Source organism: Aggregatibacter kilianii (assembly GCF_003129965.1).
Lineage (GTDB): Bacteria > Pseudomonadota > Gammaproteobacteria > Enterobacterales > Pasteurellaceae > Aggregatibacter > Aggregatibacter kilianii_A.
Window position 1 is genome coordinate 1 of sequence record NZ_NRCJ01000001.1, and the last position, 115,343, is coordinate 115,343.

Sequence of the window (115,343 nt, forward strand, 5' to 3'; positions counted from 1 at the left end):
GACACCAAACCGAAAGTCGGCCGTCTGTGTGTTCCAAAGGCAATAATCTCCTGATTGGCTAAGTCCATCATCGGCGAGAGATACAGTTTCTCCGTACCTACCCGAAATTCGGTCACATCGGTCACCCACTTCTCCTTCAATCTCAAAGCGCTAAAATTGCGTTGCAGTAAATTCGGTGCCACATGACTCGTTTTACCGGTCTTTTTGCGCCGTTTGACTTTCACGCAAGAACGAATCCCCAATGCCCGCATATGCGCTAATACGGTTTTGCCGATGAGGAAAATCCCTTCCCGCTGTAACTTGAGCCGAATCATGCGGTCCCCCCCCTGATTCGCCTGATAAAGGGCGAGGATACGTGGTCGAATAGCCTGATGGTCTTTTACCTTCGGCGCATAATAGAACGTTGAACGTGCCAGTCCGATAATCTTCAATAACAAACGCGGGTTATACCATTCTTTTAATGCGTTGACGATGTCCCTTTTTTCTGTCGGGCTTTTTACTCGTCCAGCTCCTTGAACTTTTTTAGGATGGCATTCTCCGCTCTTAAATACTCAAATTCTTTTAATAATGCTTTGATATCCTGAGGATTATCGCAGGATGGCGTTTTCTTGGCTTTTGCCATTTTCGTTTTTCTCGGTTGATGATATTGACGGGAAAGCCCATTGATACCGTATTTTTCAAAGCGTTGCAACCAAACAACGACGGAAGAATGGGAGGCGATGTGAAATCGTTGGGAGACCTCACGAATGCCCCAATGTGATTCTAAAATCAGTTTAATGATGTGATATTTAAATTCTAGTGAATAATGTTTGCCCATAAAAATCTGCACCTTAATGAGTTGGTTTGGGTGTCCAACTTTTGGGGTGCAGATCAAAGTGCGGTTATTTTTGGAAATGTTTTTACGCTTGCGGATGTCTTGCGGCGACTTCTTGCAATAGCGTTTTAAGTTCGCCTTGTTGGTACATTTCCAATACGATGTCGCAACCGCCGATTAACTCGCCTTCCACCCATAGTTGCGGGAAAGTCGGCCAATTGGCGTAAGCCGGTAATTCGGCTCGAATATCAGGGTGTTGCAAAATATCTACATAACCGAACGGCACGCCGCAGTGGATTAACGCCTCTACCGCGCGGGCAGAGAAACCGCAAGACGGGAATTTCGGTGAACCTTTCATGTAAATCAGAATTGGGTTTTCGCTGATTTGTTTTTTGATTTTATCTAAAGTTTCCATAATGTTCCTTGTGTTCATTGAAGGGAAAAACGCGCGCATTGTATCACAAACAAAAGTTGCCACCAATAAAAGTCGAGCGTTTTACTGTGATATTTACCAACTACCGCCCGCACCGCCGCCGTCAAATCCGCCGCCTCCGAAACCACCGCCGGAGCCGCCACCGAAGCCACCTCCGCCGAAACCACCAAATCCGCCTCCACCGCCTCGACCATTACGGCGGGAAGACAGGGTTTGGCGTAACACTTCATTTAGCACATGGTTTTTACTCGGACTGACGTAAGGTCGGCGCCAGCTGATTTCACCGATGACAACAACCAGAATAAACAAGGCGAGCATGATAAATGGAATGTAATCGCCGAAATCGTCTTCTTCCTCTACCTGCGCGTTATATTCGCCCTTTGTGGCGGCAATAATATAATCCAAGCCGTTATCAATGCCTTTCGCATATTGCTCGTTACGGAAATAAGGGCGTATTTGGTTGCGGATAATTTGCGACGCAAGGGCATCGGTTAATACGCCTTGCAAGCCCTGACCCACGGCAATGAAAAGTTTGCGATCGTCTTTGGCAATTAATAGCAATACGCCGTTATTTAAATTTTTCCGCCCAATGCCCCATTTGTCGCCGAGTTCAAAGGCATATTGGGAGACATCATATTCGCCGGTAGTCGGCACAATCACCACGGCAATTTGCGAACTGGTTTCTTTGCCATAAGCGACCAATTTGGCCTCTAGGGCATCACGTTGTTTTTCCGAGAGGGTTTTTGTGTAGTCGTTCACGTAACGAAAAGGTGTCGGCGAATCGGGAAAGGTCACCGCCGAAACCGTTGCCGCCATAAAAACGCAGAAAAAAATGACCGCACTTTTTAAGCTAAATAAGCTGAATACGCGTTTAATCATGAATGATCACCTCGTTATCCAGTTCATCCCGATCGTCTGGTTGAATCGGGAAATGCTGAGCCAACTTCGCACCGATGTTTTGCATAGCGGTAAGAATGCCTTGGGTATATTGCTTTTGCTTGAAGCGGGTTATCATCAAATCGCACTGGGTTTGCCAGAAATCATCGCCCACATATTGATGAATGCCGATGTCGCCGACAATCGCACATTGCCGATCTTGAAAGGCAATATAAATAAGCACGCCGTTATGCGCCGCCGTATGCTGCATTTCTAATTCAGCAAACACCTGCAACGCGCGTTCATACGCGGAAAGTGCGGTCGTTTTTTGCGGTATTTTTCGCTCGATAAAAATCCGAAATTCGGCGGAGGTTTGTTGCTCGAGGCGAAGAACTTCCGCCTCGAGTTGTTTTTTGTCTATCGGGAGTTTTGCAAATAATGGCATTGTCGCCACCTTGTTTTCCGTTTAGTTAAAATTCACCGTTGGCGCATTTTCCGCACCGGCAACAGATTTGAAATAAGGTTTTTCTTTGAAGCCGAAAATCACCGCCACCACTTTAGTTGGGAAAGTACGAATTTTTTGGTTATAAGTACGTGCCGCTTCATTAAATTTATTACGCGCCACATTAATGCGGTTTTCCGTTCCCTCCAATTGCGCCTGTAAATTCATAAAACCTTCATTGGCACGTAATTCAGGATAATTCTCCACGCTCACCAAGAGACGAGACAAGGCAGAACCTACCGCATTTTGATTTTGTTGGAATTGGGTTAATTGTTCTTCCGTTAAATTGGACGGATCGATTTTGGTTTGTGTCGCTTTTGCGCGGGCTTCAACCACTCCGGTCAAAGTTTCTTTCTCAAAATTCGCCTGACCTTTTACCGTATTCACTAAATTCGGGATTAAGTCACTGCGACGTTGGTAGGTAGATTCCACATTCGCCCACACGGAATTAATCTCTTCTTCCGCTTTCACCAAACCGTTATAACTTGGGATTAACGTTACCGCTGCAATCACGACAACCGCAATTAAAATAAGCCATTTTTTCATTTTCATTCCTTATAATCTTAATTCGCCTGAATCCATAAAACAAAAGACCTAAACAAACGTTTAGGTCTTTATTATCTCTATTTGCTAATAATTAACAAATTAATTATTTAGTACCGTTAACAGCGATTTCTACGCGACGGTCGTCAGCCAAACAAGCGATAAGCGCTTTACGGCCTTTAACTGCGTCACATTTGTTGCCGGTAACCGGATTTGCTTTACCGTAACCTGTAGCAGAGATTGCTTGTTGAGAAACACCTTTAGATACAAGGTAGTTTGCTACAGTTTCAGCACGTCTTTGAGATAATTTTTGGTTGTAAGCGTCAGAACCGATACGGTCTGTGTAACCTGCAACTTGAACATTAGCATTGTTCACTTGAGCGATTTCGCCGTAGATACCGTCTAATGTATTTTGTGCTTGTGGTTTTAAGTTAGCTTTACCGAATGCGAAAGTTACATCAGAGTTCAAGTTGAAAGTTTTGCTTACAACTTCAGGAGCCGGAGCAGGTGCTGCACCTTGACCGAAACGGTAAGATAAGCCAACTGCTACAGAACCAATGTCTGGAGAATAACGAACTGCTGTATCTTCACCAGCTTTTCTTTCAGCTTTACCTAAGTTACCTACACGGCTAACCCATTGGTATTCTGCGCGTAATGCCAATTCAGGAAGAATTGCATATTCAACACCAGCAGCAAATACCGGAGATACTTTTAAGTTGTGGTATTTGTCAGTACCTGTAGCTAATTTATCTTTATAATCACTACGGATTAAAGCAGCGCCAACACGACCATAAACATCTAAGTTATCTAATACAGGGTAGCTACCTTTAAGAGCTAAAGTTGTGCCGTGAGCTGTGTGTCTGAATTGTTCACCATCACTATATTTAACTTTAGCACGACCGAAATATTCGTAACCTGCTTCAACAGCAAGGTTATCAGTGATTTGATAACCACCGAATACGCCGTAAGCTTCAGAGTTACGTCTAATTTTACCGTCGTTACCGTCAGTGAATTGACCTAAACCGTGATGTACTGAAGCCCAACCAGCTTTTGCACCAGCATAGAAAGTGTTTGCTTGTGGTGCTGCTTGTGCTACTGTTGCTGCTGCTAAACCAGCGATAGCTAATGCGATTGCAGTTTTTTTCATTTTGATGATCCTCTATTAATTAGTCATCTTTAATTTAAAACAGTATCAGCTGATATAGCTGAACCAACACAAGGATTTGTGTTACCTGCCATCTTAAACCGTTTAAGTAAAAAAGTGAAATTCTTTACAATTAACGAGATAAGATATTGTTTAATATAGAGTTCAATTCACTCCATATACTTTTAACAAATACATATCCTTTCTTAAAGGACTGTTCAAAAGTTCGGGTATTATCCTACTAAAAAATCGAAAATCAAACAATTCAAGGTTCTTTTGCTTATTTTTTAAGCAAACACTCTTTTAGTGTGTTTTTTAACCAATCTTAAGAATTTATTCAGCAAATTTAATATTTATTCGCCCTCTTTCGCTGACAATATGCTGCATTTATATGTTAAGATTCGGCTACTTTCTACTATTCTAACCAATAAAGAGTCATGCAAATGCTACCTCGTTTAAAAAATGTTCCCCAATCCTCTTCTTTAGTTAATGATTATTTGGATGCCCTACGCCGGCAACATTTTGAAGGCGATATTACCGCCGATTACGCCGATCGTTTAAGCCTGGCGACGGATAACAGCGTTTATCAGCAATTGCCGCAAGCCATTTTATTTCCTAAAACTGTGGCGGATGTGGTGCGCATTACCAAGTTGGCGCAACAGGAAAAATACCTTCAACTTACCTTCACGCCACGCGGCGGTGGCACGGGAACCAACGGGCAATCCATCAATAACAACATTATTGTGGATGTTTCCCGCTACATGACGAAAATCCTCGAATTAAATGTGAAAGAACGTTGGGTGCGCGTGCAGGCGGGTGTCGTGAAAGATCAGCTCAACCAATTCCTTAAACCGCACGGTTTATTTTTTTCGCCGGAGCTTTCCACCAGTAACCGAGCCACTTTAGGCGGCATGATCAATACGGATGCCTCGGGGCAAGGTTCGTTGCAATACGGCAAAACTTCCGACCATGTGCTCGGCTTGCGTGCCGTGCTCATGAACGGTGAAATTCTGGATACAAGTGCGGTCAAATCTGACGACGTTTTTCATACTATAGAAGAAAGCAATCTGTCCCCCTCCGGGAAAAAAATCCATCAGGAAATCTTCCGACGTTGCAAAGACAATCGAGAACAAATCGTGAATGATTTGCCTCAACTTAACCGTTTTCTCACCGGTTATGATTTAAAAAATGTCTTTAACGACGATTTAAGCGAATTTAACTTAACCCGCATTCTCACCGGCTCCGAAGGCTCTCTCGCCTTTATTTGCGAAGCGGTTTTAGATTTAACGCCGATTCCGCAACATCGCACCTTAATTAACATCAAATATAGCTCCTTCGATGCAGCGTTGCGCAACGCGCCCTTTATGGTAAAAGCCAATGCGCTTTCTGTGGAAACCGTAGATTCCAAAGTATTGAATCTGGCGAAGCAAGATATTATTTGGCATTCGGTGAAAGCGTTATTAATAGAAGAAGAACAAAATCCGATTCTGGGTTTGAATATCGTGGAATATGCCGGCAATAATCAGGCGCTCATCGAAAATCAGGTGGCACAGTTATGTGGCGCCTTGGATCAAAAAATTGCCGACGGAGAGGATCATATTATCGGCTATCAGGTCTGTTCCGATTTACCTTCCATCGAACGGATTTACGCCATGCGTAAAAAAGCGGTGGGCTTGCTGGGCAATGCCAAGGGCGCGGCAAAACCAATTCCGTTTGTGGAAGACACCTGCGTGCCACCGGAAAATCTGGCGGATTATATCGGCGAATTCCGCGCACTGTTAGACAGCCATAACCTGCAATACGGCATGTTCGGACATGTGGACGCAGGCGTATTGCATGTTCGTCCTGCGTTGGATTTATGCGATCCGGAACAAGTGAAATTATTCAAACGGATTTCCGACCAAGTGGCGGAGTTAACCCGTCAATACGGCGGTTTGATTTGGGGTGAGCACGGCAAAGGTATGCGTTCACAATACGGCGAAAAATTCTTTACGCCCGAATTATGGCGCGAGTTACGTTACATCAAATTCCTGTTCGATCCGCAAAACCGCCTAAACCCCGGAAAAATTTGCACTCCGTTGAATAGCGAACAGGAACTCTACTCGATTTTATCGCCGATGCGTGCCGATCTGGATCGCCAAATTCCCATTCAAATGAAAGAGGAATTTATCGGCGCGATGAATTGTAACGGTAACGGATTATGTTTTAACTTTGATGTGCACAGCGCCATGTGTCCATCCATGAAAGTGAGTAAAAACCGCGTCTTTTCGCCAAAAGGACGTGCTGCCATGATTCGCGAATGGTTGCGCTTGCTGGCGAACGAGCAAATTTCACCGGAACAGCTGGATTTCAAAAAATCCACGGTAAAACTCACGGACTTTGTGAAAAAAATCCAAAACAGCCGCCAAAAACGCCGTGGCGAATATGATTTTTCCCACGAAGTGAAAGCCGCCATGGACACTTGCCTTGCCTGCAAAGCCTGTGCCAGCCAATGCCCGATTAAAATCGACGTGCCAAGTTTCCGTTCCAAATTCTTCCATTTTTATCACCAACGTTATCTGCGCCCAATCAAAGATTACGTGGTGTCCAACGTGGAATTTATTGCGCCGTTGATGGCAAAACAGGCAAAATTTTTCAATTATTTCACGGCGGCAAAATTCAGCCAAAACGCGGCGAAAAAATTCTTGGGCATGACGGATTTACCGCTGTTATCCGCGCCGAATTTGCAACAACAACTTATTCAAATCGGTCATAAAAACGCGTCATTGGAAACACTAGAAAGCCTAAGTGCGGCAGAAAAACAACGTGTTTTACTCATCGTGCAGGATCCCTTCACCTCTTATTATGATGCCAAAGTGGTTGCCGACTTCGTGGCGTTAACCCAAAAGTTAGGCTTTAAAGCGGTGTTATTGCCATTTAAACCGAACGGCAAGGCACAGCACATCAAAGGCTTTTTGACCCGTTTTGCGAAAACCGCTAAAAATCAGGCGGATTTTCTCAATCGCATGGCGAAACTGGGCTTGCCGTTGGTGGGCGTAGATCCGGCGATCGTGTTGTCTTATCGTGATGAATATAAAGATATTCTCGGTGCGGAACGGGGCGATTTCCATGTATTGACCGCACACGAATGGTTAAAACAACAGTTGGATAACGGCACTTTATTGCAAACGAAAAACGCCGAAAAAAATGACCGCACTTTTGAGCCGCATGAATGGTATCTGTTCCCGCACTGCACGGAAATCACGGCGATGCCGAACAGCGCCAAAGAATGGCAACAAATTTTTTCCGCCTTCACACAACAGTTATACATCGAAAGCGTCGGTTGTTGCGGTATGGCGGGCACGTTCGGACACGAAACCCAGCACATTGAAATGTCGAAAGCCATTTATGAATCTTCCTGGGAGCAAAAACTGCAAAATAGAGATCCCGACTATTGCCTGGTCACAGGCTATTCCTGCCGCAGTCAGGTTAAACGCTTCGCCCGCTATCAGCCGAAACACCCCGTACAGGCTTTACTCACCTTATTTAAATAACGAGGCGCCATGAGGATTTGGAAAAAACACTTAACCCTACAGCAACTGAACGACTTTTGCAAAAACTGCGCGGTGGAACATTTGGGCATTGAATTTATCGCACAAGGCGACGATTGGTTGGAAGCCCGTATGCCGGTGGATCACCGCACTACACAGCCGATGGGATTGTTGCACGGCGGTATTTCTGCGGCATTGGCAGAAACTATCGCTTCAACAGCCGGTTTTTGTTGCGTCGCGGAAAATCAGGCGGTGGTCGGATTGGAAATTAACGCCAATCACTTGCGAGCCGTGCGTCAAGGCGATGTGTATGCCAAAACAACCCCAATTCGTTTAGGCAAAAACGTGCAAGTTTGGCAAATTGACATTCGGGACGAGCAAGATAAACTATGCTGCGTTTCACGTTTAACTCTTTCTGTAATGACCCATGAATAAAGCAAAAATCGGCGTTATCCTTGCCAATTTAGGCACACCGGATTCGCCTAATCCTAAGGACATTTCCCGCTATCTGTGGCAATTTTTAACGGATCCGCGCGTAGTGGATTTACCCCGCTATAAATGGTATCCCTTGCTCAAAGCCATTATCCTGCCATTGCGCTCCAAACGCATTGCGAAAAATTACCGCGCCATTTGGACGGAACAAGGCTCGCCGCTTCTTGCTATCACGCGACAACAAAAAGATGCCTTGGCGACTTTTCTGCAACAACAAGATCTTAATGTGGAAATTGAAATCGGCATGACTTATGGCAACCCGTCCATGGCAAGTGCAGTAGAAAAATTATTGGCGAAACAAGTGGAACGCATTGTGTTATTGCCGCTTTATCCGCAATACAGCAGCACGACCACCGGTGCGGTGTTTGACGCCTTTGCCGCAGCGTTAAAACCGCATCGCGGTATTGTGCCTTTCGATTTCATTCATTCTTATCAATTAAACCGAGATTATATCGCCGCCCTAATCGAGTCCTGTAAAGTGCGGTTAAAATCCGATGAGTTTTTGCTGTTCTCTTTCCACGGCATCCCGTTGCGTTATGAAAATACCGGCGATTATTACCGCACCCACTGCCAACAAACTGCCGCTGCCGTAGCACAAGGTTTAGGTTTAAACGAAAAACAATGGGGCGTCACTTTCCAATCCCGTTTCGGCAAAGAAGAATGGCTGCAACCGTACACCGACGACTTTCTCAGCGGCGCAGCAAAACAAGGCATTGAAAATATCGCCGTCATCTGCCCGGGCTTTGCTGCCGATTGTTTGGAAACTCTAGAAGAAATCGCCGAAGAAAACCGAGAAGTCTTTTTAACCAACGGCGGGCAACGCTATCACTACATCCCCGCGCTCAACGCCGAACCGGCACATATCGAAATGCTCGGCAAGCTGGTGATGAACATGATCACCAAAATGAAATGCAATAACTGCAACACACCGAACATCAGCGAAATTCCGACCATTGAAGTGCAAACTTCAGGCCAGTTAAGTAGCCGCTGTCATTAACGGCACGGCATATTTTTCAGTAAAATTTAGGAGAACGTTATGAGCAAAGTCACGTTAGCAGGCAATCCCATTGATGTTGCCGGCAACTTCCCGGTAGTCGGCGCGCAAGTTGCAGATTTTAGTTTAGTAAACAATGAGTTGGCGGATGTCACGTTGGAAAGTTTTGCGGGCAGACGCAAAGTGTTAAACATTTTCCCTAGCATCGACACCGGCGTTTGCGCGACCTCCGTTCGTAAATTTAACGAAAAAGCGGCGAATTTGGCAAACACCGTGGTGCTTTGCATCTCCGCCGATTTACCGTTTGCTCAAGCCCGTTTCTGCGGTGCAGAAGGCATTGAAAACGCCAAAACCCTTTCCACTTTCCGCAATCACGACTTGCACAACACACTCGGCGTTAATATCACCTCCGGTCCGCTTGCCGGATTAACCGCCCGCGCGGTCATCGTGTTAGACGAAAACAACAAGGTTTTACACAGCGAATTGGTTTCCGAAATTAAAAATGAACCGAACTACGACGCGGCGCTTGCGGTGTTAGCATAATTAATAAAGAAAAGTGCGGTGGGTTTTTTCGGCGTTTTAAAAACACTTGGAAAATCCACCGCACTTTTTTGTCGGGTGCTTTGATGGCGCACGCTTCACAGCCTGTGCCGATAACCTGTTGATACAAAAGGCACGCGTTAGGAAACGCGCGCCATCTTAGATGAAAATGGTGAGCTTGGCGAGTACCGAATTCGCACAGAGCGTTTTATTAAACGCCGTCCTACCAATTAGACAACAAGCTCATATTCGTCTGAAAGGTGCGTTTACACGCACCCTACCCGATTAATTTGCCTTCCACTCCCCATTTACCACCGTTCCAATCACTTTGTAATCATTCGTGAATACCGCAAGGTTGGCGACTTTGCCGGCTTCCACGGAACCTAAACGATCGTCCACGCCGATGGCGCGGGCAGGATAGAGATTACTCATGCGAATGGCTTCGGCGAGGGGGATTTCCACATATTCTACGGCGTTTTTAATGGATTCCATCATGGTGATGGACGCACCGGCGATAGTTCCGTTGCCGTCGTAGCAGCGACCGTCTTTCACATAAATGGTTTTCCCCACGAAGGTGAAACTTTCCAATTCCGGGCCAGCGCCTGCGGCGGCGAGGGAGTCGGTGACGATACAAAGTTTGTCGCCTTTCACTTTTTTATCAATGCGTACATTGCCGAAATTCACATGCACGCCGTCCACGATAATGCCGGTGTAAACGTCGGAATCCAACACCGCACCGACGACACCCATGGCACGACCTGAGCTGATTGGCGACATGGCGTTATGCAAGTGAGTGGCAAAACTTGCGCCTTTATGGAAGGCGGCTTTTGCTACCTCATAGGTAGCGTTAGAATGCCCCACAGACACCACAATGCCGCTTTTCACGAAATCAGGGGTGTAATTGATCGTCGGGTTTTCAGCGGCAATAGTCAGTTTGGTGATCACATCGGCGTTTTCGCAGAGGAAGTCTTTCATTTCCGGCGTAATTTCGCGGATATATTCCGGACGGTGCACGCCTTTTTTCTCTACGCTTAAATACGGTCCTTCAATATGCAAACCCAGCGCTTGGTTTTTATGCTTGGTTAAATATTCGCGCATAATTTTGACCGCACTTTTAATGCCTTCATCGGGCGCGGTGATAAAGGTCGGTAAGAAGCTGGTGCAGCCTGACTTCAAATTGGTGGCTTGCATAATTTCCAAGGTTTCCACACTGGTTTGATCGTTAAACATCACCCCGCCGCAGCCGTTCAGTTGCAAATCAATGAACCCAGCCGTCAGATTATACCCTTGTAAATCAATGGTTTTAATGCCGCTTTCCAATTCATTTTGTGGAATGACGGCTTGAATATGTTCGCCTTCAATGACCACAGCGTAATCGCGTAGCACTTCATATTTTGTGTAAATCACACAGTTTGTTAATGCATATTTCATTCTTACCTTCCCAAATTTATCGAAAAAAACAACCGCACTTTCGTGCGGTGTTTAACTATAACACGCTGTGAATGGCTCTTTCTTCCAATTCGGTGAAATATTTCACGGTTTTCACTTTCAATTCTTGTAGCGCGGCTTCGTCGCTCACCAAAATAAAGTGGCGATGTAATTGCAACGCGCTGACCGTCCAAAGATGATTCACCGAGCCTTCCACGGCAGCTTGCACCGCAAGGGCTTTTTGGTGTCCGGTGGCTAAAATCATCACTTCTTCCGCATCCAACAAAGTCGCCACGCCGATGGTTAACGCATATTTCGGCACTTTGTTGACATCGTTATCAAAGAAGCGGGAATTGGCGATTAACGTGTCTTTCGTCAAAGTCTTAATGCGGGTGCGGGAACTTAGAGAAGATGCCGGTTCGTTGAAAGCGATATGCCCGTCAACACCCACGCCGCCCATGAATAAATTGATTTTGCCGTAAGATCTGATTTTTTCTTCGTACTGACGGCATTCTTCATCATGATCTTCCGTGTTGCCGTTTAAGATATGGATATTTTGCGGCTGAATATCCACATGATTGAAGAAATTGTTGTACATAAAGCTATGATAACTTTCAGGATGTTCTTTCGGCAAACCGACGTATTCGTCCATGTTAAATGTCACCACGTGTTTAAAACTCACTTCGCCCGCTTGGTAAAGTTTAATCAATTCCTGATAGGTTTTTAACGGTGTGCTGCCGGTCGGCAAGCCCAACACAAAAGGACGATCTTCGGTGGGTTTGAAATGATTGATGCGATCCACAATATGACGAGCCGCCCAGCGGCTGACTTGTTGCTCTGTGGTTAGAGGGATAAGACGCATAGTAAATTTCCTTTTATTTCATTACCGTGGGTAGTCATACCCACGGTTAGGCATAAGTGTTCCCCTTTGGGGAACTTAAGCGCCAGCCCAAAAGGGGCTGAATTATGCGTAACCTCGTTGTAGGGTGGGCATGCCTGCCCACCAATTTATTTCATGGTGGGTAAGCATACCCACCCTACAAGTGCGGTCATTTTTTCGATTAAATTATAAATACTTCGCTTTTAATTCTTTTGCTTTGGCAAGTTGTTCCGGTGTGGCTTTGGCGGTCATCGGTTCGCGACAATAACCCGCATGTACGCCTTCCAGTTTCAACAACTCTTTGATGGTTAAATACAAACCGTTCGCCAAAATGCCTTCGATTAAATCGTTGGTCACATGTTGAATTTCCAAGGCTTCTTTAAGTTTGCCGGCTTTGGTTAATTCAAAGATTTGACGCGCGCGAACGCCATTGACGTTAAAGGTTGAACCGATGGCACCATCTACGCCTAACGCGGCTGCCGGTAACATCATTTCATCGAAACCCGCCCAGATTAAGTGGTTCGGGTAGGCTTTTTTCAAGCGTTCCAACAAATAGAAATCGCCAGCGGTGAATTTCACGCCGAGCACTTTCGGATTTTTGTAAAGTTCGCCGAATTGTTCGATGCCCATATTCACGCCGGTGAGGAACGGAATGGAGTACACAATCATGTTGTTGCCGGTTTCAGCGATGATGGTGTCGTAATAATGTTTGATTTCAGGGAAGCTGAATTTGTAGTAGAACGGGGTTACCGCAGACAAACTGTCATAGCCTAATTCTGTGGCGTATTTACCCAATTCCACCGCTTCGTGTAAATTCACGCTACCCACTTGCGCGATTAACGCCACTTGATCTTTGGCTTCGTCTTTTGCGATACGGAAGATTTGTTTTTTCTCTTCCGTAGAAAGCATGAAGTTTTCGCCGGTGGAACCGCCCACATACAAGCCGTCCACTTTCATCTTGTCGATGTTGTAACGAATAATTTCGCGCAACCCTTTTTCATTCACTGAACCATCTTCGTTGAATGAAACTAATAATGCACTGAAAATTCCTTTTAAGTTCCGCATGGTTTTCTCCTATTTAATACGTTGTTCTAAAATAACATTAAGTGTCTTTTGCTTGGTTTTGGTCGCCGCGTCTTGTTCGGCTTGTACCAATAACGCGTAGATCAAATCCAATACAAATAATTGTGCGATTTTCGTGCCGATGGAATCTCCTTGGAGTTTTCCCTGTTTATTGCCGTTGACTAGCACGAAATCCGCATGTTCGGTAATAGGTGAGCGCAGGCTGTGCGTCAGCGCTACCGTGGTTGCGCCGTTTTGTTTGGCGATTTTTAACGTGTGGGCAGTTTCCTGCGAATAACCGGAATGACTGATACCAATCGCCACATCCGTCGGTTTCAACAACGCCGCCTGCATATACATAAAATGGTTATTTCCTGTGGCATCCACCGGCACACCGATACGCATAAATTTATTTTTCGCATCTTCTGCGGTAACACCGGAAGAGCCCACTCCAAATAAAAACACCCGTTTGGCTTTTTGAATGGCTTTTACCGCTTGTTCCAGCTGTTGAAAATCCAACAAATTTACGGTTTCATCCATCACTCTGGAAATCGCCACCTGCAATTTGTGGGCGATTTTTAACGAATCGTCATCAGCGGTAATTTCCGTTTCCAGCACGGTGTCGTCCCGGCTTTCCCGCGCCGTTGCCAGTTCAATGGAAAATTCCAGTTTAAAATCGCTGAACCCCTTAAAACCCAAGGTTCGGCAGAAACGCACAAAGGTCGCTTCGCCCACATTTAAATTTGATGCCAGTTCGGAAAGGGAATATTGCATGACCATTTCCGGCGATTGTGAAATCACGTCGGCAATTTTCTTTTCCGTTTTGGTTAAACTTTGATACAACGCGCTGATGGTGTTAAGTACGTTTCCGTTTGTTGCCATAAAATCCCCCTATACGGCAGCTTGAATCTGCGCCAATGCCCAGGAAGCCGCACCGATAAGCCCCGCATCCTGCCCTAATTGAGCCGATTCGACGGAACCGCGATACACTTCCGGCATTTGCTGCAAATAGGTTTGCACCAAAGGCAAATAGCCTTCCGCCAGCCCTACGCTGCCGCCGATAACCACTTTTTGAACATCCATACCGATCACCAAATCCGCCACCAAATTAGCGATGGCTTTTGCCGAACGTGACACAAGTGCGGTGGCTTTTTCGTCCGTTTTTCGAAAACGGGCGAAGACTTCTTTCGGATCGCAAGGATCGTCCCATTGTTTGGACACAGCCTCAATGGCGCGTCCCGACGCAATGGCTTCCACACAGCCCACCCGTCCGCAACCGCACACAGGTCCGTTCGGATCCGCAAGGGTATGTCCGATATGACCGGCAATACCGTTCGGCTCGGTAAGTAATTGGCGATTTAAAATTAACCCGCCGCCCACGCCGGTGGAGACGGTAATAAAAGCAAAGTTTTGAAGGTTATTTTTATCTTGCAGTTGATATTCCGCATACGTCGCCGCCTGCGCATCGTTTAATAAATACACGGGCTTGGACGTATGCTTGGAAAGGCTTTCTTTTAATGGAAAGTAGGCTAAACCGCCTAAATTTTTCGGGTTAAGTGCGGTCAATATTCCTTTATTGATGATGCCCGTTGAGGCAACAGCAACATAATCAAATTGCCCCGCATAATCCGATAATAATTGTGCGAGCGTGTGATGCATTGCTTCCACCACATTTTCCTGCGGCGTATGAATTTGTTTTCGTTGTGTCACCCGGCTATTTGACACAATGGCAGCGGCGATTTTGGTTCCGCCGATATCTAAGGCTAAGCAACGCATCATGTTCTCCTTCCTTATTATTTGTCCGCAGATTTGACCGCACTTGCGAACCAGCTGACGATGTGTTCCAAACGGGTCAATGCCGATCCGACGGTGACGAAATCCGCACCGATTTCAATGGCGGTTTTGGCAAGTTCGGGTGTGTTATAGCGTCCTTCCGCCATCACTTTGCAGCCTGCCGCTTTCAAATCTTTAACCAACTGATAGTCCGGCTCGTCAGGCACGGTGCCGCCGGTGTAGCCCGACATGGTGCTGCCCACGATGTCAAAGCCGAGTTTTTGACAGTACAGCCCTTCTTCCAAATTGGAGCAATCCGCCATGGCAAGACAGCCCATTTCATGAATTTTTTTGACCGCACTTTCAATATCAACAGGACGCGGGCGGTTGGTGCCGTCCACCGCGATAATATCCGCGCCGGCGTATGCCAAGTCTTCAATGTCCTGTAAGAATACGGTAATGCGCACCGGGCTGTCCGGAAGATCCCGTTTGACGATACCGATGATCGGCACGTTCACGGTCGGGCGAACCGCTTTTAAATTGTCCACACCTTCAATGCGTAAACCCGCCGCCCCACCGATAACGGAGGCCTGCGCCATGGCGGCAACAATTTCCGGCTTATCCATCGGACCGTCATCTACCGGTTGGCAGGAAGCAATTAAGCCATTTTGAATTTTTGCCAATACCTCTTGATGAGATAATTTTTGAGAGAACTGCGACATAGAAACTCCTCTTTTTTGCGGCTGCATTTGGCAGTCATTCTAGTCAGTGGGGATATTCTACTAAAATAAAACTTCATTTTAAAATATTTTTTGAAGTGATATTCCAGCAATGTGATCAACCTCTCATTTTTGAAATAAAACTTCAGTCTCTATTTAAAAATGGATTTTTTACTTTAGAATGCAAACTGAGCTGTAATTCAAATGTTCAACATTCATTATTTATAACTACAGGAGTGTAGCCATGAAACTAGCCAAACTTTTCCTTGCCACTGCAATTGCATTAGGTGTGACCTCTGTCGCTAACGCTGCGGACTATGACTTAAAATTCGGTATGAACGCGGGAACATCTTCCAATGAATACAAAGCTGCCGAAATGTTTGCAAAAGAAGTAAAAGAAAAATCCAACGGCAAAATCGAAATTTCCCTTTACCCGAGTTCCCAATTAGGTGACGACCGCGCCATGTTAAAACAATTAAAAGACGGTGCGTTGGATTTCACCTTTGCAGAATCCGCCCGTTTCCAGTTGTTCTATCCTGAAGCAGCGGTCTTTGCACTGCCTTATGTGATCACCGATTATGATGTGGCGCAAAAAGCCTTACATGACACCGCATTCGGTAAAGATTTATTACAAAAAATGAACAAAGAATTGGGTTTAACGTTATTAGCCCAAGCCTACAATGGAACCCGTCAAACCACCTCCAACCGTGCAATCAACAGCATTGCCGACATGAAAGGCTTGAAACTACGCGTACCGAATGCGGCAACCAACTTGGCTTACGCCAAATATGTGGGTGCTTCCCCGACACCGATGGCGTTCTCTGAAGTGTATTTAGCGCTGCAAACCAACTCCGTTGACGGTCAAGAAAACCCGTTAGCCACCGTTCAAGCGCAAAAATTCTACGAAGTGCAAAAATACTTGGCAATGACCAACCATATTTTGAACGACCAACTTTATTTGGTGAGTAACGAAACCTTCGCCGATTTGCCGGAAGATTTGCAAAAAGTGGTGAAAGATGCCGCACAAAAAGCAGCGGAATATCACACCAAACTCTTCGTTGACGGCGAAAAAGAGTTAGTAACGTTCTTTGAAAAACAAGGTGTGACCGTGACTCGTCCTGATCTTGCGCCATTCAAAGAAGCCATGAAACCTTACTATGCCGAATTTGTGAAACAAACCGGCGCGAAAGGTGAAGAAGCATTAAAACAAATTCAAGCCGTTAGTAAATAACGCTTGTTAGTGTGCCTGTTCACGCAGGCACACACTTCCCTCCATTAGGATTCAACGGAGTTGAATATGAAAATCTTTAACAAACTCGAAGAATGGATCGGTGGTGCGTTATTCCTCGTGATATTCTGCATTCTTGTTTTGCAAATTCTGTTCAGACAAGCCTTCCACTCTCCATTAATTTGGAGTGAAGAACTCGCCAAATTGCTGTTCGTTTATGTGGGTATGCTGGGTATCAGCGTTGCCATCAGAAAACAAGAACATGTTTATATCGACTTCCTCACCAATTTAATGCCACCGGCAATTAAAAAAATTACCAACTCGTTTGTACAAGTGGTGATTTTCCTCGGCGTGATTTTCTTTATCCACTTTGGTATCAAAACTTTTGTGGGTGCCAATTTCCCTATTGATGCACTGGGCGGCATTTCCGAAAAATGGATTTATGCCTCCTTACCGATCATTTCGGTCTTGATGTTAATTCGCTTCTTCCAAGCACAAGCGGATAACTTCAAAGACAACAAAAGCTATTTGCCGGCAACCTTTTTCATCGTAAGTGCGGTCATTATTTTAGGTATTTTGTTCACTTACCCTGAATGGTATAAAGCCCTACGCATTGCCGATTACGTTAAATTCGGTTCCAACGCGGTCTATGTGGCGTTGGTCTTCTGGCTGGTCATCATGTTCTTGGGCGTGCCGGTGGGTTGGTCATTATTCATCACGACCCTGCTCTATTTCTCCATGACCCGTTGGAACGTGGTAAACGCGGCTTCCGAAAAACTCACCATGAGTTTGGACAGCTTCCCGCTCCTTGCCGTACCGTTCTATATTCTCACCGGGATTTTAATGAACACCGGCGGGATCACCGAACGGATCTTTAACTTCGCAAAAGCCTTACTCGGTCACTACACCGGCGGTATGGGACACGTGAATATCGGTGCAAGCTTATTGTTCTCCGGTATGTCAGGCTCCGCGCTTGCCGATGCGGGCGGTTTAGGTCAATTGGAAATCAAAGCCATGCGTGACGCGGGCTACGACGATGACATTTGCGGCGGTATCACGGCGGCATCCTGTATCATCGGTCCGTTGGTTCCGCCAAGTATCGCCATGATTATTTACGGTGTTATCGCGAACGAATCCATTGCGAAACTCTTTATTGCCGGTTTTGTGCCGGGCGTATTGGTCACCATTGCGTTAATGGCAATGAACTATTATGTTTCCAAAAAACGCGGTTATCCAAGAACACCGAAAGCCACCCGTGCCGAGCTTTGTGCTGCATTCAAAGGTGCATTCTGGGCGATTTTAACCCCGTTATTAATTATCGGTGGGATCTTCTCCGGCTTGTTTAGCCCGACAGAATCTGCGGTTGTAGCAGCGTTCTACTCCATCATTATCGGTAAATTCGTGTACAAAGAATTAACCCTAAAAATGCTGTTCAACAGCTGTGTGGAAGCCATGTCCATTACCGGCGTGGTAGCGCTGATGATCATGACCGTCACCTTCTTCGGCGACATGATCGCCCGCGAACAAGTGGCAATGCGCATTGCCGATGTGTTTGTTGCCGTAGCGGACTCCCCATTAATGGTGTTAGTGATGATCAATGCCTTGTTATTGTTCCTCGGTATGTTCATTGACGCGTTAGCTCTGCAATTCCTTGTGTTGCCGATGTTGATTCCAATCGCTATGCAATTCGGTATCGACCTCGTATTCTTCGGCGTCATGACCACCTTGAACATGATGATCGGGATCTTAACACCGCCGATGGGTATGGCATTATTCGTGGTAGCGCGCGTGGGTAACATGTCCGTGTCCACTGTAACCAAAGGGGTGTTGCCGTTCTTAATCCCGATTTTCTTAACATTAGTATTAATTACCGTTTTCCCGGGCATTATCACGTTCATCCCGAATTTGTTAATACCTTAGGAGCCAATAAGTGCGGTTGAAAAACGCTGCGTTTTTTGACCGCACTTTTTTCAAAACCAATCCTCTTACCTTCCCTTGTTTACGGAGGGAGTAAAGAGAGACATAAAAAACCTATTCTGCCGTTTACGAATAGCAACAATAACTCAAAACGAGGTTTATTATGACATTTCAAAAAACTACATTAGCGACCTTATTCTTTGCTGCAACTGCTTTCGCCGCCACTGCTCAAGCTGCGTATCCCGATTTGCCCGTCGGCATTAAAAGCGGTGCCGGCGCGTTAATCGGCGACACCGTTTATGTGGGCTTAGGCACAGGCGGCGACAAATTCTATGCGCTGGATTTAAAAACCCCGAATGCGCAATGGAAAGAAATCGCCGCCTTTCCGGGCGGCGAACGCAACCAACCTGTAGCGGCTGCCGTTGACGGTAAATTGTATGTGTTCGGCGGATTACAAAAAAATGAAAAAGGCGAATTGCAACTCGTTAACGACGCTTACAGCTACAACCCCGCCGACAATACTTGGAACAAATTGCCGACCCGTTCGCCACGCGGTTTAGTGGGATCCAGCGGCGCGTCTCACGGCGATAAAGTGTATATTGTGGGCGGCTCTAACCTATCTATCTTCAACGGTTTCTTCCAAGACACGGTGGCTGCCGGTGAAGACAAAGCGAAAAAAGACGACATCGCCAAAGCCTATTTTGAGCAACGCCCTGAAGATTATTTCTTCACCACGGAACTGCTCAGCTATGAACCTTCTACCAACAAATGGCGCAACGAAGGTCGCGTGCCGTTCTCCGGTCGTGCCGGTGCGGCATTTACTATTCAAGGCAATGACTTAGTCGTGGTGAACGGCGAAATCAAGCCGGGCTTGCGCACTGCAGAAACCCATGCCGGTAAATTCACCGACAAAGGCGTACAATGGAAAAACCTGCCTGATTTACCTGCACCGAAAGGTCAAAGCCAAGACGGTTTAGCCGGTGCCATGGCGGGCTATAGCCACGGACATTATTTAGTTACCGGCGGCGCCAACTTCCCGGGTTCCGTGAAACAATTTAAAGAAGGCATGCTCCACGCCCACAAAGGCTTGAGCAAAGCTTGGCATAAAGACGTTTACACGCTAAACAACGGCAAATGGCAGATTATCGGCGAATTGCCTGCGGGTATCGGTTATGGCGTGGCGGTGTCTTACAACAATCAAGTGCTCTTGATTGGCGGTGAAACCGACGGCGGCAAAGCCTTAACTTCCGTACAAAGCATGAGCTATGACGGCAAGAAATTAAACGTAGAATAAGACCGATGTTAAACTAAGAATGAAGGATTAAGCCGCACGCGTTTAATCCTTCATTGTTTTATGAACGGGAAAATTTACTGAAAAATAAAAGAGTTGTAAAATTAGCCTCTGTAAATAATACACAATTACGTGACACTTCTCACAAAAACGGAAGTTTTTATTTGCCAAAGGAAATGGCTGAGGAATATGCTGTTTTCCGTTTAATAAAAAAATCTGATGGAATCAAAAATAAATTAAAGGAGTTCTTATGAGTGTTTTAAGTTATGCCCAAAAAATCGGGCAAGCCTTAATGGTGCCGGTTGCCGTATTACCGGCAGCCGCCGTATTAATGGGGATCGGCTACTGGCTAGACCCGGACGGTTGGGGCGCTAACAGTCAACTTGCCGCCTTGTTAATTAAATCCGGTGCGGCAATCATCGATAACATGGGCTTATTATTCGCCGTGGGTGTTGCTTTCGGGTTATCCAAAGACAAACACGGTTCCGCTGCTCTTTCCGGCTTGGTGGGCTATTATGTCGTAACCACATTACTTGCACCGGGTGGCGTGGCGCAACTACAACATATCGATCCGAGCCAAGTGCCTGCCGCTTTCGGTAAAATCAACAACCAATTTATCGGCATCTTAATCGGTGTACTTTCCGCCGAGCTTTACAACCGCTTCTATCAAGTGGAATTGCCGAAAGCCCTGTCCTTCTTCAGCGGAAAACGTTTAGTGCCGATTGTGGTCTCTTTCGCCATGATCGCCCTCTCTTTCATTCTGCTCTATGTCTGGCCTTACATCTTCAACGCCTTAGTGTCTTTTGGTGAATCCATTAAAGACTTGGGCGCAGTGGGCGCAGGTATTTACGGCTTCTTCAACCGTCTGCTCATTCCGGTGGGATTACACCACGCCTTAAACTCCGTGTTCTGGTTTGACGTGGCAGGCATTAACGACATTCCGAATTTCTTAGGCGGTGCCAAATCCATTGCGGAAGGCACAGCAACTGTAGGTGTGACCGGTATGTACCAAGCGGGCTTCTTCCCTGTAATGATGTTCGGTTTACCGGGCGCGGCACTTGCCATTTACCAATGCGCCAAACCAAGCCAAAGAGTGAAAGTGGCTTCCATCATGTTAGCTGGCGCCTTCGCCTCCTTCTTCACCGGTATCACCGAACCACTGGAATTCTCCTTCATGTTCGTGGCACCGATTCTTTATGTGTTGCACGCGTTATTAACCGGTATTTCCGTGTTTATCGCCGCCAGCATGCACTGGATCGCAGGCTTCGGTTTCAGCGCAGGTCTCGTGGATATGGCGCTTTCCTCACGCAATCCGCTTGCCGTTGATTGGTATATGTTGCTTGTGCAAGGTTTAGTCTTCTTCGCCATTTACTACTTGGTGTTCCGCTTTGCCATCCAAACCTTCAACTTAAAAACCATCGGTCGCACGGAAGAAGCGGAAGACGCCGCCCCGGCGCAAAGCACAAACAACCAATCCCGTGAAGAAAGAGCGGTCAAATTTATCGACGCTTTAGGCGGTGCCGATAATTTCAAAACTATCGACGCCTGTATCACGCGCTTGCGTTTAACCTTAGTTGATCGCAATAAAATCAACGAAGAACAACTTAAATCCCTCGGTTCCAAAGGCAATGTGAAACTGGGCAACGACGGATTGCAAGTGATTCTTGGCCCTGAGGCGGAATTGGTGGCAGAAGCGATTAAGGGAAAAGTGAAATAGTTTCTATCTAACCAAAACGAAGCATAAAGGTCTGAATTTTATTCAGACCTTTATTTTTTTAGATAAAAAATCAAATAATCTCATTAAAATTAGATATTTTCTAAAAACAAAATCAAAACGGCATTTTATTGGAAAAAATCTATACTTTCACTTTTGACTGTGCTACATAAATAAACAATCAATTTCAAAAAATAACAAAACATCTTCTAAAAAATTAATTAACTTTCACTTAACACATTGTTATTAATATTAATTTCACACCAAACTTCAATAAACGTATAAATAAAAAATATTTCAATTTTTTAACAAAACAATAACAAACAACATAGCATCAAGAGGGTATCCTATGAAAATCACCCCGATTAGCGAATCCGCTGTGGTTTGCTCTCTTTCTCCTCCTGCTTCTCTTGAACAGCAGCGTAAATTGTGGGCGTTTGCCGAGCTGTTACAATCCCATGATGACATAGTGGAAGTGATTGTAGGCATGAATAATCTCACGGTGTTTAGCCATTTTATGACCGATTTCACGCCGTTAATTCAACGTTTGGAACAACACTGGCAAAACCTGTCGGTGGATCGGTTTCATGGTCGCCATATTGAAATTCCCGTGATTTACGGTGGTGAATACGGACAAGATCTGTACGATGTGGCAGCCTTTCATCACACCACGCCGAAGCATATTGTGAAAACGCACAGTGCGCCCGTTTACACCGTTTATATGATTGGTTTTCAACCCGGTTTTCCTTATTTGGGCGGATTACCGGAAACCCTCCACACGCCAAGACGCGCCACGCCACGTACGGAAGTGCCTGCGGGATCTGTGGGTATCGGCGGTGCGCAAACGGGCATATATCCTTTTTCTTCGCCCGGCGGCTGGCAGCTTATCGGCCACACCAAACAACCGTTATTTGATAAAAACCATTCGCAACCGACCTTATTACAGGCAGGCGACACAGTGAAATTTGTGGTGGAGAGCATGGAAATATGATTGAAGTGTTAGACGTGCAATCCCGCGCCACCATTCAGGATCTCGGGCGTTTCGGTTTACGCCAATTCGGCATCAGCCATTGTGGCGCCATGGATAAATTGGCATTACAAGCAGGCAATTTATTGCTTGGCAATGAACCTCATCTGCCTGTAGTTGAAGTGCCTCTTGGCGGCATTACTTTTAAATTTCATCAAGATACCGCTTTCTGCGTCACGGGCGCATTTTACGACATGGAGCTGGACGGCGTTCCTGTTTATGCCTATTGGCGTTATCCGGTGCGTGCCGGTCAGGTACTAAAAATGCACCGTGCCAAAATCGGGATGTATGGTTATTTCTGCGTGCAGGGCGGGTTCGATGTTATGCCGGAACTGAATTCTTGCAGCACGGATATTCGTGCACAGATCGGCGGCATTGAAGGGCGTTATCTGCAAGCGGGTGATGCGTTAAAAACCCGCGCGCACGGCATCTTGCTAAAATCCTTGGGCATTGCCCCGATTCCGCTGAAAAGCACCATTTATGCCCTGCCCTCCTCCGAATATCAGGCTTTCAAGCGCAAATCGCAATATGCCTGGTGGCGCAAAAAATGGACACTGCAAAGCAACAGCGATCGCATGGGATACCGTTTTCAAGGGGACGTGCTGGAGTTAAAAAAACCGCTGGAAATGCTGTCGCACGCCATTCAATTCGGAAGCGTGCAAGTGCCGCCGAGCGGTCAGCCGATTATTTTGATGGCGGATGCCCAAACCACCGGCGGTTATCCGAAAATCGCCAACGTCATTGAAGCGGATTTGGGCAGTCTGGCACAAGTGCGGTTAGGATCGACGATAAATTTTGAAGCCGTCACCTTGGAACAGGCGGCAAAACTGCGTCGCAAAAATGAAGTGTATCTCAATCAAATCAAGAGGATTGTCAATGAAGCAAATTGATTTAAATGCCGACATCGCCGAAGGTTTTCCTTACGATGAAGCCTTACTCAAACTGCTCTCATCCGCCAATATCGCCTGCGGCTTACACGCGGGCGGCGCAAAAGAAATGCAAAGTGCGGTCAAATTTGCCAACGAAAATGGCGTGCGTATCGGCGCCCATCCCGGCTTTCCCGATCGAGAAAATTTCGGACGTACCGTAATGCAACTTGAGCCGCAGGAACTGGTTGCCCATCTACGCTATCAATTAGGTGCATTAAAAGCCATCTGCGACGGTGAAGGGGCGAAACTCAGCTATGTCAAACCGCACGGTGCGCTCTATAACCTGGCGGCAAAAGACGAAAATCTGGCAAGGCTTATCGCCCGAACCGTTCGTCAATTCGATCCGAATTTAAAATTCATGGGGCTTGCCGGTAGTTTAATGTTACAAATAGCGGAAGCGGAAGGGTTGCAAACCATCTCGGAAGTGTTCGCCGATCGACATTATATGCCCGACGGCTCGCTGGTTCCCCGTACACAACCTAACGCCATGGTGGAATCCGATGATGAAGCCATTGCGCAAGTGCTGCAAATGGTCACCGAAAATAAAGTCAAAGCCATTGACGGCAACCTTGTCACTGTGAAAGCCGAAAGCATCTGCCTCCATGGTGACAATCAACATTCCCTACAATTTGCACAGCGAATTGTGACGGAATTAAAAAAACACAATATCAACATCACACATAATTAAATAAACAAAAACACAACATCAACTTTAACCACGGAGGTGCTTTATGGCATCAATATCTCATCGTCGTAATGCCGTGTTAGGCGCGGCATTTCTGATGGCGACATCCGCTATCGGGCCGGGTTTTCTTACCCAAACCGCGACATTCACCAACACCCTATTAGCCAGCTTCGGCTTCGTTATCCTGCTTTCCATTTTGTTAGACATCGGTGCACAGCTCAATATCTGGCGCATTATTGTGGTTTCCGGCAAGCGCGCACAAGACTTATCCAACGCGATTTTTCCGGGTGCAGGCTATTTTTTAGCGGCACTTATCGTCATGGGCGGGCTCGCCTTTAACATCGGCAACGTGGGCGGCGCGGGGTTAGGTTTGAACTCCATCTTCGGCATTCAACCCGAACTCGGTGCTATTATCAGCGGCGTCTTTGCCATTTTAATCTTCCTGCGCAAAGAGGCGGGAATGTTAATGGATCGTTTCGCCCAATTAATGGGCTTCATCATGATTGCCTTGACGGTTTATGTCACATTTAAGACCGATCCGCCCGTTGCCGAAGCCATCCACAGAACTTTTTTACCTGAAAAAGTCGATCCTATCGCCATCGTCACCTTGGTCGGCGGCACCGTGGGCGGCTATATCACCTTCGCCGGCGCGCACCGCTTGTTAGATGCGGGCATTCAAGGAGAAAAAGCGCTGCCGGAAGTCAGTCGTAGCTCCGTTTCCGCCATTCTCATCGCCTCTACCATGCGCATTGTACTTTTCCTTGCCGTGCTTGGCATTGTGACAAAAGGCGTGGCGCTTAACCCGAAAAACCCGGCGGAAACGCCTTTTGAATATGTTGCCGGCAATTTTGGTGTCGTCCTATTCGGCATCGTTATCTGGGCGGCGTCCATTACTTCCGTGATCGGCGCTGCTTACACTTCCGTCTCGTTTTTAACCAGCTTATGCCCGAACGTGCAAAAATACCGCAACCGCTGGGTAATTGCGTTCATCGTTATTTCGACGCTTGTCCTCGCCACCATCGGCAGACCCGCCGCCGTGTTGGTTTTCGTAGGTACATTAAACGGCTTAATCTTACCGATCGCTCTTGCCCTCATCCTCCTTGCCGCCTATAAAAGCAACATTGTCGGCAACTACAAACACCCGCTCTGGATGGCAATTATCGGCTGGATAGTGGTCATCGCCATGGGCGTGTTAAGCGGCAAAACCATTTACACCTATCTTTCCGGTTTCTTCGCCTGATGTGAGGAAAGTGCGGTCGATTTTTGACGTAAATCTTAATGTCGATAAAAAAGCCACTTTGACTCCAAAGTGGCTTTTTATTCATTTCACTCGACCCTCAACGCAAATGCTTGTTCTCTTCCGTTTCAGGTTCTAAATCCAGTTTATCCATCAACAAACGGTCTCCGTCTTCTTTCGGGTTGCCGGTGACGAGGAGTTTGTCGCCATAGAAAATAGAGTTGGCGCCTGCCATGAAACACATTGCCTGCATTTCTTCGCTCATGCCCTGACGACCGGCGGAGAGGCGCACATAGCTGTTCGGCATAGTAATGCGTGCCACGGCGATGGTGCGCACGAATTCCGTCCAATCCAGTTCTTCCGCGTCGGCGAGTGGCGTGCCTTCAATTTTGACTAATTGGTTAATCGGCACGGACTCCGGTTGCGGATCTAAATTAGCGAGACTGGCGATGAACCCGGCGCGCTCTTTGCGTGTTTCGTTCATGCCTACGATCCCGCCGCAGCAGACTTTCAAGCCCGCTTTACGCACTTTGCCTAAGGTACTGATACGGTCGTCGAAACGACGTGTACCGATAACTTCGCTGTAATGCTCCGGCGCGGTATCAAGATTGTGGTTGTAATAATCCAAACCGGCGTCTTTTAATTCTTCCGCCATGCCATCTTGCAATAAGCCGAAGGTGCCGCAAGTTTCCATGCCGAGGGCTTTCACCGCTTTGATGATTTCCGTCACTTTGGCGATATCTTTCGATTTCGGACCGCGCCACGCTGCGCCCATGCAAAAACGCCCCGCGCCACGGGCTTTCGCGATTTTCGCTTTGGCGACGATATCCTCCACGTCCAATAATTGCTGATTTTGTACGCCCGTTTGATAACGCGCCGATTGCGGGCAATAACCGCAATCCTCCGGGCAACCGCCGGTTTTAATGGACATTAAGGTCGAAAGCTGAATAGCGCGCGGATTGAAATTCTGGCGGTGTACTTGCGCGGCACGATAAACCAAATCTAAAAACGGGGTTTCAAACAATGCCTCCACTTTGCACACCGACCAATATTCCACGCTCGGATGCGGTGTGATGGAGTAAATTTGTAGGGTACTGGTTAACATAGGTCTCCTTGAATAAATCAATTTTAATAGAAAGTGCGGTACATTTTAGGCGTATTTTTCCGAGTGGGTTATCCGACCATTTTCAATACGAATCATGCGATCTGTTTTGCCGATTAATTCCGACGGCTGGTGGGTGACAAGCAGTAAGGTCAGATTTTTGCTGCGACAAAGTTCGTCAATCAGGTTTAGCATTTCCAGACGCAATTCGGGATCGAGGGCAGAAAAGGGTTCGTCCAACAATAGAATCGGTTTATCGCGCAACAAGCAACGCGCCAATGCCACCCGTTGTTTTTGCCCGCCCGATAAGCTGTTCGGCAAGCGGGATAAAAATGTCGATAAGCCTACCGCCTCGGCGACCTGTTCGAGTTGCTGTTGCTCAAGTGCGGTCAATTTTAAACTTGTTTTTAATCCCAACGCCAGATTTTGTTGCACGGTTAAATGCGGGAATAAATTGTTCTCTTGAAACAGCATGGAGACGGGGCGCTCATAAGGCGCGCTGCGCGTATGATTTTCACCGTTCAGCCAAATGTCGCCGCGTGTCGGTAGCACAAAACCGGCGATGAGATTCAACAAGGTGCTTTTGCCCGCGCCGCTCGGCCCGATAACCGCCACGCGCTCCCCTGCCGCCACCTGCAAGTCAAATGCCATCGGCAGCGTGTCGTCGGCTAAAAAGACGTTATCTAAGCGAATCATGTTGTTCCTTTTGATGTTCAATTAAAGCGAAAATGCTGCCGCATAATAACAGCAAAATGCCTGCTGTTACCGCCGCTTCCTGATGACGATAACTGCCCAATTGTTGATATAACAAATGGGGCAGCGAGATAAAATCCTGATTGCCGAATAAGGCAATGGCGGTGAAATCGCCCAACGACAAGGCAAATGCCAAAGCAAAAGCGTATTTTATCGGCGCGCGAAGCTCATGCCATTCAATCAGACGAAAACGTTGCCAGCCGATAATGCCGAGGGAATTACACAGGCGTTCGTAATACAACATATTGTTGTTGAACGGCTCGGTTAGAATACGCAGCACGAAAGGCATGGCGCTCAAGGCGTTACAGGCGACCACAATGGCGAACAAATGGACGTTATTGAAATCGATCTCGCGCAACAATAAAAACAACCCCATTGCCAACACCAAAATAGGAATCGCCAAAATCACCATGCCGGCGTTGATAATAAATTGCGCGGTTTTCACATAATACAGCCATTGTAAACGGCGGGATAATAACAATAGCGCCACCGCCATCAGCAACGCCAACAAGGCGGAGGCGGGCGCAATGGTCAAAGAATACGTAAGGGCTTTCCACAATTGCGGATTGTGCCACGCCATCAGTAATTTCCCCGACGTCAACGCGCTCACGAAAATATTCAGTAACGGCGATAACATAAAAAGCAGGAACACACCGAGCAAAAAAACGTGGAAAATTTTGACCGCACTTTTTGATGAATCCAGCCAACGATAGGGGCTATTTTGCGTAGTTTGCGAGGCGGTATTAAACAGGCTCCCGAAGCTAAATAACAACAAGCAAAAGACGAACTGCAACAAAGCGAACACCGCCGCTTTGGGCAAATCGAATTCAAACAGGATTGCCTGATAAATCGCCGTTTCCAGCGTGGTATATTGCGGTCCGCCGCCGAGGGTCAGCACCACGGTAAAGCTGGTGAAGCAAAGCATAAAAATCAGGCTGAAGGTGGGCAACATCTGGCGCCGCAACGTATACCACTCCACCAACCGCACAAAACGCCAGCCGCGAATATTTAGCTGCGCCGCCAGTTGTCGCTGTTCGGACGGAATGGCTTCCAGACTCTGCAAAAACAGCTTGGTGGCGAGGGGAATATTAAAGAAAAGATGGGAGATTAAAATACCCGACAAACCGTAAATGCTCCCCTGCCAAGATTCGCCGAAAAAGGCGAGGCTTTGCGCAATCCAGCCCGACGCGCCATAAATGCCGATTAAGCCGAAAATCGCCACCAACACGGGCAGAACAAAGGTCAGCGACATGATTTTCAGCAAAAAGGGCTTCCCCACAAAATCTACATAATAAAATGCGCGTGCTAACAGCACGCCGAAGAACAGCGATAACAGCGCGGAAAGCAACGCCTGCCCGAAACTAAAGGCGATAACGTGATGCAAATAGCTGTCGGACAGCAATTGTTGCCACTGAAATTCACTGCCTTGCGCCAACACGGCGTGCATGGCAAAGCCATAAAGCAGGACGATCAATAACATCACCGCAACGCCGCCCACATAATGACACGGGCGGAATTGCGGACTTGAAAGCAATGAACGGGACGACAAAAACATCAATCGGTTATTTCGTTAAGGTGGTTTGCCATTGGCTAATCCAACTACGCAACGCTTCCGGATTCACCTTAGACGTATCCAAGAAAGTCTGTTGCAACATTTTTTCTTTTAAGGCATCAAAGTGCGGTTCAACCGGCGCGTGGATCACCGGGAACATCACGTTCGCCGTCACAATATGCTTTTGCGCTTCCGGCGTCATCAAGAAATTCATAAAATGATCGGCACATTGATTTTTATGCTCGGCGATTCGCGCCGCCAATTCCACCTGTGCCACATTGCCTTCGGCAAATTCTGTGGCGGCATAATTATCTTTATTTTCAAATAATTGATGATATAGCGGCGACGTGCTGTAACTGAGCACCACATCCGCTTCGCCTTTCAAGAATGCGCCGTATGTATCCGACCAACCTTTGCCCACGGTCACCGTATGTTTGGCGAGCTGTTGCCATGCCTGCGCCACTTGATCCGCCGGGTAAACGGTATTCATCCACACCAATAACCCGCGTCCGACGCTGCTGGTGCGCGGATCTTGGTAAATCACGCGCAAATCTTCACGCTCCACCAATTCTTTCAGGCTTTTCGGCGGATTTTTCACCTTGTTTTTGTCATACACAAAAGCATAAGTGCCGAAATCGTAAGGCAGGAAAGTGTTGTCCGTCCATTGGGTCGGCAGGGAAAGCTTGCTTAAATCCACGTTGTTGACGTCAAACAATTTGCTTTTTTTCGCTTCATCCAACACGAAATTGTCCAAGCCCAACACAATATCCGCTTTGGTTTTATGCCCTTCCAAGCGCACGCGGTTAAACAGCGTACCGCCGCTTTCAAACGGCATATAGTTAATCTTACAAAGCGGGAATTTTTGTTCAAAATCCAGCTTGAGCTTCGGCCCTGCGCCCCAGTCGGAAGTAAAGGAATCGTAGGTATAAATATTCACGGTTTCTTCATGATTGGCGGCAAACGCCATACTTGTGGCGGCAGAAAGTGCGGTTAAAAATAACAATGTTTTTTTCATGTGTCTGTTCCTCAGTTTGAATTAATCCTTGTCTTGATAAGCCCAGTGATTGGTCGGTCCATGCCCGTGGCCGATGTTTAACGGATGGCTAATCGCCGCCGTAATGTAATCTTTCGCGGTTTTAATCGCCTGCTTCACGGAAGCGCCTTTGGCAAGCTCGGCGGTGATGCAGGCGGAAAAGGTGCAACCGGTGCCATGGGTTTGTTGCGTCGGATAACGTGGGCTTTCCAAAATAAAGTGTTCTTCCGGCATAAAAACCCAGTCACGACAGACCGCACTTTGCGAATGCGCACTGTGCCCGCCTTTAATCACCACGGTTTTCACGCCCTGCGCTTGCAATATTTGTGCCGCCTGCTGCGCCGTTTGATCGTTAATGACGTCAATTCCCGTCAGCGCTTTGGCTTCGGGCCGGTTCGGCGTAATCACATCCGCCTGCGGCAATAAAAATTTACGCAAAGAATTGACCGCACTTTCTTGCAACAAGGGCGCACCGCCTTTGGCAATCATCACCGGATCCAACACAAAATGCCCAAAATCATAACGGTGCAACGCCTCAGCGACACATTCCACCACCTCCGCCGAACCTAACATACCGATTTTAAACGCCCGAATCTCGAAATCCTCGGCAATGGCTTTCAGTTGATGTTGAATCGTTGAAAGCGGAATAGCATGAATATCAAACACGCCCAAGGTATTTTGCGCAGTCACCGCCGTAATCACCGACGTACCAAACACGCCACGCATTTGAAAAGTTTTTAGATCCGCCTGAATCCCGGCGCCGGCGCCACTGTCCGACCCGGCAATGGTCAGCGCCTGCACGATTTTACGCATAGCACCCTCCGCAACTTACGGTCGGGTAATAGAAACCATATTGCATAATTTTCCCTTTTAAAATTAAAAAGATAATTAACAATAATGACGAATGAGAGAAGAGAAAAAGAAAGGAAGTGTGATTTTCTCGTTAGTTTCCTACGTCAGTATTAACTGTATCAGGTTCACGGGTATCATCTCAGCACAAAGCACCCCGACTAATAACGGGGTTTAGTCTATCTATTTTGCAGTGCGAGGGCAAGGGGGATTATGGGGTGGGGAGAGAAGCACCTTGGGAACAAGATGCTTTGACTTGTTATCAGAGTTTAGGTGTAACTGTTTTTACACACAGTCGCCCGAAGGCGACTGCATGGGCTTGGTTAGATATGAGAGAGGGCAAAAATGTTTCAACACACAGTCGCCCGAAGGCGACTGCATTTTTTATAGGCTAATTGAAGTTGATTTCTTTTAGTTTCAACACACAGTCGCCCGAAGGCGACTGCGAAAAGGCGCGGGAAAACCTGTCCAAGTCAAGAAAGGTTTCAACACACAGTCGCCCGAAGGCGACTGCCTCTTTATCTTCACCAACATTAAAGGAATTGTAATGTTTCAACACACAGTCGCCCGAAGGCGACTGCACTGATAAGCTAATCGGTATTTCTACGCGTGTGCCGTTTCAACACACAGTCGCCCGAAGGCGACTGCGCATAACCGGTTGCCATGGCTAATTGGTTGCCACGGTTTCAACACACAGTCGCCCGAAGGCGACTGCGTACACCTGATAAGCGAGATTTAAGGTAATCAGCGTTTCAACACACAGTCGCCCGAAGGCGACTGCGGGGAAAACGTGGGGCGACAATTTGAAAATTTTGGTTTCAACACACAGTCGCCCGAAGGCGACTGCTCCCTACTTAAAAATGGAAGAAATATCAGTAGATTATTTGCTATGTTTCGCTGACTAATTTCTAGATGGGGAGTTGGATAAGTATAACGAGCTCATCTTAGTTATACAAATGAATTAACTTATCCAAATTGTTCAAGAAAATCGGGATCGCTACCCTAATCAGATTTTGATGAGAACTAAGGGTTAGCGAGATAAACGATAATCCCAGCCCTTTCAAATACTCTCGATAGAATACCTTTGTAACTTACCGCTGAACATCAATCATCGCTTTGAATGAATGAAAATCTACGACAAGCTGTTTCAATTCGTTATCCCGCGCTTTCGCCTGCTCAATCCGCTGTTCCAGCAAAGCCTTTTGTTCAACTGCGTACAGTTTATTGAAGAGTAAGGTTAGCAGTTTTTCCTCCTCAAGACGAGAACGATACGCTGACAGATCTATCTTCTGAATAACCCACTTATATTGAAATCCGGCCTCTTCTTCAATTTGGGGGAAATCATGAACTTCAACAATCTTAACGACTTTCAGCTCATCCGTTGCATGAACAAGAGCAAAGTCTCCTACATTTAAGTTAAGATCCGCATTGGCTTTAAATGTATACACTTTGTTACCGCCCGAATAAACTTTTCCGGATAACAAATCATTAATAGTAATGCTATCTTCAAAAACGGCTCCCACGGTGATCAAATTATCTTGAAATAAGTGAATATAGTTTTTTTGCATAATTAGTCCTTAAAAAATGTGATTATAATTTTTGCTTTTGTTAACAATCCTATTCGGCAAATTTCCAATAGAAAAAAGCCGCTTGCATTGTTGTCATGTGTTTTTGTCGATAATCTACTCCACCCTATTTCAGAGTCAATAGCAGAAATTATTAATCTACTGAAATGATTAAGTTTTATCTAAAGCATAAAAACGCAAAAATTTTTGACCGCACTTTTCCCCAAAAAATATTTCCCCTCAAGAATTGACTTTTCCCTCATCAGCCCTTACCTTACACAAAGGTTTTAACCTGTTATTTTCTTTAAATTTAAAGGAGCTTTTATGCAATCTCGTATTATTGTTAACACACAAGAAGAATCGTTGTTAAGCACGCATAAGGTGTTGCGCAATACTTATTTCTTGTTGGCATTAACATTGGCTTTTTCCGCCGTAGTGGCTTATGTGTCAATGGCGATGAATTTACCTAGACCGGGGTTAATTCTGATGCTTGTGGGTTTTTATGGTTTACTTTTCTTAACCAATGCGTTGGCAAATAGTGCATTAGGGATTTTGTCCGCTTTCGCGTTTACCGGATTCTTAGGTTACACCGTAGGTCCGATTTTAAATGCGTATGTGAGCGCAGGTTTGGGGGATGCCATCGTATTGGCGTTAGCCGGTACGGCAGCGACTTTCTTTGCATGTTCTGCGTATGTGTTAACCACGAAGAAAGATATGTCTTTCTTGTCCGGTACAATCCTCGCCTTATTCGTGGTGTTGCTACTCGGCATGGTTGCCAGTTTCTTCTTCCAATTCCCGGCGCTTTATGTGGGCATCAGCGCGTTGTTCGTGATTTTCTCCACCATGGGCATTTTGTATGAAACCAGCAACATTATTCACGGTGGCGAAACCAACTACATTCGTGCCACAGTGAGTTTGTTCGTATCAATCTATAACTTGTTTATCAGTTTATTAAACTTACTTTCATTCTTCTCTTCCAGAGATTAATTATTAATGTAATAGATAAATTCAACGCCCCTTTTTTGGGGCGTTTTTATATAATCAAATCCATGTAAATCATGAGGTTTTCACCATGCTTGAAGTGAATAACAAACACATTGAAACCGATGCGGCGGGGTATTTATTGAATATTAATGACTGGAACCCGGATGTCGCATTGGCTATCGCAAAATTAGAAAACCTGGAACTCACCGAAGCCCATTGGGAAATCATTCATTTCGTACGGGATTTTTATCAAGAATACAAAACTTCACCGGCGATTCGTATGTTAGTCAAAGCCACCGCACAGAAGTTAGGTGAAGATAAAGGCAATAGCCGTTATTTGCAACGTTTGTTTCCTGAGGGCCCGGCAAAACAGGCAACCAAACTGGCAGGATTACCTAAGCCTGCAAAATGCTTATAATTTTATTTGCGAATCATTTGCATTTAAAAACAAAAGGAATATAATGCCCCCGCAACCTATGTTGCTATTTTATAACTATAAATTTTTTAAGGAGAAAAATATGCGCTTATTAGCTACATTAGTCAGCGTACTCGCATTAAGCTTGGGCAGTAGCCTTGCTTATGCAAAATTTAAAGTCGTCACCACTTTCACCATCATTCAGGACATGGCACAAAATATCGCCGGTGATGCCGCAACGGTAGAATCTATCACCAAACCCGGCGCGGAAATTCATGATTATGAACCGACACCGAAAGATATTGTAAAAGCCCAATCCGCTGATTTAGTCTTATGGAATGGTTTGAATCTTGAGCGTTGGTTTGAAAAATTCTTCCAAAATGTGAAAGATAAACCGGCAGTTGTCGTGACCGAAGGCATTGAGCCGATGTCCATTCATGAAGGCCCTTATACCGGCAATCCGAATCCACACGCCTGGATGTCGCCTTCCAATGCGTTAATTTACGTTGAAAACATTAAAAATGCGTTGATTAAATACGATCCGCAAAATAAAGAAACGTACGAAAAAAACACCGCACTTTATGTCCAAAAAATCAAAGAATTAGATCAGCCGTTGCGTGAAAAACTCGCCCAAGTGCCGGAAGCGCAGCGTTGGTTGGTGACCAGTGAAGGCGCATTCAGTTATTTAGCCCGCGATTACGGTTTTAAGGAAGCCTATTTGTGGCCGATTAATGCAGAACAACAAGGCACACCGCAGCAAGTACGTAAAGTGATTGAAACCGTGAGAGCCAACAATATTCCGGTGGTTTTCAGTGAAAGCACCATTTCGCCTAAACCGGCGAAACAAGTAGCAAAAGAAACCGGTGCGAAATACGGCGGCGTACTGTATGTGGACTCCCTTTCTAATGCGAACGGACCTGTGCCGACCTATATTGATTTGTTAAAAACTACTGTTTCCACCATTGCTAAAGGATTTGAAAAATAATGTCGTCAAATATTGCCTCCATTTGTGTTGAAGACGTTACCGTTCGCTACAACAACGGTCATACCGCCATTCATGATGTTTCTTTTAAACTGGAAGGCGGCACAACCTGTGCCTTAGTCGGCGTGAACGGGAGCGGAAAATCAACCCTATTTAAAAGTCTAATGGGGTTGATTACACCGCAACGAGGCAATATTTCCCTTTGTAATCTGAGCATTAAACAAGCTTTAAAACAAAATTTGGTGTCCTATGTGCCGCAATCGGAAGACGTGGACTGGCAATTTCCGGTGTCCGTTTACGATGTGGTGTTGATGGGACGTTACGGTTACATGAACTTCCTGCGCCGTCCGAGCGAAACGGATAAGCAAAAGGTGCAGGAAGCCATGCAACGGGTGAATATCGAACATCTTGCCCATCGTCAGATCGGCGAGCTTTCCGGCGGGCAGAAAAAGCGCGTCTTCCTTGCCCGCGCCCTTGCACAACAAAGTAAGATTATTTTATTGGATGAGCCTTTTACCGGCGTGGATGTGCAAACGGAAAACGCCATTATTGATCTGTTAGGGCAACTACGCGGTGAAGGTCATTTAATTCTGGTTTCAACACACAATTTGGGTTCCGTACCGGATTTTTGCGATCGCGTGGTGATGATTAATCGTACCGTCATTGCAGCAGGTCCGACAGAAACCACCTTCAACCAACACAACCTGGAACTGGTCTTCGGGGGAGTGTTGCGCCACATTAAATTATTAGGCGAAGATTTACATGATGACGAAGATCCGCGCGCCGTTACCGTGTTAACCGATGATGAACGGGCGGCAGTGTTCTACGGTAAAACCAAAATTGATCCGCCGGCACCGACCGTCCGACATGGCAAACAGGAGGAAGACGCATAATGTGGGACGTTTTACTGGAACCTTTTACTTATGATTACATGGTGAAAGCCATTTTTATCAGCTCGGCGGTGGGCGGTGTTTGCGCGTTTCTATCCGCTTATTTAATGCTGAAAGGCTGGTCGTTAATCGGTGACGCCCTTTCTCATTCCGTGGTTCCCGGCGTTGCCATCGCCTACGCGCTTTCACTCCCTTACGCCCTCGGCGCTTTTTTTTCCGGCATTCTCGCCGCCATCGCCATACTTTGGATTAAATCCATCACCAAACTCCGTGAAGATGCGGTTATCGGTTTTATTTTTACCACCTTCTTTGCCCTTGGTTTATTGATTATTTCCCTCAATCCGACGTCCATTAATGTACAAGATATTATCCTGGGCAATATTCTGGGCATTGCCGATGAAGACATTTTACAAGTAGGCATTATTATCGCCGTGTGTTTGGTGTTATTACTGATTTTTTGGAAAGATCTGTTGTTGATTTTCTTTGACGAAGTACACGCCACCTCTGTGGGCTTTTCGCCGATTTATTACAAAATTCTATTTTTTACATTGCTAAGTGCCTGTGTGGTCGCCGCCTTGCAAACCGTCGGCGCTATTTTGGTCATTGCCATGGTGATCACACCGGGTGCCACCGCGTATTTACTCACCGATCGTTTTAAAACTTTAGCCGGCATTGCCGTGGTTTTAGGCATTTCGTCCAGTGCCATTGGGGTTTATATCAGCTATTTCTTAGACGGCGCCACAGGCGGCGTAATTGTTTGCATTCAGACCGCACTTTTCTTGTTGGCATTTATTTTTTCACCGAAATACGGCTTGCTTCATCAGCATAAGCCCATCGAACAAATCAAACCAAAAGAGGTGCAAAAATGAACGCCGTCTATCTTTGGATTACCGAACCTTTCAGCTATCCTTTCATGCAAAATGCGCTGATGACCGCGCTGTTGGTTTCCATTATTTGTGCCATGCTTTCCTGCTATTTGGTATTAAAAGGCTGGTCGTTAATGGGCGATGCCATTTCACACGCCGTCTTGCCGGGCATTGTGACCGCATTCTGGTTGGGGCTCCCCTTAAGCGTCGGCGCATTTGTGGCGGGATTGGTGTGCTCCATCAGTGTAGGTTATTTAAAAGAAAACAGCCGAATTAAAGAGGATACCGCCATGGGCATCGTGTTTTCAGGCATGTTTGCGCTGGGGATTGTGTTGTTCACTAAAATTGAAACGGAACAACACTTAACGCACATTTTATTCGGCAATTTACTTGGCGTAAGCGATGCGGAAGTTTGGCAAACCTTCTTCATGGCAGCGATTATTTTCCTCGTGATTTTTTTACGTCGCAAAGATTTCTTACTTTACTGTTTTGATGCCAATCAAGCCAAAATCGTCGGCTTATCGCCACGTTTATTGCACTACAGCTTACTGATTTTGCTTGCCTTAACCATTATCAGCGCCATGCAGGTGGTGGGTGTCATTTTGGTGGTCGCCATGCTCATTTCACCGGGCATCACCGCGTTTATTTTAACCAAGCGCTTTGATTATATGATTGCCATCGCCTTGGTTACCTCAATCAGCACCAGCATTTTAGGCACAATCATCAGCTATCATATTGACGGCGCCACAGGCCCTTGTATTATTCTGTTACAAGCAGCCGTATTTTTGACCGCACTTATTTACAGCAAAATCCGACTGCGCTTTAGTGCAACACTTGAAACGCCGTAAATTCTTTACTGCCGAGATAATCTTCCGCAAAAACCTGCTGCACCGTGGCAGTACGCGGACCATGTTGTAACCAAGAATGCAACGCCTGAATTTTCGCTTCGATGCCGACGGCAACCACTTCAACGGAACCGTCGGCAAGATTGCGCACAAACCCCGTTACGCCGATTTTTGTTGCCTGTTGCCAAGTGAAATAACGAAAGCCCACGCCTTGCACATCCCCATAAACCAAAAAACGTTTTTTCTGCATTTTCGCCTCCTAAAATTGAATAAAAACAAAAAACTAGCCGTTAAATACAATTTTCTATTTTCATTTCCGCGAATTTGGAATAGCATACAGGCAACGCTTTATGCTATAAAGTGTCATCTAATTTTACTCAAAACAGGAGAAAATATGAAATTTCGTTTAGCTGTATTAGCTGCAACACTTTTAGCCAGTTCCGCCAGCTTTGCAGGGATGGTCACCAGTTCATCTAACATTGATTTCTTAGCCGTTGACGGTCAAAAACCTTCCAAATCCTTATTAAAGGAAACCCACAGTTTCAATATTAACGATACCCAAAAACACCAAGTTGTCGTTCGTGTGTCTGAAATTGTCAAAACCGGCTCCGACAGTGCTTTACTTGAAACTGATCCGATTGTTGTGGCATTCCAAGGTGCTACTGAAGATATCGTGATTTCAGCACCAAAATTATCCAGCGAACGCGATTTCGATGCCTTTAAGAAAGCGCCTGTTATCAGCGTCAAAACCGCATCCGGTGCAAACGTACAAAACCAACAAGAATATTTGAAACAAGAAGGCTTCTTCCCAAGCGTAAGCCTGATTAAAGACTTAGGCGAATATAACGCTTCCGGTGCTGCCGCTGCCGTCCCGGCTTTTGCAAGCGCCAGTGCGTCTAACACAACACCAACTGTAGCCGTTGTTGCCGGCGGTGCGGCGACCGGTAAAGTAGCAAAAGGCAAAGTGACCTTACAAGGCGAAAATGTTGCCGAACAAATGCTGCAATACTGGTATCAACAAGCCGACAAAGAAACTCAAGCGCGTTTCATTGATTGGGCGAAAAAACAAAAATAATTATTCGTTAATGTGATACAAATTTAAAAAGTGAGCCGCCCGCTCACTTTTTGTTTAGGAGGACTTATGCAAACCACAGAACGCACGTTGCCAAAACACAAAAATATCGCACTGGTCGCTCACGATCACTGCAAACAGGATCTTATAAACTGGTGTAAAAAACACCGCACTTTATTGGCGCAACACACTTTATACGCCACCGGCACCACCGGCAACCTTATTCATCAGGCTACGGACTTACCGATCAACAGCCTGCTTAGCGGCCCGATGGGTGGCGATCAACAACTGGGCGGATTAATCGCCGAAAACAAAATCGATTTGATGATATTCTTCTGGGATCCGATGAATGCCGTGCCGCACGATCCCGATGTGAAAGCCTTAATGCGCATTGCTACCGTATGGAACATTCCCGTTGCAATGAATATCGCCAGCGCGGATTTTTTAGTTACATCGCCATTATTTAACGACACCGCCGATATTCGTATTCCGGATTATCAAGGCTATCTAACCGAGCGATTGAAATAATGAACGGAAATAACTCGACCCTCGCACTCATTTTAAATATTCTAAATTTTGTTCTGGGTGGCTTCGCCGTCACCCTTGGTTGGCTTTTTGCCACCATAATGAGTGCCGTTTTGATCGTTACCCTGCCCTACACCCGCAGCTGTTGGGAAATCACCAAAATGACGCTGGTGCCTTTTGGTAACGACATCATTCATGTGAAATATTTAGAGCCGAAAAGTGCGGTGGAAAATTCCATCGGATCCGTGCTTAACATTATTTGGTTTATCCTGTTCGGTTGGTGGTTATGTTTGGTCAATGTCTTTTGCGGCATTTCCCAATGCCTAACCATTATCGGCATTCCTACGGGCTTGGCGCATTTCAAAATCGCCGCCATCGCCCTATACCCGGTGGGACAGCGCGTTTTGCCGAAAGACACCGTAGCGTTAATTCGCCAACAAGCCACAGAACAACAATACAAGCGGTTTTATCAATAAGGTAAGAGATGAATCACTGGTTTAACGCCAAAGTTATCGCGTCCATTCCGATTTTTATTGCCGTGAATCTCGCGGTGCTGGCAATTTGGTATTTCAATATTTCCGAACAAAGTATGCCCTTAGTGTTGGGCATTATTGCCGGCGGGTTGGTGGATTTGGATAACCGTTTAACCGGCCGAATCAAAAACGTTTTCTACACGCTACTCGCCTTTTCCATTTCCAGTATCAGCGTGCAATTGAGCATCGGGCATAACCTGCAATTTATGCTGTTGATGACGCTGATGACCTTCGCCTTCACCATGATCGGCGCCTTGGGGCAACGTTATAGCACCATCGCCTTCGGTACCTTAGTGGTCGCGTTATACACGACCTTGGCTTACCTGCCCGATACCCTTTGGTATATCAACCCGCTGATGATTTTATGCGGCACGTTGCTTTATAGCGTCACGACGCTGTGTGTGTATTTATTTTTTCCCAATCGTCCTGTACAGGAAAGCGTCGCCAAATCCTTTCTGGCATTAGCCAATTACCTGGATGCCAAATCCATGTTTTTCGATCCCGATGAAATCGATCAAATCGAAAACAAACACATTGCCATGGCAATGAAAAACAGCGAATTAATTAACGCTTTCAATGCGTCGCGCACCGCACTTTTTTATCGTATTCGCGGACAACACCGCCACAGTCGCACCACCAAAATGATTCGCTATTATTTTGCCGCACAAGATATTCATGAACGCATCAGTTCCAGCCATTTTGATTATCAAAAACTGGCGGAACACCTAAAAAATACCGATTTGATTTTCCGTATTCAACGCTTGTTGGAATTACAAGCCCAAGCCTGTCGCAACATTGCATTGAGCTTACAGCGTAATAAAACCTATCACTACGACACACGGGTGGAAAAAGCCATTAACGGGCTAAATCAATCCTTTGAGTTTTATCGCGCAGGTCATAGCGGAGAAAAAGAAACGCTACTGAATCTGCAAACCTTGCTGGATAACCTGAAAAGCGTGGATTATCAACTGCGCCACATCGATCAGGAAGCGGACAACACCGAACAAACGGAACGCGCGCAAATTTACACGGAACAAATCACCGGCTTAAAAAATATTCTGTTTGCGATTCGCAGCCATTGCAACTTTGAATCACAACTTTTCCGCCATGCGGTACGTCTGTCCATTGTGGTGTTTATTTGTTGTGTGATCGGTGAATTTTTGCCGTTGGATCGCGGTTATTGGGTCTTGCTCACCGCCGTATTTGTCTGTCAGCCTAACTACACCGCCACCAAATTACGTTTAAAACAACGGATTGTCGGCACGATTCTTGGTGTCATCATCGGTTCCTTATTGCCCTACACCAACCCGACGCTGGAATTGCAACTCGGCTTAATCGTGCTGACCAGCACCTTGTTCTTCTTTTTCCGTACCAACAATTACAGCTTCTCCACCTTTTTCATCACGTTACAAGTGATTTTCAGCTTTGATGTCATGGGTTTCGATGTGGAACAGGCGCTGTATTCGCGAGTGATTGATACGCTCATCGGCGCGACCATTTCTTGGTTTGCGGTGTCTTATTTGTGGCCGGATTGGAAATATTTACAACTGGATAAAGTGAGCCGTCAGGCAGTGAAAAGCGATGCCAAATATTTGTTGTATATCGTCAGCCAGCTGCAATTCGGCAAAGGGGATAATTTGAAATACCGCATCACACGCCGTTATGCCCACGAATATGCGGCGGCACTCAGCGCGACGGTGTCAAACATGAATCACGAACCGAAGAAATATCAGGCGCATTTGCAGACGGGGTTTGAACTGTTAAAAATCAATTATTCCCTGCTCAGCTACATTTCCGCCCTCGGCGCTTATCGCAGCAAAATGAATCAAATGCAACAAAGCACGGCATTCTTGGCGGAATTTTATCCGGCGGCGAAAAAGATTATTTATATGCTGGAACATCTGGAAAAACTGACACCGGACATTTTTGCCAAGCTACATGAAACTATCGAATTGAGTTTGAAGCAGGCGCAAGTCCACCTGAGTGCCAACGAGCAGTTAGAAACGGTGCAATTTAATATTCCTATCCAGCAATTGAGCATGATCAGCCAAATTTTGCCGTCCCTCTACGCCGCATTTCAGAAAACCGTTTAAACGTCGATTAAAATGAGAATTGCCGCATCGCCGCCCCACTCTTTCGGGGCTTGGTGTAAGGCGCGCACTTTCGGATGTTGCACCAGCCAGCGCGGGATCTGACGTTTTAAGGTATAAGTGCCATAGCCCGTCATCACGCTGGCGCAGTAGATATGCTCTTTCTCACAGGCTTGAATTAACGCCGCCAGCTCCAGCTTCGCCTGCTCGCGGGTTAAGCCGTGCAAATCCAGAAAAATCTCCGGTGAAAAATCCCCGCGTCGTAATTGCTTCAACAAATGAGAATCTTCATTTTCACGCAAATATTTGACCGCACTTTCGTCGTTCAGCAGCGGCTCATATTCATCGGAAAAATAAAACAAGGTATCTTGCTGCTCCCGCATTTCTTTTATGGTCGCCTGCGCTTTCTTTTTATTGGCACGCGGCGGCACAAAGGTATTCTGTTTTAACGGCTTTACGCCTTTCATTTCGGCGCGAAACAGCGAAATCGCTTCCTCATCTAACATTTCGTTTCCTATCTCAAATATGGTATAACTACGCGCAATTCTAACATTGATAAGAGCAAATCATGAACCAAATTACCTTTAATCAGGAATTAATTGACGATATTTATTCCGCCAACGTGCAGGAGGAACTGCACACCATTAAAGACTTCCTGCGCTGGACTTACACGATCTTTAATCGTTCCGACTTATTCTACGGGCACGGCTATGACAACGCCTGGGACGAAGCGCACCAGCTGGTACTTTCCAGTCTGCACCTGCCGCCCGACTTCCCCGCCGAATTGTACGACGCCCGCTTAACCACGGCAGAAAAGCTCGAACTCATCCGATTAATCATGATCCGCATTGAAAAACGCATTCCGATTGCCTATTTAATTCACAGCGCCTGGTTCTGCGGTTTAGAATTTTACGTAGATGAACGGGTCATCATCCCACGCTCACCTATCGGCGCTCTAATTCAGGATGGTTTCGCCGGCTTGCTGCCGAAAGCACCGCAACGCATTCTAGATATGTGCACCGGCAGCGGTTGCATCGCTATCGCCTGTGCCGAACAATTCCCCGACGCGGACGTGGACGCCGTGGATTTATCCCTCGATGCGCTGAACGTGGCGGAAATCAACATCGAACGTCACAACCTCAGCCACCGCGTTTTCCCGATTCAATCGGATTTATTCTCGCAATTATTGGAAGAACAATACGACCTCATCGTCACCAACCCGCCTTATGTGGATTTGGACGATCTCTCCGATATGCCAGAAGAATTTCACTACGAACCGGAAATGGCGCTCGGCTCAGGCGACGACGGCTTAACCATCACCAAGGAAATCCTCCGCCACACGGCAAACTACCTCACCGACGACGGCGTGCTGGTGTGCGAAGTAGGCAACAGCATGGTGCATTTAATGGAACAATTTCCCCAAGTGTCGTTCCACTGGCTTGAACTTAAAAACGGCGGCGTGGGCGTGTTCGCCTTAACCAAAGCGGAGCTTGTTCAACATCAAGCGGCGTTTGATTAAGCAGGACTGAGATAAAAAGTGCGGTCAAAATTTACGATGGATTTTGACCGCACTTTTGTTTTCTTGATGGTTCAAGTCCCTATGCTTGGACTAGCCAAGTTTCTGCTGGCGCGCGTTTCCTAACGCGTGCTGATAAATTGCCTATAAAACGGCACACGCTGGGAAGCGTGCGCCATCGTTAGAGTGCGCCACATCAAAACTGAAAATCAATCTTTCAGCCCTAACTTTTCCTCGGTATATTTCAGCATTTTTTCCGCTGTTTCTTTGTCATAGAAGAAGCCGGTTTTGAGAGAGAAAGTCTGAGCTTCTTGGTGGAAGAAGATTTGGGTAGCCATTAGGGATTGGGTGAGATTCTCTTGGTTGGAAAAGCGAAGCAGAGCTGCAAATGCCACCTCCTTTTCAGCAGGTAAGTACCGGAAGAGATATTTATAATTTTTACCGACATCCACCACCCCCTTATCTGCTGCTACCTGCCAAGTTAAAAGTTTGAGCAATTCTTTCTGACAAATATCATAGAGATGATCCGCTGCATAAATTAATTGGCGGCGGCGAATGCCTTTGACCACATAGGCTGACACCCACCAAAATTCATTGCAGGATTTTTCAAAATCAGCCGCTGTCGCCGGTGCCGTCCAATAGCATTGGGGAGCGAGCGCATAGGACTGAAAGAGCCCTAGGGGGTCGGTTAGCACTGTGAAATCAGCTTCGCTGTCCAACCATTCTCTGAGATGCTCCTTGGGGCAGAGGGTCAGATCAATCCGATTGCCATCTTCAAAGAGCATAAGAAAGAGTCGGCGATGCTCTAGGGAAACATGCTGTTCAATCATCCGATTACCAAAAAGATCTAGCCAAGTAAGGTCTGTCACAACCTCCTCCAAATCTTCTACTAGGTAAACCACATCATAGTCTTGGAACTCGTCCTTTAATGCATTGGGTGTAGCTCGCGAACCGGACAGGGCGACTGCGGTGACTTTCAAGACCTTGGCGATCCGTAAAATCAGATCAAGTATTTCGGTTTCAGTTCTCATGTAAACTCCGATAGTGCCCCCAAAGACACCTCACTCAAGATGCACGCCATCAAAAGAAGACAAGCGTAGGGTGGGTTTGCTAACCCACCACAGGTTGCCCCCACCATAGATGAAGTCAAGATCTTACCGGTGGGCTGGCGAGCCCACCCTACAAAACAAATACTCTTCTTACACGCGCCAATGAAAAGAAATCTGTGCCATCAAAAAATAAAAAAGTGCGGTCCATTTTAAAAACATTTTTAAAACCGACCGCACTTTTTCACCCAACCAAATTATTTCTTCAACACATCCCGCAATGCCGCACCAATGTCCGCTAAACTTCTCACGGTTTTCACGCCGGCGGCTTCGAGGGCGGCGAATTTTTCATCGGCGGTGCCTTTGCCGCCGCTGATGATGGCGCCGGCGTGTCCCATACGTTTGCCTTTCGGCGCGGTGACACCGGCGATGTAGCTCACCACAGGTTTGGTGACGTGCTGTTTAATGAACGCCGCCGCTTCTTCTTCCGCCGAGCCGCCGATTTCGCCGATCATGACGATGGCTTCCGTTTGCGGATCCTCTTGGAACAATTTCAAAATATCCACAAAGTTGGAACCCGGAATCGGATCGCCGCCGATACCGACGCAGGTGGATTGACCGAAACCTTCATCAGTGGTTTGTTTCACCGCTTCATACGTCAACGTGCCGGAACGAGAAACGATACCGATTTTGCCTTTTTTGTGAATGTCACCCGGCATGATGCCGATTTTGCATTCTTCCGGCGTAATCACGCCCGGGCAGTTCGGACCGATCATGCGCACGCCCGTTTGATTTAAGCGCTGTTTGACCAGCAACATATCCAAAGTCGGAATCCCTTCGGTAATACACACGATTAACTGAATCCCCGCGTCGATGGCTTCTAAAATCGCGTCTTTGCAACCCGGTGCCGGCACGTAAATCACGCTGGCGGTGGCACCAGTGGCTTCCACGGCATCACGTACGGTGTTGAACACCGGTAAGCCTAAATGCGTTGTGCCGCCTTTGCCGGGCGATACGCCACCCACTAACTGCGTGCCGTAAGCCAATGCCTGTTGGGAATGGAATGTGCCTTGTCCGCCGGTGAAGCCTTGGCAAATTACTTTGGTATTTTTATTGACTAAAATTGACATCATTCACTCCTTATAGCTGACCGTTTGCCGCTTTCACCGATTCCACCGCCGCGTCCGTGAGGCTTTTCGCCGCGATAATATTCAAACCGCTGTTGGCCAAAATTTCACGTCCTAAAGGCGCGTTATTGCCTTCCAAACGCACCACCACCGGCACATGCACGCCCACTTGATTTACCGCCGCCACAATGCCTTCGGCAATCAGATCGCAACGCACGATACCGCCGAAAATATTCACCAGTACGGCTTTGACATTGCTATCGGAAAGAATAATTTTGAAGGCTTCCGCCACCCGCTCTTTGGTGGTGCCACCGCCGACGTCCAGGAAGTTTGCCGGCTGTCCTCCATGCAGTTTGACAATATCCATGGTGCCCATGGCAAGACCCGCGCCGTTGACCATGCAACCGATGTTACCGTCCAACGCGACATAATTCAGTTGGTGTAATTCCGCCAATGCCTCGCGCGCGTCACTTTGCGTGATGTCGGACATCGCCGCTAAATCCAGCTGACGATACAGCGCATTACTGTCCACCACGATTTTTGCATCCAGACAGGAAAGTTTACCTTCTTTGGTCACCACCAACGGGTTCACTTCAAGCAACGCCAAATCGCGCTCCACGAACATTTTCGCCAATTGGGTGAAAATATGGGTGAATTGATTGATTTGATCGCCTTTCAAACCGAGCTTAAAAGCCAGTTCACGCCCTTGATAAGGCATCCCGCCCACAAGCGGATCCAAGGCGACTTTGTATAATAATTCCGGGGTTTTCGCCGCCACCTCTTCAATGTTCATGCCGCCGGCAGCAGATGCCATAAACACCACTTTTTGTGAAGAACGATCGATGACTGCACCCAAATAAAGCTCACGATCGATCGCCACCGTTTCTTCCACATAAATAATATTGATCGGTTGCCCGTTGGCATCGGTTTGAAAGGTTACCAAACGTTGCCCCAGCCATTTATCGGCAAATGTACGCACTTCCGCTTCATTACGCACCAATTTCACCCCGCCGGCTTTTCCGCGTCCGCCCGCATGCACTTGGCATTTGGCAACCCAAACATCGCCTTTCAGCTGTTTGATCGCCTGCGCCGCTTCGTCTGCGGTCTTACAAGCGATGCCTCGGCATATGGGTAAATCATACTCGGCAAAAACCTGCTTGCTTTGGTATTCGTGTAGGTTCATACAAAATCCTCTGTTGGGTGATAAATTTCTGATAAAAGTGCGGTTGTTTTTTCAAACATTGTTTCTCAAGGCGTTTTTATAAACCGAAACCGCTTGTCTTGCAAGCAAGAAACAAGCGGTTGTGCGGATTAAATTTCAAGTAATAACCTTGTCGGGTCTTCCAGTAATTCTTTTATCGTTACCAGGAAGCCAACGGATTCGCGCCCGTCAATTAAACGGTGATCGTAACTTAACGCCAGATACATCATCGGGCGAATCACTACCTGCCCGTTTAACGCCACCGGGCGCTCTTTGATGGCGTGCATACCCAAAATGGCGCTTTGAGGCGGGTTGATAATCGGTGTGGACATTAAGGAACCGAATACGCCGCCGTTGGTGATGGTAAAATTACCGCCGGTTAAATCTTCCACTGTCAATTTGCCGTCACGACCTTTTTCCGCCAAGGCTTTGATGGACTTTTCAATGTCCGCCATGGAAAGATTGTCACAATCGCGCAATACCGGCGTCACCAAACCGCGCGGGGTAGAAACCGCGATGCTCACATCAAAATAGTTATGATAAATCACGTCGTCGCCGTCAATGGAGGCGTTCACTTCCGGATAACGTTTTAAGGCCTCCACCACGGCTTTGATGTAGAAAGACATGAAACCTAAGCGCACGCCATGTTGTTTTTCAAATTTCTCACCGTATTGTTTACGTAAATTCATGATCGGCTGCATATCCACTTCATTGAAAGTGGTCAACATAGCAGTCGTGTTTTTCGCTTCCAACAAACGTTCCGCAATGCGTTTGCGTAAACGGGTCATCGGCACGCGTTTTTCGCTACGCGCGGCATACGCCGTGGTGCTGAGAGTATCTTCCGCCACTTGCGGTTGCGCGGCGGCTGCAATGCGTTTGGCAAGCACCGCTTCCACGTCTTCGCGGGTAATTCTACCGCCCACGCCGGTGCCCTTTACATCGGCGACATCGGAAGGTTGTAACCCGTGTTCCGCCAATAAACGACGTACCGCCGGGCCTTGCGCATCGGTCACATGAGGTTCGTCAGGCACTTCTGTGCGGCGATCTTTTGGTGTCGGCTCGGCGGTTTTTTCTAACACGGCAGCTGCCGCCGTCGCCGAATCCTCCAAAGTGCCGAGCACTTGTTTGCTGACTACCGTCGCCCCTTCTTCCTGTAAAATATGGGCAAGCACGCCATCCGACTGAGCAGGCACTTCCAGCACCACTTTGTCGGTTTCAATTTCCACAAGCACTTCGTCGCGTTTCACCACATCGCCCGCTTTTTTATGCCAGGTTGCCACGGTGGCATCGGCAACGGATTCGGGTAAATCAGGGACCAGAATTTCAATCGTCATAATGTTTATTCCTTTTTTATGTTCGCTTATTTATATTCGCTTAATTAAGTCTCAATTCTGCTTAAAAGTGCGGTTGATTTTGGCAGCGTTTTTTCGGGTTAAAAACACCGGGAAAAACGACCGCACTTTACAGACGCGTATTACAGTGTCAGTGCGTCTTCCACCAATTGTTTTTGTTGTTTGGTATGCAATGACATATAGCCTACCGCCGGAGACGCGGAAGCCGGGCGACCGGCATAGGTTAATTTCGTGCCTTCCGGAATGACGGCTTCAAAATTATGTTTACTGGAATACCACGCACCTTGGTTAAGCGGTTCTTCCTGACACCAAACGTAATCCGTCACATGCGCATAAGGGGCAAGCGCCGCTTTCACATCATCATGCGGGAACGGGTAAAGTTGCTCGATACGAATCAAGGCGATGTCGGTTTGTTCGTTTTTACGACGTTGCTCCAACAGATCGTAATACACTTTGCCTGAGCACATAACGACTCGTTTCACTTGGTTCGGTTCGATATTGTCAATTTCGCCGATGACGGTGTGGAAAGTGCCGTTCACCAATTCGTCCATAGTGGAAACCGCCAGCGGGTGACGTAACAGCGATTTTGGCGAAATAGCGATGAGCGGACGACGCATTTTACGAATCGCCTGACGACGCAACATATGATAAACCTGCGCCGGTGTTGACGGGATACACACCTGCATATTTTGTTCGGCGCAAAGTTGTAAATAACGTTCTAAGCGCGCGGAGGAATGTTCAGGGCCTTGACCTTCATAGCCGTGCGGCAACAACATCACCAACCCACACATTCTGCCCCATTTTTGTTCGCCGGAGCTGATAAATTGATCGATCACAATTTGTGCGCCGTTGGCAAAATCGCCGAACTGCGCTTCCCAGATGGTGAGGGTCTTCGGATCCGTTGTGGCATAGCCATATTCAAAGGCAAGCACGCCTTCTTCCGTCAACACGGAATCCCACACTTCAAAACGCCCTTGATTGGCGTGTAATTGGGTCAGCGGCACATAGCCGGTGCCGTCTTTTTGGTTATGTACCACGGCATGACGATGGAAAAACGTACCGCGCCCCGCATCTTCACCGGATAAACGCACATGGGTGCCTTCATCCAGCAAGGTGGCATACGCCATGGTTTCCGCCATACCCCAATCCAACAATTTATTGCCTTGCGCCATTTCGTTGCGATCCGCATAGATTTTTTCGACACGCGGATGCGGCTGCACATAATCAGGATAATGAGCAACCCGTTTTGCCAAGGTTTGGAAGCGTTCCAACGGGAAATGGCTTTCATAAGGCGCCGTCCAATCATAGTTAAGGTATTGCAACCAATCCACTTTCGCCATGTCCATCGCACGCCATTCCGGCACGACACATTCGCCGTTATCCAAAGCATCGCGGTATAAATTGGTGATTTCCGTGGCTTCTTCTTCGTTGATCGTGCCTTCCTGAATTAAACGGTTGGCATAGACTTTCGGCGGAGTCGGGTGTTTTTTGATAATGCCATACATCATCGGCTGGGTGGCTAAAGGCTCATCCGCCTCATTGTGCCCGTGGCGACGATAAGAAATTAAATCGATAAAAATATCCCGTTTAAACGCATTGCGATATTCCACTGCCATGCGTGCGGCAAACGCCACCGCCTCCGGATCATCGCCGTTCACATGAATAATCGGCGCTTGGATCATTTTTGCGATGTCGGTACAAAATTCGGTGGAACGGGTGTCGTTCGGGTTGGAGGTGGTGAAACCGATTTGGTTGTTGATGACGATACGAATAGTGCCGCCCACTTTGTAGCCACGCGCATTAGACATATTCAGGGTTTCCTGCACGATCCCCTGCCCTGCCACGGCGGAGTCGCCATGGACGGTAATGGCAAGCACTTTATTGTGCTCGGAATCCTGTTTGCGGGTTTGTCTGGCGCGCACGGAGCCTATCACCACCGGGCTGACGATTTCTAAATGAGACGGGTTAAACGCCAGAGTTAAATGCACCCGTTTGTCGTCCACCGCAAAATCGGAAGAAAAACCTTGGTGGTATTTCACATCGCCGGTGCGATTGGTTTCCGCGTGTTTGCCGGCAAACTCATCGAACAATTCTGCCGGTTTTTTACCCAATACGTTCACCAGCATATTCAGACGTCCACGGTGCGCCATGCCGATCACAATATCATCAATCTCGTTACGCCCGGCATGACGAATAATTTCCTTCATCATCGGAATAAAGGCGTCACTGCCCTCTAACGAAAAGCGTTTCGCCCCCGGGAATTTTGCGCCTAAGTAACGCTCCAAACCGTCTGCTGCGGTAAGCTCTTTAAGCAGATTGACCTTTTCATCTTTAGAGAAAAGCGGCTGTTGGATCCATTTTTCCTGCTTGCTTTGCAGCCAATTGCGCTGTTCCATATCATGAATATGCATAAATTCCAAGCCGATATTGCCGCAATAGGTCGCTTTCAAATCACGCGCCAACTCGCTGAGTTTAACGGTTTCTTTGCCATAAACGGCGTAGTCGATATTAAAACTTTCATCTAAATCGGCATCGGTTAAACCGTGTTGGTGATAATCTAATTCGGGAACGCTTGAAGTTTTCCAACGGTAGTAATTGAGGGGGTCAAGAGTGGCTTCGATATAACCACGGGAGCGATAAGCATTGATGAATTGTAAAACTTTGACTAATTTAGCACTGGCTTCGGGGTCGATTACGGTGACGTTCTGCGAACGATTCTCTCGTGCTAAACGGCGGAAATAATCCCGCACGACGGAATGGGGTTGTTCAAGTGCGGTGGATTTTGGCAACGCTTTAAAAATCTCCTGCCAGCTGTCATCCACGCTGTTCGGATCCTCAAGATAACTTTCATAAAGCTCTTCAATATACGCTTGATTCGCCCCACCTAATGCGCTCGAAGCAAGCCATTCCTGTAAAGAATTATGCTGCATAAATACCACCTTAAACAAATACACTAACAAATTACGTGATGACATAGACCACAAGACACGTCTTCACTTTCAAGAGACACATTATGCCTGAGAAATTTAATTGATACTGTGATCTAGGTTGGAATTTTTACAAAAATTTAACGTTTCTCCGAAAAGTACGGTCATAAAATCCAATAGATGTTGAACCTTAGCTTTGCCAACTGCGCCGCAAGAGCGAATAAATCACTGAAGCGATTTATGTGTAAAAATCAAAAGATTTTCCACGGTTCTTATTGCAATCATTTATTGCTGTTTCACATAAGGATTTGTCTTTTTTTCCACACCAATCGTTGTGTAAGATCCATGCCCCGGAATAATAATCATATCATCGTCCAGTTTATATAACTTGTCGCGAATGGAGGAAATAATGTCTTCATAACTACCACCCGGAAAATCCGTGCGTCCGATACCGCTTTTAAACAGCACGTCTCCGGTAAACGCAACCCGTTTTTGATGTTCGATAAACCCGATGTGTCCCGGCGTATGCCCCGGCAAGTGTAAAATTTCAAAAGTAAAATCGCCGATATGCAAAATTTCGCCTTCTTCATTAAGCCAACGATCCGGCTCAAAGGCATCTACTTCAAATAACATACCGAATTTTTCCGATTGCTGCGGCAAACTCTTGAACCAATAATCATCTTTGGAATTTGAACCGAGGATTTGTACATTAAAATGTTTTTTCAGCTTTTCCGCCGCCCCCACATGATCCAAGTGTCCGTGAGTTAGCAAAATCGCCTGCAAATTCAAGCCGAGTTCTTCAATACGTTTGATTAATTTGTCCGCCTCACCGCCCGGATCAATAATTGCTGCATTTTTATTATCGTCCCAAATTAAGGAACAGTTTTGCTGAAACGCGGTGACGGGGATAATTTCAATATTCATAACAACCAGCCTTATTTATTCAGTAAAAAACCGCACCAAAGTGCGGTCACAAAAAACAATGTTTTTTGAACGTTGGCTTGCCAACGGCCCTATAGGGCGAACAATCGAACTTGATTCGATTGTGAGTAAAAAACTCAGTGTTTTTAAAGACGGATTAACTCCCACGCCAAGTGCGAACAGGACCAGTATCCATATGAACGAAATTACTGCGCGGATAAAAACCGACACCGCCGTCATTCAGCGCCTCTACAGCATCACGTAATTTTGCCAAAGGCACGCCGTCAATACGGAAATCAATAGCTTGACCGCGAATATGATAGCTGTTGCTGGCAACACCGCGACTACGACGGTGCATCGCCGCATTGCTGGCAGCGGAACGATATCCACAAATAATTTGAATTTCCGTGTTGCGCAATCCAAGATTTTGCTGAACCCGATAAAACTTCGTGAAAAGTCGCGGATCCATTCTGTGCACTTGATTGTTGCGTTTGTCGCGCAATAAATGATCTAAAAGTCGTAATGTCGTATTGGAAAACCCGCGTCCCATGACAAATTCTGCACTTAATTTTTCTTGGGTGTTAATGTTGCGAAAACTCAACATACGGGGTCTAGGGGTTGAAACCACGGCTAAAACGGTATCAGGCAATAAAGTTGCGCCCAATACAATGCCGCCTAAAGATAACCATTTACGACGTCCATGGTTAATATTGCTCATTATGTATTCCTAAATATGTTTAAAATCTGTTGCTTTGACTCAAGTTATAAATGTTAGTTCGAGACTAAAGCTGAATATATTTCTTCAAAACGTCCCAGTCAATATAACTCAAGTTCGGCGCCTTGTCATAGCCGTAAACATCCGGCAAGGTGTGTACTTGATTTTTATCAACCCAGGCAGTGACGTAATACAAGAAAACCGGGTTATCGGATTTAATACTTGCCGATGTAGTTTTTCTGCTTTTCAGCACATTTTGTTTTCTTTCATCCGTCCAACCGGCTTCTTTTAACAGAATGCTCGCCAATTCATCGGATTTTTCTACACGCACGCAACCGGAACTCAAATTACGTTTTTTGTTGCCGAATAAACTGCGTTTCGGCGTATCGTGTAAATAAATAGCATCAGAGCTTGGCATATTAAATTTATAGTTACCCAAAGCACTATTATCACTTGGCACTTGACGTAAACGATATGGGAATTTCTTCGCCGTCATGTTTTCCCAGTCAATTGTGTACGGGTCAATGGTATTGCCTTTACCGTCAATGATCGTATAACCGTTACGATAAATATAACTTGGATCGCGACGTACTTTCGGAATAATGTCTTCATTAATCAAGCGGGTCGGCGCATTCCAAGGCGGATTCACCACCACATTGCTTAAACGGCTAAACATCACCGGCGTTTTACGTTTTTCGGTGCCGACAATCACTCGGGAATTTAAAATCAGCTTACCGTCACGGTAATAATGTAACTGATAGCTCGGAATATTAACGAAAATGCCGTTATCAAATTCCGGCAAAATGCGCAAACGTTGTGCATTAATGGCAAAACGATGCAATTCATTAATGCCGTTTTTGTCAAATTTACCATCAAGAATCAAACTTTCAACTTTGGCTAAGGTTTGCTTAAATAATGGATTTTCACTGGATAAATTATTCACAAAATTAAAAACATCATTATTTTTAACCGCACTTACCCAGGAAGCAATTTGGTTTTCATCCGGTTTTCCGGCTTTGTAACTATTTTCCGAATACAGCCATTTTTGCGCGGATTTTTTCACATTATTGGCATAAAACAAATAATCTAAAAATGCGTCGGTTAGGATCACATCCTGCACAAAGGCGTCTTTATCGGCAGACTGACTCACCGCATTCAACGCATTGGCGGAACGTTTGGAAATGCCGCTTGCCACCATTAAAGCGTAATCACGCAAAAACTGCTGTTTGGCTTTTTCATCCTGCCACAGCGGGGCAAAATTATTTTCTGCATAGACTTTGGCAATTAACGGCTTAAATTGCAACTCGGTATCACCAACGCGTTCAGCCAGAGCCTGTTCTGCCTGCTGTTGTTTTTCTGCTGCCAAACGTTCTTCTTCCGCTTTTTTCTCCGCAGCAAGGCGCTCTTCCTCCGCTTTCGCTTCCAGATCCAACTGTTGCTGCGTTAACCCCAAATCGGTTTGGGATTGAGTTTGCTCTGTAGCTGCTTCTTGCGGCTTAATGTCTTCGGCGACCGCATTTCCCACATAAAAAGCGGTAACTAACGCCAATGTTGCCAACTTAAAAGACTTTGTATTCATTAATCGCTGTTCCTTAATTTCTCTAAACTTCTGCAAAAACGACCGCACTTTTAAAAAGTGCGGTCAGAAAATTTAATATTTCTTACTGCGCAGATTTATCCGCTTCTTTTAGCTCGGTTTTCTCCGCTTCAAATTTTGCCACATCCGCCGCAATCGCCTCAGCTTCTTTCAGGAAGAAATCCGGCGCTTCGTAGTCTTTCGGCAAGTCATTAATGTCTTTCAACGGTTTCTTACCTTCACGTTTAAAACGCTCATTAATGTCTTTCAAACGTTTTTCGTCATCTTTATCATTTTCCGCTTTGCGTTTTTGATAATTCAACGATAAGAACTTACGATCACGACGTTCATCACGCACTTTTAAATCTTCATTTAACGCAATAAACTCCGGATTTTTCGCCATTCTTTCATTGTGTCTCTTGGTTAATTCGGCAACGGCGTTACGCGCTTTGGTCACTTCGGAATAATTCACCGACGGGATTTTATCCCAAGGCAACGCATTATCTTCTTTTTCCTCACCATATTCTTTCGCATCAATCACATCCGGGAATTTAATATCCGGCGCAACGCCTTTCAATTGAGTGCTTCCGCCATTAATACGATAGAATTTTTGAATGGTATATTGAATTAAACCGAGCGGGGTTTGATCCAAATCGTACACAAAGTTAAGAGAACGGCTTTGCTGAACCGTGCCTTTTCCATAAGTATTTTGTCCGAGAATGATACCGCGATTGTAATCCTGAATTGCCGCAGCAAAAATTTCGGAGGCGGATGCACTGAAGCGGTTAATCATCACCAATAACGGACCGGTATATTGTTGCATATTGTCCGGATCTTCGTGCACGCGAATACGTTGATAAGCGTCGCGTACCTGCACCACCGGACCATCGCTAATGAACAAACCGCTCAAACCGACAGCTTCGGTTAACGCACCGCCGCCGTTTTCACGCAAATCCACAATTAACGCGGCAGCTTTTTTGTTCTTCATTTCTACCAATAATTTTTTCACATCTTCCGTTAAACCGAGGTAGAAACTTGGAATTTTGATTACCGCAACATTCACGCCGTCAACTTTCTCAACGGTTAATTTAGCCGCTTGATCTTCAATACGAATTTTATCGCGCACTAAAGTGACAATACGGGATTTTCCGCCTTTTGCCGGTTCCACTTCCAAGCGCACTTTAGAACCTTTTCTGCCTTTGATCTTGTCAACGATGTCTTCCAAACGCCAACCGACCACATCTTCGATTTCGCCTTTTTCCTGACCGACACCGATAATTTTATCGCCGGCTTTTAATTTTTTACTGCGCTCGGCAGGTGCGCCGGGCACCAAGGATTTAATGCTGGTTTCATCATCTTCCGCCTGCAATGTCGCACCGATACCCTCTAAGGATAAGTTCATGCTTTCATTGAAACTTTTGGCGGTACGCGGAGCGAGATAACTGGTATGCGGATCAATTTCACGAGCAAAAGCATTTAGGTAAGTTTGCACCACATCGTCCGCTTTTGTTTGGGTTAATCGACGAATGGCCAGATTGTAACGTTTTATTAATTTTTCTTTGATTTCAGGCCATTTTTTATCTTTTAATTTCAGACTAATGATGTCGTTTTTAACACGTGCTTCCCATAATTTATCGGCTTCCGCTTCGGTTTTCGGCCAAGCGGCTTTTTCACGATCAATTTCAATTTGATCATCGTCGTTTAAATTCGGCTCTTTATCCAATAAAGACAGCGCATAACGATAACGCTCGTAACGGCGTTTCATCATTAAATCGTACATACTAAAAGCAATATCTAAATTGCCCGCATTCAGTTCGTCATCAATTTTATTGCCGTATTTGGCACGCATTTCATCAATGTCGGATTGTAAAAAAGTCGTGCGATTGAAATCTAATGCTTTGAGATAACGGTCAAAAATCTTTTCCGAAAATGCATCATCCAGTTGAAATTTACGGTAATGGGACTGAGTTAAACGGGTAGTCGCACGCTTCGTGGCGAACATATTAGATTCTGATGGTTGTAAAGACACCAAATCACTTTGTTTTAATTTCGGCTGTACCGCGTCCGCAACCTGAGTATTAAGAAAAAGAGAACTTAATACAAGTGCGGTCAGATAACTTTTTGTTTTAGTAAATTTCATTCAAACTTTCCTAATTAAAATACGGCAATAAACAAAGCTATCCGTGAAAGATAGCTTTATTAAAAGAAGTTAAGCAAATAAACGATCTGCCGTTACAGTAATCACCAAACCGTTTTCCAATTCCACTCGGGCGGCATCTTTTGACACCTCCAGGATAGTTGCGTTTTTCGCACGATCGCCCGCTTTGACTTTCACCTGCTGACCAACCTGTACAGCAGCCATATCAACGTGATTTAAGTTAAATTTAGGCTTAGGTTTACGGGCATTTTTTTCACCTTGTTTTTGAGGGCGACGGGCAGGACGTTTTTTCTCATTTTCACCTTTTGCCGCTTTTTCCGCCGCACGTTTTTGTGCAACCAAGGCTTTGGCTTCCGCTAATTGTTGCGCTGCGTGTTCGGCATGCTCCTGCTCCAATTCACCTGCCGGATTACCTTGCAAGTCCACACGCACCGCACCGGCTTTACAGCCGTGTAAATAACGCCAGTTGGAGGTATATTGACGCAATGCTTGGCGGAGTTGGGTTTTGCTGACGCGCTCATCATCTTTTAATGCTTCGCTTAAATCCTGAAACAAACCGATTTTTAACGGTTTGGCCTCCCCCTCAATAGAAAAACATAGCGGAAATTTTTCCGCTAAATAGGCAATAATTTCTTTATTATTCGTTAACTTTTGTACTTCTGTCATTACGAAATCCTGCATAGATTTTAAGTAGAAAAACTTGCCATAGTTTAGCGTAATTTCTAGGAAAATGACAATTAATAATCTTTTTACTCAAAAGAAAAAATAAATTCTACGAAAAATGACCGCACTTTTTATATTCAGACAATCTAAATTCATACAAAAAACGCAAAATACAGTATAAAATACGCGCTTCTTTATTTTTAGGTACATGATTAATGACAGCCACCTCCACGTTAAATTTAGCCGACGCCACTTTTCACCGCCTCGTTCGTTGCGGTGAATGTAATGCTGTGGTTAAAATTTCCGCGCTGCAGCAAGGGCAGCGCGCCGTTTGTCCACGCTGTCATAATGTACTATACACCTCCGGTCGCTGGAGCTTAAAACGCTGCTCCATTATTGCACTCTCCATTTTAATCCTCATGCCTTTCGCCCTCACCTATCCGTTGTTAAGCATAGACTTATTGGGCGAAAAAATTGACGCCTCCGTCTGGCTGGGAATTTGGAAAATGGCAACGCAAGGCTTTTCTTATACGGCATTTTTAATCTTTATTTGCGCCGTATTTATGCCTATCGCTTTTGCGCTTTTGGTGATTCTCCTGCGTTTATCGCAAATGATGAAAATCAAACCGCGCAACTTGTTGATTTCTCTTGGCTATATAAAACCTTGGGTGATGTTTGACGTATATTTGGTTGCGCTGGGCGTCAGTATTTTTAAAGTGCAGGAATACGCCACGCTGGAACTGGATATTTACTTAGTCGCCTTTGTATTCACTGCCCTGCTCACCACGTTATTATTCATTAAAATCAACCCGAGCGAACTTTGGAACGATTTTTACCCGCAACAAAGTCAGGCGGTAAATAACCTCAAAAACCCGGAAGATTTGCATTATTGCCATTCCTGCCAATACAGTTTTGTCAATCCGCTAATCGATAGTAACGGACGGGAAACCTGCCCCCGTTGCGAATCCCTGATAAATATCCCGTCAGGAATCAAATTACAACGCACCTGGGCGTTACTCATCGCGGGCATTATTATGTTATTCCCGGCAAATTTACTGCCTATGTCGGTCATTTATTTAAACGGTGCACCGAGTGCCGACACCCTCATGTCGGGGGTAATAAGTTTCTTGAAAATGGGCAGTTATTTCATTGCCTTCGTGGTATTTACCGCCAGTATTTTCGTGCCGGTGAGCAAAGTACTAATTATGTTATATCTGCTCATCTGCGTACATTTTAAACTGAAACACTCCATTCGCTGGCAAATGCGTTTATTACACATCGTGCATTTCGTCGGACGTTGGTCCATGTTGGATTTATTCGTATTGGCATTAATGATGTCCTTAGTAACCCGGGGACAAATTATTGACTTTTCTGTAGGTACGGCGGCGCTCTATTTCGGCGCGGCAGTATTTTTAACAATGATTGCAGCGGAACAATTTGACAGCCGCTTAATTTGGGAAATCTATGACAGACAACAAGCAAAGCACACAAAATCAAAATAATGAAACGGAAGTGAAGGCGCAAGTACGCCAGAACCGTCGCATTTCGCCATTTTGGTTATTACCTTTCGTCGCCTTTTGTATCGGCGCGATTTTGTTCTTCCAAATTGTGCAGGAACAAGGCGTCAGCGTAAAAATCAGTTTTGCTAACGGTGATGGCATCGTGGCGGGGAAAACACAAATTCGCTATCAAGGATTGCAAATCGGTGTAGTGAAAAAAGTGAACTTCACCGATGACTTACAAAAAGTAGAAGTGGTCGCCAATATTTACCCCGAAGCGAAAACCGTGTTGCGCGAAAATACCAAATTCTGGTTGGTAAAACCGAGCGCATCTTTAGCGGGAATTTCCGGTTTGGATGCCTTGGTCTCCGGTAACTACATTACCTTACAACCCGGTGACGGCGATTCGGAAAATGAATTCGTCGCCCAAACGGAAGGTCCGATTGCCCAGCTCAATCCGGGAGATTTATTAATTCACTTAATCGCCGATGACTTAGGCTCGATTTCCATTGGCGCATCCATTTATTACAAAAAAATGCCGGTGGGCAGAATTTACGATTTTCGCTTCACCGAAGACGGCAAAAAAGTGGAAATCGATGTAGTGATTGATAAGCCTTACACCAAATTTGTCAAGAAAGACAGCCACTTCTGGAATATCAGCGGTATCAGCGCCAATATCGGCGTTTCCGGCTTGAACGTCAACGTGGACAGTCTCAACTCCGTGGTGCAAGGCGCTGCCGCTTTCGACTCACCTAATGAGAGCCCGGCAGCCGAAATGAATGAGCGCTACACCCTTTATTCCAACCTGCAAGCGGCGAAACGCGGGGTCAACATTCATGTAAACATCCCTAACACCGCCGGTTTGGAGGAAGGTAAGACCCACGTTTATTACCAAAATACAGAAATCGGCGTGTTGTCCAAATTAAGTGCAGTGGAAAACAACGACGAAATTTTAAGTGGCACATTGTTGATCGATCCGAATCTTGCCAATCTGTTCAAAGCCAACAGCAACATTGTGCTACGTGCAAAAAAAGCGGGCTTGGCGGATCTAACCGATGTGCAAAGACTGTTGCGCGGTAAATACTTTGAAGTGTTGCCGGGCGATGGAGAAAGCAGAACGGATTTTGATGTCATTAAAGAAAGCGAATTGTTACTCAAACAGCCGAACACCCTAGTGCTGAACTTAACTGCGCCTGAAACTTACGGCATCAGCGAAGGGCAACCGTTGATTTATAACAATATTCAGATCGGCGAAATCGTCACTCAACACGTGGACACCGACGGGGTGAAATTTAAAGTCGCGATTGCAAGCGAATATCGCCATTTAATTCACGGCGACACCATGTTTATTGCCGCCACCAATTTTGAAGTGAGCTTAGGCGTTGAAGGTTTACGTTTTGAAGCTGCAACCCCTGAAAAATGGTTGCAGGGTGGCATTCGCGTGGTTGCCGGTAAAAACCAAGGTAAAACCAAAGAAACTTACGCCCTTTACAGCGATTTAGCCAACGCGGAAGCGGGCATTGCCGACAGCCAACCGAAACCGACCATTACCCTTACCACCTCAAATCTACCGAGTATTAATAAAGGTTCCGTAGTGCTTTATCGCCAATACGAAGTGGGCAAAATTCTAGATGTTCGTCCGCAAACCCAAAGTTTTGCGGTAGATGTGTTTATTTATCCGAAATACCAACATTTATTAACGGAAAAAAGTGTGTTCTGGGTAGAAAGTGCGGCGCAAATCGATATTACACCGAAAGGCATCAGCATTCAGGCGACACCGGTGGCGCGCTCGCTGAAAGGCGCCATCAGTTTTGATAACAGCGGCGGTAAAAACAACCGTACCCTTTATCCGAACGAACTGCGTGCTAAATCTGCGGGGCAACAAATCACTCTGACTGCCGACGACGCCACCAATCTGAGCAAAGGCATGGCGTTACGTTATTTAGGCTTAAATGTCGGTGAAATCGACAGCGTTCAGCTTGATCAAAAAGCCAATAAAATCATCGCGAAAGCCTTAATTAACCCAAACTACATGGCACTAATCGCCAAAGAAGGATCGCGCTTTAAGGTGATTTCACCGCAAATTTCCGCCGGCGGCATTGAAAATATCGACAGTTTGTTGCAGCCGTATATTGATGTGGAAGTCGGCTCCGGCAAAAGTAAAACACAATTTGCATTAAGCCAGACTGTCAGCAATAACATCAAATATACCAATGGGTTACCGCTGGTGTTAGAAACTAATGACGCACTCAACATCACGGCAGGCTCGCCGATTATGTATCGCGGCGTGGAAGTAGGGACGATTAAAAACCTAGAGTTGAATTCGTTGGGTGATAGGGTATTTATCAATATTCTTATCGCCCCGAAATACCAGCATTTAGTCCGCCAAAACTCCGAATTCTGGATCGCCTCCGGCTATGATTTCAGTCTCAGCCTCACCGGCGGTGCGCAGTTTAACACCGGAAGCGTACAACAGCTGTTAAAAGGCGGCATTTCCTTCTCCACCCCGTCAGGCACGGTAGTTCACGGACAAGCGAAAGCAAACCAACATTTCCTGTTGCAAGTTAAACGCCCCGAAGACGCCCAAAAATGGAATCAGGGTGCCTTACCGGCAGCGAAATAATTGTGGAAATGACTGCACTTTATAAAGTGCGGTCGTTTTTCTTAGCGTTTTTTAACTCAAGATAGTGCGCGTCTCCTGACGAGTGCTGAATGAAAGCGCGGGCACGCGTTGGGAAACGCGCGCCATCAAAAGGGGAAAAAGCGCAGTCGTTTTTCCAAGCGTTTTTGAATTCGGCTATTTCTGTGTCGCCAATTCCACCACCTTCACAATCACATTCACAGCGTCCTTCATGCCTTCTAAGGTAATTAATTCGTGTTTGCTGTGAAAGTTGTAGCCGCCGGTGAAAATGTTCGGGCAAGCCAAGCCTTTTTCCGCCAGCCAGGCGCCGTCGGTGCCGCCGCGAATGAGTTTGTGGTGTGGATTGACGCCACATTCTTGCATTGCCGAATCTGCCAGTTCGATGGATTGCGGCACTTTTTTCACCGTTTCATACATATTTTTGTAACTGTCGGTGAGTTCCAATTCAATAGGTTTCGGTAAGCGTTTTTCGCGATTAAATTTTTCTACCGAATCAATGATAAATTGCTTGCGCCGTTCAAAGGCATCCCATTCAAAATCACGGATCAAATAATGCAATTCCACTTTTTCAATATCGCCGGAAAAATAATTTAAATGGAAAAAACCTTCCCGTTGTTCGGTGTTTTCCGGTGTTTCCGCCGATGGAAAAGCATTTTGAAATTCGCACGCCAACGTGAGCGCATTGACCATTTTCTTCTTGGCTGAGCCGGTGTGAATGTTACGCCCGTAAAAAGTCAGTTTGGCAAATGCCGCGTTAAAGTTTTCATATTCCAACTCGCCCACCGCGCCGCCGTCAATGGTGTACGCCCAATCGCACGGGAAATCTTCGAAAGGGAAAAACTGCATGCCTAAGCCGATTTCTTCATCGGGTGTGAAGGCGACGCGAATATTACAATGAGGCAGATTTTCTGTTTTCAAGCGATAAAGTGCGGTCATAATTTCCGCTATTCCTGCTTTATTATCGGCGCCCAACAGGGTATTGCCGTCGGTAACGATGAGCGTTTTGCCGATAAGTTGGTGCAAAAAGGAATAATATACGGGACTAATAAATTCTTCGCCGATGCCCAAGGCAATGTCGCCGCCACGATAATTTTCAATGACTTCCGGCTGAACGTTTTTGCCGCTGCATTCGGGTGATGTGTCCAAATGTGAGATTAATCCGATGGTCGGCGAATCGGGATCTACGTTGGAGGGTAAAAACGCGGTGAGGACGGCGTGCTTGCTTAATTCAATATTTTGCAATCCCAAGGCGACAAGTTCCTGCTGTAAGTGCTTGGCTAATGCCAATTGCCCTGCGGTGCTGGGTGAAACCTTGGCACCGGGCTTGGATTGGGTATCATAAGTCACATAATTAAAAAAGCGTTCCAGTACGGGTTCTTGAGACAATAAATCCTGCATTATTCTTCTCCTGTTTCGTGCATTTTGCTTCCCGAAAAAATCCGTTGAAAAATTGGCGTTAGTCTAGCCGTAAAAGAGCAACAGTTCCTTGATATATAACAAATATCCGACTTTTTATGAAAAATCCCGATTAATTGCTTTTCATTATGCCCCGATCGCTATATCATTAGCGTTCATTTTTACAGTCACCGCCTGCATTTTTGTGGGCATTTGTTTCTAATTTCTACCGAAAAATTCGGTACATTAGGGAGAAAACCAAAGCTAGTGGAAAATCCAGTTCAAAACAAGCCGATTATCGAGCTTCGTTCCATTACTAAATCCTACGGTTCCAATACCATTATTAAAGATTTTAATTTAACCATTAATAACGGTGAATTTTTGACAATTCTCGGCCCGTCCGGCTGCGGTAAAACAACGGTGTTACGTTTACTTGCCGGCTTGGAAGAATTAGATTCGGGCAATATTATTTTGGATGGTGAAGACATTACCCATGTGCCGGCGGAAAAACGCCACGTTAATACCGTATTCCAAAGCTATGCTCTGTTCCCGCACATGACGATTTTTGAAAATGTGGCATTCGGCTTGCGTATGCAAAAAGTGCCTGAAGCGGAAATCAAACCGCGCGTGCTGGAAGCCTTGCGCATGGTGCAACTGGAAGAAATGGCGGATCGTAAACCGACCCAACTTTCCGGCGGTCAGCAACAACGTATCGCCATCGCCCGTGCGGTGGTGAATAAACCGAAAGTGTTATTACTCGACGAATCCCTGTCTGCGCTGGATTACAAACTGCGCAAACAAATGCAATATGAACTGAAAGTGTTGCAACGCCAATTAGGCATTACCTTTATTTTTGTGACCCACGACCAAGAAGAAGCCATCACCATGTCCGACCGTATCGTGTTGTTACGTAAGGGTAAAATCGCCCAAGACGGTTCACCGCGCGAAATTTATGAAGAACCGGCGAACTTGTTCGTGGCGCGTTTCATCGGTGAAATCAACGTCTTTGACGCCACGGTGATTGAACGTAAGTCGGAAAATGTGGTGTTGGCGAACGTAGAAGGCCGTATTTGCGATATTTATACGGATATTCCGGTAGAAAAAGATCAACAGCTTCAAGTCTTGCTTCGTCCGGAAGATATTGTGATTGAAGAACTGGACGAACATGAACATTCAAAAGCCATTATCGGTCACATTATCGACCGCACTTATAAAGGCATGACCTTGGAATCCACGGTGGAGTTCGAGCATAACGGCAAACGCGTGTTGGTCAGCGAATTCTTTAACGAAGACGATCCGCACATGGATCACAGCATTGGTCAACGTGTAGGCATTACATGGCACGAAGGTTGGGAGGTTGTACTCAACGATGAAGATAATCAATAATAAATTCCAGAAAATTACTGTTGCGATTATCTTCAGCTGGCTAATCTTCTTCGTGCTGATCCCAAACTTATTGGTATTAGTCGTAAGTTTTTTAACCCGAGATGGTAGCAACTTTTATGCCTTGCCATTTAACTTTGATAACTACATCAACCTGTTTAATCCGCTTTATGCGCAGGTGGTGTGGAACTCATTGTATATGTCGGGCATTGCCACCATTATTTGCTTGCTGATCGGCTATCCGTTCGCCTTTATGGTCAGCAAAATTCACCCGAAATATCGACCGCTCTTATTGTTCCTGGTGGTCCTTCCGTTCTGGACAAACTCCCTGATTCGTATTTACGGGATGAAAGTATTCCTCGGCGTGAAAGGTGTGTTAAATACCATGTTGTTGGAAATGGGCATTTTGAGTGAACCGATTCGGATTCTGAATACCGAAGTGGCGGTGATTATCGGTTTGGTGTATTTGCTTCTGCCGTTCATGATTCTGCCGCTCTACTCCGCTATTGAAAAACTTGACGGACGTTTATTGGAAGCAGCAAAAGACTTAGGCGCAAACGCGTTCCAACGCTTCTTCCGCGTGATTCTGCCGTTAACCATGCCGGGCATTGTCGCCGGTTGCTTGTTAGTGTTATTGCCGGCAATGGGTATGTTCTATGTAGCGGACTTACTCGGCGGCGCGAAAGTGTTGCTTGTGGGTAACGTAATTAAGAGCGAGTTCTTAATTTCCCGCAACTGGCCGTTCGGTTCGGCAATCAGTATTGGTTTGACCATTTTGATGGCATTACTCATTTTCGTGTATTACCGCGCGAATAAATTATTGAACAAGAAAGTGGAGTTGGAATAATGAGCCGTTTACTACGCAATATCTTTATGTTTGTGGTATACGCTTATTTGTATATCCCGATTATTATTTTAGTCACAAACTCCTTCAACGCCGACCGTTACGGTTTAAGTTGGAAGGGTTTCAGCTGGAACTGGTACGAACGTTTATTTAACAACGACACCTTAATTCAGGCGGCAATCCACTCCGTTACCATCGCGTTTTTTGCGGCAACCTTAGCAACCATTATCGGTGGTTTAACCGCCATTGCCTTATATCGCTATCGTTTCCGCGGTAAACAAGCGGTGAGCGGCATGTTGTTTATCGTGATGATGTCGCCGGATATCGTCATGGCGGTATCTTTACTCGCGTTGTTTATGGTTGTGGGTATTTCTTTAGGTTTCTGGTCGCTCTTGTTGGCGCACGTTACCTTCTGTTTGCCTTATGTGACGGTCACTATTTTCTCCCGCTTAAACGGCTTCGATGCCAGAATGTTGGAAGCGGCGAAAGATTTAGGCGCCAGTGAAATCACCATTTTACGCAAAATCATCCTGCCGCTTGCCTTACCTGCGGTCGTGTCCGGCTGGTTGTTAAGCTTCACCATTTCACTGGATGACGTTGTGGTGTCCTCTTTCGTCAGCGGCGTCAGCTATGAAATCCTACCGTTGCGTATCTTCTCCTTGGTGAAAACCGGGGTCACGCCGGAAGTAAATGCCCTTGCGACCATCATGATTGTGCTTTCATTATTATTGGTTGTCGCCAGCCAATTTATCGGCAAAAAACACAAGGACATCTAGCCATAATAATGCTTCACAAATAATTTAATAGCACATACAATACGCCTTGACGCACAATCAAGGCGTTTTTTTATACCTGCATTTCATGCAGGTGGTTTTTTTACCCCTCTTTTACGGAGAATAAACAAAAATGAAAAAATTTGCAGGTCTGCTTACTGCCGGCTTAGTTGCAGCAACATTAACCGCTTGTAACGACAAAGAAAACAAGTCTGAAACGGCTAACGCTCCGGCGGCTGCTAATGATACTGTGTATTTATATACTTGGACGGAATACGTTCCTGACGGTCTTTTAGACGAGTTCACCAAAGAAACCGGCATCAAAGTGATCGTGTCCAGTCTGGAATCCAACGAAACCATGTATGCAAAAATCAAAACCCAAGGCGCCGCCGGCGGTTATGATGTTATTGCCCCTTCTAACTACTTCGTGTCCAAAATGGCGCGCGAAGGGATGTTAAAAGAACTTGACCACAGTAAATTACCTGTCATTAAAGAATTAGACCCTGATTGGCTCGACAAACCTTACGACAAAGGCAACAAATATTCCCTTCCGCAATTGCTAGGCGCACCGGGCATTGCCTTTAACACTAACACTTACAAAGGCGCCGATTTCACCTCTTGGGGCGATTTATGGAAACCTGAATTTGCCAATAAAGTGCAATTATTAGATGATGCCCGCGAAGTATTTAACATTGCGCTGTTGAAAATCGGTCAAGATCCGAATACACAAGACCCGGCGATTATCAAACAGGCTTACGAAGAATTATTGAAATTACGTCCGAACGTGCTTTCTTTTAATTCCGACAACCCGGCAAACTCCTTCATTTCCGGTGAAGTGGAAGTCGGTCAATTATGGAACGGTTCCGTACGTATCGCGAAAAAAGAACAAGCGCCTTTAGACATGGTGTTCCCGAAAGAAGGTCCGGTGCTTTGGGTGGATACCCTTGCCATTCCGGTTACCTCTAAAAACCCGGACGGCGCGCACAAACTGATTAACTATATGTTAGGTGCGAAAGCGGCTGAAAAATTAACCCTTGCTATCGGTTATCCGACCGCTAACCTTGAAGCGAAAAAAGCCCTACCGAAAGAAATCACCGAAGATCCGGCGATTTACCCATCTGCCGAAGTGCTACAAAAAAGCCACTGGCAAGATGATGTGGGCGATGCCATTCAATACTACGAACAATATTATCAAGAGCTGAAAGCGGCGAAATAATTTGTTCTAACAGAAAAATGAAAACAAAAGTGCGGTTGAAAATTCACATAAAATTTCGACCGCACTTTTTTTTCATCCGATGTTAAGATAAGGAAAAGAATAAACGAAAAAAGGAGATGTTATGACAACGCCGATTTCAGACAAAATTCAACAGGCTTTATCCCGAATTGATGACACCGCTTTGGCACAAGATATTTGGCATATTCTGCCGGAACAAAAATTCGTGGGATTTCTACCGCACTTTGCCGTGCAACACCTATGCAATAAACATCATATCGACACCAAAAAACTCGCCCTTCAACTTCTTCCAATTGCCGCTTGCTATGCCACCACGCCGATTTCACATTTTAACGTCGGCGCAATCGTTACCGGCATCGGCGGAGATTTTTATTTCGGCGCCAATCAGGAATTTTGCCAAACAGATATTCAACAAACTATTCACGCCGAACAAAGCGCTATCAGTCACGCTTGGATGCGCGGTGAAAAGAAAATTACCGATGTCACCGTAAACTATACGCCGTGCGGGCATTGCCGCCAATTTATGAACGAATTGAACAGCGCGGAAACGTTACAAATCCATTTACCGCACAGTCAAAATAACCCGTTACAACAATATTTGCCCGATTCCTTCGGCCCCAAAGATCTCAACATTCAGCTGCATTTACTGGATCTGCATGATAACCATCTCTCCCTAAACAACGACGATCCTGTGATTTTACAGGCCTTAAAAATGGCAAACCAGGCTCACGCGCCTTATTCAAACACCTTCCACGGCATTGTCATTCAAACCCGAAATCAGCAAATTTATCGCGGCAGTTATGCAGAAAATGCCGCGTTTAATCCAAGCCTGCCAGCTATGCAGGTTGCCTTGAATCATCTGATTTTAAGCGGGGAAAACGTGGAAAATATCACGCGTGTGGTGATGGTGGAAAAATCCGCTACCTTAAATTACAAAGGCATGGCGGAAGCGTTACTCGGCACATTAAGTGACGTGAAATTGGAATATTTTGTCGTATAAAGTGCGGTGGATTTTAAAGATGTTTTTAAGATATCAAAAAATAGGGGGCTAGCTTGCCCCCTATTTTGTTTGCTGAACTGACTTATTTAACCGGTTTTCCAATCACATCCAATCCGCCCATGTACGGACGCAACACCTCCGGCACGGTGATAGAACCGTCGGCGTTTTGGTAATTTTCCATTACTGCCACCAAGGTGCGCCCTACTGCCAAACCGGAACCGTTTAAAGTGTGCACCAGACGGGTTTTCTTGTCACCTTTGGAACGACAACGTGCTTGCATACGACGCGCTTGGAAATCCCACATATTAGAGCAGGAAGAAATTTCACGATAAGTATTTTGCGCCGGCACCCACACTTCCAAGTCATAGGTTTTGCAGGAACCGAAGCCCATGTCGCCGGTGCAAAGCAACACTTTACGATACGGCAAGCCGAGCAATTGCAACACTTTTTCCGCATGACCGGTTAATTCTTCCAAGGCGTCCATGGATTTTTCCGGTTCCACGATTTGCACCAGTTCCACTTTATCAAATTGGTGCATACGAATTAAACCGCGTGTATCGCGTCCGTAAGAACCCGCTTCGGAGCGGAAACACGGCGTATGTGCGGTCATTTTTAACGGTAAATTTTCTGCATCCAGAATCTCGCCACGCACCAAATTGGTCACCGGCACTTCCGCCGTCGGAATTAAACCATAAGTGCGTTGTACTTCGTTCGGATCTTGTCCTTCCAACGGTTTGGTGTGGAATAAATCTTCGCTGAATTTCGGTAATTGACCTGTGCCGTAAAGGGTGTCGTGATTCACTAAATAAGGCACATAGGCTTCAGTATAATCGTGTTGCTCGGTGTGTAAATCCAACATAAATTGTGCGATGGCACGATGTAATTTGGCAATTTGACCTTTCATCACCACAAAACGGGAACCGGTTAATTTCACGGCGGCAGCAAAATCTAAGCCCTGTAAATTTTCCCCTAAGGTAACATGATCTTTCACGTCAAAATCGAATTTGCGCGGTTCACCCCAGCGGGATACTTCAAGATTTTCGCTATCGTCTTTGCCTAAAGGCACTTCATCGGCGGGAATATTCGGAATGTTTAAGGCGATGTCATTTAAGGCGTTTTGCACTTTATCCAATTCCACTTTGCCCTGCTCCAGTTCTTCCGCCATGTGATCCACTTCTGCCAACAGCGGCGCAATGTCTTCACCACGGGCTTTTGCCGCACCGATGGCTTTGGAGCGGGCATTGCGCTCTGCCTGTAAAGTTTCGGTTTTGACCTGCAACGCCTTGCGTTGTTCTTCTAATTGAGTAATTTTTGCCGTATCTAACACGAACCCGCGTTTAATTTTTAATTTTTCTGCGACTTCCGTCAGATTATTGCGTAATAAATTCGGATCGATCATAACTTGCTACCTTTATTCTATTGCTAATACTATGTTGAAAATTGTGTTTATTCTATATCGTATTCACCAAATAGACTAGCAAAAACATGGACTAAAGTGCGGTCGGTTTTATAAATGTTTTTCTCCTTAAGAAAAAAATTGCTAAAAAAGGCTTAAGCGATTCAGTTTCCGTAGGCACTGAATTCTTAGCTGACGGAATTTTGATTTAAAGCAACAATCCGCATAATTCTACTACTTAAGAAGTAGCCTTAATGTTAGACTAGCAACGATTTTTCAATCACTAAATGAAATTATTTCTGGAGTACCTATGGAGTTTTTATCTAATCTCAGCGAAGGCACGCAATTTGCTATTCAGCTTGCCATCGTCTTAATCTGTTTATTCTACGGCGCTAAAAAAGGCGGTATCGCACTGGGTTTACTGGGCGGTGTAGGTCTGATTGTGTTGGTTTTCGGCTTTGGTATTGAACCGGGCAAACCGGCAATCGACGTGATGCTGACTATCCTCGCTGTGGTAGTGACATCCGCAACCTTACAAGCCAGCGGCGGTCTGGATGTGATGTTGCAAATCGCAGAAAAATTACTGCGTAAAAACCCGAAATATGTGAGTATCCTCGCGCCTTTCGTTACCTGCACGCTGACCATTCTTTGCGGTACCGGCCATGTGGTTTATACCATGTTGCCGATCATTTACGACATCGCAATTAAAAATAACATCCGTCCGGAACGCCCGATGGCGGCAAGTTCCATAGCTTCCCAAATGGGGATCATTGCTTCGCCGGTATCCGTTGCGGTAGTTACATTAACCGCGTTCTTAGTCAATGCGCAAAATCACTTGGCAGGCTTCGACGGTTACTTGGATTTATTAAAAATCACTGTGCCGTCCACCCTTTGCGGCGTGTTAGCCATCGGTATTTTCAGTTGGTTCCGTGGCAAAGATTTGGATAAAGACGAAGAATTCCAAGCGAAATTAAAAGATCCGGAATTCAAAAAATATGTTTACGGCGACACCGCCTCTCTCCTTGACAAGAAATTACCGCAATCCAGCTGGAATGCTATGTGGATTTTCTTCGGTGCCATTTTAGTGGTTGCCGTATTAGGTTATTTCAAAGACTTGCGCCCATCCTTTGAGAAAAGCGCTCCGGCACAAATGGTTGAAGTGGTTTCCGATAATAAAGCGGTACAAAGTTTCAACGTGAAAGACGGTAAAATTGTTGCTCTCGCCAAAGACGGCAAAGTGGCGCTTGACGTAAAAGACAGCAAAGCCAAAGCGCAAACCGCTTACGACAACGTTGAAATTTACGACAACAAAGGCGTCTTAACCCAAACCCTGTCTGCGCAAGATAACAACGTGGTTATCACCGCCGGCGATAAAACCGACACCGTTGCCAACGCCTCTATCGTGTTAAAAGACAGTGCGAAGAAGAAAACCACATTGGGCATGGTTCATGTTATCCAAATCTTCATGTTGTTAGCCGGTGCATTAATCATCATCTTCACCAAAACCGATGCCGGTAAAATCAGTAAAAATGAGATTTTCCGCTCCGGTATGATCGCGTTAGTTGCCGTATTCGGGATTTCCTGGATGGCGGAAACCATGTTTACCGTCCACACCCCGATGATGAAAGCGGCCTTAGGCGACGTGGTAAAAGCCCACCCTTGGACTTACGCAGTGATGTTGTTATTAATCTCCAAATTCGTAAACTCTCAAGCCGCCGCATTGGTTGCCTTCGTACCGCTTGCCTTAGGTATCGGCGTTGATCCGGCAATTATCCTTGCCTTCGCCGCCGCTTGTTACGGTTACTACATTTTACCGACCTACCCAAGCGACTTGGCCGCCATCCAATTCGACCGCTCCGGCACTACCCATATCGGTAAATTCGTCATCAACCACAGCTTCATTTTACCGGGCTTAATCGGCGTAATTACCTCCTGTATTTTCGGTTATATCTTTACGGGGATGTTTGGGTATTTGTAATTTAGATTGGATTTAATTTGATTGAATGGAAAGGCTATTTCGTTGGGAATAGCCTTTTTGTTAACGATAATTATCTAAATAAAAACAGTATAGTTTGCATTTTAAAAATGATAAATAAGCCCCCTACAATACCGGAATCTCGGCAAGTTCCCCTCCGTCCTTCAAAAATCATACATAAATTGCACGGATTCTTTCACCGAGTCTATCATTGGTAAGCCAAAAGAAATGAGCTCCGGTTGGATGCCATAGAAAAAGACTTTGGTTGTCGCGGTATGTACTTATAATGACGGATATATTAGGTAAGAGGAGCTTTAATCATGAAATTTCCTTGTTAGGTAGAAAAGTGCGGTGGTTTTTTCTTGCGTTTTTTACAGCACTAACGTGGTGGGATGAAATATAGCCTGAGTAACAGCATTCTACAATCTGAAATTAGATTCCCGAAATATCATGGTCCATGAATGATTACATAGATAAAAATATCAGAAAAACGACCGCACGTTATAGGCTCAAAGCGCGGTCGTTTCTTTACTTAAAAAGCGCTAAGCCACCAACGCGGTTTCTTTTAAATAGCCTTTTAATTTTGTGTACTTATTGACAATATAACGTTTGGCCCAAGCCTGGTCGTCAATTTTATCAATACGCACGGCGCTATATTTATATTCCGGTGTGCGGGAGCCGGGGTTTAGAAACTCGCCGGTCAGTTCATTACATTTTCCAATCCACCATTGATAGGTCATATAACAAGCACCTTTGTTGGTTCGACTACTGACATCGGCGCGTGACATAACTTTACCCCGTGCAGACGAGATCCAAACCAAATCATTATGCTTAATACCTAATTCGGCGGCATCCCGATCGTTCATTTGTACGAATCCCGGTTCATCGGCAAGGTTCGCTAATGCGCGACAATTCCCGGTCATCGAACGACAAGAATAGTGTCCTACTTCGCGTACGGTAGAAAGAACCATTGGAAATTCTTCGCTGGTTTGATCTACCGGCGGGCGCCAATCGCAAGCAAAGAACTGCGCTTTTCCACCCGGTAAGTCAAAGACTTGACCTTTATATAGATACTGTGTGCCCATATCTTCCGGTCCTTCGTCCGTACAAGGCCATTGCACATAACCCAACCCTTCCATTTTTTCATAGGTTGCGCCCTTATAAATCGGACAAAGGGAACGCAATTCATCCCAAATTTCTTTGGTGTTGTTATAGTGCATCGGATAGCCCATTGCGGTGGCGATTTCACTGATAATTTGCCAATCGTCTTTAACATTGCCCACAGGTTCAATCGCTTTATAAAAACGTTGAAACCCTCGATCGGCAGACGAATAAACCCCTTCATGTTCGGCACAGGACGTTGCCGGCAAAATCACGTCCGCTTCCGCTGCGGTTTGCGTCATGAAAATATCTTGCACAATAATAAACTCGAGTTCTTTGAAGCGTTTTTTCACTTCCTCAACATCCGGTTCCGTTTGCAGGGTATCTTCTCCCATGATGTAGAAGGCTTTGAGCTTACCTTCCTTAATGGCTTTTGGAATTTCCGTCAACGGTACGCCCGGGTTGGTATTTAATTTATCCACACCCCATGCCTTTGCAAATTTTTCCATAACGGCGGGGTCACTAAGTTTTTGATAGCCCGGCAAGGTGTTAAATAATGCGCCCATATCACAAGCGCCCTGCACGTTATTTTGTCCGCGCACAGGCCCTAAGCCGACATTCGGTTTGCCGAGATTACCGGTCAACATAGCTAAACTTGCCAAAGATTGCACGGTCTCAACCCCCTGAATAAATTGGCAAACACCCATGCCCCACAACAACGTCGCACTTTCTGCTGTGGCATACATTCTTGCCACTTCTCGAACGACGCTTGGTTCTACACCGGTAATATGCTGAGTGGCTTCCGGAGTGTAGTTTTTTACAATATCGTAGAACGCATCAAAATTTTCCGTATGCTTATCAATAAATTCTTGATCAACTAAATTTTCTTCTAAGATCACATTCATGACAGAATTTAAGAACGCCACATTGCAACCGTTTTCTAACGGAACATAAATATCGGCAAGTCGCGCCGTCTCAATTTTGCGCGGGTCGCACACGATGATCTTCGCCCCCTTCTGTTTGGCACGATGAATACGACGGGCAACAATCGGGTGTGACGCCGAAGGGTTATAGCCAAAAATAAGTAAGCATTTGGAATCTTCAATTTCCACGATGGAATTTGACATGGCGCCATTGCCGACGGATTTTAACAAACCGGTTACCGAAGGGCCGTGACAAACACGGGCACAGCAATCCACATTATTATTTCTGAGTACAGCACGGGCAAATTTTTGCATGACATAATTCACTTCATTGCCCGGTCCACGGGAAGATCCCGTCACCATAATGGATTCATCGCCGTATTTGACTTTAATTTCGGACAAGCGACGGGCAGAATAGTTAATCGCTTCTTCCCAGCTAACGGGAGTGAAAGGTTCGCCTCGTTTATAGCGAATCATAGGTTGAGTTAAACGTGGTGTGAGAATTTGAGTATCGTGTACAAAATCCCAGCCATAATAGCCTTTTAAACACAATTCACCTTGATTGGTGACGCCATTGAGCGGCTCAGTGCCGACAATTTTATTATTTTCAACCAACAGGTTGATTTTGCAACCCGAACCGCAATACGGGCAAACGGTAATCACTTTTTTCATAATGACATCCTTTAATAAATAACGTGTAAAAATTAACCTAATCACTTAGACGGATTTATTAATCTTGTCATATGCTTGAATTTGCTTTTGAGTTCCCCCTTTTCAAATGCAAACATATTTACCGATTCCTATCGGTAGCATTTATCTTTCTTCCTTTCACCTCCTCTTATCGTTTATAAAATTCTTTAAATTTTTTGACCGCACTTTTTACAACACCGGAATCTCCGCAAGATCCCGTCCATCTTTCAAAAAGTCATACATAAATTGCACGGAGTCTTTCACCGCGTCGGTCATCGGGAAGCCGAAGGAAACAAGATCCGGTTGGATGCCGACGAAGACGATTTTTTCGATGTCTTGTTCTAATTGCTCGATGAGGAAGTTAAGCGGCATATTATGCGTGCTCATGAAGAACATTTCGGCGATGGCCTCTTTTTCGATCATGCGGATTTTGCCCGGTGCCAATTCCATGTCGGCGGCATCGAAAATCAGCAACAGTTCGGGCTTAAGTTCGCGCACGATGTGTGCGACGTTTTCCGGGGCAGAACCGCCGTCAAGTGCGGTCCAATTTTCCAACGGATTTTCAGTCAACAGCTGATATAGACACGGACCTGCGCCGTCATCGCCCATCATGCTGTTACCAACGGTAAGGATGAGGTTTTTATTCGTCACGACGTTTCACCATGATATACATGACCGGCTCGCGCTGAATGGAAGCCAGCGTATCCATTAAAATGTCCACCCATTGTTGATGTTGGGGCGTGAAATTCACTTTGTTTTCGTCCATCGCCTTTGCCAACAGATTTACATGGCTGGAATCAATCACGATTTCGCCGAACTTCATCAAACCGGCGAATTTGCGTCTTGCCTCCCCTTCCGGAAAACTTTCGACAAAACGTTGGTAATCCTCGTAGTCGCAAATCAGCAATTTTTTAAAACAATCGATGACGCCCACATGGTGACCGATTGCCAGAGAGTAATACATTACTTGTTGAGCCTGTTCTGGCACTTGTTCGTCGTTTTCCACGAAACGCTCATTGAGTAAATAGAAAAAGACTTTGGTTGTCATGGTATGTCCTTATAACGACGGATAACGGTCTTAGTATATCCGAGGGTAATAAATTACCCTCGGTTAGGCATGATTGTTCCCCGTTGGGGAACTACTGACACTAGCCCCCACGGGGCTAAATTATGCGTAACCTAGGGTAACTTTGTTACCCTAGGGGGCTACCCCGAAAACGGCATACTGATCGCATGCAGACGGTTGACGATTTCGCTTAAACGCGGATCCGCCTCCCGTTCCAGGTATTCGCCTAAACGCACACCGAACGGCACTTTGTCTTCTTCCGACATCATCGCCATAAACTGATTGGCGATGTTGCCGCCTTGACGGTAACCGGCGAGACGGCGGGCTTCCCGTTCGAGACTGATTCGTAAATCCAGCGGAATGGTCGGGAAGCGCAATTTAGCGTCGGCATTCGGATCAGCTTTTTCCTGTTTACCTTTCAGTTTTTGGTCGAGTAAGCCCAGTGCCATGGCGAAACCGTAAATGGTAGCAGCAGGGGTTGGCGGGCAACCCGGGATATACACGTCAATGGGCACGATTTGATCGCTGCCGCCCCAGACGCAATAAAGATCGTGGAAAATGCCGCCGCCGCAACCGCAGGCACCGTAAGAAATACAGATTTTCGGATCGGGCGCCGCTTGATAAGCACGCATTGCAGGGGTTCGCATGGCACGGGTGACCGCACCGGTAAACAATAAAATATCCGCATGGCGAGGCGAGGCGACCACTTTGATACCGAAACGTTCTGCGTCGAACGTCGGTGTGATGGTGCTGAAAATTTCGATTTCACAACCGTTACAACCGCCGCAGTCCACACGATACACATACGCCGAACGTTGAATATTCTTCAACAGGGTTTGTTTCATTTTGGCGATATTTTCGTCAATGCTGAATGGCGTTGAAATGCCGTTGACCGGCATTGGAATTTGTGTGTTCATCGTCTTTCGCCTCCTGCTAAAACTCTTGAATTTTGCACCGCACTTTCTTCCCGTTGTTCGACCATTTGTTTGAAATTCAGGCGAACCGGTTCTTTAAAGTCGATGAGTTTCATCCGCATATTAGATTCCATGTTTGCGGTTTTTTCCAAGCTGCCCTGACGTTTGCATACCGGGCAGGTGTGCAACACTTCCAGTTTTTGTTTGACTAATTGCGGGTCATCCAAGGTTTGTTTGAACAAATCGATGGTGTAATTCAGTTCTTTATAAGAAATGAACGGTTGACCGCAGTGCTGGCAAGTCACGGTGGCAAAGGTGGTTTCCTGATAAAGGTCCTGTTTGTTGGTGACCGATAATTCAAAATCCTGCGTTAACCGAATGGCTTTGGTCGGGCAAACTTCTTCACAACGACCGCAGAAAATGCAGCGCCCCAAGAATAACGACCACGTGCGGTCGCCGGTAACGGGGTCGGTGCGCATGGTTAACGCGTTTGCCGGACAAGTCATGGTGCAGGCGGCGCACACGATACATTGATCGGAGTTGAGCTCCGGTTTGCCTCTGAAATCCTCATCCACTTCATAAGGTTTGAACGGGTATTTGGTGGTCACGTCACCGGCTTTAAATACGGTTTTAAGTAGCTTGAACATTTTCCGCCTCCCTTATTTCAGTGGTGAATTTTTACGTTCAATGCCGTAGCGTTCGATTTCTTTGTAATCCACGGTTTTCGCTTTGCGCTTGCGCACATCAACCACGGTGACGCGGTCGGTACAGGAATAGCAAGGGTCAAGACTACCGATAATCAACGGCGCATCGGACACCGTATTGCCGCGTAACATATAACGTAATGTCGGCCAGTTGGCATAGGTTGCAGCACGACAACGCCAGCGGAACAATTTTTGGTTATCACCCAGCATTGACCAGTGAATGTCTTCGCCGCGCGGCGCTTCGGTAATACCAAGCGCAAAACGCCCCGGTGTGTAATTGAAGCCTTCTTTTAGGATGGCACCGCTTGGCAGGTTATCCACCATGTAATCAATGATATTCATGGATTCAAACACTTCGCTAATCCGCACTTTCACACGGGAAAGCACGTCGCCATTGGCTTCGGTGAACAAATTAAACGGCACATCGCCGTAGCCGGAGAACGGATGCACTTTGCGCACATCACGGGCAAAACCGGAACCGCGAATCATCGGACCCACCGGGCTGAAATCACGGGCAATGTCTTTTGCCAAAATCCCCACGCCCACGGTGCGTTGTTCCATGTTCGGCGTATTCAGCAGAATCTCCGATAAGGTTTTGATTTCTTCGCGCATTTCGCCAATCAGCTTGATACATTGCTCTCGTTGGTGTTTCAACATATCGCGACGCACTCCGCCGATGAGGTTAATACCGTAGGTTTTACGGGCGCCGGTGAGCACTTCCGCCAAGGTCATGGATTTTTCCCGCACGCGGAAAAATTGCATGAAGCCCGTATCAAAGCCGGTAAAGTGGCTGGAAAGCCCTAAGTTCAACAAGTGACTGTGCAGGCGTTCCACTTCCAGCAAAATGGCGCGAATCCATTGTGCCCGTTTTGGAATTTGAATGCCCAAGGCGCTTTCCACGGAATTGGCGTAGGCGACGCTGTGGGTAAACCCGCAAATCCCGCATACACGGTCGGCAAGGAAGTTCACTTGGTCGTAGTCCATACGGGTTTCCGCCAATTTTTCCATACCGCGATGCACGTAGAACAAACGGTAGTCCGCGTCAATAATGTCTTCCCCGTCCACAAACAAACGGAAGTGCCCCGGTTCGTCGGAGGTGATGTGTAACGGACCAATCGGCACAATGCGCGCTTCACCTTTTTCATTAATAAATTCGTAAGTTTCCGTTGCTGTTGTCGGATCAGGGCGCAAGCGATAATCCATGGAATCTTTACGCAGCGGATAAAGATCATCCGGCCAATCGTCCGGCAACACCAAACGGCGTTGATCAGGCAAACCGACAGCTTTCAAGCCGTACATATCGAACAATTCGCGCTCGCCCCACACCGCCGCTTTCACTTTAGGCGTGACGGACGGAAATTCTAAGGTAACGGGATCCACCAAGGCTTTAATCGTGATGAAGGTTTTCACTTCCCCTTCCATGGAAAGCACGTAGTACACCGCATAATTGCCGTGAATGGAACGTTCGTCATTACCAAACACCAAAGGCAACCAACCGTCATGTTGGTAGTACAGGTATTCCACCACATCAGGCAACATATTGGTTTTAATCGTCAGCGTGACCTGATTTGGTGTTGACCACTCCTCGTCCAAAATCGTATTCGGAAATTTAGCATTGACTGCTTCAATATAATTTTTGCCAAGCATTTTGCCCGGATCGACGGATGTATTTTTCGTTAATTCCATTTTTTCCCCCTCTTGTCGATCATTTCGCTAAACTTTGCCAAGGTAAAACCAACATATCACCGAAGGATACATTCGGTTGTCCCAATACAATACCTACCGCATTGGTCAGAAGCTGTAAAATCGGTTCGGCGATGTAAACCCCCATGCAGAAGAGTAATAGCAAGTAAATTGCCAATACGGCAATGGACGATTTATTTAATTCGCCGACTTCAATTCCCTCTTTCGGTTTACCTAATACGGTTTTCAACAGCATGGTGGTTAACCCTGCTAAGGCAATGGTCAGAAAGATCAAACATAAAACGATGAGCCAGGTTTTGCCCGCATAAATCCCTGCCACGGCAATGGCAAATTCACTGGTGAACATCCCGAACGGCGGCATACCGCCCAACGCGAGCGCACCGCCGGCAAATAACACGGCGGTAAACGGCATGGTGCGCCATAAACCGCTGACTTCATGAATATCACGGCTACGGTATTTCAATAAAATGTTACCGGAAGCGCAGAACAATAACGCTTTCGCCAAACTGTGCGTGATGGTATGCAATAAGCCCGCAAAAGCACCAATCGGACCACCCAACCCAAAGGCGAAGCTGATTAAGCCCATATTTTCGATACTGTGATACGCCAGTTTCCGTTTAATATCATGTTGCATGATGATGAAGAATGATGCGATACCTGTGGAAAGCAAGCCGAATACCAATAATAAGGTTTGCGGATAGTCGTCGCCCACGGCTTTGGAAACCAAAATGTAGTAACGCAATACCACCAACATGGCGCAATTCAACAACACCGCGGAAAGTACCGCACTGACCGGGCTTGGCGCTTCACTGTGCGCATCAGGCAACCAAGTATGCATCGGAAACAGACCGCACTTGGTGCCGAAACCGACCAAAATGAAAGCGAAGGCAAGATACATCAAACCGTGATTTAAACCGGAAGCCTGTTGATTTACCGCTGTCCAGAAAATCGCTTGGCTCGGATCCGCCAACAAGTTCGTGCCGTTTGAGAACGTCAAAATCGTACCGAACAAACCGAAGGCGACACCCACGGAGCAAATGATGATGTATTTCCATGCGGCTTCCAGCGAGGTTTTTTGTTTGTAGGTTCCCACCAAGAACGCGGAACTCAATGTCGTCGCTTCAATCCCCGCCCACATTAAAATCAGGTTATTTGTGGTGACGGATAAGATCATGGTGAAGAAGAACAGATGCAAGAAACCGTAGTAACGGCAATAACCGACAAGATCAATATGTCCTTCGTTAAATTCACGGTTGATATAGGCAACGGAGTACACACCCGCCAAACCGCCCACGATACTAATTAAGGCTAAGAAAATGGCAGACAGGCTATCCACATGAATCCAGTTTCCCCACGTGGTGATTTCGCCTTGCGCCAACACGCCGGAAATCGCCTGTAACGAAAACACGAAGGTTAAAATCAAGCCGGTAATATGAAGTGCGGTGCAAAATATCCGATTTTTTACGAATCCGCAGGCAAAACAGGCAAGCGATATTGCCAAAGGTGCGATTAATAACGCATTTATCCATTGTTCATACATAGCGTTACCCCTTCAAACTCATAAGTTGTTTTGCATCTAATGAATGGAATGTCCGGTAAATTTTGTTTACCAACACCACCATGATGATGACCGCAAATATGGCATCTGTGGCAATTCCGATTTCCACTAATTCAGGTGCTTTATTTGCCAATAAGGCTAAAGTGAGATGAGAACCGTTTTCCATCAAACAATAACCGAACACTTGTTTTACGATATTGCGTTGGCTGACGATGCACACCAAACCGAGCAGGAAGTGACTTAAAGAGACGGAAAGCGCCGGTTTAAGGTGTTCCACCAACGGCAAATCGATCGGGATGACAACAAAGTAGCACAATGTGACTATCACTGCTGTGATCGGGATCAACCAAGCGATATTCATTCCACCCGGTGTTTGACTTTCGTCAATATTTTTCATGGCATAAATCAAAATTGCCGGCACTAAAATCACTTTGGTAATAAAGGCGCTGATGGACCACATATACAGTTCGTGCGCCTGCATTTCATAAGCGAGATAGACAAACAGCAACACCAAAACGAGAGATTGCAAGCCGTAAAACATCGCCCCTTTCTTGGCGGTTCGTACCATAATTACGCAGAGAGAGGTAATAATGAGTAAACTTGCAAGGGCATTTATCATTAACATAGATTCCTCCTTAACCTAACCTGCCAAACCCAGCCAATAGGCGGCGATAAAACCGGAGCACACGGACATCACCATAAGCACCACCAACACCACGCTCATGGAAAGCGTAATCGGTTGTGCTTTGGCAACGGCTTCCGACGGTTTGCCGATGACACATTGACCGAATTTATACAACAACCAAACAAAGGTTGCGGTGGATTCGATCAAGGCGATCACCATCAAAATCGTGATCCAGCTATATTCATTGCCTAACTCAAAACCGGCGGCGAACAACGGGAATTTACTGAAGAACCCGTTAAACGGCGGCACCCCGGCAATTGCCAAGGCGGCAACACCGAATCCTGCACCGACCACCGGCATCGTGCGCATAATGCCTTGTAACAACGGCATGGAACGGGTTCCTGTGGCATAGCTTAAGGAACCGGCAACCAAGAAGAACAAGCTTTTTGCGAAAGCGTGGTTAAAGATATAAGCGATCGCGGCGACAAAGGCTAATTTGGAACCCAGCGCGGCAAGGGAAATCCCGATGAAAATGTAAGAAAGTTGAGTAATGGTGGAATACGCCAGCAAGCGTTTTAAATCCGTTTGCGGCAAATACATCATGAAACCGTAGATTAAGGTAATCATCGCCATGATGATGCCCACTTCCCCCACAATGTGCGGAATATCGCCGGCGGACATCACCGCACGGGCGAAAATATACACGCCCACCTTCACCATGGATGCCGCGTGCAAATAGGCACTGACCGGGGTCGGCGCTTCCATGGCGTTCGGTAACCAAATTTGCATTGGCAGTTGCGCGGATTTACCCCACGCGGCAAACATCACGCCGAATAACACGATGGTTTTCGCGCTTGGATCCAACTGTTCCAATGCGGTAATGGAGAAGGTGCCGGATTGACTGAACAAATAGGCTGCCGCAATGTATAAACCGATGGCGCCCACATGGGTGATAATCAAGGCTTTCATTGCCGCCGCCATGGCTTTCGGGCTTTGGTAATAACTGATTAACGCCCAAGAACAGCCGCCGGTGATTTCAAAGAACAATAATTGTCCCGCCAAAGTGGAAGATAATACCAAGCCCGCCATCGCACCGATAAAGATGAGTAAGAATGCGTAAAAACGCGGTAAGCCGTTGTGCGGATGTTCGCGGTTTTTATCGGTTAAATAACCGCAGGAATATAAGCAAATCAAGAAACCGAGACTGACTACGGCGAAGCCGATTAGGGTACTCACCGCATCCAGCGTTACCCCGAAGATTACGGTTTGATCGAACGCCACCAAATCGTAGGTCACGCTTTGATGACCGCTTAAATACCACTGCCCCGCCAATGCGCTGATACAGGCGGTGGTTAAGGCGGCAAAAATCGTGGCTAATTTGGCAAAATTCGTTTTGGTTAAGCCGACGATAAACGCGCCCACAAACGGCAAAATGATTGTAATCAGAGCTAAACGTTCCATATTTTTTCCTCCTTACAATCCTGTGAAGTAAAACACAAACGCCAACACAGAAATGCCGAAGCCGACAACGGTTAAACGTCCTGTTAACATGAAGCGGGTACGGGAAAGTGTGTTTTCAAAAACACAAGCCAACACGAACACCACCAACAATTTCACGAAGAAGAAAACGGCGCCGAAAACGACCGCACTTATGCTCAAATCCTGTGCCGCACCGAATGGTAATAATACGCTCACGAAGATGGCGGCAACCACCATAGATTTTAAGCTCAAGCCGATTTTCAGCAAGGCAAGGGACGGACCGGAATATTCGGTCAACGGACCTTCCTGTAATTCCTGTTCCGCTTCCGCCAAGTCAAACGGAATTTTGCCCATTTCAATAAACACGGCGAAGAAGGCGGCGACTAACGCCACCACGGTGGCAATCGGATATTGCCAACTTTGATCTGCAAGTTGCGTGCCGATCACGGCAAAATTGGTGGAGCCGGCAATCAAGGCAATCACCAAGAACGCCAACATTAAAATCGGTTCCACCAACACGCCCAGCGTCACTTCACGGCTTGCGCCCAGACTGGAGAAAGTACTGTTGGAATCCAAGCCGGCAATAGAAAAGAAGAAACGGAACAGCGCGAATAAATAAATCACCGTGATTAAATCGCTGCCTGCACCAAACGGCGAAACGCGGGTGAATAGCGGCAAGCTCATCGCCACCACCATCACGGTGCTGATGAGCACATAAGGCATGATGCGGGACACCGCACCGGCGTTATCCGGCCAAATGTTTTGCCGTTTCATTAATTTGGCAATGTCGCGATAATCCTGCAACATGCCCGGACCGCGACGGGATTGAATCCGCGCGCGGATCATGCGTGAAATACCGGAGAATAACGGGGCAAGGGCAAGCAAAATCAAGGCTTGCACGATGGCTAATACAAACATTCCGGCGGATGTTGCAATTTCTGAAGGTAACGTAATCATTTTCAACCTCCTACATCAACGCAAGGGAAAGCAGTACTGCCACCAAAGCGATGATGAAATACACGCAATACACGCGGAAGTCGCCTTGTTGCAGCCATTGAATTTTCGTCCCCAGCCAAGGAATGAAATGCCCGATCGGCATAGTGACTTTTTCTTCCCAGAACGGCTCGGTTTTGGTTGCACCTTTAATTAATGCTTGAATGCCTTTATCGCCTAGCGGTGCAGGATCCAATACTTGGCGCAGGGTATAAAGCGGTTTAAAGATAATGCGTAACGGACGGGTAAAGCTACCGGCAGAGGCTGCCATATCCGACTCATACGCATAACCGCACGCCCACGGATTGCCTTTGGCACGATCGGATAAACGTTGATTTTTGGTAAAGGCATAATACATAAACGGCAGGAAGAAGAACGCCAACAGCATAATGGTCACCATTGGTGTAGAAAGCGCCGTATTCGGTTCGGCTTGCGCCACCACAATGCCGTTATGTGCCAAAGTGATGGACTCTGTGTTAGCAAGTGCGGTGGAAATTTTCGTTATTATTGGGGTCATCACAGAAGCGCCCACGCCCAACAACACACAACATAACGCCAATACCGCCATGGCAATCACCATCGGTTTCGGCACTTCACGGGCATTCGCCGCTTTTTCGCTACGCGGCGCACCGCCGAAGCTGATGCCGTACACTTTCACGAAACAGAGTGCAGCAAGTGCACCGGTTAAGGCAAGCATAATAATGGCAATCGGACCGGCAAGTTTTAACACCACGTCATTGCTTTGACTCAAACTGAACAGCGATTGATAAGTGAACCATTCACTGACGAAACCGTTAAACGGCGGCAAAGCGGAAATCGCCATGGTACCGATTAAGAAACAAAAGGCGGTGTAAGGCATTAATTTGCCTAAGCCGCCCATGAGATCCATGTCTTTGGTGTGTAACCGATACATCATGGAACCTGCGCCCAAGAACAATAAGCCTTTGAACACGGCGTGATTCAATAAGTGGTACAAACCGCCGAGCAAGCCCACGGTGGCAAGCACCGGATGATGGGTGGCAATACCAATCATGCCGACGCCCACGCCCATCATGATAATGCCGATATTTTCTACGGTGTGGTATGCCAATAATTTTTTAATATCATGTTCGGCAAGGGCATAAAGTACGCCGAGCACGGAAGACACCGCACCGAAGCCCAATACAATCACGCCGTACCACATATTGGTAGCGCCCAAGAGATCAATCCCCACTTTAATGATCCCGAAAATCCCGATTTTCACCATCACACTGGACATTAACGCGGACGCATGAGAAGGCGCCGCCGGGTGGGCTTTCGGCAACCAACTGTGCAGCGGAATCATCCCCGCTTTCGCACCGAAACCGAGGAAGGCTAAGATAAATACAGTAAAGGCAAGCGGTTCGGAAAGGGTTGTTTGACGGAAATCGCCGAATTCAAAACTGCCGGCATAGCAGTAGAAGATAAAGAAGGCGATCATAATTAACACGGAACCGGCGTGCGCAATGAAGAAATACAATAAGCCGGCATTCACCGCGTTGTCGTCTTGCTCGGTCAACACCAAGAAATAAGACGCCAACGACATCATTTCAAAAAAGACTAAGAAGTAGAACGCATTATCGCAGGTGACCAAAGCAACCATCGAGGCGATAAACAAATTCATGAAGAACCCCATGGAACCTGCGCCTTTGCCTTTATATTCTTTCACATAAGAGAAAGAATACAGTGCGCTAACCACCACCAACAAAGAAATCACGCACACCATAAACGCCGCCAATCCGTCAATGCGGATGGAGAAATTGGCAAATTCAAACGGGGTTTGGAATACATCAACGACAGGATCGCTGCTGATAAGAACGGGGATGCAGGCTACAATGCCTAAAGCTCCACCAAGTACACCGGTCACGCCGGATATATTGATTGAAAGTTGTTCATTTCGACTCAGGATAAGTGAAATAAACGCACCGACGACATAAATCAACAGGGTCGTGATGAGTAAACTAATTGAATAACTCATAATTTCACTCCATTGATTAACGAGTAAACAAAGCTATCTTGGAATAGCAGGTGAAGACGTCATTGCCATTTCACGTTTTTTGTGGTTAGCTTCTAAAATACTCTCATCACTGATGATAAACAGGGTTTTTGTCGGACAGGTTTGTACGCACGCCGGTCCTTCTTCGCGGAAGTAACACAGGTCGCATTTCACCGCAATGGCTTTCACACCCGGTTGCCATGCCAACATATTGTGTAATTCCGAATTATCCGGAGCGGTACGAATGTCACGTTTCACCGCATCAGTGAAAGTGAAACTTTCGTAATACGCAGGCGCATCGATCGGTGCGCTGCCGTGTTGGGTAATCGCGCCAAACGGACAGGCGATACCGCACAGTTTGCAACCGATACATAAACTTTCATTGAGTTGAATGGTGTCGCCTTCATGAGTAATCGCGTGTACCGGACAAACGGTGGCGCACGGCGAGTCATCACAGTGACGACAGAGAATTGGAACGGTTATATCGTCATTACGCATGACTTGTAACCGAGGATAAGATTGTAATCCGAAGGCTTTATGCACTTCGCTACAAGCGGCCATACAGGTGTTGCATCCAATGCAATCTTTCGGATCACCGATAACAAAACGATTCATATTTTCCCCCTATAAAAAGAGCTAGTCAAATAACCACCCTTTTCATAAGGATACTCTTGCAAAAAAACAAATCCCATATAAAAGTTTTTATTCTTTGACAGAGATCATACTTTTTTTCATTTTTATAAAATAGAGTAAATACAAGGATATAAACGCAGTAAAATAAATTTTATTAAAATGACAAAGCTGTTAATAATATTACCGTTTTGTAAAATTTTACTGCGAACACAAATAGGATTTATTATCAAATTCAAAAGGATAATTGAGGCAGAAAATAAAGAAGGAAGGCAACACATGGAAGGCATTGAATTACGCATTAAAGGCAAAGTGCAAGGCGTGGGATTTCGTCCTTTTGTCTGGCTATTGGCGAATCGGTACAAATTACGCGGCGATGTCAACAACGACGGGCAAGGCGTGTTAATCCGCCTGTTTGAGCCGACAGAACACCAATTGCAACACTTCCTGCATGATCTACAAACCCAACTGCCGCCCCTTGCCCTCATCACCGATATTCAGCAGCATGAAAAACGCTGGGAAAATCCACCGCACTTTGACGGCTTTGAAATCCGTGAAAGCGAAAACAACGCCATGGACACCCAAATCGTGCCGGACGCCGCCACCTGCCCCGCTTGCCTGAAAGACTTATTCGACCCGACCAATCGACGCTACCGCTACCCTTTCACCAACTGCACTCACTGCGGCCCGCGATTTACCATTATCAAAGCCATTCCCTACGACCGCAAAAACACCTCCATGGCGGCTTTCCCGCTGTGCGCCGATTGCGCCGCCGAATATAAAAATCCCGCCGACCGCCGTTTCCACGCCCAACCCAACGCCTGCCCCGTTTGCGGCCCGCACGTTTGGTTGGCGGATAAACAGGGCAACATGACAGATAAAAAAACGCCGATAAAAACCACCGCACTTTTATTGCAACAAGGCAATATCGTCGCCGTCAAAGGCATCGGCGGCTTCCATTTGGCGTGCGATGCCACCAACGCCGACGTCGTGCAATTACTGCGCGATCACAAACGCCGCCCGAGCAAACCGCTGGCACTGATGGTGCCGGATTTATCCTTTTTAACGGATTTAACGGAAGCGGAAACCACGCTACTCACAAGCACCGCTGCGCCCATTGTGCTATTGGCAAAACACAAAGTGCCGTCGCTGGCGGAACAGATCGCGCCGAAACTGAATGAAATCGGCGTGATGTTGCCAAGCAATCCGTTACAACATTTATTGCTGCGGGAAGCCAATCGTCCGCTGGTGATGACTTCCGCCAACCCGAGCGGGCAACCGCCGGTGCTGGATAACGAAAGTGCGGTCGAAAATTTAAGTGTTTTGGCGGATTATTTCCTCTGCCACAACCGCAACATTTTACAACGCGCCGACGATTCCTTAGTACGCGCCGCTTTCGACGGCACGGAAACCCTGCGCCGCGCACGCGGTTATGTGCCCGACGAAACGTTGCTGGATCACCACAGCCCGCGCAATGTGCTGGCGCTCGGTTCCGATTTAAAAAATACTTTCTGCCTGTTACGGCAAAACAAAGCCATCGTCAGCCAACACATCGGCGACACCTCGAACGAAAAAGTGCGGTCACAATTGGAAGCGAATATTGCCCTGTTCTGCCAAATTTACCAGTTCAAGCCGGAACGCATCGCCATCGACGCGCATGGCGGCTATTTCACCCACGAGGTCGGCAAACGACTGGCGGCAGAGCACAATATCCCTTGCGTCGAAGTATTGCACCACCATGCCCACATCGTGAGTGTTATGGCAGAACATCACTGCCACGAACAAGTCATCGGGCTTGCCTTAGACGGCATCGGCATGGGCGAAAACGGGCAACTTTGGGGCGGCGAATGCCTGCTGGCGGATGAAAAACATTGCCGTTATTTAGGCGGCTTACCCGCCGTCGCCCTGCCCGGCGGCGATCTTGCCGCCAAACAACCATGGCGCAACTGGCTCGCCCACTTACAGCAATTCGTGCCCAACTGGCAGGACATCGCTGCCCAAACCTGCGCCGATTATGACTGGCAGCTCCTCGCCTCCGCCATTGAACGCAAGCTCAACAGCCCACGCATTTCCTCCGCCGGACGCTTATTCGACGCCGTCGCTTTCGGCTTAGGCATCACCCCGCCGCAACTGAGCTGGGAGGGTGAAGCCGCCTGCCAATTGGAAGTGCTTGCTACCCAATCGCCACTCGCCCGTTTGCCGTTAAACGAAATTGACCTCCCGACGTTAATGCCGCTGAATGCGGAAAACAAATTGGATCTCGCCGAGTTCTGGCAAAGCTGGCTTTCCCTCAACGCCTCCAACGCCAACAAAGCCTTCATTTTCCATTACGCCCTCGCCGAAGGCTTTGCCAACTTGACACGCCAACAAGCCACGCAACACCACTGCCACACCGTCGTGCTCTCCGGCGGCGTGTGGCATAACCCATTATTACGACGGTTAATTAAGGAAAATCTGGCGGAGTTTAAGGTATTGAGCGCCCATCAGTTCCCGATGGGGGATGGCGGGTTGAGTTTGGGGCAAGCGGTGATTGCGAGTCAATTATCATCTTGCACCCGATAGATGAGTGACTTTTCTTTGTTTAGATAAAAACGCAAATATTTCCTCTCGCCCGTTTACGGGAGAGAGACCGACGGAAAGTGCGTCGAGCACTTGTAGTCAGAGAGAGGGGAAAACACCATTATTTTTCCCCTCTCCCTCCGAAAATTCTCCGAATTTTCTCCACCCTCTCCCGTAAACGGGCGAGGGGAAGTATCATGTGTGCGAGAGTCAAAAGTGCGGTCATTTTTCCATGCGTTTTATACGACATCCTCTGCTATACTCACCGCATCATTTCTTTTATCCACATCAATGTGAGGTTCCCCATGATCAACAAAGATACCCAACTCTGTATGTCCCTGTCCGGTCGTCCCGGCAATTTCGGTACGCGATTTCACAACTATCTTTACCAAAAACTCGGCTTGAATTTCATTTACAAAGCCTTCACTACCGATGACATCGAACACGCGGTGAAAGGCGTACGCGCCTTAGGGATTCGCGGCTGCGCGGTGTCCATGCCGTTCAAAGAAAGCTGCATGCCGTTTTTAGACGAAATCTCCCCTTCCGCCCAAGCCATCGAATCCGTCAATACCATCGTCAACGACAACGGATTTTTACGCGCCTATAACACCGATTACATCGCCATCGTGAAACTGATTGAGAAATATCAATTAGATAAAAATGATTCCGTGATTGTACAAGGCAGCGGCGGCATGGCGAAAGCGGTGGTGGCGGCATTTAAAAACGCCGGTTTCAAGAAAGTCAAAGTTTTCGCCCGTAACGAAAAAACAGGCAAACATTTGAGTGCGCTTTACGGCTACGATTACATCAATTCCCTCGCCAACCAAACCGCCGACATTCTCATTAACGTCACGCCAATCGGTATGCAGGGCGGCAAAGAAGCATTCGATCTCGCCTTCCCCGAAGCCATGATCCGCCAAGCCAAAACCGCCTTCGACGTGGTCGCCCTCCCCGCCGAAACCCCGCTAATCAAAACCGCCCAAGCCCTAGGCAAACAAACCATCTCCGGCGCCGAAGTCATCGTCTTACAAGCCGTCGAACAATTCGAACTCTACACCGGCAAAAGACCGGACGAAGCATTAATCGCCGAAGCTGCGGCATATGCGAGAAGGAATGTGTAAAGTGCGGTGGGTTTTGACGGTGTTTTTAAATTTTGATAGCGCGCGTCTCCCGACGCGTGCTACCTCAAAATATAAATAATACTTCTTGTACCTTATACTTTACTATTCGGAATAACCTACGCTAAAATCGCACCCTCTTTTAACGTAATATCAAGGAAATACAAATGAAATTTACAACGAAATTATTCATCGCCGCATTGAGTTTGAATATTTTAACCGCTTGCGGACCTAAGGGACCAAGTGAAGAACAAATTGCTGCTGAGGAGCAGGCGAAAGTAGTTTATGAAACGGCGAAAACGGATTATAAAAAATACAAGGAATGGCGAGCTTCGGCAAATAGCGCAATTCATTCAATAAATAAAACAGTGAGTGCAATACGCACCGAGAAAGATCCGAAAAAAGCAACCGAAATGTATGAAAATTTGGCGAAAGAATTTTCCGATGTTTCAGATAATTTAAATAAAATTCAATTTTCAGATGCCCGTTTTACCGCATTAAAAACAAAAGGTATAGAGGGCTTTAAAAGCATTTCTGAATTGTTTTTAGAATCAACTAAATACATTACAACAGAAATACCAAATGAAACCAGAGTGAAAATGGCAAATCGCCGTAATCAAGCCATCAATGTGATTAACAAAGAACTTGGGCAAATGGAAGATAAAGTCTTAAAAGAAATCAATGCGGATGCTAAAAAGTACAATGAAATCCGTAGTGCAAACGACAAATTAAGAAGAGGAGAATAAACCTCCAATAACGCCGACATCCATGTCGGTGTTTTTTGTTCACACATAGGGCAAACAACCAAAAAGCAACTCAAAATTCGGTGGGTTTTAGTGGAGTTTTGAATACTTTGCTGGCGCACGTTTCCTAACGTGTGCCTGAATATCAATTAGTTACAAGCACACGCTAGGAAGCGTGCACTATCGTGAGGTGATTGCGAGTTTGCAAATTGAATAGATAACACGTGTAGGGTGGGTTTGCTAACCCACCATAAATGAAGTCAAGATTTTATCGGTGGGCTGGCAAGCCCACCCTACAAGTTCTACAAATACAGCATTCAAAAGTGCGGTGGGCTTTGAGGTGTTTTGTAATTTGACGGTTTTATAGATAGCGCGCGTCTATCGAGGGGTTGTAAAAATCATTTAGATTTCTTATTTTTAACTAAAAATTTACTGCCTTGAATTTTAGTTTCAAACAGATCTATTGCCGAAATCAGTGCAGATACTTTAGCATATCCGTATGTTCGTGAATCAAAATCAGAACGAACTTTGGTCATGTATTGAACCATAGAACCTAAATATGCCCAACCATCATTATTAGCATATTCTGCAATTGCACTACGAATTAAATTCATTAGCGCCGTATCCTGTTTTAATTTGTTTACTGGCAAACGTTCCCTGTTTACAGAGTCTTTAGCATCATCAGTTTTAACACTCTTTTCTTGTTCAGAACTAATAGTTTCTTCAATATCAACATTAGCTAATTGCAAGTTCTCAACATAAATAAATTTATGACAAGCTTTACGGAACGCTTCGGGAGTTTTCTCTTCACCAAAACCATAAACCATAGCCCCACTTTCCCTAATACGTAAAGCTAATCGGGTAAAATCACTATCACTTGAAACAATGCAAAAACCATCAAAAATTCCGCTATGTAATAAATCCATAGCATCTATTACCATCGAAATATCTGTGGAATTCTTTTTCTTAGTATAAGAGAGTTGGTGCATTGGAATAATCGCATTTGGCAGAAGCAAATCTTTCCATTTTTTATTTAATGCCTCATCAGACCAATCACCATAAATTCTTTTTACGCTAGCAACGCCATATTTCGCAATTTCTTCAAAAACAGCTTCAATTACTTTCGGTTGCACATTATCGGCATCAATCAAGACTGCCAGTTTAGTTGTTTTTTCTAGTTCCATAGGTTTAATACTTATTATTGAGTTTAGTTAATTGTGGCAAAAATTTAACATATTTATACAAAATATGCTTTGATAAAAAATGTTTAAATTTTACTTCCGATAGCACCAACGTTCATACTGATGTCTTCTTTTTTGCCTAGGGTAACAAGTTACCCTAGGTTAGGCATAATTATTCCCCTTTGGGGAATTCAAAGTACAAAAGTGCGGTCGAAATCCCAAACGTTTTTCACATCACAAAAACACACCCAAAATCCACCGCACTTTTCCCAATAACGCTCAAAAAAACGGGTCCCCGTATAAATTGCCCGAACGACTTGGCATTTTTAGGAAAATTTCGCTTTGTCTGAGCCACGCAGTGGCGAGTCCGAAATCTTCCGTAAAGAAAATGACAACAAAGGGAGGAACAGCAATTTATCCGGGGTGTGTTCTTTGCTACTTTCTTGCACAAGCAAGAAAGTAGAATAAATCAACAAATCCTTGGCAACGGCTCATTCATCGGCAAATCCAACAACCGTGACTGCCCGAAGCTGCCTAACAATCGTACCTTTTTATCCGTGGTCACTTCTCCGATCACGGCGGCATTTTTGCCTAATTCATGGGAATGAAGTGCGGTCAGAATTTCAGGTGTTTTTTCAGGGGAGGCGATGATGACCAGTTTGCCTTCGTTGGCGAAGTTGAGGGCTTCTAAGCCGAGCAATTCACAAATGCCGCGCACTTCCGAACGAATCGGCAGGTCTTCTTCGTTCACTTGCATGCCTAATTGTTGGGCGGTGGCGAATTCATGCAGCACCGCATTCACGCCGCCACGGGTGGCATCGCGCACGGCTTTGACGCCGTCGATAGGACGTAACAAATCAATGAGCGGGGCGAGAACAGCGCAGTCGCTTTTCAGATCCGTTTGAATGCCGAGGCTTTCGCGTAAGTTGAGGATGGTGGCGCCGTGTTCGCCGAGTGTGCCGCTGACAATGATATTATCGCCCGCCGCAATGCGGTGCATACCCCAGTCGATGCCTTGTGGGATCACGCCAATGCCGCTGGTGTTGATGAAAATTTTATCTACCGCACCTTTTTGCACTACTTTGGTGTCGCCCGTCACCACCTGTACGCCGGCGGCTTGGCAGGCTTGCGCCATGGCTTGAATGATTTCTTTGAGTTCTGCGAGCGGCAAGCCTTCTTCCAAAATAAAGCCGCAGGAAAGGTATTTGGGGATCGCGCCGCATACGGCGACATCGTTTAGCGTGCCACACACGGCGAGCTTGCCGATATTGCCGCCGGGGAAGAAAATCGGGTCGATAACGAAGCTATCGGTGCTGAAAGAAAGCTGCGCCCCCTGCGCCATGAGTTCCGCCAGCGGCAAGCGGGCTTGGTCTTCCCCTTGGGCGAGAATGGGATTGTCAAAAGCTTCGACGAAATAATCCTGAATGAGTTTTTGCATGGCACCGCCGCCGTTGCCGTGCGCCATGGTGATAAAACCTGTCATTATTCTCTCCGATATTGATAGTAGGCGGCGCATGCCCCTTCCGAGGACACCATCAAGGCGCCGTAGGCGTTGTCCGGGTTACATTGCGTGCCGAATAACGGGCAATCGCAGGGTTTGCATTTGCCGGTGAGTACATCGCCGCAGCGGGAATTCGGGTCGTCCGCCACTTGTTGCGGATGACTGTGGAAATACACTTCCGCGTCAAAGCGCTTATAAGCGTCGGTGAGTTCCACGCCGGATTCTTCAATTTCGCCCAAGCCGCGCCATTCGCTGGATTTTTTCAGTTGGAACACCTCATGCATCGCCTTTTGCGCCAACAGGTTGCCTTCGGAATGCACGATACGTTTATATTGGTTTTCGATTTCACAACGCCCGTCCACGAACTGTTGCACCAACATCACGATGGCTTGCAAAATATCCAACGGTTCAAAGCCCGTAATCACGAACGGTTTGTGGTATTTGTCCACGATGGATTGATAAGGCGACGCGCCGATCACCATACTCACATGGCCGGGCGCGATAAAGCCGTCGATTTTCACATAATCTTGCGAAAGCAGGCTGTGCAGGGTGGGGATAATGGTGATGTTTTGACACACCACCCAGAAATTTTGCAGATTCAGTTTTTTCGCGTGTTGAAGGGTCACCGCCGCGCTCGGCATGGTGGTTTCAAAACCGAGGGAAAAGAACACCACGTTTCTATCGGGATTGTTCACCGCAATATTCAGCGCATCCAACGGCGAATACACGATACGCACGTCGGCGCCTTTTGCTTTGGCTTCCAGCAGGGAACCGCGCCGCCCTTTCACCCGCATGGCATCGCCGAAGGTACAGAAAATCACGCCGGGCTTTTGCGCGATTTCAATGCACACGTCAATGCGCCCCATGGGCAACACGCACACCGGGCAGCCCGGGCCGTGAATGAATTCGATACTTTTCGGCAGCAGGCGATCTAAACCGAATTTAAAAATCGTATGGGTATGCCCGCCGCACACTTCCATTAAATACAAGGGATTTTCCGGCGTAAAGTGCGGTAGTTTTTCCATGAGTTTTTGCAAACGCTCCACCAAACTTTTCGCCAGTTTCGGATCGCGAAATTCATCAATGAATTGCATAACAGTCTCCTTACTGCGCGATGATGTTAAGCGTTTTGCAACCAGTTCAACCAGTCTTTTAAACCTTCGCCGGTGGTGGCGGAAAGTTGAATCACGTCAATTTGCGGGTTCACCTGTTTGGCGTAGGCGATACATTTTTCTACGTCGAAATTGAGGTACGGCAACAAGTCGATTTTATTTAAAATCATCAACTTGGACGCAGCGAACATATGCGGGTATTTCAGCGGTTTGTCTTCGCCTTCCGTGACCGACAAAATCACCACTTTCGCTTTTTCGCCCAAATCGAATTCCGACGGGCACACCAAATTGCCCACGTTTTCGATAAACAGCAGGCTATCTTGTTTCGGCTCCAGTTTGAACAGCGCGTCGTTGATCATTTGCGCATCCAAATGGCAACCTTTGCCGGTGTTCACCTGAATCGCCGACACGCCGGTGGCGCGAATGCGATCCGCATCATTTTCCGTTTGTTGATCCCCTTCGATCACATAACAAGTGCGGTCGTTTTTCAGCGCGTTTAGCGTGGTGGTGAGCAAGGTGGTTTTGCCGGAACCCGGGCTGGACACCAGATTCAGCGCAAGAATGCGCTGTTGTTGGAAAAGAAAACGGTTGTGCGCCGCAATTTGATTATTTTTGCCTAATACATCCTGCTCGACTTTTAACAGGCGTTTTTGCGTTTCGGTCGCCTCTGATGGATGTTCTGCCGAATGAAATTTGAAATGAGAAAAGTCCGGATTTTTGACTGCACTTTGGGTGCCGTCATAATCATGATGAGAATGCGCCACTTCGCCGATTCTGACTTGTTCGGGATGGCCGCAACCACAAGTCGTACACATATTATCCCCCTGATTTATCGCTATAAAATAAGAATGTTATAAGGATAGCACAACGCCCGTGCGGGGTTTTGATTGAGATCATAAAGTCAGAATATCGTCCGCCAATTGCGCGGTAAAGCCCCGATGATGGGACGCCACCAACATAGGCAACGACAGTTCGCGCAAAAGTGCGGTCAGTTTTTCGGTATTTTTGCTATCCAATCCGTTGGTCGGCTCATCTAACAGTAACATTTTCGGCTGCATCGCCAACACGCCCGCCAGCGCCGTGAAATTTTTTTCGCCGCCGGACAACGTATGCACGGTGCGATCCTGCAAATGCGCAATACCCAAGCGTTCCAGTTGCTGCAAGGCGACGGCATACGCCTGTTGGCGCGAAAGTCCCTGATTCAACGGACCGAACGCCACATCGTCCAACACTGTCGGACCGAACAGTTGATCGTCCGCGTGCTGAAAACACAAACCGACGGTGCCTCGAAACGGCGCAAAATCGTTTTCTTCCCGACACAACTGCCCGAACAGGCGAATCTCGCCCCTTGTCACGGGCACAAAACCAAGCAACGCGAGCAACAACGTGGTTTTCCCCGTGCCGATTTCACCCTGCACGAAAAAACGTTGTTCCGCTTCAATTTGGAAAGACAGATTGTCGATAATCCGCCGTTCGCCCCGTTTAATTTGCAATTCGTTGACTTGTAAAATCGTCATTTTTCCCACTTCACTCTGTTCTGCTTAATCTTGTCTGCTCACCGAACCGAAAGCCCCGACATTTGAGGGCGATTTGCGCCGTTTCCGCTTTCAGCAAGGCATGCACCAACAACAGCGCCACCCGTTGCGCCGTGACATACAGGGTTCGGCGATTCACTCCGGCGCGATAACCCCGCGCGCGCATTGCCAAATCCATCTTTTGCCGTAACTCGCCCAACAGCGCAATATAACGCACCGTCAACACAAACAACCAAATCAGCTTTGGCGGCAGCGGCAGTTTGCCGATCGCCTGCACTAACACCGCGTCGTTCATTTTCCACAGCAACAGCCACAGAGAAAACAACAGCAGATTCATGCGCAAACTAATTAATAGCGCCGTTTCCATGCCAGCAGGATTCAGCTCAATGCCGTCGGCACCGATACGCCAGCTTAACGTTGCCCAAAGTAACAACGTGAAACCATTGAACACCAGCCAGCGTTTAATATAGGGGAAATAAGGTTCACGCCCGCGATAAATCAGTGCCGCCAAAAACACCAACGCCGCGCCGTTTAACCATAACAATAAAGAAGGCTGCGACAAGGCGCTGATCACCAAGCCCCAAAGAAACAGGTAAATCAAGCGTAAATGCGGCGCAAAAAAGTGCGGTGCAAAAAAACGCTGAAATCGGGTGCTCATTGCGCACACCGTTTGGTGTAGCCGATGGCTTTTTGTGAAGTGGCAATAGGCTGCAATGCGGTAGGATACATTTTACCGAGCAGCGAAATCACGCCGTAGCTGATGATGCCGTCCAGTACGAATACCGGCAAATGAGACAGCAACAGCAAGGCGATTAAATCTTGGTAATGTTTGCCGCCGTCCAACGCCAACACAAGGGACGCCAACGCGCCCGCACCGCCCACGCCGATTACGCCGACACCCACACCGGTGAGCAATTTCGCCATGCGGCCCATGTCCGGTTGCAAATAACCGCGCAATACATAATGCGCCGCCACCGCCGGCAGCGCCATGACGCACAAATTCACGCCCAACACGGCAAAGCCGCCGAAAGAGAAAAACAACACCTGCAACAACAAGGCAATAAGAAAAGCGGGGAACACCGCCCAACCGAGAAACAGCCCCGCCATGCCGTTTAAAATCAAATGAACGCTACCGATGCCCACAGGCACATGAATGGTGCCGGCGACAAAAAACGCCGCTGCAAAAAGCGCCGTTAACGGCAAACGTTCGTTATCCAGGCGGCGCAACCCCACTGCCACACCGACCACCGCCAAAGCCACTCCCGCCAAGAGCACCGGTGTGTGCAACACGCCTTCCGATAAATGCATTATTGATGTCCTTTTCTTAATTTACGGGCTTTCCACCAAGCGGCGATGCCCGCAATTCCCACAATGTAACCGATTCCGCCCAAAATATCGTGCAGATAAATTTTATCGCGCAACTGCGCAATGTCGCCGCGCAACAACAGCAGCGTTTCATCGTGCGTTTGATTCGCTACGCCGGACTTCGCCGTAACACGATCCGCCACCACCGTCGCCCGATGACCTTCCTCCCCTTCCACCACCACTTTTAAGGCGATATTCGGATCCGCCTTTAAGGGAAGGTGAAAATAACCGCCATTGTCGGTTTTGCCCGTCAGTAACGGTTGATTTTCCCCATGACGCAACACTTCCACATAGGTTTCGGCGGCGGGGGTCATATCGGAATAATAGGATTTTCCCGTGACGGTCTGCCCGTCATACTGGGCGAACACATAAAGGGCGTGCGCCAAGGCATGAGGGGCAGACAATAACAAGGGGAAAAGTGCGGTCAGAATACGCAGCGTTTTTTTCATTGCGCCCTACTCCGCCTCAAAGGTCAGCATATATTCCACCGAGCGGCGATCGTAATCGGGATTGCTTTTCACATTTTCCTCAAACTCCGCCCAGACTTTGTTGTAACCTGCCTGCGGCGTGAATTCGGCAATGCCTTTGTCGTTGGTCAGGTTAAACGGCGCGTCTTCGCCTAAGCCCACCTTGATGTTTTTCACCGGCTTGCCTTGATGCAATACCAGAATCGGCAACGGCTTACCGGCTTTCGGCTGCGCCTGCGGCACAAGCTCATATTCCATGTCGTGCGCCTTCATTGCTTGTTCGTCCCAATGCAATACCGCCTTGCCGAATTTAATCGGGTTCACGGCAAATTCTGCGCTCGGCTCCTGTTGTTTGCTTTTTTCTACAAATTTGCCGCTCGGCAGTTTTGACCAAATGCCGTTATCGAAACGAATAAACACCAGTGAGGCGTTATCGGCGTTGAGATAGGCTTCGCCTTGTTTGAATTGATAGGCAGCGTTGGTGATGTTGCCTTTGCTATCCAGCAACTTGATGGCTTTTAGCTTTTGTTCGGGATAAATTTCTGTCTGTTCATGACCAAATTTCACGACATATTGTCCTGCAGAATCCGCCTCCTTAACGGGCTCCAACCAGACGTTATGTGCGTTAGCGACGGACGCCGCAAAAAGTGCGGTAAAAATGGCTGTTGTTTTTGTGAATTTCATGTGATCTCTCCTTTTATCATTGAATTTAGCCCATGATAAAATATGAAGTAACTTTAGAATCAAGTATTTTTTTAAGAGAAATAGACGAAAAATGAGGAAGATAGCGAAAGGCAAAATGGATTCCGCGCACGACACAACCGCACGCGGAGCGATGCTTAAAGGGAGAAATAACTAATTCAATTCCGCCAACATGGCAACCACCATGTCGGAAGATTGTTTGGCGGCGAGGGGTAAAAATTCTTCAAAAGACATATTGGCTTTGCCGTCGCCCGCATCGGAAATGGCGCGCACCACTACGAAGGGCACATTAAAGGCATGACACACTTGCGCGATTGCCGTGGCTTCCATTTCTACCGCGATGACATTCGGAAAATCACGTTTAATTTGTGCCAAACGTTCGCCACCTTGAATAAAGCTGTCGCCGGAGCAAATTAAACCGCGTTTGACATGCTGCCCTTGTTGTTGTGCGACACGTTCCGCCAGCGCGACCAATTTTTCATCAGAAACAAAAGTGACGGGGCATGCAGGCAGCTGTCCTTTGGCATAGCCGAAAGCGGTTACATCGGCATCGTGATATTGGGTTTCAGTGGAGACAATCACATCACCGACGCTTAACCCTTCCGCCACGCCGCCGGCAGAGCCGGTATTAATGACAAGGTTTGGCTTGGCGAGTTGCAATAAGGCAGTCGTCCCCATGGCGGCGGCAACTTTACCGATACCGGATTGTAATAAAGCGACCTGTTTGCCGTGAATTTTGCCTTCATAAATTGTACCGGACGGCAGTTTTGTGACGTTTTTATCCGTCATTAAATTCACTAAAATTTCCACTTCCTGCGCCATGGCGCCCACAATACCAATTTTCATGTTTATCCTTGCATTATTGTTTTTTGTTGACTAAATAATCCAACACCGCGAGCGCATAATCGTCGTTATATAAGGTGCTGGCGGTCAGCACATATTTGCCGTTAATGATGACATAAGGGAAGGTGAACACGCCGTATTCTTCAGTCATCAATACGGCATCATCCACTTGTTGATGAACCTCATCGGAATGATACGCTTCCAGAAAACGATCGCGCTTAATCTCTTGCTTTTCCAACCAATGTAACAGATTGTCCATGTGGGACAGCTTGATGTAACGCTGTTTTTCCGACGTTTCAAACAGCAGTGCGGAAGAGACATTATCCGCATTTAACGCCTGCAAGCTAAAGAAAACGCCGGCGGTGAAGCGGGTTTTATTGGTAGCGACGGGATATTCCTCCAACACCACGCGATCACGGTTGATTTGCGTGTAAAGTTCTAAAATATCCTGCGCGGAGGAACAAACGCGACAATCGTAGTCAAAAAAGAATTGAATCGGGATGCGGTGATCGGCGCGGGGTGGGATGGCGATGGGTTCTTCGTAAGAGAAATAATCTTTGCCGTCTTCAAATTGCGGGGTTTCTTCGTCAATTAACACCTGGGAATCGGGCGCAACGGGCGCTTCGCCGACTTGCGCCACCGCAACTCCGCCTACGCATAATAAGATGATGAACAGTCCGACCCGCAACATTGCTTACTCTAATTCTCTAAAGGTTCAATATAATCAATTAATAACTGAATATCCCGATTTCCGCGAAATTCATTCACATCCAGCTTATATACCAGTTTTGCCGTTTTTATTGATAAATCAGGATAATAGCGCGTATCTACGTTAAATGCGATAGCGTCGATTAATGGTCCGCCCAGTTTGGGTTCCACCATCATTTTTAAATGTTTCTCACCCACCAAGCGCTGCTGTAAAACCTTAAATTCGCCGTCAAATAAGGGTTCGGGGAACGCTTGCCCCCAGGGCCCGCCCTGACGTAAGGTTTCCGCCGTAGTTAAATTCAGCTGATTCACCTGCAATTCGCCATCCGTCCAAATGCTGCCTAACAGCTGTTCCGGCGCTAATAATTCACTTACCGTGTCGTTAAAAATCCGTTGGAAATCGGCAAAATATTTTTCGGCAATGCTCAAACCTGCCGCCATGGCATGACCGCCGAATTTTAAAATTAAATCAGGGTGTTGCGAATAAACCCGCTCCAGCACATCACGAATATGCAACCCGGGAATGGAACGGGCGGAACCTTTCAAAATGCCGTCCTGATCCTGTGCAAAGGCAATCACCGGGCGATGAAATCGGTCTTTAATGCGCGAAGCCACAATGCCCAGCACGCCTTGATGCCAATCCGCCTGATACAACACAATAGCATGCGGCAACCGATTCTCAAGTGCGGTCAGATTTTGGCATATTTTTAGCGCTTCCAGCTTCATGCCCTGCTCAATTTCTTTACGCGCCTGATTTAAGCCGTCTAATTCTAACGCCAACGCACGGGTGGTTTCCATGTCCTCCGCCAACAACAATTCCACGCCCACGGACATATTATCCAAACGCCCCGCCGCATTTAAACGCGGCGCAATGGAAAAACCTAAATCCGACGCGGAAAATCCTGCCAACTCCCGCTTCGCCACCTCCGCTAAGGCGCGAATACCACAACGACAACGCGCCGCCTTAATGCGCGCCAAGCCTTGATACACTAAAATGCGATTATTTTGATCCAACGGCACTACATCGGACACCGTACCCAAGGCAACCAAATCCAACAGCTCGGTGAAATTCGGCTGATTTTTCGCATCAAATATGCCAAGTTCGCGGAATTTCGCCCGCAAAGCGAGCATGAGATAAAAGGCCACGCCTACGCCGGCAAGATTTTTTGACGGAAAACCGCAATGCGCCAGATTCGGATTCACAATCGCATCGGCGGGCGGCAAGGTTTCCGGCGGCAAGTGATGATCGGTGATAATCACGTCCACGCCCTGCGCTTTTAAAAACGACACGCCGTCATGAGAAGACACTCCGTTATCTACCGTAATTAACAGCTCAACATCCAGTGTCAAGGCTTCCTGCGCCACGGCGACACTGAGCCCATAACCTTGCTCAAAGCGATTCGGCACCAAATATGCCACGTTAGCAAAACCCAGCTGACGCAACGCCAGCACCGCCAAGGCCGTACTGGTGGCACCGTCCGCGTCAAAATCACCGACGATGACGATTTTCTGCTGTTTTTGATAGGCTTCAAGCAGTAATTCCACCGCCACATCCATGCCCGACATCAGATTCGGATTGTGAATGGCGGCTAAAGTGCGGTCTAATTGGCGGGCGTTTTTAATGTGGCGTGAACGATAAAGACGATCCAATAACGGATCGTCACAGAGTTTATCGCCTACCGGCACCTCACGACGTAAGATTCGTTTTTGCACGACGAGCCTGCGTTAACCTTCTAACTCGGCTAATAAATCCGCCGGTTTCATGTAACCGCCGATAGATTCGCCGTCAGAGGTGATGATAGTCGGTGTGCCGGTTACGCCGAATTGAACGCCGAGCAGATAATGTTTTTTCACTACATTCGGGGTTTTCAATTCTTTCGGCAAATTGCCTTTTTCCGCTTCGTTTAGCGCGAACGCCGGATCTTTCGCGGTAAAAATCGCTTCCATTTGACCTGCGGTTTGGCTGTTAAGACCGGCGCGCGGAAACGCCAAATAACGCACGGTAATGCCTAAATCATTATATTCTTTGATTTGTTGATGTAACAAATGGCAATAGTGACAAGTAATATCCAGGAATACAGTGACTACGTGCTTTTCGTTTTTTGCAGGATAAACAATCATTTCGCTTTTCAGAGAATTCAATTTATCCACCAATACTTTATTTGTGACGTTGCTGATGCCTTTATCGGTTAATTTGTAGATTTTCCCTTGCAATAAATATTCACCGTCTTCGCTGGCATAGAACACGCCTTGGTCGCTCACCACGGTTTTTAAACCTTTAATCGGCGAAGTTTGAATATCAATGTCTTTCGCGCCTAATTTTTCCAATTTGCTTTTCAGCGCGGCATCGTTCGCCGAAACGCTAAATGAAAGGGCGACAAGAGAAAGTGCGGTCAAAATTTTCTTCATTTTTTTGTTCCTAAATTGTGAAAATGACCGTGAATTATAAAAGTAATTGGGACGTTATGCAAAAAAGACCAAAATTTTAAAAATTAATTGAAAAATAAAAATACTTGACAGACACCCTAGGTTTTTCTTTACAATGACGCCCGTGTAATTTTTTACACAAATTCATCCTATAAATTACTTAAAAGGTATTTAAAAATGAAAAAATTATTAAAAATGACAGCTATCGCAGCCTTAACTTTCGCTTCAGTAAGCGCATTTGCCGCTTCTCAACAAGCAGAAGAAGTGAAAAAATTTCAAGCGTGGGAAGAAACAGCGACCTCAAAACTTGAAGCCGAATTTGATGCTGTAACTCAAGCCGCAGGTGTTAACGATGTAGCGAAAACTGAAGCAGCGATTGCAGCATTTGATAAAAAATCAGCCGAACTGACCGCAGAATTAGATGCATTAGGCATTAAAAGCGAAGAAGTTAGCCCGCTTGTCGGCCAATACAAAGAGTACTTGAGTGCTGAGAAAGCACTGACGGATGTGCTTTTAAGTCAAGCTAAAAAACCGGCAGCGGAAAACCTTGAAAAAATCCAGCAAGGGGTTGCTGATGCTAATGCGAAAAAAGACGCATTTGACAAATTAGCCGAGCAATTGGAAGAAAAATTCCCTGCTGACGAATAATGCATTTTTAATAATATGAATTTCAAACCTTATTCATTCTTTGTGAATAAGGTTTTTTATTCCTTCACAACCTACCAAAAGCCCACGAAATCCCTTATAATCCCGCACTTAATTTAGTCTTTATCACATTCATTATCATGTTTGAAATTAATCCTATCAAAAATAAAATCACCGATTTAACCGACCGCACTTCGGTGCTTCGGGGGTATCTTTGACTTCGACGCCAAAACGGAGCGTTTAGAAGAAGTTAACGCCGAATTGGAACAGCCTGATGTGTGGAACGACGCAGAGAAAGCGCAGGCGCTCGGCAAAGAACGTGTTTCTTTAGAACAGGTGGTCAACACCATTAAAAACCTCGAGCAAGGCTTGGAAGATGTGGATGGCTTGCTTGAGCTTGCCGTGGAAGCGGAAGATGAAGACACCTTCAATGAAGCTGTCGTAGAATTAGACGAACTGGAACAACAACTCGCAAAACTGGAATTTCGCCGTATGTTCAGCGGTGAACACGATGCCTGCGATTGCTATGTGGATTTACAAGCGGGCTCCGGCGGTACTGAAGCGCAAGACTGGACGGAAATGTTGTTGCGGATGTATTTACGTTGGGCGGAAAGCAAAGGTTTCAAAACCGAATTAATGGAAGTGTCCGACGGCGATGTGGCGGGTTTAAAATCCGCGACTATTCGTGTCAGCGGCGAATACGCTTACGGTTGGCTACGCACGGAAACCGGCATTCACCGTTTGGTGCGTAAAAGCCCGTTCGATTCCAACAACCGTCGCCATACGTCTTTCAGCGCGGCATTCGTGTATCCGGAAATTGATGACGATATTGATATTGAAATCAACCCTGCCGATTTGCGTATCGATGTGTATCGCGCCTCCGGTGCGGGCGGTCAGCACGTCAACAAAACCGAAAGTGCAGTGCGAATTACGCATATGCCGAGCGGTATTGTGGTGCAATGTCAAAATGGGCGTTCCCAACATCAAAATAAAGATCAAGCCATGAAACAATTAAAAGCAAAATTGTTTGAAATGGAAATGATGAAGAAAAACGCTGAAAAACAAGCGATGGAAGAAAGTAAATCCGACATCGGCTGGGGCAGCCAAATTCGTTCTTATGTGTTGGACGATTCCCGCATTAAAGATTTGCGCACCGGCGTGGAAAATCGAAATACCCAAGCCGTGTTGGACGGTGATTTGGATCGTTTTATTGAAGCGAGTTTAAAAGCAGGCTTGTAATCTGCAAGAACCAATGTAGGGTGTGTGGATTGGCACAATCCACGCACGTATTTGATCATTAAATTCTTCGTGCGTGAACCTACGGTTCACACACCCTACAAAAAATTAAATTAATTTAAGAAAGGTAAACAAAAATGTCAGAACAAGAAGTAAAAGAATTAGACCTGAACGGCGAAATGCTCGTTCGTCGTGAAAAATTAGCGGCATTACGCGCCAAAGGTAACCCATTTCCGAACAAATTCCGTCGTGATGCGTTAGCACAAGACTTACACGCACAATACGATGCGGAAGAAGGCGAAACGTTAAAAGAAAAAAACATTGAAGTTGCCGTTGCCGGTCGTATTATGACCCGCCGTGCAATGGGTAAAGCTACGTTTATCACTATTCAAGATATGAGTGGTAAAATCCAACTTTATGTGGCGCGCGATAACCTGCCTGAAGGCGTGTACAAAGATGATGTCGGTCACTGGGACTTGGGCGACATCGTGGGCGTAAAAGGCACGTTATTCAAAACCAAAACCAACGAACTCACCGTGAAAACTACCGAAGTTCAATTATTAACCAAAGCGCTTCGTCCGTTGCCGGATAAATTCCACGGCTTGACCGACCAAGAAGTGCGCTATCGCCAACGCTATTTAGATTTAATTTCTAACGAGGAATCCCGCCGCACTTTTATTATTCGTTCTAAAGTGGTAGCCGGTATTCGTGAATACTTTATTTCGAAAGGTTTCTTGGAAGTAGAAACCCCAATGTTACAAGTAATTCCGGGCGGTGCGGCAGCGCGTCCGTTCGTGACTCACCATAATGCGCTAGACGTAGATATGTACCTACGTATCGCCCCTGAACTTTATTTAAAACGTTTAGTCGTGGGCGGTTTTGAGCGCGTATTTGAATTAAACCGCAACTTCCGTAATGAAGGCGTTTCCGTTCGTCACAACCCTGAATTCACTATGTTGGAATACTACCAAGCCTACGCGGATTACCACGATTTAATGGATAACACCGAAGAATTATTACGCAAACTTGCTATCGATATTCTTGGTACCACCATCGTGAAATACGGCGAATACGAATTCGATTTCGGTAAACCATTCGAACGTATCACACTACATGATGCGACCATCAAATACGGTGCAGACAAAGGCATTGTGAAAGAAGATTTATACGATATTGATCGCGCCAAAGCTGTTGCTAAACGTTTAGGTATCGAAGTACAAAAATCTTGGGGTTTAGGCAGCATTGTGAATGCGATCTTTGAGGAAGTAGCGGAACATCACTTAATTCAACCGACGTTCTTAATGGCACATCCTGCGGAAATTTCACCGCTTGCCCGTCGTAACGATGAAAATCCGGAAGTCACCGACCGTTTTGAACTCTTCATCGGCGGACGTGAAATCGGTAACGGTTTCTCAGAATTAAACGACGCGGAAGACCAAAATGAACGTTTCGATGCGCAAGTTGCCGCAAAAGAAGCGGGTGACGATGAAGCCATGTTTAAAGATGAAGACTTCGTGGTTGCATTGGAGCACGGCTTACCGCCAACAGCCGGCGAAGGGTTAGGTATCGACCGCTTGGCAATGCTCTATGCCAACGCACCGTCTATCCGCGATGTGATTTTATTCCCGGCAATGCGTCAGAAATAATTCAGAGATAAAAGTGATGACCTCCCGGTCATCACTGATTTTGTAGTTCGCAAACCTCCTACATAAAAAAACTAGGTATCACATGACATTTCAACCTTTCCTTTCAAAATTCCCTTGTGATCACCGATTGAATTTTATTCGGGTGGCAGTGCCTAAATAAATATTAACCAGATTAACAGGCTGAGTATGTTTAAAGTTTCTAAAGAATTTAGTTTTGATATGGCGCATCTGCTGGATGGACATGACGGGAAGTGTCAAAATTTACACGGACACACTTATAAATTGCAGGTAGAAGTGCACGGCGATTTGTATCAGGATGGTGCTAAACAAGGCATGGTGATTGATTTCAGCGATTTGAAGAAAATCGTGAATAACGCCATTTTAGCGCCGATGGATCACGCTTTTATTTACGATCAAACCAGCGAGCGGGAAAGCAAAATTGCCATCTTATTACAAGAGCTCAATTCCAAAACCTTCGGTGTGCCGTTTCGCACCACGGCGGAACAATTAGCACAATTCATTTTCAATCGATTGAAATATCAGGAAGACCTTCCGGTCTCTGCCATTCGTTTATGGGAAACGCCCACCTCTTTTTGTGAATACGAGGAATAAGTGCGGTGCAAAATAACAGTGTTTTTATGCCTTCTTACAACATCGTTGAAATTTTCGAAAGCCTGCAAGGCGAAGGCTTTAACACCGGCATGCCGAGTATTTTCGTGCGTTTTGGCAAATGCAACCTTGCCTGTCCTTGGTGTGACACCAATTACAATCAGTTTGAGCGCATGACGCTGGCGCAGGTGATGGAAGAAGTGCGGTCGTTTTCCGCCAAGAATATCATCATCACCGGCGGCGAACCGACCATTGTGCCGAATATAGATGTTCTACTCGACCAAATGAAATCGGAAGGTTATTTTCTCGCTATCGAAACCAACGGACTAAAACCGATTCCGCCGCAAATTGACTACATCGCCACTAGCCCGAAACGGTTATATCAACATAAATATGAACAGCGTTGCATTGATTTCGCCCACGAAGTCCGTATTGTGGCGGATGAGAATGTGCTGGCATTTTGTGAGCTGATTGAAACCAAAATCCGCGCGGACCGCTATTACCTTTCTCCTTGTGAAATTAACGGCAAAATGAATTTGCTGGAAACCATTACTCAATTAGGGTTATTAAACCAACGTCCAAACAAACCCAAATGGTTATTAAGCGTACAAACGCACAAATTAATCGGTATCGAATAAACTTTTTCTACTAAATTGTTAAGTTTCACTTGATCGCTATATATTTATTTGTATAATGAAGGCGTTTTTATTTAAGATAGTCGTCATTCTTAAACACAGTGGCCGGTGCAAACACTCCCCCACGTCTTTAACAAAAGATATTCGCACCGGCCATTTTTTTCTTCTTATTCCCCATCAAAGCCATTATCATTACGCCATTCGTTTTCTTCACTCAGAGAATTTTTATGCACAATTTAGCCCTTGAAAATTTACTTAATCAAAAACTCAACAGCAACGCCATCAACGACTACGCGCCTAACGGATTGCAAGTGGAAGGTAAGCCCGAAGTCAAAAAAATTATCACCGGTGTCACCGCCAGCCAAGCCTTAATTGACTACGCCATTGCGCAAAAAGCCGACGCATTACTTGTTCATCACGGTTATTTCTGGAAAAGCGAAACACCTTGCATTCGCGGCATGAAAGGCAGACGAATCAAAGCCTTATTGGTGAATGACATCAATTTATACGGCTACCATTTGCCTTTGGACGTTCACCCGGAGCTCGGCAACAACGCCCGACTCGCCCAATTACTCGGCATTGAAAACCTCCAACCGTTGGAACAAGGCGCGGTCAGTATTCCCGTGTGGGGCACATTAAAAGAACCGCTCACCGCCGAACAATTTGCCGAACACATTGAGCGCGTATTAAACCGCACGCCGCTAATTTGCACGGAAAACGGACCGCACTTTATCCGCAAAGTCGGCATTTGTACCGGTGGCGGACAGGGTTATATCGACCTTGCTGCGGCTCAAGGATGCGACGCATTCATCACCGGCGAGGTTTCCGAACAAACCATCCATTCCGCCAGAGAACAAGGGATTCATTTTTTTGCCGCCGGTCACCATGTCACCGAACGCTACGGCGTGAAAGCCTTAGGCGAATGGCTGGCAAAAGAATATGGCTTTGAGGTGGAATTTAAGGATATAGATAATCCGGCGTAAAAATTTGTGAATAAGATCGCAAAAAATATATATACACTGGGATTGAACTAGGTAACTAGACCGTTACATTTACCATTAAAAAAACTTTTCAAGTTTAAAGTAGATTTCGTTTTTGTTGTAGGAATATAGCCAATCTACATTACTGCGTACTTTAGTGTGTTTATAGTTAAGACTTGGCACAAAGCCCCAAAATTCCCAGCGGGGGATTTTTAACGAAACATTGTAAATCTGTTCGTTATCCTTGCGTTTAGCATCAAGCAAAGCATCGTAAGCGCGATAACGAGTTTGACGCAAATTTGCCGACAAACCGAGATCAATACCGAAACCTGAAGCTAAATCGGCGCCGAAATAAACGCCGTAACGTTGATATTTATCGGAATCAAATGCTGTTCCACCCTTGCGACTATAATTCATTCCGCCCAATAATGTGACGTTTTCATTAAACGCAAAAACTTGTGTACCAAATAGTGAAAACAGCTGCCCGTCATAATAGCGGTACTGTTTATTTTTATGACGTTCATTTTTATATTCCAAGGTCAGCATGGAATAAAGACGTTCCAGATTATTAAAGGCATATTCCAGCCGTGTGCCTTTGCGGGTGAGGAATACATGATTGCCGTAATGTACGCTTTCAAAAACGGGTAACAAACTTAAACTATGTTGTCGATCACGATAGCCGTAACCTAGACCAAATGAGAAATTATGCTCGGTATCAGTAGAATTATTACGATAAATATCGCCGTATCCTGACGCTTTGAAACTTAACCCGTGATGACCGGTGAGATTGTGATATTTATCCAAAGTCGCTTCATATTTTAAACCGCTGGCGGAGCGCATTGGTTCCGCTTCGCGGGTGTACCGATATTCAAAACCAAACAGCGGATCATAGGCAGTTAACTCGACTTTTTTACGGGAAGTCTGATTAATATTGCGTGTATAGCCAAAACCTAATGCAAAGGAACCATGCCAGCTTTCACGATTATCCAGCTCTGCTTGATAGTTTTTTACTTTTTCCATCACGTTCGGGTTATCGGGCAAATCAATTTCAGCAAATAAGCGACGTGAATTTTTCAATTGATAATCAGCAAAATAAAGACGCGCCAAATCCAGCTTACCGCGAGCAAAGTGCGGTTCGTTTTCCACGAGTTTCTTATACTTGTCGATGGCTTGCGTCCAGCGATTCTGATTGAGATCGATATTGGCTTCGGCGAATAAGATCATGCCTTCTTCTGCCTGTGGTTGAATCCGATAAAATTCCAGCAGCTGTTGAATTGCCTGCGTATCTTTATTGTTAATCGACGTAAGCAGCGCGAGTGTTAAGTCTTCAAAGGTATTAATTTCAAATTGTTCTTCCTGTTGCTGTCCGCTGAAGAAATTATCGTCGTTAACGATTTGTCGCTCCTGTTGCTGACGCTGCAATTCCGCTTGCTGACGCAATTTCACATCCGTATCAACCTCCGCCCCCCACAACGCACTGGTGACACTCAACCCCAATAATAATGCTAATTGATAACGCATAATCTCTCCACAATTCATATAAACTAAAAGCCCTTTCCACCGACAGATGAAAAGGGCTAATTCGAGTCATTATTCATAAATAGCTATCCTTATTTTTTCGTACCGCCGAAGGCTGTGTTGTATTGATTATGTGCACCGAAGTCCGCAATACCCGCTAAAGCGGCAGCTTGGTTGCCGTAGAAGTGACCTTTTGAAATGCCGTTCACGCTGTTATTGGCTTTTGCCGTGCCGTTAAATGAAGCGTCGGCATTGATTTTGGAGTTTACCGCAACAGATAAACCGCTTCTGGCAATCGTACCATTCAAAGTCTTAGCACCAAAGTCAGCTTTCATTTCACCTTTCAACACGGCAGTGTTCGGACCACGATGTTTATTGATACCAACCACGGTGTAAGTGGCTTGACCGGATTTTGGTAACTGTGCGGCAGTTGTTGGATTGGAACCTGCATAGTAAACGGTGTATTTGGAGGATTGTGCAGCTGCATTTTTACTATTGCGTGGTACATCTTCCCAGTCACCGAACCAGACATCTTGATTGCCCACTTGTTTGAAGGACATTCTGCCGAGATCTCGGTGTTCCGGCATCATTGGTACAACGGCAAAAGCCTTAGGCATTGCATACATACGGGCAACATAGACTTGATTACTGTCCTTTGTGGCTACGGAACTAGGAACATACCATTTGCCAGCCATAGATGCTATTTTACTGAAAGACTGGTATTTATTGTTAGCTGTATTTGTATCTTTAGCTACTTTAGGATATGCAATATCTATCCCAGCTTTTGCTTTATCTTGGGTTGAATTTCCCACCTGCACATATTTGGTTTTATCAGTTGTACGACTTACTCCACCAACCGTTGCCGCACTTGCAGTTCCAACCATAGTTAATACGGCGATAGCAATTGTTGTTTTAGTTAACATTCTCATAGATTGTTCCTCTATAAAGTGAATTGAAATAATTGATTACCTTTTGTCGCGTAACATCTTATTAACGACGAATTAACTATAGTCTAAAGTCTTGACAAATACAAATGATAATTTTTATCATCTAATTAAAAACTCGCCGTTAACCCTAATTTAATGGTTCTACCCGGTGCCGGCATGGAGGAGCGGGCAAGCGGATCTAAATAATAACGGTCAGTTAAATTTGTGCCGACAATTTCTAAGGACAGGTTGCTATTCACTTTGTAATTGATATACGCATCAAATACGGACACCGGTTGCCAACGGACTTCATTGCCGCCATATTCATAAAATCCGGCTTCACGCAATGAACGCGTTCTACTGTTTTTTACTCTGCTGTGATATTGCCAGCGGGCACCAATTTCTAATTTTTCATCAAAGAAACGCATACCAAAATTTGTAGTGATGGAATATTTTGGTGCTATAGCATTTTTAAGATAGCCATTTTCATTTCCGCCATTCACACAGGTAGGATATGTTTTAAAACTGCGGGTATCCGGATCCACGGTAAACCAACCATAATCCATGACCGCACTGTAACGATCACAGAATTTATTTTTAATGTTATAGACCACACTAAGATCAGCAAAGATGCGCCCCGAATCATAACGGGTTTGCAATTCAAGTCCGGATAAAGTGCGTTTATCAAATTGGGAAATGGTATAGTCTGAGGAGCGGTCAAAAATATTGTGGGTCACATTATGGAAATAATTTAATTTTATATCGGCAGAACGTAGTTCGGGGAAGAAACCACGCAAATCATGGACATAACCTACTTCCCAATTTTTGCTATGTTCCGGTTTATGGCGATATAGCGGTCTCACAGTCACATTAGAATAACCGATAGTATCTTCATAAATACTCGGCATGCGTTTAACTTCATCATAACGCACATAAATACGGCTATTTGGTGTAATCAAGAAGGTTGCACCGAAGGACGGTGCCCATGCGTGATCTTTACGTTCGGCTTTGAGCATTTCCTGATATTCTTCTTCAGTAATAACTTCATCCCCAAGTTCAGTAACTTCCGGTAACGTATAGTAATACACCTCTTTACCATCGATTTCGGAGATAACCTTTCGGTTTAACATTTCAGAACTAATTCGACCGTCATAATATGGAAATTTTTCAATAGGGAATCTTTCTCGCCCGGGTTCGCGTCGCCAATCAATGCTCACATCCTTAACCCTAATTTCATTATCTTCCGTTCGAGTCATCAAATCATATTTGGCTTGATCTTCCAAAGAAAGAGCATGATATGCCGCCCAATGTTCATCAACATTAAGTGTTCCACCGCCATTAGGATCTTCAATCATCTCAGGTACAGAAGTGAAAAAGTCTCTTTCCGCTTTTGTGGCAAGACGCCCCATCGTGAAACGCTTACCTTGATTAAGCGTGATATTCTCTCTGTTTGTATTAGCCGCCTTCATACTTAACCCATTATCTTTTGATTTATAGTGGGTATAACGGGCACCTGCGGAAAGCAATAACCAGTCCGTAGCTTGATAATCAAATTTAAAACCGGCATTAAACTCGTTCCGATTGCCATAGCGACGACCGTTATATTCTGTTACCCCATTAGAGATTTGACTATAACCAGAATCAGGATCACCAGTTAAATAACGATATTGATCCCATAGCGGGAATAGACTATTGGAATCCAGTGTTTCCCTCTTATAGTTTGCCATTACGGTTAGGTTAAGTTTCGGAGTAATTGTTAAGCGATTACTAAAATTAATCCCCCAATGGTTATCTTTTGAAAATTGAGCTTGTGTTGGCATAGTGTTAAAAATACCGTTTATGTTTGGAACGGTGGGTTTAATTTGTTGTTTTAGCCTTTCCACTTCAGGTTTTAATTCGGCTATTTTTTGTTGACGGGTTTCCTCTACTGCTTTCATAAAATCAACTTCAGAAATCGTTCCTTCCTGATAACCATACCAAAGATTTGGATCCAGTAAATAGTAATCAACCCACTTTTGATAATCGTTACCTTGGATAATCGTATAGTTCGTATTTTTTTGATACCACTGCCCCCAAGCCATATCAAAAGCCGTATCACCAAATAGTACATCTCCCGGAGAACCGTTAGAGGTATTGGTCATGCCGTCATTAAAAACTGCCCAAACACCTACCTTTAAATTAATCCAACGATTATCTTCCGGATTGTATTCATAATCGAAATTCACTGCTTTTTGTTTCACTTCCGATAGCGGCCATTCCAGCACAGTCCCCAAAGTCGCCATGGTTTTTGTTAAACGGGAAGGCATAATTTCTCCGTAATTAATCTCACTTTGACGATAACCTAAACTGAGTTTTTGTGTCGGAGTAGGTTGGAATGACGTTTTAAACAGATAGGATTTGGTTTCAATAGATGTATTTGGCATCTCATTACCGGGTTTATATACAGCACCCATAATTGGAATATAAGGATCATCAAACTGAGCCAAATTTGTTTGTTCAATATCTTTCCAAGTAATGTCTCTACCGTATTTTTCTGCGCCTTTTTTACCGGCAAAATAATTACCTTTATTGCGATAAGCATAAGCTGCCAAAAAATCAAATTTATCTTCTTTTACCGCCGCCGCAAAACGATAGGCATAGTCTTTAAAAAAATGATTTCGCCCATGGGAGCGTGGTGGTAACCCTTCATTATCACGAAAGAACATTGCCCATTCGCCTAACTGAACTTCACCTGCATTTGGCAAAGTACGGTAATCCACCCCCATAGGGAAAGGATGTTGACGACGCTTAATAGAATTATTGGCGGTTTCAGTTTTAAGTTCGAAACCAAATTTTTCACCCGGTTTTACAATATCATCCACTTCCAGCGTTTTCATTTTAACTGCACCTCCGGTTCCGTTATGCAAATCCGATGTTAACGCCGGTCCTTTTTCCACGCTAATGCTACTAACTAAAAACGGATCAATATAGTTACGGTTTTGTATTCCTGCAAAGCCCCGCCAAACAGTAATAGATTGTTCTGTGCCATCAACAATAACCGGAATTCGTCCTTGTCCCGATACGCCTCGAATATTCGGATCTAATGCACCACTATTACGGGTGTCACCGCTATACACCCCATTAATCCCGTTAAACAATTCGCCTACCGAATGCCCTTTATAGGTCTCGATTTCTTTTTTGCTTTTATATTCGGTAACTTGATCTTTCAGGAATACTTCGTCTTTGCCTTGTTGCGCTTTTTGTTCCGCCTGTCCGCTCACCGTAATGGTTTCCAACGTTTCGGTATTTGCTTCTTCGGCGTAAAGCGCCAGATGAATCGACAATGCCAGAGGGCAGATAAGTAAAGATATTTTGGTTTTCGTCTCCATATATTTCTCCCGAATTCTCAAATATGAATAATTATCATTTATAGAAATGAGAAACATAGTTAATTGGTCAGTTATTTGATGTCAATAGAAACGGTTGGAAAATTGTTAAATTATGATGTTGATCACAGAATTATGAGGAAAGAAGGAGAAGAAGGAAAAGTGCGGTCGTTTTTTTAGATGTTTTTACGCCAAAAGATAAAAAAGGTCGCACACTATGCGACCTTTTTATCAAACGGCTTACAACAAAATCTCCGCCAGCAATCCCGCTCGGTTGCCGTTCGGATCCGTTGTGTTTTTTAACCGCACTTTGTAATGGTGTAGCTCGGCGATGCGGTAAACGATGGATAACCCCAAGCCGCTACCTTTTTCATTTTGTCCTGCCGGGCGATAGAAACGCTGTCCGAGTTTGGCAAGATCGACCTCTTCAACGCCGCCGCCGTTATCTTCCACGGAAATCTTTGATTTTTCTAACCGCACTTTAATGTGGCTACCTTGTGGACAATAACGAATAGCGTTGTCGATGAGATTACGCAACATTAAAGAAAGTAACAAGGACTGCCCCGATTTAGCCTTCGGCACGGAAATTTCTTCAAATTCAAGGGTGATTTGACGTTTTTCCGCATGGAAATACAATTCGCCGATGAGCGACGGAATGATTTGCTCCCAATGAATGTCCTGCAAATTGTCCAATTCTTTCAAGCTGTCTAAACGGGAAAGGGTCAATAATTGTTCAATAAGCTGACTGGCACGATCAATGCCTTTGGTGAGATTATCCAGCGCCTGTTCACGCACATTGGCGTCATCACCGGCGATTTGCGCCACTTCCGTTTGAATGCGTAAAGCGGCAAGCGGACTACGCAATTCATGGGCGGCATCGGAGGTGAAACGGCGTTCGCGCAATAACATGCTGGAAGTGCGATCAAAAAACTGATTCAAACTTTGAATGAGCGGCAGAATTTCCGTCGGAATATTTGCGGTGTTCAATAACGTGGTGTCGTCAGGCGTGCGCTGCGCCACTTGTTCGCCGATTTGTTTCAGGCTTTTCAATTCCTTACGAATAATCAACCCAAGGGCAATTAACAAAAACGGCAACCCGGCAAACCAAATCCACATTTGCCCGAATACCATTTTATTCACTAAATCATCGCGATATTCCTGCTCCTGCCCCACGGCGATCATAAGCGGCCCGTCGCCCACCGGAAGCCAGAAAATGCGCCACTCGTCATCGTCTTCCCGCAAACGGGCTTGGCTGAAGCCACGTTCCGGCGCGAAAATAAAGTTTTCGCCGTTTTCGCCGTCGCTCAACAAAATATCCCCGTCCGGCGCGAAAATGGCAAACGCCAACGCGTCATCTTCAAAATCCGGTCTTTTAAAACCGCGACGTTTGTGAGGCGGTTTGCCACGGTGATGACCGATTAAAATCGTACGCAAATCGGAAGACGCCAACCGCTCGGCGAATAAAATTTGTTGTGCATCAAATACTTGATTCACTTCTTTACGCACCTGAAACCACGCCACTGCGGTGGAAATCAGCCACACGCATACGGACACCAAAGACAAGGTGACAATCAGGCGGAAACGCAAGCTATAATTATGCCAGTTCGTCAGTTTCATCATTTTTTCCCAGCGCATAACCCACGCCGTGTACGGTGCGAATAAATTGTTTGCCCAGTTTTTGGCGCAAGTTATAAATATGCACTTCCAAGGCGTTACTGCTCACTTCGTTATCCCAGTTATAGAGTTTATCTTCAATAAAATCGCGGGTCAGCACACGTTCTTTGTTCAGCATAAAAAGCTCAAGCAGCTTATATTCGCGGGTGGTTAAAGCGATTTCCCGATCGTACAGGAAAACTTTGCGTTGGTTCGGGTCGAATTTAACCCGGCTGTGTTGAATAATCGGGTTGGCATGTCCGTAGCGACGACGAATCAACGCCTGCAAACGCGCCACCACTTCCGCCAAGG

General features: G+C 46.1%; 103 protein-coding genes, 1 pseudogene, 1 CRISPR repeat array and 2 riboswitches (1 of these 107 running past the window's edge). Of the genes and pseudogenes, 40 read left to right on the forward strand and 64 right to left on the reverse strand.

Annotated features, from left to right (window positions below; all coding sequences use genetic code 11):
* The 7 genes from DK430_RS00005 to ompA form a co-directional block, all read right to left on the reverse strand.
* The coding region (locus DK430_RS00005) for a transposase family protein (RefSeq protein ID WP_508619258.1) at positions 1 to 437 on the reverse strand (437 nt) is incomplete at its 3' end.
* Positions 438 to 496: 59 nt separating this feature from the next.
* Positions 497 to 817, reverse strand: a complete 321-nt coding sequence (locus DK430_RS00010) for a helix-turn-helix domain-containing protein (RefSeq protein ID WP_109077069.1) — start codon at positions 815 to 817, stop codon at positions 497 to 499.
* A gap of 82 nt (positions 818 to 899) precedes the next feature.
* Positions 900 to 1,229 (reverse strand): Grx4 family monothiol glutaredoxin, encoded by a 330-nt coding sequence (gene grxD, locus DK430_RS00015; protein ID WP_109077070.1) that lies wholly within the window; start codon positions 1,227 to 1,229, stop codon positions 900 to 902.
* Between the two features lie 93 nt (positions 1,230 to 1,322).
* Positions 1,323 to 2,126 (reverse strand): TPM domain-containing protein, encoded by an 804-nt coding sequence (locus DK430_RS00020; protein ID WP_109077071.1) that lies wholly within the window; start codon positions 2,124 to 2,126, stop codon positions 1,323 to 1,325.
* Positions 2,119 to 2,568, reverse strand: a complete 450-nt coding sequence (locus tag DK430_RS00025) for a TPM domain-containing protein (protein ID WP_109077072.1) — start codon at positions 2,566 to 2,568, stop codon at positions 2,119 to 2,121. The genes DK430_RS00020 and DK430_RS00025 overlap by 8 nt, the downstream gene beginning before the upstream one ends.
* Positions 2,569 to 2,589: 21 nt before the next feature.
* Positions 2,590 to 3,171: a LemA family protein gene (locus DK430_RS00030; protein ID WP_109077073.1), complete on the reverse strand. Its 582-nt coding sequence runs from the start codon at positions 3,169 to 3,171 to the stop codon at positions 2,590 to 2,592.
* A gap of 103 nt (positions 3,172 to 3,274) precedes the next feature.
* Positions 3,275 to 4,315, reverse strand: a complete 1,041-nt coding sequence (gene ompA / locus DK430_RS00035) for a porin OmpA (protein ID WP_109077074.1) — start codon at positions 4,313 to 4,315, stop codon at positions 3,275 to 3,277.
* Positions 4,316 to 4,749: 434 nt separating this feature from the next.
* Here ompA and ydiJ point away from each other — a divergent pair, with 434 nt between their 5' ends.
* The 4 genes from ydiJ to tpx are packed head-to-tail and all read left to right on the forward strand — an operon-like array spanning position 4,750 to position 9,871.
* Entirely contained in the window at positions 4,750 to 7,845 is a 3,096-nt protein-coding gene (ydiJ, locus tag DK430_RS00040; RefSeq protein ID WP_109077075.1) for a D-2-hydroxyglutarate dehydrogenase YdiJ, read from the forward strand.
* A gap of 9 nt (positions 7,846 to 7,854) precedes the next feature.
* Complete coding sequence (locus DK430_RS00045; RefSeq protein ID WP_109077076.1) at positions 7,855 to 8,277, forward strand: hotdog fold thioesterase; 423 nt, start codon at positions 7,855 to 7,857, stop codon at positions 8,275 to 8,277.
* Entirely contained in the window at positions 8,270 to 9,331 is a 1,062-nt protein-coding gene (gene hemH / locus DK430_RS00050; protein ID WP_109077077.1) for a ferrochelatase, read from the forward strand. The genes DK430_RS00045 and hemH overlap by 8 nt, the downstream gene beginning before the upstream one ends.
* Before the next feature lie 39 nt (positions 9,332 to 9,370).
* A complete protein-coding gene (tpx, locus tag DK430_RS00055) occupies positions 9,371 to 9,871 on the forward strand; it encodes a thiol peroxidase (protein ID WP_109077078.1) in 501 nt (166 codons plus the stop codon).
* A 282-nt stretch (positions 9,872 to 10,153) separates the two neighbouring features.
* Here tpx and nagA read toward each other — a convergent pair whose 3' ends face one another.
* From nagA to DK430_RS00085, 6 genes are all read right to left on the reverse strand, one after another.
* Positions 10,154 to 11,299 (reverse strand): N-acetylglucosamine-6-phosphate deacetylase, encoded by a 1,146-nt coding sequence (nagA, locus tag DK430_RS00060; protein WP_109077079.1) that lies wholly within the window; start codon positions 11,297 to 11,299, stop codon positions 10,154 to 10,156.
* Between the two features lie 55 nt (positions 11,300 to 11,354).
* A complete protein-coding gene (nagB, locus tag DK430_RS00065) occupies positions 11,355 to 12,158 on the reverse strand; it encodes a glucosamine-6-phosphate deaminase (protein WP_109077080.1) in 804 nt (267 codons plus the stop codon).
* Between the two features lie 204 nt (positions 12,159 to 12,362).
* Complete coding sequence (nanA, locus tag DK430_RS00070; protein WP_109077081.1) at positions 12,363 to 13,241, reverse strand: N-acetylneuraminate lyase; 879 nt, start codon at positions 13,239 to 13,241, stop codon at positions 12,363 to 12,365.
* Between the two features lie 9 nt (positions 13,242 to 13,250).
* Positions 13,251 to 14,120 (reverse strand): MurR/RpiR family transcriptional regulator, encoded by an 870-nt coding sequence (locus tag DK430_RS00075; protein ID WP_109077082.1) that lies wholly within the window; start codon positions 14,118 to 14,120, stop codon positions 13,251 to 13,253.
* 9 nt (positions 14,121 to 14,129) lie between these two features.
* Positions 14,130 to 15,014 (reverse strand): N-acetylmannosamine kinase, encoded by an 885-nt coding sequence (locus DK430_RS00080; RefSeq protein ID WP_109077083.1) that lies wholly within the window; start codon positions 15,012 to 15,014, stop codon positions 14,130 to 14,132.
* Positions 15,015 to 15,031: 17 nt separating this feature from the next.
* Positions 15,032 to 15,733: an N-acetylmannosamine-6-phosphate 2-epimerase gene (locus tag DK430_RS00085; RefSeq protein ID WP_109077084.1), complete on the reverse strand. Its 702-nt coding sequence runs from the start codon at positions 15,731 to 15,733 to the stop codon at positions 15,032 to 15,034.
* Positions 15,734 to 15,974: 241 nt separating this feature from the next.
* On the opposite strand from DK430_RS00085, the gene DK430_RS00090 reads away from it, so the two are divergent.
* The 8 genes from DK430_RS00090 (at position 15,975) to DK430_RS00130 (ending at position 25,761) form a co-directional block, all read left to right on the forward strand.
* Positions 15,975 to 16,961, forward strand: a complete 987-nt coding sequence (locus DK430_RS00090) for a sialic acid TRAP transporter substrate-binding protein SiaP (protein WP_109077085.1) — start codon at positions 15,975 to 15,977, stop codon at positions 16,959 to 16,961.
* A 66-nt stretch (positions 16,962 to 17,027) separates the two neighbouring features.
* Positions 17,028 to 18,878, forward strand: a complete 1,851-nt coding sequence (locus tag DK430_RS00095) for a TRAP transporter large permease subunit (protein WP_109077086.1) — start codon at positions 17,028 to 17,030, stop codon at positions 18,876 to 18,878.
* Between the two features lie 160 nt (positions 18,879 to 19,038).
* A complete protein-coding gene (locus DK430_RS00100) occupies positions 19,039 to 20,169 on the forward strand; it encodes an N-acetylneuraminate epimerase (protein ID WP_109077087.1) in 1,131 nt (376 codons plus the stop codon).
* 247 nt (positions 20,170 to 20,416) lie between these two features.
* On the forward strand, positions 20,417 to 21,883 hold the full coding sequence (nagE, locus tag DK430_RS00110) for an N-acetylglucosamine-specific PTS transporter subunit IIBC (protein ID WP_109077089.1): 1,467 nt from the start codon (positions 20,417 to 20,419) through the stop codon (positions 21,881 to 21,883).
* A gap of 346 nt (positions 21,884 to 22,229) precedes the next feature.
* Entirely contained in the window at positions 22,230 to 22,871 is a 642-nt protein-coding gene (pxpB, locus tag DK430_RS00115) for a 5-oxoprolinase subunit PxpB (protein ID WP_109077090.1), read from the forward strand.
* Positions 22,868 to 23,797: a 5-oxoprolinase/urea amidolyase family protein gene (locus tag DK430_RS00120; RefSeq protein WP_109077091.1), complete on the forward strand. Its 930-nt coding sequence runs from the start codon at positions 22,868 to 22,870 to the stop codon at positions 23,795 to 23,797. The genes pxpB and DK430_RS00120 overlap by 4 nt, the downstream gene beginning before the upstream one ends.
* Positions 23,784 to 24,524, forward strand: coding sequence for a 5-oxoprolinase subunit PxpA (gene pxpA / locus DK430_RS00125; RefSeq protein ID WP_109077092.1), 741 nt, complete (start codon positions 23,784 to 23,786; stop codon positions 24,522 to 24,524). Before DK430_RS00120 ends, pxpA begins: the two co-directional genes overlap by 14 nt.
* A 43-nt stretch (positions 24,525 to 24,567) precedes the next feature.
* Complete coding sequence (locus tag DK430_RS00130) at positions 24,568 to 25,761, forward strand: NRAMP family divalent metal transporter (RefSeq protein WP_109077093.1); 1,194 nt, start codon at positions 24,568 to 24,570, stop codon at positions 25,759 to 25,761.
* A 97-nt stretch (positions 25,762 to 25,858) separates the two neighbouring features.
* Here the strand turns inward: DK430_RS00130 and bioB are convergent, their stop codons facing one another.
* From bioB to DK430_RS00160, 6 genes are all read right to left on the reverse strand, one after another.
* Positions 25,859 to 26,863 (reverse strand): biotin synthase BioB, encoded by a 1,005-nt coding sequence (gene bioB / locus DK430_RS00135; protein WP_109077094.1) that lies wholly within the window; start codon positions 26,861 to 26,863, stop codon positions 25,859 to 25,861.
* 45 nt (positions 26,864 to 26,908) lie between these two features.
* Positions 26,909 to 27,556, reverse strand: a complete 648-nt coding sequence (gene thiQ, locus DK430_RS00140; RefSeq protein ID WP_109077095.1) for a thiamine ABC transporter ATP-binding protein — start codon at positions 27,554 to 27,556, stop codon at positions 26,909 to 26,911.
* Entirely contained in the window at positions 27,540 to 29,168 is a 1,629-nt protein-coding gene (gene thiP / locus DK430_RS00145) for a thiamine/thiamine pyrophosphate ABC transporter permease ThiP (RefSeq protein ID WP_109077096.1), read from the reverse strand. Before thiP ends, thiQ begins: the two co-directional genes overlap by 17 nt.
* A 7-nt stretch (positions 29,169 to 29,175) precedes the next feature.
* Positions 29,176 to 30,180, reverse strand: a complete 1,005-nt coding sequence (gene thiB / locus DK430_RS00150; protein ID WP_109077097.1) for a thiamine ABC transporter substrate binding subunit — start codon at positions 30,178 to 30,180, stop codon at positions 29,176 to 29,178.
* 21 nt (positions 30,181 to 30,201) lie between these two features.
* On the reverse strand, positions 30,202 to 31,011 hold the full coding sequence (gene thiD / locus DK430_RS00155; protein WP_109077098.1) for a bifunctional hydroxymethylpyrimidine kinase/phosphomethylpyrimidine kinase: 810 nt from the start codon (positions 31,009 to 31,011) through the stop codon (positions 30,202 to 30,204).
* Positions 31,012 to 31,129: 118 nt separating this feature from the next.
* A riboswitch (TPP riboswitch) is annotated at positions 31,130 to 31,217 on the reverse strand.
* A gap of 111 nt (positions 31,218 to 31,328) precedes the next feature.
* Positions 31,329 to 31,894: a CRISPR direct-repeat array (repeat unit 32 nt; unit sequence GTTTCAACACACAGTCGCCCGAAGGCGACTGC).
* Between the two features lie 244 nt (positions 31,895 to 32,138).
* Positions 32,139 to 32,615: a hypothetical protein gene (locus tag DK430_RS00160; protein WP_109077099.1), complete on the reverse strand. Its 477-nt coding sequence runs from the start codon at positions 32,613 to 32,615 to the stop codon at positions 32,139 to 32,141.
* 321 nt (positions 32,616 to 32,936) lie between these two features.
* Here DK430_RS00160 and DK430_RS00165 point away from each other — a divergent pair, with 321 nt between their 5' ends.
* The 6 genes from DK430_RS00165 (at position 32,937) to afeD (ending at position 37,597) form a co-directional block, all read left to right on the forward strand.
* Positions 32,937 to 33,599 (forward strand): Bax inhibitor-1 family protein, encoded by a 663-nt coding sequence (locus DK430_RS00165; RefSeq protein ID WP_109077100.1) that lies wholly within the window; start codon positions 32,937 to 32,939, stop codon positions 33,597 to 33,599.
* An 85-nt stretch (positions 33,600 to 33,684) separates the two neighbouring features.
* Positions 33,685 to 34,014: a TusE/DsrC/DsvC family sulfur relay protein gene (locus tag DK430_RS00170; RefSeq protein WP_109077101.1), complete on the forward strand. Its 330-nt coding sequence runs from the start codon at positions 33,685 to 33,687 to the stop codon at positions 34,012 to 34,014.
* 100 nt (positions 34,015 to 34,114) lie between these two features.
* Positions 34,115 to 34,996: an iron ABC transporter substrate-binding protein AfeA gene (gene afeA / locus DK430_RS00175; protein ID WP_109077330.1), complete on the forward strand. Its 882-nt coding sequence runs from the start codon at positions 34,115 to 34,117 to the stop codon at positions 34,994 to 34,996.
* The gene (afeB, locus tag DK430_RS00180) at positions 34,996 to 35,886 is read left to right on the forward strand and encodes an ironABC transporter ATP-binding protein AfeB (RefSeq protein ID WP_109077102.1); all 891 of its coding nucleotides are present in this window, start codon (positions 34,996 to 34,998) and stop codon (positions 35,884 to 35,886) included. The genes afeA and afeB overlap by 1 nt, the downstream gene beginning before the upstream one ends.
* Positions 35,886 to 36,752, forward strand: a complete 867-nt coding sequence (gene afeC, locus DK430_RS00185) for an iron ABC transporter permease subunit AfeC (RefSeq protein ID WP_109077103.1) — start codon at positions 35,886 to 35,888, stop codon at positions 36,750 to 36,752. Before afeB ends, afeC begins: the two co-directional genes overlap by 1 nt.
* Positions 36,749 to 37,597: an iron ABC transporter permease subunit AfeD gene (gene afeD / locus DK430_RS00190; protein WP_109077104.1), complete on the forward strand. Its 849-nt coding sequence runs from the start codon at positions 36,749 to 36,751 to the stop codon at positions 37,595 to 37,597. The genes afeC and afeD overlap by 4 nt, the downstream gene beginning before the upstream one ends.
* On the opposite strand, the gene DK430_RS00195 is transcribed toward afeD, so the two are convergent.
* Positions 37,572 to 37,844 (reverse strand): acylphosphatase, encoded by a 273-nt coding sequence (locus tag DK430_RS00195; RefSeq protein ID WP_109077105.1) that lies wholly within the window; start codon positions 37,842 to 37,844, stop codon positions 37,572 to 37,574. The genes afeD and DK430_RS00195 overlap by 26 nt on opposite strands.
* Before the next feature lie 144 nt (positions 37,845 to 37,988).
* Here DK430_RS00195 and DK430_RS00200 point away from each other — a divergent pair, with 144 nt between their 5' ends.
* The 4 genes from DK430_RS00200 to yccS all read left to right on the forward strand — a co-directional run bounded on the left by DK430_RS00200 (position 37,989) and on the right by yccS (position 41,817).
* Positions 37,989 to 38,669, forward strand: coding sequence for a curli polymerization inhibitor CsgI-related protein (locus tag DK430_RS00200; RefSeq protein ID WP_109077106.1), 681 nt, complete (start codon positions 37,989 to 37,991; stop codon positions 38,667 to 38,669).
* Positions 38,670 to 38,735: 66 nt separating this feature from the next.
* A complete protein-coding gene (gene mgsA / locus DK430_RS00205; protein ID WP_109077107.1) occupies positions 38,736 to 39,194 on the forward strand; it encodes a methylglyoxal synthase in 459 nt (152 codons plus the stop codon).
* On the forward strand, positions 39,194 to 39,667 hold the full coding sequence (locus DK430_RS00210; protein ID WP_109077108.1) for a YccF domain-containing protein: 474 nt from the start codon (positions 39,194 to 39,196) through the stop codon (positions 39,665 to 39,667). Before mgsA ends, DK430_RS00210 begins: the two co-directional genes overlap by 1 nt.
* An 8-nt stretch (positions 39,668 to 39,675) precedes the next feature.
* Positions 39,676 to 41,817, forward strand: a complete 2,142-nt coding sequence (gene yccS, locus DK430_RS00215; RefSeq protein WP_109077109.1) for a YccS family putative transporter — start codon at positions 39,676 to 39,678, stop codon at positions 41,815 to 41,817.
* Here the strand turns inward: yccS and smrB are convergent.
* Positions 41,814 to 42,320 (reverse strand): endonuclease SmrB, encoded by a 507-nt coding sequence (gene smrB, locus DK430_RS00220; RefSeq protein WP_109077110.1) that lies wholly within the window; start codon positions 42,318 to 42,320, stop codon positions 41,814 to 41,816. The two genes, yccS and smrB, sit on opposite strands and share 4 nt — an antisense overlap.
* Before the next feature lie 62 nt (positions 42,321 to 42,382).
* Here smrB and prmB point away from each other — a divergent pair, with 62 nt between their 5' ends.
* On the forward strand, positions 42,383 to 43,333 hold the full coding sequence (gene prmB, locus DK430_RS00225; protein ID WP_109077111.1) for a 50S ribosomal protein L3 N(5)-glutamine methyltransferase: 951 nt from the start codon (positions 42,383 to 42,385) through the stop codon (positions 43,331 to 43,333).
* 206 nt (positions 43,334 to 43,539) lie between these two features.
* Here prmB and DK430_RS00230 read toward each other — a convergent pair whose 3' ends face one another.
* From DK430_RS00230 to proQ, 10 genes are all read right to left on the reverse strand, one after another.
* A complete protein-coding gene (locus DK430_RS00230) occupies positions 43,540 to 44,361 on the reverse strand; it encodes an aminoglycoside 6-adenylyltransferase (RefSeq protein WP_109077112.1) in 822 nt (273 codons plus the stop codon).
* 272 nt (positions 44,362 to 44,633) lie between these two features.
* On the reverse strand, positions 44,634 to 45,506 hold the full coding sequence (sucD, locus tag DK430_RS00235) for a succinate--CoA ligase subunit alpha (protein ID WP_109077113.1): 873 nt from the start codon (positions 45,504 to 45,506) through the stop codon (positions 44,634 to 44,636).
* Positions 45,507 to 45,516: 10 nt separating this feature from the next.
* Positions 45,517 to 46,686, reverse strand: a complete 1,170-nt coding sequence (sucC, locus tag DK430_RS00240) for an ADP-forming succinate--CoA ligase subunit beta (RefSeq protein ID WP_109077114.1) — start codon at positions 46,684 to 46,686, stop codon at positions 45,517 to 45,519.
* Between the two features lie 128 nt (positions 46,687 to 46,814).
* Positions 46,815 to 48,038: a 2-oxoglutarate dehydrogenase complex dihydrolipoyllysine-residue succinyltransferase gene (gene odhB / locus DK430_RS00245; RefSeq protein ID WP_109077115.1), complete on the reverse strand. Its 1,224-nt coding sequence runs from the start codon at positions 48,036 to 48,038 to the stop codon at positions 46,815 to 46,817.
* 140 nt (positions 48,039 to 48,178) lie between these two features.
* Complete coding sequence (gene sucA, locus DK430_RS00250; RefSeq protein WP_109077116.1) at positions 48,179 to 50,986, reverse strand: 2-oxoglutarate dehydrogenase E1 component; 2,808 nt, start codon at positions 50,984 to 50,986, stop codon at positions 48,179 to 48,181.
* Between the two features lie 282 nt (positions 50,987 to 51,268).
* The gene (locus tag DK430_RS00255; RefSeq protein WP_109077117.1) at positions 51,269 to 51,907 is read right to left on the reverse strand and encodes an MBL fold metallo-hydrolase; all 639 of its coding nucleotides are present in this window, start codon (positions 51,905 to 51,907) and stop codon (positions 51,269 to 51,271) included.
* Between the two features lie 154 nt (positions 51,908 to 52,061).
* The gene (gene mepK / locus DK430_RS00260) at positions 52,062 to 52,622 is read right to left on the reverse strand and encodes a peptidoglycan L,D-endopeptidase MepK (RefSeq protein WP_109077118.1); all 561 of its coding nucleotides are present in this window, start codon (positions 52,620 to 52,622) and stop codon (positions 52,062 to 52,064) included.
* Between the two features lie 64 nt (positions 52,623 to 52,686).
* On the reverse strand, positions 52,687 to 54,198 hold the full coding sequence (locus tag DK430_RS00265; protein WP_109077119.1) for a L,D-transpeptidase family protein: 1,512 nt from the start codon (positions 54,196 to 54,198) through the stop codon (positions 52,687 to 52,689).
* A gap of 82 nt (positions 54,199 to 54,280) precedes the next feature.
* Positions 54,281 to 56,335, reverse strand: a complete 2,055-nt coding sequence (prc, locus tag DK430_RS00270) for a carboxy terminal-processing peptidase (RefSeq protein ID WP_109077120.1) — start codon at positions 56,333 to 56,335, stop codon at positions 54,281 to 54,283.
* A gap of 69 nt (positions 56,336 to 56,404) precedes the next feature.
* The gene (proQ, locus tag DK430_RS00275) at positions 56,405 to 57,019 is read right to left on the reverse strand and encodes an RNA chaperone ProQ (RefSeq protein WP_162616786.1); all 615 of its coding nucleotides are present in this window, start codon (positions 57,017 to 57,019) and stop codon (positions 56,405 to 56,407) included.
* 212 nt (positions 57,020 to 57,231) lie between these two features.
* On the opposite strand from proQ, the gene DK430_RS00280 reads away from it, so the two are divergent.
* Both DK430_RS00280 and DK430_RS00285 read left to right on the forward strand, forming a co-directional pair.
* Positions 57,232 to 58,518, forward strand: coding sequence for a paraquat-inducible protein A (locus DK430_RS00280; RefSeq protein ID WP_109077122.1), 1,287 nt, complete (start codon positions 57,232 to 57,234; stop codon positions 58,516 to 58,518).
* Positions 58,481 to 61,138: a PqiB family protein gene (locus tag DK430_RS00285; RefSeq protein WP_109077123.1), complete on the forward strand. Its 2,658-nt coding sequence runs from the start codon at positions 58,481 to 58,483 to the stop codon at positions 61,136 to 61,138. Before DK430_RS00280 ends, DK430_RS00285 begins: the two co-directional genes overlap by 38 nt.
* A gap of 174 nt (positions 61,139 to 61,312) precedes the next feature.
* Here DK430_RS00285 and pepT read toward each other — a convergent pair whose 3' ends face one another.
* Positions 61,313 to 62,554 carry a peptidase T gene (gene pepT, locus DK430_RS00290; RefSeq protein ID WP_109077124.1) on the reverse strand — a complete coding sequence of 414 codons (1,242 nt, stop codon included), beginning with the start codon at positions 62,552 to 62,554 and terminating at the stop codon, positions 61,313 to 61,315.
* 264 nt (positions 62,555 to 62,818) lie between these two features.
* On the opposite strand from pepT, the gene potA reads away from it, so the two are divergent.
* The 5 genes from potA to cdd all read left to right on the forward strand — a co-directional run bounded on the left by potA (position 62,819) and on the right by cdd (position 67,785).
* Positions 62,819 to 63,937 (forward strand): spermidine/putrescine ABC transporter ATP-binding protein PotA, encoded by a 1,119-nt coding sequence (potA, locus tag DK430_RS00295; RefSeq protein ID WP_109077125.1) that lies wholly within the window; start codon positions 62,819 to 62,821, stop codon positions 63,935 to 63,937.
* Positions 63,921 to 64,781, forward strand: coding sequence for a spermidine/putrescine ABC transporter permease PotB (potB, locus tag DK430_RS00300; RefSeq protein ID WP_109077126.1), 861 nt, complete (start codon positions 63,921 to 63,923; stop codon positions 64,779 to 64,781). The genes potA and potB overlap by 17 nt, the downstream gene beginning before the upstream one ends.
* A complete protein-coding gene (gene potC / locus DK430_RS00305; protein ID WP_109077127.1) occupies positions 64,781 to 65,554 on the forward strand; it encodes a spermidine/putrescine ABC transporter permease PotC in 774 nt (257 codons plus the stop codon). Before potB ends, potC begins: the two co-directional genes overlap by 1 nt.
* 130 nt (positions 65,555 to 65,684) lie before the next feature.
* Entirely contained in the window at positions 65,685 to 66,767 is a 1,083-nt protein-coding gene (locus DK430_RS00310) for an extracellular solute-binding protein (protein ID WP_109077128.1), read from the forward strand.
* A 121-nt stretch (positions 66,768 to 66,888) separates the two neighbouring features.
* Positions 66,889 to 67,785: a cytidine deaminase gene (gene cdd, locus DK430_RS00315; protein ID WP_109077129.1), complete on the forward strand. Its 897-nt coding sequence runs from the start codon at positions 66,889 to 66,891 to the stop codon at positions 67,783 to 67,785.
* A gap of 82 nt (positions 67,786 to 67,867) precedes the next feature.
* Here the strand turns inward: cdd and serS are convergent, their stop codons facing one another.
* Positions 67,868 to 69,184, reverse strand: coding sequence for a serine--tRNA ligase (gene serS, locus DK430_RS00320; protein ID WP_109077130.1), 1,317 nt, complete (start codon positions 69,182 to 69,184; stop codon positions 67,868 to 67,870).
* A 307-nt stretch (positions 69,185 to 69,491) separates the two neighbouring features.
* On the opposite strand from serS, the gene DK430_RS00325 reads away from it, so the two are divergent.
* Complete coding sequence (locus tag DK430_RS00325; RefSeq protein WP_109077131.1) at positions 69,492 to 71,159, forward strand: anaerobic C4-dicarboxylate transporter; 1,668 nt, start codon at positions 69,492 to 69,494, stop codon at positions 71,157 to 71,159.
* A gap of 123 nt (positions 71,160 to 71,282) precedes the next feature.
* Here DK430_RS00325 and hycI (DK430_RS13320) read toward each other — a convergent pair.
* The 13 genes and pseudogenes from hycI (DK430_RS13320) to DK430_RS00390 all read right to left on the reverse strand — a co-directional run.
* Positions 71,283 to 71,419: pseudogene (gene hycI, locus DK430_RS13320) on the reverse strand (hydrogenase maturation peptidase HycI); the annotation flags it as partial.
* Positions 71,420 to 71,698: 279 nt separating this feature from the next.
* Positions 71,699 to 73,852, reverse strand: coding sequence for a formate dehydrogenase subunit alpha (fdhF, locus tag DK430_RS00335; protein WP_109077132.1), 2,154 nt, complete (start codon positions 73,850 to 73,852; stop codon positions 71,699 to 71,701).
* Between the two features lie 207 nt (positions 73,853 to 74,059).
* Positions 74,060 to 74,521: a hydrogenase maturation peptidase HycI gene (gene hycI / locus DK430_RS00340; protein WP_109077133.1), complete on the reverse strand. Its 462-nt coding sequence runs from the start codon at positions 74,519 to 74,521 to the stop codon at positions 74,060 to 74,062.
* Positions 74,511 to 74,918 (reverse strand): formate hydrogenlyase maturation HycH family protein, encoded by a 408-nt coding sequence (locus tag DK430_RS00345; protein WP_109077134.1) that lies wholly within the window; start codon positions 74,916 to 74,918, stop codon positions 74,511 to 74,513. The genes hycI (DK430_RS00340) and DK430_RS00345 overlap by 11 nt, the downstream gene beginning before the upstream one ends.
* Before the next feature lie 158 nt (positions 74,919 to 75,076).
* Positions 75,077 to 75,853: an NADH-quinone oxidoreductase subunit B family protein gene (locus tag DK430_RS00350; protein ID WP_109077135.1), complete on the reverse strand. Its 777-nt coding sequence runs from the start codon at positions 75,851 to 75,853 to the stop codon at positions 75,077 to 75,079.
* Positions 75,850 to 76,497, reverse strand: coding sequence for a formate hydrogenlyase complex iron-sulfur subunit (locus tag DK430_RS00355; protein ID WP_109077136.1), 648 nt, complete (start codon positions 76,495 to 76,497; stop codon positions 75,850 to 75,852). The genes DK430_RS00350 and DK430_RS00355 overlap by 4 nt, the downstream gene beginning before the upstream one ends.
* A 12-nt stretch (positions 76,498 to 76,509) precedes the next feature.
* A complete protein-coding gene (locus tag DK430_RS00360) occupies positions 76,510 to 78,240 on the reverse strand; it encodes a hydrogenase large subunit (RefSeq protein ID WP_109077137.1) in 1,731 nt (576 codons plus the stop codon).
* 19 nt (positions 78,241 to 78,259) lie between these two features.
* Positions 78,260 to 79,798, reverse strand: coding sequence for a hydrogenase 4 subunit F (locus DK430_RS00365; RefSeq protein ID WP_109077138.1), 1,539 nt, complete (start codon positions 79,796 to 79,798; stop codon positions 78,260 to 78,262).
* A 4-nt stretch (positions 79,799 to 79,802) separates the two neighbouring features.
* Complete coding sequence (gene hyfE / locus DK430_RS00370) at positions 79,803 to 80,441, reverse strand: hydrogenase 4 membrane subunit (RefSeq protein ID WP_109077139.1); 639 nt, start codon at positions 80,439 to 80,441, stop codon at positions 79,803 to 79,805.
* A gap of 15 nt (positions 80,442 to 80,456) precedes the next feature.
* Complete coding sequence (locus tag DK430_RS00375; protein WP_109077140.1) at positions 80,457 to 81,902, reverse strand: hydrogenase 4 subunit D; 1,446 nt, start codon at positions 81,900 to 81,902, stop codon at positions 80,457 to 80,459.
* 12 nt (positions 81,903 to 81,914) lie between these two features.
* Complete coding sequence (locus DK430_RS00380) at positions 81,915 to 82,877, reverse strand: respiratory chain complex I subunit 1 family protein (protein ID WP_109077141.1); 963 nt, start codon at positions 82,875 to 82,877, stop codon at positions 81,915 to 81,917.
* Positions 82,878 to 82,887: 10 nt separating this feature from the next.
* Positions 82,888 to 84,909, reverse strand: a complete 2,022-nt coding sequence (gene hyfB / locus DK430_RS00385; protein ID WP_109077142.1) for a hydrogenase 4 subunit B — start codon at positions 84,907 to 84,909, stop codon at positions 82,888 to 82,890.
* A 33-nt stretch (positions 84,910 to 84,942) separates the two neighbouring features.
* Positions 84,943 to 85,542 carry a 4Fe-4S dicluster domain-containing protein gene (locus DK430_RS00390; RefSeq protein WP_109077143.1) on the reverse strand — a complete coding sequence of 200 codons (600 nt, stop codon included), beginning with the start codon at positions 85,540 to 85,542 and terminating at the stop codon, positions 84,943 to 84,945.
* 294 nt (positions 85,543 to 85,836) lie between these two features.
* On the opposite strand from DK430_RS00390, the gene hypF reads away from it, so the two are divergent.
* The 3 genes from hypF to DK430_RS00410 all read left to right on the forward strand — a co-directional run bounded on the left by hypF (position 85,837) and on the right by DK430_RS00410 (position 89,980).
* Positions 85,837 to 88,119 carry a carbamoyltransferase HypF gene (gene hypF, locus DK430_RS00400; protein ID WP_109077145.1) on the forward strand — a complete coding sequence of 761 codons (2,283 nt, stop codon included), beginning with the start codon at positions 85,837 to 85,839 and terminating at the stop codon, positions 88,117 to 88,119.
* A gap of 302 nt (positions 88,120 to 88,421) precedes the next feature.
* A complete protein-coding gene (locus DK430_RS00405) occupies positions 88,422 to 89,237 on the forward strand; it encodes a shikimate 5-dehydrogenase (protein ID WP_109077146.1) in 816 nt (271 codons plus the stop codon).
* A gap of 164 nt (positions 89,238 to 89,401) precedes the next feature.
* Positions 89,402 to 89,980, forward strand: a complete 579-nt coding sequence (locus DK430_RS00410) for a PM1805 family lipoprotein (RefSeq protein ID WP_109077147.1) — start codon at positions 89,402 to 89,404, stop codon at positions 89,978 to 89,980.
* Between the two features lie 395 nt (positions 89,981 to 90,375).
* Here DK430_RS00410 and DK430_RS00415 read toward each other — a convergent pair whose 3' ends face one another.
* The 13 genes from DK430_RS00415 to dsbC form a co-directional block, all read right to left on the reverse strand.
* Positions 90,376 to 91,161: an NYN domain-containing protein gene (locus DK430_RS00415; protein WP_109077148.1), complete on the reverse strand. Its 786-nt coding sequence runs from the start codon at positions 91,159 to 91,161 to the stop codon at positions 90,376 to 90,378.
* 466 nt (positions 91,162 to 91,627) lie between these two features.
* A complete protein-coding gene (hypE, locus tag DK430_RS00420) occupies positions 91,628 to 92,641 on the reverse strand; it encodes a hydrogenase expression/formation protein HypE (RefSeq protein ID WP_109077149.1) in 1,014 nt (337 codons plus the stop codon).
* Positions 92,641 to 93,753 carry a hydrogenase formation protein HypD gene (gene hypD / locus DK430_RS00425; RefSeq protein WP_109077150.1) on the reverse strand — a complete coding sequence of 371 codons (1,113 nt, stop codon included), beginning with the start codon at positions 93,751 to 93,753 and terminating at the stop codon, positions 92,641 to 92,643. The genes hypE and hypD overlap by 1 nt, the downstream gene beginning before the upstream one ends.
* 26 nt (positions 93,754 to 93,779) lie before the next feature.
* Complete coding sequence (hypB, locus tag DK430_RS00430; protein ID WP_109077151.1) at positions 93,780 to 94,586, reverse strand: hydrogenase nickel incorporation protein HypB; 807 nt, start codon at positions 94,584 to 94,586, stop codon at positions 93,780 to 93,782.
* Between the two features lie 78 nt (positions 94,587 to 94,664).
* Positions 94,665 to 95,288: an energy-coupling factor ABC transporter ATP-binding protein gene (locus DK430_RS00435; RefSeq protein ID WP_162616787.1), complete on the reverse strand. Its 624-nt coding sequence runs from the start codon at positions 95,286 to 95,288 to the stop codon at positions 94,665 to 94,667.
* Between the two features lie 10 nt (positions 95,289 to 95,298).
* Positions 95,299 to 95,964: an energy-coupling factor transporter transmembrane component T family protein gene (locus DK430_RS00440; RefSeq protein ID WP_109077152.1), complete on the reverse strand. Its 666-nt coding sequence runs from the start codon at positions 95,962 to 95,964 to the stop codon at positions 95,299 to 95,301.
* A complete protein-coding gene (cbiM, locus tag DK430_RS00445; RefSeq protein ID WP_109077153.1) occupies positions 95,961 to 96,614 on the reverse strand; it encodes a cobalt transporter CbiM in 654 nt (217 codons plus the stop codon). The genes DK430_RS00440 and cbiM overlap by 4 nt, the downstream gene beginning before the upstream one ends.
* Positions 96,614 to 97,120: an HI_1622 family ECF transport-associated protein gene (locus DK430_RS00450; protein ID WP_109077154.1), complete on the reverse strand. Its 507-nt coding sequence runs from the start codon at positions 97,118 to 97,120 to the stop codon at positions 96,614 to 96,616. The genes cbiM and DK430_RS00450 overlap by 1 nt, the downstream gene beginning before the upstream one ends.
* Positions 97,121 to 97,126: 6 nt before the next feature.
* Complete coding sequence (locus DK430_RS00455; protein ID WP_109077155.1) at positions 97,127 to 97,822, reverse strand: DUF4198 domain-containing protein; 696 nt, start codon at positions 97,820 to 97,822, stop codon at positions 97,127 to 97,129.
* A gap of 171 nt (positions 97,823 to 97,993) precedes the next feature.
* Complete coding sequence (locus DK430_RS00460; protein WP_109077156.1) at positions 97,994 to 98,686, reverse strand: 5'-methylthioadenosine/adenosylhomocysteine nucleosidase; 693 nt, start codon at positions 98,684 to 98,686, stop codon at positions 97,994 to 97,996.
* Positions 98,687 to 98,699: 13 nt separating this feature from the next.
* Positions 98,700 to 99,374: a thiol:disulfide interchange protein DsbA/DsbL gene (locus DK430_RS00465; RefSeq protein ID WP_109077157.1), complete on the reverse strand. Its 675-nt coding sequence runs from the start codon at positions 99,372 to 99,374 to the stop codon at positions 98,700 to 98,702.
* A gap of 8 nt (positions 99,375 to 99,382) precedes the next feature.
* Positions 99,383 to 101,104 carry a single-stranded-DNA-specific exonuclease RecJ gene (gene recJ, locus DK430_RS00470; protein ID WP_109077158.1) on the reverse strand — a complete coding sequence of 574 codons (1,722 nt, stop codon included), beginning with the start codon at positions 101,102 to 101,104 and terminating at the stop codon, positions 99,383 to 99,385.
* A gap of 12 nt (positions 101,105 to 101,116) precedes the next feature.
* Positions 101,117 to 101,800, reverse strand: coding sequence for a bifunctional protein-disulfide isomerase/oxidoreductase DsbC (gene dsbC / locus DK430_RS00475; RefSeq protein WP_109077159.1), 684 nt, complete (start codon positions 101,798 to 101,800; stop codon positions 101,117 to 101,119).
* A 195-nt stretch (positions 101,801 to 101,995) separates the two neighbouring features.
* Between dsbC and DK430_RS00480 the strand changes: the two genes are divergently transcribed.
* The 6 genes from DK430_RS00480 (at position 101,996) to DK430_RS00505 (ending at position 107,572) form a co-directional block, all read left to right on the forward strand.
* Positions 101,996 to 102,466, forward strand: coding sequence for a PM1805 family lipoprotein (locus DK430_RS00480; protein WP_109077160.1), 471 nt, complete (start codon positions 101,996 to 101,998; stop codon positions 102,464 to 102,466).
* Between the two features lie 137 nt (positions 102,467 to 102,603).
* Positions 102,604 to 103,702, forward strand: a protein-coding gene (prfB, locus tag DK430_RS00485; RefSeq protein ID WP_109077161.1) for a peptide chain release factor 2 whose coding sequence is annotated in 2 segments (ribosomal slippage) — positions 102,604 to 102,678 and positions 102,680 to 103,702 — 1,098 coding nt in all. Because the reading frame shifts where the segments join, the coding sequence is not laid out codon by codon here.
* Between the two features lie 134 nt (positions 103,703 to 103,836).
* A complete protein-coding gene (lysS, locus tag DK430_RS00490) occupies positions 103,837 to 105,345 on the forward strand; it encodes a lysine--tRNA ligase (protein ID WP_109077162.1) in 1,509 nt (502 codons plus the stop codon).
* 36 nt (positions 105,346 to 105,381) lie between these two features.
* A riboswitch (PreQ1 riboswitch) is annotated at positions 105,382 to 105,426 on the forward strand.
* A gap of 105 nt (positions 105,427 to 105,531) precedes the next feature.
* Complete coding sequence (queD, locus tag DK430_RS00495; RefSeq protein ID WP_109077163.1) at positions 105,532 to 105,957, forward strand: 6-carboxytetrahydropterin synthase QueD; 426 nt, start codon at positions 105,532 to 105,534, stop codon at positions 105,955 to 105,957.
* Positions 105,958 to 105,983: 26 nt separating this feature from the next.
* Positions 105,984 to 106,592, forward strand: coding sequence for a 7-carboxy-7-deazaguanine synthase QueE (locus DK430_RS00500; RefSeq protein ID WP_109077164.1), 609 nt, complete (start codon positions 105,984 to 105,986; stop codon positions 106,590 to 106,592).
* Between the two features lie 224 nt (positions 106,593 to 106,816).
* Complete coding sequence (locus DK430_RS00505) at positions 106,817 to 107,572, forward strand: Nif3-like dinuclear metal center hexameric protein (protein WP_109077165.1); 756 nt, start codon at positions 106,817 to 106,819, stop codon at positions 107,570 to 107,572.
* Positions 107,573 to 107,647: 75 nt separating this feature from the next.
* On the opposite strand, the gene DK430_RS00510 is transcribed toward DK430_RS00505, so the two are convergent.
* The 5 genes from DK430_RS00510 to DK430_RS00530 all read right to left on the reverse strand — a co-directional run.
* Positions 107,648 to 109,090: a surface lipoprotein assembly modifier gene (locus DK430_RS00510; protein ID WP_162616789.1), complete on the reverse strand. Its 1,443-nt coding sequence runs from the start codon at positions 109,088 to 109,090 to the stop codon at positions 107,648 to 107,650.
* Positions 109,091 to 109,179: 89 nt separating this feature from the next.
* Positions 109,180 to 110,016: a Slam-dependent surface lipoprotein gene (locus DK430_RS13140; RefSeq protein ID WP_162616790.1), complete on the reverse strand. Its 837-nt coding sequence runs from the start codon at positions 110,014 to 110,016 to the stop codon at positions 109,180 to 109,182.
* Positions 110,017 to 110,141: 125 nt separating this feature from the next.
* Complete coding sequence (locus DK430_RS00520) at positions 110,142 to 113,381, reverse strand: TonB-dependent receptor domain-containing protein (protein ID WP_162616791.1); 3,240 nt, start codon at positions 113,379 to 113,381, stop codon at positions 110,142 to 110,144.
* Between the two features lie 237 nt (positions 113,382 to 113,618).
* Positions 113,619 to 115,013 (reverse strand): quorum sensing histidine kinase QseC, encoded by a 1,395-nt coding sequence (gene qseC, locus DK430_RS00525; RefSeq protein WP_109077169.1) that lies wholly within the window; start codon positions 115,011 to 115,013, stop codon positions 113,619 to 113,621.
* A protein-coding gene (locus tag DK430_RS00530; protein ID WP_109077170.1) for a response regulator crosses the window boundary here: on the reverse strand, positions 114,973 to 115,343 show its 3' portion. 310 nt of this gene lie beyond the right edge of the window; 371 of the gene's 681 nt are visible here — the last part of the coding sequence; the start codon falls outside the window, past its right edge; its stop codon occupies positions 114,973 to 114,975. The genes qseC and DK430_RS00530 overlap by 41 nt, the downstream gene beginning before the upstream one ends.

Coding starts and splice junctions, on each gene's coding strand:
- DK430_RS00010 (WP_109077069.1), bottom strand. CDS start 817: ATGGGCAAACATTATTCACTAGAATTTAAATATCACATCATTAAACTG.
- grxD (WP_109077070.1), bottom strand. CDS start 1,229: ATGGAAACTTTAGATAAAATCAAAAAACAAATCAGCGAAAACCCAATT.
- DK430_RS00020 (WP_109077071.1), bottom strand. CDS start 2,126: ATGATTAAACGCGTATTCAGCTTATTTAGCTTAAAAAGTGCGGTCATT.
- DK430_RS00025 (WP_109077072.1), bottom strand. CDS start 2,568: ATGCCATTATTTGCAAAACTCCCGATAGACAAAAAACAACTCGAGGCG.
- DK430_RS00030 (WP_109077073.1), bottom strand. CDS start 3,171: ATGAAAAAATGGCTTATTTTAATTGCGGTTGTCGTGATTGCAGCGGTA.
- ompA (WP_109077074.1), bottom strand. CDS start 4,315: ATGAAAAAAACTGCAATCGCATTAGCTATCGCTGGTTTAGCAGCAGCA.
- ydiJ (WP_109077075.1), top strand. CDS start 4,750: ATGCAAATGCTACCTCGTTTAAAAAATGTTCCCCAATCCTCTTCTTTA.
- DK430_RS00045 (WP_109077076.1), top strand. CDS start 7,855: ATGAGGATTTGGAAAAAACACTTAACCCTACAGCAACTGAACGACTTT.
- hemH (WP_109077077.1), top strand. CDS start 8,270: ATGAATAAAGCAAAAATCGGCGTTATCCTTGCCAATTTAGGCACACCG.
- tpx (WP_109077078.1), top strand. CDS start 9,371: ATGAGCAAAGTCACGTTAGCAGGCAATCCCATTGATGTTGCCGGCAAC.
- nagA (WP_109077079.1), bottom strand. CDS start 11,299: ATGAAATATGCATTAACAAACTGTGTGATTTACACAAAATATGAAGTG.
- nagB (WP_109077080.1), bottom strand. CDS start 12,158: ATGCGTCTTATCCCTCTAACCACAGAGCAACAAGTCAGCCGCTGGGCG.
- nanA (WP_109077081.1), bottom strand. CDS start 13,241: ATGCGGAACTTAAAAGGAATTTTCAGTGCATTATTAGTTTCATTCAAC.
- DK430_RS00075 (WP_109077082.1), bottom strand. CDS start 14,120: ATGGCAACAAACGGAAACGTACTTAACACCATCAGCGCGTTGTATCAA.
- DK430_RS00080 (WP_109077083.1), bottom strand. CDS start 15,014: ATGCGTTGCTTAGCCTTAGATATCGGCGGAACCAAAATCGCCGCTGCC.
- DK430_RS00085 (WP_109077084.1), bottom strand. CDS start 15,733: ATGTCGCAGTTCTCTCAAAAATTATCTCATCAAGAGGTATTGGCAAAA.
- DK430_RS00090 (WP_109077085.1), top strand. CDS start 15,975: ATGAAACTAGCCAAACTTTTCCTTGCCACTGCAATTGCATTAGGTGTG.
- DK430_RS00095 (WP_109077086.1), top strand. CDS start 17,028: ATGAAAATCTTTAACAAACTCGAAGAATGGATCGGTGGTGCGTTATTC.
- DK430_RS00100 (WP_109077087.1), top strand. CDS start 19,039: ATGACATTTCAAAAAACTACATTAGCGACCTTATTCTTTGCTGCAACT.
- nagE (WP_109077089.1), top strand. CDS start 20,417: ATGAGTGTTTTAAGTTATGCCCAAAAAATCGGGCAAGCCTTAATGGTG.
- pxpB (WP_109077090.1), top strand. CDS start 22,230: ATGAAAATCACCCCGATTAGCGAATCCGCTGTGGTTTGCTCTCTTTCT.
- DK430_RS00120 (WP_109077091.1), top strand. CDS start 22,868: ATGATTGAAGTGTTAGACGTGCAATCCCGCGCCACCATTCAGGATCTC.
- pxpA (WP_109077092.1), top strand. CDS start 23,784: ATGAAGCAAATTGATTTAAATGCCGACATCGCCGAAGGTTTTCCTTAC.
- DK430_RS00130 (WP_109077093.1), top strand. CDS start 24,568: ATGGCATCAATATCTCATCGTCGTAATGCCGTGTTAGGCGCGGCATTT.
- bioB (WP_109077094.1), bottom strand. CDS start 26,863: ATGTTAACCAGTACCCTACAAATTTACTCCATCACACCGCATCCGAGC.
- thiQ (WP_109077095.1), bottom strand. CDS start 27,556: ATGATTCGCTTAGATAACGTCTTTTTAGCCGACGACACGCTGCCGATG.
- thiP (WP_109077096.1), bottom strand. CDS start 29,168: ATGTTTTTGTCGTCCCGTTCATTGCTTTCAAGTCCGCAATTCCGCCCG.
- thiB (WP_109077097.1), bottom strand. CDS start 30,180: ATGAAAAAAACATTGTTATTTTTAACCGCACTTTCTGCCGCCACAAGT.
- thiD (WP_109077098.1), bottom strand. CDS start 31,011: ATGCGTAAAATCGTGCAGGCGCTGACCATTGCCGGGTCGGACAGTGGC.
- DK430_RS00160 (WP_109077099.1), bottom strand. CDS start 32,615: ATGCAAAAAAACTATATTCACTTATTTCAAGATAATTTGATCACCGTG.
- DK430_RS00165 (WP_109077100.1), top strand. CDS start 32,937: ATGCAATCTCGTATTATTGTTAACACACAAGAAGAATCGTTGTTAAGC.
- DK430_RS00170 (WP_109077101.1), top strand. CDS start 33,685: ATGCTTGAAGTGAATAACAAACACATTGAAACCGATGCGGCGGGGTAT.
- afeA (WP_109077330.1), top strand. CDS start 34,115: ATGCGCTTATTAGCTACATTAGTCAGCGTACTCGCATTAAGCTTGGGC.
- afeB (WP_109077102.1), top strand. CDS start 34,996: ATGTCGTCAAATATTGCCTCCATTTGTGTTGAAGACGTTACCGTTCGC.
- afeC (WP_109077103.1), top strand. CDS start 35,886: ATGTGGGACGTTTTACTGGAACCTTTTACTTATGATTACATGGTGAAA.
- afeD (WP_109077104.1), top strand. CDS start 36,749: ATGAACGCCGTCTATCTTTGGATTACCGAACCTTTCAGCTATCCTTTC.
- DK430_RS00195 (WP_109077105.1), bottom strand. CDS start 37,844: ATGCAGAAAAAACGTTTTTTGGTTTATGGGGATGTGCAAGGCGTGGGC.
- DK430_RS00200 (WP_109077106.1), top strand. CDS start 37,989: ATGAAATTTCGTTTAGCTGTATTAGCTGCAACACTTTTAGCCAGTTCC.
- mgsA (WP_109077107.1), top strand. CDS start 38,736: ATGCAAACCACAGAACGCACGTTGCCAAAACACAAAAATATCGCACTG.
- DK430_RS00210 (WP_109077108.1), top strand. CDS start 39,194: ATGAACGGAAATAACTCGACCCTCGCACTCATTTTAAATATTCTAAAT.
- yccS (WP_109077109.1), top strand. CDS start 39,676: ATGAATCACTGGTTTAACGCCAAAGTTATCGCGTCCATTCCGATTTTT.
- smrB (WP_109077110.1), bottom strand. CDS start 42,320: ATGTTAGATGAGGAAGCGATTTCGCTGTTTCGCGCCGAAATGAAAGGC.
- prmB (WP_109077111.1), top strand. CDS start 42,383: ATGAACCAAATTACCTTTAATCAGGAATTAATTGACGATATTTATTCC.
- DK430_RS00230 (WP_109077112.1), bottom strand. CDS start 44,361: ATGAGAACTGAAACCGAAATACTTGATCTGATTTTACGGATCGCCAAG.
- sucD (WP_109077113.1), bottom strand. CDS start 45,506: ATGTCAATTTTAGTCAATAAAAATACCAAAGTAATTTGCCAAGGCTTC.
- sucC (WP_109077114.1), bottom strand. CDS start 46,686: ATGAACCTACACGAATACCAAAGCAAGCAGGTTTTTGCCGAGTATGAT.
- odhB (WP_109077115.1), bottom strand. CDS start 48,038: ATGACGATTGAAATTCTGGTCCCTGATTTACCCGAATCCGTTGCCGAT.
- sucA (WP_109077116.1), bottom strand. CDS start 50,986: ATGCAGCATAATTCTTTACAGGAATGGCTTGCTTCGAGCGCATTAGGT.
- DK430_RS00255 (WP_109077117.1), bottom strand. CDS start 51,907: ATGAATATTGAAATTATCCCCGTCACCGCGTTTCAGCAAAACTGTTCC.
- mepK (WP_109077118.1), bottom strand. CDS start 52,622: ATGAGCAATATTAACCATGGACGTCGTAAATGGTTATCTTTAGGCGGC.
- DK430_RS00265 (WP_109077119.1), bottom strand. CDS start 54,198: ATGAATACAAAGTCTTTTAAGTTGGCAACATTGGCGTTAGTTACCGCT.
- prc (WP_109077120.1), bottom strand. CDS start 56,335: ATGAAATTTACTAAAACAAAAAGTTATCTGACCGCACTTGTATTAAGT.
- proQ (WP_162616786.1), bottom strand. CDS start 57,019: ATGACAGAAGTACAAAAGTTAACGAATAATAAAGAAATTATTGCCTAT.
- DK430_RS00280 (WP_109077122.1), top strand. CDS start 57,232: ATGACAGCCACCTCCACGTTAAATTTAGCCGACGCCACTTTTCACCGC.
- DK430_RS00285 (WP_109077123.1), top strand. CDS start 58,481: ATGACAGACAACAAGCAAAGCACACAAAATCAAAATAATGAAACGGAA.
- pepT (WP_109077124.1), bottom strand. CDS start 62,554: ATGCAGGATTTATTGTCTCAAGAACCCGTACTGGAACGCTTTTTTAAT.
- potB (WP_109077126.1), top strand. CDS start 63,921: ATGAAGATAATCAATAATAAATTCCAGAAAATTACTGTTGCGATTATC.
- potC (WP_109077127.1), top strand. CDS start 64,781: ATGAGCCGTTTACTACGCAATATCTTTATGTTTGTGGTATACGCTTAT.
- DK430_RS00310 (WP_109077128.1), top strand. CDS start 65,685: ATGAAAAAATTTGCAGGTCTGCTTACTGCCGGCTTAGTTGCAGCAACA.
- cdd (WP_109077129.1), top strand. CDS start 66,889: ATGACAACGCCGATTTCAGACAAAATTCAACAGGCTTTATCCCGAATT.
- serS (WP_109077130.1), bottom strand. CDS start 69,184: ATGATCGATCCGAATTTATTACGCAATAATCTGACGGAAGTCGCAGAA.
- DK430_RS00325 (WP_109077131.1), top strand. CDS start 69,492: ATGGAGTTTTTATCTAATCTCAGCGAAGGCACGCAATTTGCTATTCAG.
- fdhF (WP_109077132.1), bottom strand. CDS start 73,852: ATGAAAAAAGTGATTACCGTTTGCCCGTATTGCGGTTCGGGTTGCAAA.
- DK430_RS00345 (WP_109077134.1), bottom strand. CDS start 74,918: ATGACAACCAAAGTCTTTTTCTATTTACTCAATGAGCGTTTCGTGGAA.
- DK430_RS00350 (WP_109077135.1), bottom strand. CDS start 75,853: ATGAACACACAAATTCCAATGCCGGTCAACGGCATTTCAACGCCATTC.
- DK430_RS00355 (WP_109077136.1), bottom strand. CDS start 76,497: ATGTTCAAGCTACTTAAAACCGTATTTAAAGCCGGTGACGTGACCACC.
- DK430_RS00360 (WP_109077137.1), bottom strand. CDS start 78,240: ATGGAATTAACGAAAAATACATCCGTCGATCCGGGCAAAATGCTTGGC.
- DK430_RS00365 (WP_109077138.1), bottom strand. CDS start 79,798: ATGTATGAACAATGGATAAATGCGTTATTAATCGCACCTTTGGCAATA.
- hyfE (WP_109077139.1), bottom strand. CDS start 80,441: ATGTTAATGATAAATGCCCTTGCAAGTTTACTCATTATTACCTCTCTC.
- DK430_RS00375 (WP_109077140.1), bottom strand. CDS start 81,902: ATGGAACGTTTAGCTCTGATTACAATCATTTTGCCGTTTGTGGGCGCG.
- DK430_RS00380 (WP_109077141.1), bottom strand. CDS start 82,877: ATGATTACGTTACCTTCAGAAATTGCAACATCCGCCGGAATGTTTGTA.
- hyfB (WP_109077142.1), bottom strand. CDS start 84,909: ATGAGTTATTCAATTAGTTTACTCATCACGACCCTGTTGATTTATGTC.
- DK430_RS00390 (WP_109077143.1), bottom strand. CDS start 85,542: ATGAATCGTTTTGTTATCGGTGATCCGAAAGATTGCATTGGATGCAAC.
- hypF (WP_109077145.1), top strand. CDS start 85,837: ATGGAAGGCATTGAATTACGCATTAAAGGCAAAGTGCAAGGCGTGGGA.
- DK430_RS00405 (WP_109077146.1), top strand. CDS start 88,422: ATGATCAACAAAGATACCCAACTCTGTATGTCCCTGTCCGGTCGTCCC.
- DK430_RS00410 (WP_109077147.1), top strand. CDS start 89,402: ATGAAATTTACAACGAAATTATTCATCGCCGCATTGAGTTTGAATATT.
- DK430_RS00415 (WP_109077148.1), bottom strand. CDS start 91,161: ATGGAACTAGAAAAAACAACTAAACTGGCAGTCTTGATTGATGCCGAT.
- hypE (WP_109077149.1), bottom strand. CDS start 92,641: ATGACAGGTTTTATCACCATGGCGCACGGCAACGGCGGCGGTGCCATG.
- hypD (WP_109077150.1), bottom strand. CDS start 93,753: ATGCAATTCATTGATGAATTTCGCGATCCGAAACTGGCGAAAAGTTTG.
- hypB (WP_109077151.1), bottom strand. CDS start 94,586: ATGTGTACGACTTGTGGTTGCGGCCATCCCGAACAAGTCAGAATCGGC.
- DK430_RS00435 (WP_162616787.1), bottom strand. CDS start 95,288: ATGACGATTTTACAAGTCAACGAATTGCAAATTAAACGGGGCGAACGG.
- DK430_RS00440 (WP_109077152.1), bottom strand. CDS start 95,964: ATGAGCACCCGATTTCAGCGTTTTTTTGCACCGCACTTTTTTGCGCCG.
- cbiM (WP_109077153.1), bottom strand. CDS start 96,614: ATGCATTTATCGGAAGGCGTGTTGCACACACCGGTGCTCTTGGCGGGA.
- DK430_RS00450 (WP_109077154.1), bottom strand. CDS start 97,120: ATGAAAAAAACGCTGCGTATTCTGACCGCACTTTTCCCCTTGTTATTG.
- DK430_RS00455 (WP_109077155.1), bottom strand. CDS start 97,822: ATGAAATTCACAAAAACAACAGCCATTTTTACCGCACTTTTTGCGGCG.
- DK430_RS00460 (WP_109077156.1), bottom strand. CDS start 98,686: ATGAAAATTGGTATTGTGGGCGCCATGGCGCAGGAAGTGGAAATTTTA.
- DK430_RS00465 (WP_109077157.1), bottom strand. CDS start 99,374: ATGTTGCGGGTCGGACTGTTCATCATCTTATTATGCGTAGGCGGAGTT.
- dsbC (WP_109077159.1), bottom strand. CDS start 101,800: ATGAAGAAAATTTTGACCGCACTTTCTCTTGTCGCCCTTTCATTTAGC.
- DK430_RS00480 (WP_109077160.1), top strand. CDS start 101,996: ATGAAAAAATTATTAAAAATGACAGCTATCGCAGCCTTAACTTTCGCT.
- lysS (WP_109077162.1), top strand. CDS start 103,837: ATGTCAGAACAAGAAGTAAAAGAATTAGACCTGAACGGCGAAATGCTC.
- queD (WP_109077163.1), top strand. CDS start 105,532: ATGTTTAAAGTTTCTAAAGAATTTAGTTTTGATATGGCGCATCTGCTG.
- DK430_RS00500 (WP_109077164.1), top strand. CDS start 105,984: ATGCCTTCTTACAACATCGTTGAAATTTTCGAAAGCCTGCAAGGCGAA.
- DK430_RS00505 (WP_109077165.1), top strand. CDS start 106,817: ATGCACAATTTAGCCCTTGAAAATTTACTTAATCAAAAACTCAACAGC.
- DK430_RS00510 (WP_162616789.1), bottom strand. CDS start 109,090: ATGCGTTATCAATTAGCATTATTATTGGGGTTGAGTGTCACCAGTGCG.
- DK430_RS13140 (WP_162616790.1), bottom strand. CDS start 110,016: ATGAGAATGTTAACTAAAACAACAATTGCTATCGCCGTATTAACTATG.
- DK430_RS00520 (WP_162616791.1), bottom strand. CDS start 113,381: ATGGAGACGAAAACCAAAATATCTTTACTTATCTGCCCTCTGGCATTG.
- qseC (WP_109077169.1), bottom strand. CDS start 115,013: ATGCGCTGGGAAAAAATGATGAAACTGACGAACTGGCATAATTATAGC.